Origin of the sequence: Xenophilus sp. Marseille-Q4582, assembly GCF_916700565.1 — a bacterium.
Lineage (GTDB): Bacteria > Pseudomonadota > Gammaproteobacteria > Burkholderiales > Burkholderiaceae_C > Xenophilus.
The window spans coordinates 1-113262 of record NZ_CAKAKO010000008.1; the positions used below are offsets into that span (position 1 = coordinate 1).

105 protein-coding genes, 10 pseudogenes and 1 riboswitch (1 of these 116 only partly in view) are annotated in these 113262 nt (G+C 65.9%); of the genes and pseudogenes, 77 read left to right on the forward strand and 38 right to left on the reverse strand.

What is annotated here, in order from left to right; genetic code table 11:
- Window positions 1-115: pseudogene (locus LG388_RS25260) on the forward strand (IS5/IS1182 family transposase); the annotation flags it as partial.
- Window positions 116-176: 61 nt separating this feature from the next.
- Window positions 177-1046 (forward strand): M48 family metallopeptidase, encoded by an 870-nt coding sequence (locus tag LG388_RS25265; RefSeq protein ID WP_225785328.1) that lies wholly within the window; start codon window positions 177-179, stop codon window positions 1044-1046.
- Between the two features lie 74 nt (window positions 1047-1120).
- Here the strand turns inward: LG388_RS25265 and LG388_RS25270 are convergent, their stop codons facing one another.
- Window positions 1121-1330, reverse strand: coding sequence for a hypothetical protein (locus LG388_RS25270; RefSeq protein WP_225785329.1), 210 nt, complete (start codon window positions 1328-1330; stop codon window positions 1121-1123).
- 20 nt (window positions 1331-1350) lie between these two features.
- Window positions 1351-2162, reverse strand: a protein-coding gene (locus tag LG388_RS25275; RefSeq protein ID WP_225781274.1) for an IS5 family transposase whose coding sequence is annotated in 2 segments (ribosomal slippage) — window positions 1351-1826 and window positions 1826-2162 — 813 coding nt in all. Because the reading frame shifts where the segments join, the coding sequence is not laid out codon by codon here.
- Window positions 2163-2227: 65 nt separating this feature from the next.
- On the opposite strand from LG388_RS25275, the pseudogene LG388_RS25280 reads away from it, so the two are divergent.
- The 8 genes and pseudogenes from LG388_RS25280 to LG388_RS25315 form a co-directional block, all read left to right on the forward strand.
- Window positions 2228-2506: pseudogene (locus LG388_RS25280) on the forward strand (transposase); the annotation flags it as partial.
- 53 nt (window positions 2507-2559) lie between these two features.
- A protein-coding gene (locus LG388_RS25285) for an IS5 family transposase (protein ID WP_225785330.1) occupies window positions 2560-3371 on the forward strand; the annotation gives its coding sequence in 2 pieces (ribosomal slippage) (window positions 2560-2896 and window positions 2896-3371; 813 coding nt in all).
- A gap of 7 nt (window positions 3372-3378) precedes the next feature.
- Window positions 3379-3828: pseudogene (locus LG388_RS25290) on the forward strand (IS5 family transposase); the annotation flags it as partial.
- Window positions 3829-3989: 161 nt separating this feature from the next.
- Complete coding sequence (locus tag LG388_RS25295; RefSeq protein ID WP_225785331.1) at window positions 3990-4967, forward strand: TauD/TfdA family dioxygenase; 978 nt, start codon at window positions 3990-3992, stop codon at window positions 4965-4967.
- Window positions 4968-4991: 24 nt separating this feature from the next.
- Complete coding sequence (locus tag LG388_RS25300) at window positions 4992-6350, forward strand: ABC transporter substrate-binding protein (protein WP_225785332.1); 1359 nt, start codon at window positions 4992-4994, stop codon at window positions 6348-6350.
- Complete coding sequence (locus tag LG388_RS25305) at window positions 6350-7270, forward strand: carbohydrate ABC transporter permease (protein ID WP_225785333.1); 921 nt, start codon at window positions 6350-6352, stop codon at window positions 7268-7270. The genes LG388_RS25300 and LG388_RS25305 overlap by 1 nt, the downstream gene beginning before the upstream one ends.
- The gene (locus LG388_RS25310; protein ID WP_225785334.1) at window positions 7254-8183 is read left to right on the forward strand and encodes a carbohydrate ABC transporter permease; all 930 of its coding nucleotides are present in this window, start codon (window positions 7254-7256) and stop codon (window positions 8181-8183) included. Before LG388_RS25305 ends, LG388_RS25310 begins: the two co-directional genes overlap by 17 nt.
- Before the next feature lie 10 nt (window positions 8184-8193).
- Window positions 8194-9273: an ABC transporter ATP-binding protein gene (locus tag LG388_RS25315; protein WP_225785335.1), complete on the forward strand. Its 1080-nt coding sequence runs from the start codon at window positions 8194-8196 to the stop codon at window positions 9271-9273.
- A 56-nt stretch (window positions 9274-9329) separates the two neighbouring features.
- On the opposite strand, the gene LG388_RS25320 is transcribed toward LG388_RS25315, so the two are convergent.
- The 3 genes from LG388_RS25320 to LG388_RS25330 all read right to left on the reverse strand — a co-directional run bounded on the left by LG388_RS25320 (window position 9330) and on the right by LG388_RS25330 (window position 12068).
- Window positions 9330-10364 carry a CysB family HTH-type transcriptional regulator gene (locus tag LG388_RS25320; protein ID WP_225785336.1) on the reverse strand — a complete coding sequence of 345 codons (1035 nt, stop codon included), beginning with the start codon at window positions 10362-10364 and terminating at the stop codon, window positions 9330-9332.
- 230 nt (window positions 10365-10594) lie between these two features.
- Entirely contained in the window at window positions 10595-11233 is a 639-nt protein-coding gene (locus LG388_RS25325; RefSeq protein ID WP_225785337.1) for an MBL fold metallo-hydrolase, read from the reverse strand.
- Window positions 11234-11255: 22 nt separating this feature from the next.
- Window positions 11256-12068 carry an exodeoxyribonuclease III gene (locus LG388_RS25330; protein WP_225785338.1) on the reverse strand — a complete coding sequence of 271 codons (813 nt, stop codon included), beginning with the start codon at window positions 12066-12068 and terminating at the stop codon, window positions 11256-11258.
- Between the two features lie 211 nt (window positions 12069-12279).
- Between LG388_RS25330 and LG388_RS25335 the strand changes: the two genes are divergently transcribed.
- The 4 genes from LG388_RS25335 to LG388_RS25350 all read left to right on the forward strand — a co-directional run bounded on the left by LG388_RS25335 (window position 12280) and on the right by LG388_RS25350 (window position 14891).
- Window positions 12280-12684, forward strand: a complete 405-nt coding sequence (locus LG388_RS25335; RefSeq protein WP_225785339.1) for a CidA/LrgA family protein — start codon at window positions 12280-12282, stop codon at window positions 12682-12684.
- The gene (locus LG388_RS25340; RefSeq protein ID WP_225785340.1) at window positions 12681-13415 is read left to right on the forward strand and encodes an LrgB family protein; all 735 of its coding nucleotides are present in this window, start codon (window positions 12681-12683) and stop codon (window positions 13413-13415) included. Before LG388_RS25335 ends, LG388_RS25340 begins: the two co-directional genes overlap by 4 nt.
- Window positions 13416-13512: 97 nt before the next feature.
- Window positions 13513-14211, forward strand: a complete 699-nt coding sequence (gene pyrE / locus LG388_RS25345; protein WP_225785341.1) for an orotate phosphoribosyltransferase — start codon at window positions 13513-13515, stop codon at window positions 14209-14211.
- A 23-nt stretch (window positions 14212-14234) separates the two neighbouring features.
- Window positions 14235-14891, forward strand: coding sequence for a DUF4124 domain-containing protein (locus tag LG388_RS25350; protein WP_225785342.1), 657 nt, complete (start codon window positions 14235-14237; stop codon window positions 14889-14891).
- Window positions 14892-14954: 63 nt separating this feature from the next.
- Here the strand turns inward: LG388_RS25350 and gatB are convergent, their stop codons facing one another.
- The 3 genes from gatB to gatC are packed head-to-tail and all read right to left on the reverse strand — an operon-like array spanning window position 14955 to window position 18237.
- Window positions 14955-16445, reverse strand: coding sequence for an Asp-tRNA(Asn)/Glu-tRNA(Gln) amidotransferase subunit GatB (gene gatB, locus LG388_RS25355; protein ID WP_225785343.1), 1491 nt, complete (start codon window positions 16443-16445; stop codon window positions 14955-14957).
- 2 nt (window positions 16446-16447) lie between these two features.
- Window positions 16448-17941, reverse strand: a complete 1494-nt coding sequence (gene gatA / locus LG388_RS25360; protein WP_225785344.1) for an Asp-tRNA(Asn)/Glu-tRNA(Gln) amidotransferase subunit GatA — start codon at window positions 17939-17941, stop codon at window positions 16448-16450.
- Window positions 17938-18237: an Asp-tRNA(Asn)/Glu-tRNA(Gln) amidotransferase subunit GatC gene (gene gatC, locus LG388_RS25365; protein ID WP_225785345.1), complete on the reverse strand. Its 300-nt coding sequence runs from the start codon at window positions 18235-18237 to the stop codon at window positions 17938-17940. The genes gatA and gatC overlap by 4 nt, the downstream gene beginning before the upstream one ends.
- 240 nt (window positions 18238-18477) lie before the next feature.
- On the opposite strand from gatC, the gene LG388_RS25370 reads away from it, so the two are divergent.
- The 17 genes and pseudogenes from LG388_RS25370 to LG388_RS25450 all read left to right on the forward strand — a co-directional run bounded on the left by LG388_RS25370 (window position 18478) and on the right by LG388_RS25450 (window position 37697).
- Window positions 18478-19521 (forward strand): rod shape-determining protein, encoded by a 1044-nt coding sequence (locus LG388_RS25370; protein WP_225785346.1) that lies wholly within the window; start codon window positions 18478-18480, stop codon window positions 19519-19521.
- A 115-nt stretch (window positions 19522-19636) separates the two neighbouring features.
- Entirely contained in the window at window positions 19637-20602 is a 966-nt protein-coding gene (gene mreC / locus LG388_RS25375; RefSeq protein WP_225785347.1) for a rod shape-determining protein MreC, read from the forward strand.
- On the forward strand, window positions 20599-21120 hold the full coding sequence (mreD, locus tag LG388_RS25380; protein ID WP_225785348.1) for a rod shape-determining protein MreD: 522 nt from the start codon (window positions 20599-20601) through the stop codon (window positions 21118-21120). Before mreC ends, mreD begins: the two co-directional genes overlap by 4 nt.
- Before the next feature lie 17 nt (window positions 21121-21137).
- Window positions 21138-23111: a penicillin-binding protein 2 gene (gene mrdA / locus LG388_RS25385; RefSeq protein WP_225785349.1), complete on the forward strand. Its 1974-nt coding sequence runs from the start codon at window positions 21138-21140 to the stop codon at window positions 23109-23111.
- A gap of 133 nt (window positions 23112-23244) precedes the next feature.
- Window positions 23245-23535, forward strand: a complete 291-nt coding sequence (locus LG388_RS25390; RefSeq protein WP_225785350.1) for an ABC transporter substrate-binding protein — start codon at window positions 23245-23247, stop codon at window positions 23533-23535.
- A gap of 48 nt (window positions 23536-23583) precedes the next feature.
- The gene (locus LG388_RS25395; protein ID WP_003060859.1) at window positions 23584-24006 is read left to right on the forward strand and encodes a hypothetical protein; all 423 of its coding nucleotides are present in this window, start codon (window positions 23584-23586) and stop codon (window positions 24004-24006) included.
- 66 nt (window positions 24007-24072) lie between these two features.
- Window positions 24073-24468 (forward strand): hypothetical protein, encoded by a 396-nt coding sequence (locus LG388_RS25400; protein WP_225785351.1) that lies wholly within the window; start codon window positions 24073-24075, stop codon window positions 24466-24468.
- Between the two features lie 24 nt (window positions 24469-24492).
- Window positions 24493-25908 (forward strand): annotated as a pseudogene (locus LG388_RS25405) (ISL3 family transposase).
- Window positions 25909-25910: 2 nt separating this feature from the next.
- Window positions 25911-26825, forward strand: a complete 915-nt coding sequence (locus LG388_RS25410; protein WP_225785352.1) for an ABC transporter substrate-binding protein — start codon at window positions 25911-25913, stop codon at window positions 26823-26825.
- Between the two features lie 911 nt (window positions 26826-27736).
- Entirely contained in the window at window positions 27737-28987 is a 1251-nt protein-coding gene (locus LG388_RS25415; protein ID WP_225785353.1) for an ABC transporter substrate-binding protein, read from the forward strand.
- Window positions 28988-29006: 19 nt separating this feature from the next.
- Window positions 29007-30263, forward strand: coding sequence for an ABC transporter substrate-binding protein (locus LG388_RS25420; RefSeq protein WP_225785354.1), 1257 nt, complete (start codon window positions 29007-29009; stop codon window positions 30261-30263).
- Window positions 30260-32233, forward strand: a complete 1974-nt coding sequence (locus LG388_RS25425; protein ID WP_225785355.1) for an ABC transporter permease — start codon at window positions 30260-30262, stop codon at window positions 32231-32233. Before LG388_RS25420 ends, LG388_RS25425 begins: the two co-directional genes overlap by 4 nt.
- Window positions 32230-33003: an ABC transporter ATP-binding protein gene (locus LG388_RS25430; RefSeq protein ID WP_225785356.1), complete on the forward strand. Its 774-nt coding sequence runs from the start codon at window positions 32230-32232 to the stop codon at window positions 33001-33003. Before LG388_RS25425 ends, LG388_RS25430 begins: the two co-directional genes overlap by 4 nt.
- On the forward strand, window positions 32996-33700 hold the full coding sequence (locus LG388_RS25435) for an ABC transporter ATP-binding protein (RefSeq protein ID WP_225785357.1): 705 nt from the start codon (window positions 32996-32998) through the stop codon (window positions 33698-33700). The genes LG388_RS25430 and LG388_RS25435 overlap by 8 nt, the downstream gene beginning before the upstream one ends.
- A gap of 39 nt (window positions 33701-33739) precedes the next feature.
- Window positions 33740-34870, forward strand: coding sequence for an acyl-CoA dehydrogenase family protein (locus tag LG388_RS25440; protein ID WP_225785358.1), 1131 nt, complete (start codon window positions 33740-33742; stop codon window positions 34868-34870).
- A gap of 8 nt (window positions 34871-34878) precedes the next feature.
- Window positions 34879-36078, forward strand: a complete 1200-nt coding sequence (locus tag LG388_RS25445) for an acyl-CoA dehydrogenase family protein (RefSeq protein WP_225785359.1) — start codon at window positions 34879-34881, stop codon at window positions 36076-36078.
- An 8-nt stretch (window positions 36079-36086) separates the two neighbouring features.
- The gene (locus LG388_RS25450; protein WP_225785360.1) at window positions 36087-37697 is read left to right on the forward strand and encodes an AMP-binding protein; all 1611 of its coding nucleotides are present in this window, start codon (window positions 36087-36089) and stop codon (window positions 37695-37697) included.
- Window positions 37698-37712: 15 nt separating this feature from the next.
- On the opposite strand, the gene LG388_RS25455 is transcribed toward LG388_RS25450, so the two are convergent.
- Window positions 37713-38471 carry a TSUP family transporter gene (locus LG388_RS25455; RefSeq protein ID WP_225785361.1) on the reverse strand — a complete coding sequence of 253 codons (759 nt, stop codon included), beginning with the start codon at window positions 38469-38471 and terminating at the stop codon, window positions 37713-37715.
- 370 nt (window positions 38472-38841) lie between these two features.
- Between LG388_RS25455 and LG388_RS25460 the strand changes: the two genes are divergently transcribed.
- From LG388_RS25460 to LG388_RS25470, 3 genes are all read left to right on the forward strand, one after another.
- The gene (locus tag LG388_RS25460) at window positions 38842-40077 is read left to right on the forward strand and encodes an ammonium transporter (RefSeq protein ID WP_225785362.1); all 1236 of its coding nucleotides are present in this window, start codon (window positions 38842-38844) and stop codon (window positions 40075-40077) included.
- 45 nt (window positions 40078-40122) lie between these two features.
- Window positions 40123-40437 (forward strand): hypothetical protein, encoded by a 315-nt coding sequence (locus tag LG388_RS25465; protein ID WP_225785363.1) that lies wholly within the window; start codon window positions 40123-40125, stop codon window positions 40435-40437.
- Window positions 40438-40720: 283 nt separating this feature from the next.
- Window positions 40721-42460 carry a VWA domain-containing protein gene (locus tag LG388_RS25470; protein WP_225785364.1) on the forward strand — a complete coding sequence of 580 codons (1740 nt, stop codon included), beginning with the start codon at window positions 40721-40723 and terminating at the stop codon, window positions 42458-42460.
- Window positions 42461-42473: 13 nt separating this feature from the next.
- Here LG388_RS25470 and LG388_RS25475 read toward each other — a convergent pair whose 3' ends face one another.
- From LG388_RS25475 to LG388_RS25485, 3 genes are all read right to left on the reverse strand, one after another.
- The gene (locus LG388_RS25475; protein WP_225785365.1) at window positions 42474-43019 is read right to left on the reverse strand and encodes a GNAT family N-acetyltransferase; all 546 of its coding nucleotides are present in this window, start codon (window positions 43017-43019) and stop codon (window positions 42474-42476) included.
- Window positions 43020-43092: 73 nt separating this feature from the next.
- On the reverse strand, window positions 43093-44715 hold the full coding sequence (locus tag LG388_RS25480; RefSeq protein ID WP_370630247.1) for a GMC family oxidoreductase: 1623 nt from the start codon (window positions 44713-44715) through the stop codon (window positions 43093-43095).
- 192 nt (window positions 44716-44907) lie between these two features.
- Window positions 44908-46416: a CoA-acylating methylmalonate-semialdehyde dehydrogenase gene (locus LG388_RS25485; RefSeq protein WP_225785367.1), complete on the reverse strand. Its 1509-nt coding sequence runs from the start codon at window positions 46414-46416 to the stop codon at window positions 44908-44910.
- Window positions 46417-46577: 161 nt separating this feature from the next.
- On the opposite strand from LG388_RS25485, the gene LG388_RS25490 reads away from it, so the two are divergent.
- The 5 genes from LG388_RS25490 (at window position 46578) to LG388_RS25510 (ending at window position 51450) form a co-directional block, all read left to right on the forward strand.
- Window positions 46578-47615: a LysR family transcriptional regulator gene (locus tag LG388_RS25490; RefSeq protein WP_225785368.1), complete on the forward strand. Its 1038-nt coding sequence runs from the start codon at window positions 46578-46580 to the stop codon at window positions 47613-47615.
- Window positions 47616-47695: 80 nt separating this feature from the next.
- A complete protein-coding gene (locus LG388_RS25495; protein ID WP_225785369.1) occupies window positions 47696-48904 on the forward strand; it encodes an ABC transporter permease in 1209 nt (402 codons plus the stop codon).
- Complete coding sequence (locus LG388_RS25500; protein ID WP_225785370.1) at window positions 48904-49731, forward strand: ABC transporter ATP-binding protein; 828 nt, start codon at window positions 48904-48906, stop codon at window positions 49729-49731. The genes LG388_RS25495 and LG388_RS25500 overlap by 1 nt, the downstream gene beginning before the upstream one ends.
- Before the next feature lie 15 nt (window positions 49732-49746).
- A complete protein-coding gene (locus tag LG388_RS25505) occupies window positions 49747-50736 on the forward strand; it encodes an MlaD family protein (RefSeq protein ID WP_225785371.1) in 990 nt (329 codons plus the stop codon).
- Between the two features lie 18 nt (window positions 50737-50754).
- Complete coding sequence (locus LG388_RS25510) at window positions 50755-51450, forward strand: ABC-type transport auxiliary lipoprotein family protein (RefSeq protein ID WP_225785372.1); 696 nt, start codon at window positions 50755-50757, stop codon at window positions 51448-51450.
- A 10-nt stretch (window positions 51451-51460) separates the two neighbouring features.
- Here the strand turns inward: LG388_RS25510 and LG388_RS25515 are convergent, their stop codons facing one another.
- On the reverse strand, window positions 51461-52117 hold the full coding sequence (locus tag LG388_RS25515; RefSeq protein WP_225785373.1) for a MarC family protein: 657 nt from the start codon (window positions 52115-52117) through the stop codon (window positions 51461-51463).
- Between the two features lie 41 nt (window positions 52118-52158).
- Entirely contained in the window at window positions 52159-52908 is a 750-nt protein-coding gene (locus LG388_RS25520) for an SDR family oxidoreductase (protein WP_225785374.1), read from the reverse strand.
- 144 nt (window positions 52909-53052) lie between these two features.
- On the opposite strand from LG388_RS25520, the gene LG388_RS25525 reads away from it, so the two are divergent.
- The 3 genes from LG388_RS25525 to LG388_RS25535 are packed head-to-tail and all read left to right on the forward strand — an operon-like array spanning window position 53053 to window position 55321.
- Window positions 53053-53652, forward strand: coding sequence for a 2-hydroxychromene-2-carboxylate isomerase (locus LG388_RS25525; RefSeq protein WP_225785375.1), 600 nt, complete (start codon window positions 53053-53055; stop codon window positions 53650-53652).
- A gap of 48 nt (window positions 53653-53700) precedes the next feature.
- Window positions 53701-54384, forward strand: a complete 684-nt coding sequence (locus LG388_RS25530; protein WP_225785376.1) for a dienelactone hydrolase family protein — start codon at window positions 53701-53703, stop codon at window positions 54382-54384.
- Window positions 54385-54400: 16 nt separating this feature from the next.
- Window positions 54401-55321 carry an amidohydrolase family protein gene (locus tag LG388_RS25535; protein ID WP_225785377.1) on the forward strand — a complete coding sequence of 307 codons (921 nt, stop codon included), beginning with the start codon at window positions 54401-54403 and terminating at the stop codon, window positions 55319-55321.
- A gap of 6 nt (window positions 55322-55327) precedes the next feature.
- Here the strand turns inward: LG388_RS25535 and LG388_RS25540 are convergent, their stop codons facing one another.
- Window positions 55328-56281 carry a LysR family transcriptional regulator gene (locus tag LG388_RS25540; RefSeq protein ID WP_225785378.1) on the reverse strand — a complete coding sequence of 318 codons (954 nt, stop codon included), beginning with the start codon at window positions 56279-56281 and terminating at the stop codon, window positions 55328-55330.
- A gap of 290 nt (window positions 56282-56571) precedes the next feature.
- Here LG388_RS25540 and LG388_RS25545 point away from each other — a divergent pair, with 290 nt between their 5' ends.
- Window positions 56572-57615, forward strand: a complete 1044-nt coding sequence (locus LG388_RS25545) for an MBL fold metallo-hydrolase (protein WP_225785379.1) — start codon at window positions 56572-56574, stop codon at window positions 57613-57615.
- Window positions 57616-57777: 162 nt separating this feature from the next.
- Here the strand turns inward: LG388_RS25545 and LG388_RS25550 are convergent, their stop codons facing one another.
- Window positions 57778-58740: a LysR family transcriptional regulator gene (locus LG388_RS25550; protein ID WP_225785380.1), complete on the reverse strand. Its 963-nt coding sequence runs from the start codon at window positions 58738-58740 to the stop codon at window positions 57778-57780.
- Window positions 58741-58867: 127 nt separating this feature from the next.
- On the opposite strand from LG388_RS25550, the gene LG388_RS25555 reads away from it, so the two are divergent.
- A complete protein-coding gene (locus LG388_RS25555; protein WP_225785381.1) occupies window positions 58868-59914 on the forward strand; it encodes a YeiH family protein in 1047 nt (348 codons plus the stop codon).
- Window positions 59915-60061: 147 nt separating this feature from the next.
- Here the strand turns inward: LG388_RS25555 and LG388_RS25560 are convergent.
- Window positions 60062-60145 (reverse strand): annotated as a pseudogene (locus tag LG388_RS25560) (type II toxin-antitoxin system RelE/ParE family toxin); the annotation flags it as partial.
- Between the two features lie 216 nt (window positions 60146-60361).
- On the opposite strand from LG388_RS25560, the gene LG388_RS25565 reads away from it, so the two are divergent.
- Entirely contained in the window at window positions 60362-61126 is a 765-nt protein-coding gene (locus LG388_RS25565) for a DNA-binding protein (RefSeq protein WP_225785382.1), read from the forward strand.
- A 49-nt stretch (window positions 61127-61175) separates the two neighbouring features.
- Here the strand turns inward: LG388_RS25565 and istB (LG388_RS25570) are convergent, their stop codons facing one another.
- Window positions 61176-61991: an IS21-like element helper ATPase IstB gene (gene istB, locus LG388_RS25570; RefSeq protein ID WP_225782451.1), complete on the reverse strand. Its 816-nt coding sequence runs from the start codon at window positions 61989-61991 to the stop codon at window positions 61176-61178.
- The gene (gene istA / locus LG388_RS25575) at window positions 61984-63510 is read right to left on the reverse strand and encodes an IS21 family transposase (RefSeq protein ID WP_225782461.1); all 1527 of its coding nucleotides are present in this window, start codon (window positions 63508-63510) and stop codon (window positions 61984-61986) included. Before istA (LG388_RS25575) ends, istB (LG388_RS25570) begins: the two co-directional genes overlap by 8 nt.
- A gap of 124 nt (window positions 63511-63634) precedes the next feature.
- Here istA (LG388_RS25575) and LG388_RS25580 point away from each other — a divergent pair, with 124 nt between their 5' ends.
- Together LG388_RS25580 and LG388_RS25585 are read left to right on the forward strand one after the other, a co-directional pair.
- Complete coding sequence (locus LG388_RS25580) at window positions 63635-64663, forward strand: caspase family protein (protein ID WP_370630248.1); 1029 nt, start codon at window positions 63635-63637, stop codon at window positions 64661-64663.
- A gap of 416 nt (window positions 64664-65079) precedes the next feature.
- Window positions 65080-65640: a hypothetical protein gene (locus LG388_RS25585; RefSeq protein WP_225785384.1), complete on the forward strand. Its 561-nt coding sequence runs from the start codon at window positions 65080-65082 to the stop codon at window positions 65638-65640.
- A gap of 7 nt (window positions 65641-65647) precedes the next feature.
- On the opposite strand, the gene LG388_RS25590 is transcribed toward LG388_RS25585, so the two are convergent.
- Entirely contained in the window at window positions 65648-66682 is a 1035-nt protein-coding gene (locus tag LG388_RS25590) for an IS630 family transposase (protein WP_225781239.1), read from the reverse strand.
- Between the two features lie 62 nt (window positions 66683-66744).
- Between LG388_RS25590 and LG388_RS25595 the strand changes: the two genes are divergently transcribed.
- From LG388_RS25595 to istB (LG388_RS25650), 11 genes are all read left to right on the forward strand, one after another.
- A complete protein-coding gene (locus tag LG388_RS25595) occupies window positions 66745-67446 on the forward strand; it encodes a site-specific integrase (protein WP_225785385.1) in 702 nt (233 codons plus the stop codon).
- Window positions 67443-68444, forward strand: coding sequence for a tyrosine-type recombinase/integrase (locus LG388_RS25600; RefSeq protein ID WP_225785386.1), 1002 nt, complete (start codon window positions 67443-67445; stop codon window positions 68442-68444). Before LG388_RS25595 ends, LG388_RS25600 begins: the two co-directional genes overlap by 4 nt.
- Window positions 68437-69450: a tyrosine-type recombinase/integrase gene (locus LG388_RS25605; protein WP_225785387.1), complete on the forward strand. Its 1014-nt coding sequence runs from the start codon at window positions 68437-68439 to the stop codon at window positions 69448-69450. Before LG388_RS25600 ends, LG388_RS25605 begins: the two co-directional genes overlap by 8 nt.
- Before the next feature lie 311 nt (window positions 69451-69761).
- Window positions 69762-69859: riboswitch (cyclic di-GMP riboswitch) on the forward strand.
- A 158-nt stretch (window positions 69860-70017) separates the two neighbouring features.
- Window positions 70018-71874, forward strand: a complete 1857-nt coding sequence (locus tag LG388_RS26755) for a methyl-accepting chemotaxis protein (RefSeq protein ID WP_304956864.1) — start codon at window positions 70018-70020, stop codon at window positions 71872-71874.
- Window positions 71874-72326, forward strand: coding sequence for a chemotaxis protein CheW (locus LG388_RS25620; protein WP_225785388.1), 453 nt, complete (start codon window positions 71874-71876; stop codon window positions 72324-72326). The genes LG388_RS26755 and LG388_RS25620 overlap by 1 nt, the downstream gene beginning before the upstream one ends.
- A gap of 338 nt (window positions 72327-72664) precedes the next feature.
- Window positions 72665-72922, forward strand: coding sequence for an antitoxin (locus LG388_RS25625; RefSeq protein ID WP_225785389.1), 258 nt, complete (start codon window positions 72665-72667; stop codon window positions 72920-72922).
- On the forward strand, window positions 72919-73335 hold the full coding sequence (locus LG388_RS25630; protein ID WP_225785390.1) for a type II toxin-antitoxin system VapC family toxin: 417 nt from the start codon (window positions 72919-72921) through the stop codon (window positions 73333-73335). Before LG388_RS25625 ends, LG388_RS25630 begins: the two co-directional genes overlap by 4 nt.
- A gap of 93 nt (window positions 73336-73428) precedes the next feature.
- The gene (locus tag LG388_RS25635; RefSeq protein ID WP_225785391.1) at window positions 73429-73581 is read left to right on the forward strand and encodes a hypothetical protein; all 153 of its coding nucleotides are present in this window, start codon (window positions 73429-73431) and stop codon (window positions 73579-73581) included.
- Between the two features lie 217 nt (window positions 73582-73798).
- Window positions 73799-73990: a hypothetical protein gene (locus tag LG388_RS25640; protein WP_225785392.1), complete on the forward strand. Its 192-nt coding sequence runs from the start codon at window positions 73799-73801 to the stop codon at window positions 73988-73990.
- A gap of 66 nt (window positions 73991-74056) precedes the next feature.
- The gene (gene istA / locus LG388_RS25645; RefSeq protein WP_225782461.1) at window positions 74057-75583 is read left to right on the forward strand and encodes an IS21 family transposase; all 1527 of its coding nucleotides are present in this window, start codon (window positions 74057-74059) and stop codon (window positions 75581-75583) included.
- Complete coding sequence (istB, locus tag LG388_RS25650; RefSeq protein ID WP_225785393.1) at window positions 75576-76391, forward strand: IS21-like element helper ATPase IstB; 816 nt, start codon at window positions 75576-75578, stop codon at window positions 76389-76391. The genes istA (LG388_RS25645) and istB (LG388_RS25650) overlap by 8 nt, the downstream gene beginning before the upstream one ends.
- 73 nt (window positions 76392-76464) lie before the next feature.
- Here istB (LG388_RS25650) and LG388_RS25655 read toward each other — a convergent pair.
- Both LG388_RS25655 and LG388_RS25660 read right to left on the reverse strand, forming a co-directional pair.
- Window positions 76465-77055: pseudogene (locus tag LG388_RS25655) on the reverse strand (IS110 family transposase); the annotation flags it as partial.
- A gap of 205 nt (window positions 77056-77260) precedes the next feature.
- Window positions 77261-78349, reverse strand: a complete 1089-nt coding sequence (locus LG388_RS25660; protein WP_225785394.1) for an IS5-like element ISCte5 family transposase — start codon at window positions 78347-78349, stop codon at window positions 77261-77263.
- A 1143-nt stretch (window positions 78350-79492) separates the two neighbouring features.
- Between LG388_RS25660 and LG388_RS25665 the strand changes: the two genes are divergently transcribed.
- From LG388_RS25665 to LG388_RS25680, 4 genes are read left to right on the forward strand one after another with little or no spacing between them, the layout of a single operon-like run.
- Window positions 79493-80056: an amidohydrolase family protein gene (locus tag LG388_RS25665; protein ID WP_225785423.1), complete on the forward strand. Its 564-nt coding sequence runs from the start codon at window positions 79493-79495 to the stop codon at window positions 80054-80056.
- A 12-nt stretch (window positions 80057-80068) separates the two neighbouring features.
- Entirely contained in the window at window positions 80069-80854 is a 786-nt protein-coding gene (locus tag LG388_RS25670) for an alpha/beta fold hydrolase (RefSeq protein ID WP_225785395.1), read from the forward strand.
- Between the two features lies 1 nt (window position 80855).
- Window positions 80856-81992 (forward strand): LLM class flavin-dependent oxidoreductase, encoded by a 1137-nt coding sequence (locus LG388_RS25675; protein WP_225785396.1) that lies wholly within the window; start codon window positions 80856-80858, stop codon window positions 81990-81992.
- Between the two features lie 20 nt (window positions 81993-82012).
- Entirely contained in the window at window positions 82013-82588 is a 576-nt protein-coding gene (locus LG388_RS25680) for an NADPH-dependent FMN reductase (RefSeq protein WP_225785397.1), read from the forward strand.
- Window positions 82589-82627: 39 nt separating this feature from the next.
- On the opposite strand, the gene LG388_RS25685 is transcribed toward LG388_RS25680, so the two are convergent.
- The gene (locus tag LG388_RS25685) at window positions 82628-83989 is read right to left on the reverse strand and encodes an IS5 family transposase (protein ID WP_225785398.1); all 1362 of its coding nucleotides are present in this window, start codon (window positions 83987-83989) and stop codon (window positions 82628-82630) included.
- Window positions 83990-84136: 147 nt separating this feature from the next.
- Between LG388_RS25685 and LG388_RS25690 the strand changes: the two genes are divergently transcribed.
- The 3 genes from LG388_RS25690 to LG388_RS25700 all read left to right on the forward strand — a co-directional run bounded on the left by LG388_RS25690 (window position 84137) and on the right by LG388_RS25700 (window position 87767).
- Window positions 84137-85048 (forward strand): LysR family transcriptional regulator, encoded by a 912-nt coding sequence (locus LG388_RS25690; RefSeq protein WP_225785399.1) that lies wholly within the window; start codon window positions 84137-84139, stop codon window positions 85046-85048.
- A gap of 18 nt (window positions 85049-85066) precedes the next feature.
- Window positions 85067-86698, forward strand: a complete 1632-nt coding sequence (locus tag LG388_RS25695; protein ID WP_225785400.1) for a 3-(methylthio)propionyl-CoA ligase — start codon at window positions 85067-85069, stop codon at window positions 86696-86698.
- 97 nt (window positions 86699-86795) lie between these two features.
- Window positions 86796-87767 carry an acyl-CoA dehydrogenase family protein gene (locus tag LG388_RS25700; protein ID WP_225785401.1) on the forward strand — a complete coding sequence of 324 codons (972 nt, stop codon included), beginning with the start codon at window positions 86796-86798 and terminating at the stop codon, window positions 87765-87767.
- A 313-nt stretch (window positions 87768-88080) separates the two neighbouring features.
- Here LG388_RS25700 and LG388_RS25705 read toward each other — a convergent pair whose 3' ends face one another.
- Complete coding sequence (locus LG388_RS25705) at window positions 88081-90288, reverse strand: Ig-like domain-containing protein (protein WP_225785402.1); 2208 nt, start codon at window positions 90286-90288, stop codon at window positions 88081-88083.
- A gap of 283 nt (window positions 90289-90571) precedes the next feature.
- Complete coding sequence (locus tag LG388_RS25710) at window positions 90572-91504, reverse strand: tripartite tricarboxylate transporter substrate binding protein (RefSeq protein WP_225785403.1); 933 nt, start codon at window positions 91502-91504, stop codon at window positions 90572-90574.
- Between the two features lie 230 nt (window positions 91505-91734).
- On the opposite strand from LG388_RS25710, the gene LG388_RS25715 reads away from it, so the two are divergent.
- Window positions 91735-93024 (forward strand): DUF1254 domain-containing protein, encoded by a 1290-nt coding sequence (locus tag LG388_RS25715; RefSeq protein ID WP_225785404.1) that lies wholly within the window; start codon window positions 91735-91737, stop codon window positions 93022-93024.
- 7 nt (window positions 93025-93031) lie between these two features.
- Here the strand turns inward: LG388_RS25715 and LG388_RS25720 are convergent, their stop codons facing one another.
- On the reverse strand, window positions 93032-94258 hold the full coding sequence (locus LG388_RS25720) for a CaiB/BaiF CoA-transferase family protein (protein ID WP_225785405.1): 1227 nt from the start codon (window positions 94256-94258) through the stop codon (window positions 93032-93034).
- Window positions 94259-94364: 106 nt separating this feature from the next.
- Between LG388_RS25720 and LG388_RS25725 the strand changes: the two genes are divergently transcribed.
- Window positions 94365-95015 (forward strand): SMP-30/gluconolactonase/LRE family protein, encoded by a 651-nt coding sequence (locus tag LG388_RS25725; RefSeq protein WP_225785406.1) that lies wholly within the window; start codon window positions 94365-94367, stop codon window positions 95013-95015.
- 109 nt (window positions 95016-95124) lie between these two features.
- Window positions 95125-95931: pseudogene (gene istA, locus LG388_RS25730) on the forward strand (IS21 family transposase); the annotation flags it as partial.
- A 29-nt stretch (window positions 95932-95960) separates the two neighbouring features.
- On the opposite strand, the gene LG388_RS25735 reads toward istA (LG388_RS25730), so the two are convergent.
- Window positions 95961-97144 (reverse strand): IS3 family transposase gene (locus LG388_RS25735; RefSeq protein WP_225783007.1). Its coding sequence is split into 2 segments (ribosomal slippage): window positions 95961-96853 and window positions 96853-97144, totalling 1185 coding nucleotides; the frame shifts between segments, so codons are not numbered across the junction.
- A gap of 64 nt (window positions 97145-97208) precedes the next feature.
- On the opposite strand from LG388_RS25735, the pseudogene LG388_RS25740 reads away from it, so the two are divergent.
- The 3 genes and pseudogenes from LG388_RS25740 to LG388_RS25750 form a co-directional block, all read left to right on the forward strand.
- Window positions 97209-97931 (forward strand): annotated as a pseudogene (locus LG388_RS25740) (IS21 family transposase); the annotation flags it as partial.
- Complete coding sequence (gene istB, locus LG388_RS25745) at window positions 97924-98739, forward strand: IS21-like element helper ATPase IstB (protein WP_225782451.1); 816 nt, start codon at window positions 97924-97926, stop codon at window positions 98737-98739. The pseudogene LG388_RS25740 and the gene istB (LG388_RS25745), both read left to right, overlap by 8 nt.
- A 120-nt stretch (window positions 98740-98859) precedes the next feature.
- On the forward strand, window positions 98860-99150 hold the full coding sequence (locus LG388_RS25750) for a DUF6036 family nucleotidyltransferase (protein WP_370630246.1): 291 nt from the start codon (window positions 98860-98862) through the stop codon (window positions 99148-99150).
- Window positions 99151-99313: 163 nt separating this feature from the next.
- On the opposite strand, the gene LG388_RS25755 is transcribed toward LG388_RS25750, so the two are convergent.
- Entirely contained in the window at window positions 99314-100402 is a 1089-nt protein-coding gene (locus LG388_RS25755) for an IS5-like element ISCte5 family transposase (protein WP_034400331.1), read from the reverse strand.
- Between the two features lie 139 nt (window positions 100403-100541).
- On the opposite strand from LG388_RS25755, the gene LG388_RS25760 reads away from it, so the two are divergent.
- The 4 genes and pseudogenes from LG388_RS25760 to LG388_RS25775 form a co-directional block, all read left to right on the forward strand.
- On the forward strand, window positions 100542-101576 hold the full coding sequence (locus tag LG388_RS25760) for an IS630 family transposase (RefSeq protein WP_225785408.1): 1035 nt from the start codon (window positions 100542-100544) through the stop codon (window positions 101574-101576).
- Window positions 101577-101603: 27 nt separating this feature from the next.
- Window positions 101604-102050 carry a TRAP transporter small permease gene (locus LG388_RS25765; protein WP_225785409.1) on the forward strand — a complete coding sequence of 149 codons (447 nt, stop codon included), beginning with the start codon at window positions 101604-101606 and terminating at the stop codon, window positions 102048-102050.
- A gap of 1 nt (window position 102051) precedes the next feature.
- Window positions 102052-103374 (forward strand): TRAP transporter large permease, encoded by a 1323-nt coding sequence (locus tag LG388_RS25770; protein WP_225785410.1) that lies wholly within the window; start codon window positions 102052-102054, stop codon window positions 103372-103374.
- A gap of 248 nt (window positions 103375-103622) precedes the next feature.
- Window positions 103623-103727: pseudogene (locus LG388_RS25775) on the forward strand (transposase domain-containing protein); the annotation flags it as partial.
- Window positions 103728-103773: 46 nt separating this feature from the next.
- Here the strand turns inward: LG388_RS25775 and LG388_RS25780 are convergent.
- Window positions 103774-104280 (reverse strand): annotated as a pseudogene (locus tag LG388_RS25780) (transposase); the annotation flags it as partial.
- 75 nt (window positions 104281-104355) lie between these two features.
- On the opposite strand from LG388_RS25780, the gene LG388_RS25785 reads away from it, so the two are divergent.
- Window positions 104356-104664 (forward strand): hypothetical protein, encoded by a 309-nt coding sequence (locus LG388_RS25785; RefSeq protein ID WP_225785411.1) that lies wholly within the window; start codon window positions 104356-104358, stop codon window positions 104662-104664.
- A 25-nt stretch (window positions 104665-104689) separates the two neighbouring features.
- Here the strand turns inward: LG388_RS25785 and LG388_RS25790 are convergent, their stop codons facing one another.
- From LG388_RS25790 to LG388_RS25830, 9 genes are all read right to left on the reverse strand, one after another.
- Entirely contained in the window at window positions 104690-106198 is a 1509-nt protein-coding gene (locus LG388_RS25790; protein WP_225785424.1) for an IS66 family transposase, read from the reverse strand.
- A gap of 88 nt (window positions 106199-106286) precedes the next feature.
- Window positions 106287-106619: an IS66 family insertion sequence element accessory protein TnpB gene (gene tnpB, locus LG388_RS25795; RefSeq protein ID WP_225785412.1), complete on the reverse strand. Its 333-nt coding sequence runs from the start codon at window positions 106617-106619 to the stop codon at window positions 106287-106289.
- The gene (locus LG388_RS25800; RefSeq protein ID WP_225785413.1) at window positions 106616-107065 is read right to left on the reverse strand and encodes a transposase; all 450 of its coding nucleotides are present in this window, start codon (window positions 107063-107065) and stop codon (window positions 106616-106618) included. Before LG388_RS25800 ends, tnpB begins: the two co-directional genes overlap by 4 nt.
- Before the next feature lie 53 nt (window positions 107066-107118).
- The gene (locus LG388_RS25805) at window positions 107119-107268 is read right to left on the reverse strand and encodes a hypothetical protein (RefSeq protein ID WP_225782783.1); all 150 of its coding nucleotides are present in this window, start codon (window positions 107266-107268) and stop codon (window positions 107119-107121) included.
- Between the two features lie 323 nt (window positions 107269-107591).
- Window positions 107592-108515 carry a hypothetical protein gene (locus LG388_RS25810; RefSeq protein WP_225782490.1) on the reverse strand — a complete coding sequence of 308 codons (924 nt, stop codon included), beginning with the start codon at window positions 108513-108515 and terminating at the stop codon, window positions 107592-107594.
- Entirely contained in the window at window positions 108512-109342 is an 831-nt protein-coding gene (locus LG388_RS25815) for a hypothetical protein (RefSeq protein WP_225782489.1), read from the reverse strand. Before LG388_RS25815 ends, LG388_RS25810 begins: the two co-directional genes overlap by 4 nt.
- A 551-nt stretch (window positions 109343-109893) precedes the next feature.
- Entirely contained in the window at window positions 109894-111216 is a 1323-nt protein-coding gene (locus tag LG388_RS25820; RefSeq protein WP_225785414.1) for a TRAP transporter large permease, read from the reverse strand.
- A 1-nt stretch (window position 111217) separates the two neighbouring features.
- Window positions 111218-111664, reverse strand: coding sequence for a TRAP transporter small permease (locus tag LG388_RS25825; RefSeq protein ID WP_225782487.1), 447 nt, complete (start codon window positions 111662-111664; stop codon window positions 111218-111220).
- Window positions 111665-111799: 135 nt separating this feature from the next.
- Window positions 111800-112837 carry a TRAP transporter substrate-binding protein gene (locus LG388_RS25830; RefSeq protein ID WP_225785416.1) on the reverse strand — a complete coding sequence of 346 codons (1038 nt, stop codon included), beginning with the start codon at window positions 112835-112837 and terminating at the stop codon, window positions 111800-111802.
- 98 nt (window positions 112838-112935) lie between these two features.
- On the opposite strand from LG388_RS25830, the gene LG388_RS25835 reads away from it, so the two are divergent.
- Window positions 112936-113262, forward strand: the start of a protein-coding gene (locus tag LG388_RS25835) for an IS5-like element ISCte5 family transposase (protein WP_225781276.1). The gene runs 762 nt beyond the window's last position; the window shows 327 of its 1089 coding nt (coding positions 1-327); the start codon lies at window positions 112936-112938; its stop codon lies beyond the right edge, outside the window.

Here is a 113262-nt window from a genome sequence, read left to right on the forward strand (position 1 = left end):
CTTTGCCTGGCTGGACAAGAACAGGAGGCTGTGGAAGAACTGCGAGCGATGGCTCAACACCAGCCTGCAGTTCGTCCACTTGGCATTCTTGGTGCTCTTGCTCAAGAGACTTTGAACACGCTCTTAGCATGCGCGGCACCTGTTCCTGCCGCCACCCTCACCGCAGCCAATGCCCCATGTGCCTGTTCTGCCCGCTCCCGCCCACCCTTGAGGACGCCGCCCCCGGCGCGGCGCAGCGCGGGTCCTCGCGCCGCGCCTTCGTGCTTGCGGGCGCCAGTCTGGCCGCCGCACCGGCGCTGCCCGCCTTCGCGCAGGTGGACGTGGGGCCGCCCTCGCGCACCCGCACGCTGGTGCCGGCCGACACGCTGGAAAAGGCCGGCGACCAGCAGTACGCGCAGTTGCTGCAGCAGGCCAGGGCGCAGCGCGCGCTGGCCGGCAATGACCATCCGCAGCTGCAGAACCTGCGCACGATCGCGCGCCGCATCATCCCCTTCACGCAGAAGTGGAACGACCGCGCCGCCGGCTGGAAATGGGAGGTCAACCTGATCGGCAGCAAGCAGATCAACGCCTTCTGCATGCCGGGCGGCAAGATCGCCTTCTACACGGGCATCCTCGACCAGCTCAAGCTGAGCGACGACGAGATCGCCATGATCATGGGCCACGAAATGGCCCACGCCCTGCGCGAGCATGCGCGCGAACGGCTGGCCAAGACCACCGGCACCGGCATGGCGCTGCAGCTGGGCGCCCAGCTGCTGGGCCTGGGCGAACTGGGTGACCTGGGCGCGCGTGCCGGCACGCAGCTGCTGTCGCTCAAGTTCAGCCGCGACGACGAGACCGAGGCCGACCTGGTCGGGCTGGAGCTGGCCGCGCGCGCCGGCTACCGCCCGCAGGCGGCGGTCAGCCTGTGGCAGAAGATGGCGGCCGCGTCCAGCAGCCAGGGCGGCATCGGCTTCCTGTCCACGCATCCCAGCGGCCCGGACCGCATCCGTGTGCTGGAGAGCAATGTGCCGAAGGTGGACGGGCTGTACCGCGCGGCGCGGGGCTGACGGCTCCTCTGTGTGGGCATGAAAAAAGGGGTGGCACAGACCACTCCTTCTTCATGAGGCCCGCCGAAGGTCGGTCAACCCGCGTCCTTCAGCGCCTTCTTGGCCTTTTCCTTCGAGGCTTCCGAACGGTTCTTGTGATAGCCCGACTTGACCTTGTTCACGGCCTTGCCGACCGGGCCGCTCTTCTTGGCCTCGTTGTCCGCGCGTTTCTCGTCGATCTTGTGTTCCACCGAGTTGGCGGCTTCCGACGCGGCCTTGCCGACCTGGGCATGGACGCCGCCCAAGGCGAACAGGCTTAGAGCGGCTAACAAAACGGTGGGAGATGGCGAATGCAGATAACGCAGCAGGCCAGCGAGAGCAACGCGACATGAATGTCGATGCGGCGCTCGAAACGAGTACGCAGCTTGCCGAAGGCGGCCAGCCAGGCGTGCGTGCGCTCGACCACCCAGCGATGACGCCCGAGCCGGTCGTTGCGTTCGATGCCGCGCCGGGCAATACGCGCGGTGATCCCCAGCTTGCGCAGGTGAAAGCGGCAGCGAGCATAGTCATAGCCCTTGTCGGCATGCAGTTTGTGCGGCCAGCGCCTGGGCCGACCGCGACAGCCACGTACCGCTGGCAACGCGTCGACCAGTTGCTCGAAAACCACCGAGTCATGCCGGTTGGCGCCCGTGACGCAGAAGATCAGTGGGATGCCTTGGCGGTCCGTGATGATGTGGCGCTTGCTTGCGAGTTTGCCCCTGTCCGTGGGGTTGGGGCCGGTGTAGTGGCCCCCCGGGGGCTGGCCACACTGGCCGCGTCCATGCTCGCACGGCTGAAGTCCAGTTTGCCGGCGCCGCGCAATTCACCGAGCAACAACAGATGCAGGCGATGCCACACGCCCGCAGCCTGCCAATCACGCAGACGCCGCCAACAGGTCATGCCACTGCCAAAGCCCAGTTCCTGGGGCAACTCCTCCCAGGGAATGCCGGTGCGCAGCACGAACAGAATGCCGTTCAGGGCCATCTCGTCGCTCACTCGTGGGCGACCGCCTTTGGCCGAGGCAACGACTACCGGCAACAGCGGGGCAACCTTCTTGAACAGCGCGGCGCTGATTTCTCTATTCCTGTTTCGACCCATGCCTCATCAAACACCAATCAAGCGCTCGATGATGACATGGTTTTGTTAGTAGCTCTGAGCATTGCCTGCCTCTGCAGCGCGGCAATGTCAGCCTGACCAATTTGCAAGTGGTCAACGCCATGTTGTATGTTGCCGAGCACGGCTGCAAGTGGCGTGGATTGCCCAAGCGGTTTGGAAACTGGCACACCATCTACACGCGCATGCGCCGCTGGACCAAGGCTGGCGTGCTGGACAAGATGTTTGAAGAGCTACAGCGCGAGCAGGTCATTCGCATCAAGATTGAGGCAGTCTCGCTCGACAGCACCAGCATCAAAGTGCATCCCGATGGCGCTGGCGCTTTAAGAGCTACTAACAAAACCATGTCATCATCGAGCGCTTGATTGGTGTTTGATGAGGCATGGGTCGAAACAGGAATAGAGAAATCAGCGCCGCGCTGTTCAAGAAGGTTGCCCCGCTGTTGCCGGTAGTCGTTGCCTCGGCCAAAGGCGGTCGCCCACGAGTGAGCGACGAGATGGCCCTGAACGGCATTCTGTTCGTGCTGCGCACCGGCATTCCCTGGGAGGAGTTGCCCCAGGAACTGGGCTTCGGCAGTGGCATGACCTGTTGGCGGCGTCTGCGTGATTGGCAGGCTGCGGGCGTGTGGCATCGCCTGCAACTGTTGTTGCTCGGTGAATTGCGCGGCGCCGGCAAACTGGACTTCAGCCGTGCGAGCATGGACGCGGCCAGTGTGGCCAGCCCCCGGGGGGCCACTACACCGGCCCCAACCCCACGGACAGGGGCAAACTCGCAAGCAAGCGCCACATCATCACGGACCGCCAAGGCATCCCACTGATCTTCTGCGTCACGGGCGCCAACCGGCATGACTCGGTGGTTTTCGAGCAACTGGTCGACGCGTTGCCAGCGGTACGTGGCTGTCGCGGTCGGCCCAGGCGCTGGCCGCACAAACTGCATGCCGACAAGGGCTATGACTATGCTCGCTGCCGCTTTCACCTGCGCAAGCTGGGGATCACCGCGCGTATTGCCCGGCGCGGCATCGAACGCAACGACCGGCTCGGGCGTCATCGCTGGGTGGTCGAGCGCACGCACGCCTGGCTGGCCGCCTTCGGCAAGCTGCGTACTCGTTTCGAGCGCCGCATCGACATTCATGTCGCGTTGCTCTCGCTGGCCTGCTGCGTTATCTGCATTCGCCATCTCCCACCGTTTTGTTAGCCGCTCTAAAAAAAACGGGCCGCAATCCATCGGCAAGTCTCGAGGCGGATGGAACACCAAGATTCATATGGTTGCCGCGGATGCTCGAACGGCCGTGACATTCTGTTTGTCACCAGGTCAGGCGCACGATGCGCCTGCAGGTCGACGCCTGATCGAAAGTCTGGGAAAGACCAGCAGACCCGTGCACTTGCTCATGGATCGCGCCTACGAGGGCAACGAGACGCGCCAACTGGCGCTGGACTTGGGTTTCATTCCCGTCGTTCCACCCTCAAGGAAGAGGCTGGATCCATGGGAGTACGACCGGGCTATGTACAAACGCCGCAACGAAGTGGAGCGTCTGTTCAGGCGGCTCAAGGGTTATCGACGCATCTTCTCCCGATTCGAGAAGCTCGACGTGATGTTCCTCGGCTTCCTCAGCTTTGTGCTGGTGGCCGATGGACTTCGCAGTTTGTGTTAACACGCCCTAAAGATGCATGGCGCCCGAGCCGGCATTGGGCGTCATGCGTTTCCCGGGCTTGCTTATGCGCAAGGCTTCGTTCCGCGGGGGCGCCAGGCTCTCCATGATTCGGCGCTCCACGGGGCGGCAAGAAATCGTCGCCTCTGCTTGAAGGAGCCCGCATGTCTCACGCCCATCCTGTCGACGTTCTCGCCGACGCCCGCATCGACACCCGCTTCGGTGACTTGCGCATCCGCCGCCTGGCTGGCCACATTGGCGGCGAAGTGCTGGGCCTGGCCCTGGGCGCCGACCTGAGCACGGACACATTCGCGGCCCTTCAATCGGCCTTGCTCGCGCACAAGGTGCTGTTCTTCCGCGGACAAGCCCACCTCGATGACGAGTCGCACCAGGCCTTCGGCGCGCGCTTCGGCCGCACCGTGGCGCACCCCACGGTGCCGGCGCCCAATGGCACGAAGCTGTTCGAACTCGACGCCTCCAAGGGCGGCGGGCGCGCCGACTCGTGGCACACCGACGTGACCTTCGTCGACGCCTTTCCCAAGATCTCCATCCTGCGCGGCGTGACCATTCCGGCCTACGGGGGCGACACCGTGTGGGCGAACACCGCCAAGGCCTATGAGCGTCTGCCCGATGCCCTCAAGCGGCTGGCCGAGCAGCTGTGGGCCGTGCACAGCAACGACTACGACTACGGTGCCGACCGCACCGACGCCGCCACCGACGACCGGCTGCGCCACCACAAGGAGGTGTTCGTCTCGGCCGTGTACGAGGCGGAACACCCGCTGGTGCACGTGCACCCGGAGACCGGCGAACGCGCATTGCTGCTGGGCCACTTCCTCAAGAAGTTCGTGGGCCTGTCCAGCACCGAATCGGCGCGCCTGTTCGAGCTGTTCCAGTCGCGCGTGATCCGGCTGGAGAACACGGTGCGCTGGTCCTGGCAGCAGGACGACGTGGCCATCTGGGACAACCGCGCCACGCAGCACTACGCCATCAACGACTACGGCGACCAGCCGCGCGTGGTGCGCCGCGTGACGGTGCACGGCGAGACGGCCGTGGCCGTGGACGGCCAGCGCAGCCGCACGCGCCGCCGGCCCGAGGCCAGCAACGACGCGCAGCTCGATGCGCTGATCACCCGCACGGCTTGACCCTGCACCGGAACCCACCGCACCATGAACTCCCACGAATCCGGATCGTCCGGCCTGCAGCGCCGCCAACTGCTGGCGGCGGGCGCCGCCTTCGGCGCGGGCGCGCTGCTGCCCGGCCGTGCGCCCGCGCAGGGCGGCGCGAAGAAGTACCAGGGCGTGACGCTGAACGTGTCCACCTTCAGCGCCGCCTACCCCAAGCTGCTGCAGCAATGGCTGCCCGAGTTCGAGGCGCTTACCGGCGCCAGGGTGAACTTCGACGCGCCCGGCTTCCCGGTCTACAACCAGCGCGCCGACCTGGAGCTGTCGACCAAGGGCTCGGCCTACGACGTGGTGAACGTCACCTTCATCTACTCCAGCCGCTGGATCAACTCGGGCTGGCTCACGCCGCTGGACGAGTTCATCGCCAACCGCAACCTCACGCCGGCCGACTGGGACATCGAGGACTTCCTGCCCGGCGCGCGCGCACCCGAGACCGGGCGCGACGGCAAGCTCTACGGCATCCCGTGGACGGCCGAGGCGCTGCTGAGCGTGTCCTCGCGCTTCGACCTCGTGCAGCAGGCGGGCCTGCCCTATCCCGACACCACGGACGACCTGGTCAAGGTGCTGCGCGCCGTGAACCGGAAGGAGCGCGTGGCGGGCTTCGTGTCGGACAGCCACTACGGCTGGACCTTCGTGCCCTACCTGCATGCCTTCGGCGGCGACGTGTTCCGCAAGGCGCCCGACGACCTGTTTCCCACGCTGGACACGCCCGAGGCCATCGCCGCGGCCGAGTACTACGCGAACCTCATCAAGGCGTTCGGGCCCGACGGCGCGATCACCTACCAGCCCGACCAGGTCACGCAGGCGCTCAAGCTGGGACGCGTGAATTTCTCCGACGCGGGCCAGCTGCACCTGGCGCAGCTGGGCGATGCGGCCACCAGCCGCACGATCAAGACGCTGAAGTTCGGCCAGGTGCCCAGGGGGCCGGCGGGCCGCTTCCCGGGCACGGCCGTGCATGGGCTGGGCATCCCGACCGGCTCGAAGAACAAGGAGGCGGCCTGGGCCTTCATCCAGTGGGCGTTGTCGAAGCAGACCACGCGCAGGGCCGTGGCCGCCGGCTATGGCTCGCCCGCGCGGCGCAGCGACATCGACTCGAAGGTGTACCGCGACAAGCAACTGATCAACGGCAACGACCTGGCGCAGCTGGCCCTGGACGCGATCGACCAGGCGGCGAAGACCGGCCACATGAAGTACCGCACCGTGGCCGTGTATCCGCAGGTGGACCAGCAGCTCAACAAGGCCATCGCGCTGATCGCGAGCGGCCAGGCGAGTGCGAAGCAGGCGCTGCAACAGGCGCAGGCGCAGTCCATCGCGGCCCTGCAGCGCGCGGGGCTGAGCGTCTGATGGCGGCGGTGGCGGGTGTGCCCGGGGGCTGGCAGCGCGAGCGCCGCCACGCCTTCGCATGGGGCCTAGCGCCCTCGCTTGTGGTGATGCTGCTCATCACCTTGCTGCCGGCGCTGGCGCTGTTCACGGCCAGCCTCACGCCGCTGTCGCTGACCGACCCGGCGGGCACCTTCCGCTTCGACGATCCGCTGGTCAACTACCGGCAGCTCGTCGCCGACGAACGCTTCACCGATTCGGTGGGCACGCAGCTCAAGCTCTCGGCCGCCAGCGTGCTGCTGCAGCTGGGCGTGGGCCTCGGGCTGGCGCTGCTGCTCCACGGCCGCGCGAAGGCCCTGGGCGCCATGCGCACCGTGTTCCTGATCCCCATGGTGCTGCCGCCCATCGTGGTGGCGCTGATCTGGAAAATCATGTTCACGCCTGACGTGAGCCCGCTGCACCGCGCGCTGGAGGCCATCGGAGCGCCCGTGCGCTCACTGATCGCCAACCCCGAAACCGCGCTGTGGGCCATCGCCTTTGCCGACACCTGGCAGTGGTTCCCCTTCACGATGCTGATGGTGCTGGCGGCGCTGCAGATGATTCCCGACGAGCCGCTGGAGGCCGCGCGCCTGGACGGCGCCAACCGCTGGCAGCTGCTGCGCTTCATCGTGTTTCCGCACATCCGTCCCGTGCTGGCGGTGTGCGGCCTGTTCCGCCTCATCGACAGTTTCAAGGCCTTCCCGCTGATCTACGTGCTGACCGACGGCGGGCCGGGCACCGTGACCGAGGTCAGCAACTACTACGGCTTCATCCAGGCCTTCAACTTCTCGTACTGGGGCTACGGCAGCGCGATCGCGATGGTGATCCTGGCCGGCGTCTTCGTGCTGAGCTGGGGCGTGGGCCGGCTCGGATGGAGCAGCAACAGCCATGACCCCCGGCATTGATACCGTGGCCTTCGACACCGCGGGATTGAGCGGCGTACCGCGGCCAGCGGGCGCCCACGCGCCCGCAGCAGCGGGCGTGTCTGCCGTATCTGCGCGGCGCGCGGCCCGCGCAAGCGGCGAGGGCGCCCGCGTGTGGATCGCCGCGCTGATCCTGCTCGTTGTGATGTTCCCCTTCCTGTGGCTGGTGCAGCTGGCCTTCAAGCCGGCGGCGGAGCTGTTCGACGATGCACTGCTGTTCACCCCCACGCTGGAGGGCTTTCGTGCACTGCTGCAGGGCAACTTCCTGAAGTCCTTCTGGAACAGCCTGGCCGTGAGCACGCTGTCCACCGCGCTGTCGCTGTTGATCGGGGTGCCCGCGGCCTACGCGCTCACGCGCTGGAAGTTCCGCGGGCGCAGCAGCGTGGCCCTGTGGATCCTGGTCACGCGCATGGCGCCGCCCATCGCCTTCACCATTCCCTTCTTTCTGGCCTTCCGCTGGCTGGGTTTGCAAGACACCCTCCTCGGCCTGTCGCTGGTCTACCTGACCTTCAACCTGGCGATCGTCATCTGGCTCATGCAGACCTTTTTCGAAGCCGTACCGCCCGCGCTGGAAGAGGCGGCCTACATCGACGGCTGCGGCGTCTGGCAGGCCTTCTGGCGCATCACGCTGCCGCTCGCGGCGCCGGGCCTGGCGGCCACGGCGGTGCTGTGCTTCATCTTCTCGTGGAACGACTTCTTCTACGCGCTGATCCTCACGCGCACGCAGGCCCTCACGGCGCCCGTGGCCATCGTCAACTTCCTGCAGTACGAGGGCTGGGAATGGACCAAGATCGCCGCCGCCGGCACCTTGGTGATGCTGCCGGTCGTCCTCTTCACGGTGCTGGTGCGCCGCTACCTCGTGCGCGGCCTGACGGCTGGCGGGGTCAAGGACTGAACCTCTTCATATGGCTTCCATCACGCTTCAACAGATCGTCAAGCACTACGGCGATCAGCCCGTGCTGCACGGCATCGACCTCGCCATCCGCGACGGCGAGTTCGTCGCGCTGGTCGGCCCCTCGGGCTGCGGCAAGTCCACGCTGCTGCGCGCCATCGCCGGGCTGGAGCCGATCAGCGGCGGCGAGATCCGCCTGGGGACACGCGTGCTCAACGACGTGGCGCCGCGCGAGCGCAACCTCGCGATGGTGTTCCAGAACTACGCGCTGTACCCGCACATGACGGTGGCGCAGAACCTGGGCTTTTCGCTCAAGCTGCAAGGCGTGGACAAGGCGCAGATCGCGCGCCGCGTGCAGGAGGTGGCGCAGGTGCTGGGCCTGGCACCGTTGCTGGGCCGCCACCCGCGCCAGCTGTCGGGCGGGCAGCGCCAGCGCGTGGCCATGGGCCGCGCCATCGTGCGCCGGCCCGAGGCCTTCCTGTTCGACGAACCGCTGTCCAACCTGGACGCCAAGCTGCGCGTGCAGATGCGCACCGAGATCAAGGCGCTGCACCAGCGCCTGGGCACCACCACGGTCTACGTCACGCACGACCAGGTGGAGGCCATGACCATGGCCGACCGCATCGTCGTGCTCAAGGACGGGCGCGTGGAGCAGATCGGTGCGCCGCTGGAGCTGTACGACCGGCCGCGCAACGCCTTCGTGGCGGGCTTCATCGGTTCGCCGGCCATGAACTTCCTGGCCGGCCGCCTGGCGCTGGACGGCCCGCCGCGCGTGCGCACCGACGACGGCCTGAGTCTGCCGCTGGCGGGCATCCCCACGGCGCCTGGCGCGGTGCACGGCCAGCGCGTGCTCTACGGCACGCGGCCCGAGCACTGGCGCATCGATGGCACGCAAGGCAGCCTGCCCGCCGAGGTGATCGTGGTCGAGCCCACGGGCGCCGAGACCCAGGTGGCGCTGCGCGTGGGCGGGCAGGACGTGCTCGCGGCCTTCCGCGAACGCGTGGGTCTGGCCAGCGGCGACCGCCTGGGCCTGTGGCCCGACGCGGCGCAGGCGCACCTGTTCGACGCTGCCAGCGGCGCGCGGCTGAACTGAAGCGGCGCCCGCCAGGAGGCCCGGCCGCGCCCGGCGCGCGCCGCGCGAAAGCGGCCTCAGATCAGCGCGCGCTGGCCGGCCGCAGCCTGGAGCGCCGCCCGCGCCAGGGCCGGCACATCGCTGGCATCGCCGTGGGCGGCCCGGGCGTCCTCGCCCGCCTCCGGCGCTTCTTCATCGCCGCGCAGCGCCTGGGCCACCCATTCGGCCGTGAGCGTGGGTGCGAAGGATTCGATGAAGGCGTAGACGTACTTGCGCAGGTAGGTGCCGCGGCGCACCGCCAGCTTGGTCTCGTTCACGCCGAACAGGCCGCCCGCGTCCACCGCCTGCAGGGCGGTGTCGCGCTCGGGGTCGTAGGCCACGCCGGCCACGATGCCCACGCCCATGCCCAGCGAGACGTAGGTCTTGATCACGTCGGCGTCCATGGCCGCCAGCGCGATGTCGGCGCGCAGGCCCGCCTGCTGGAAGGCCGCGTCGATGCGCGTGCGGCCGGTGAAACCGTTGTCGTAGGTGATGAGCGGAAAGCGCGCGAGCGAAGCCAGCGTCAGCGGCTCCTGCAAGACCGGGTGGCCCTGCGGCGCGATCACCGAATGCGTCCAGCGGTAGCTGGGCAGGGCCAGCAGCTGCGGGTAGTCGGCCAGCGCCTCGGTGGCGATGCCCACGTCGGCCTCGCCGTCCAGCAGCATCTGCGCGATCTGCTTGGGTGAGCCCTGGTGCAGGTGCAGCCGCACGCCGGGGAACTGCGCGCGGAAGTCCTGCACCGCCTCGGGCAGCGCGTAGCGGGCCTGCGAATGCGTGGCGGCGATGGACAGCGTACCGCTCTGCTGCGCCGCGAACTCCTCGCCCGCCGCCCGCAGGTTGGCGCTCTCGCGCAGCATGCGTTCGATGATGGGCAGCACGTGGCCGCCCGGTTCGGTCAGGCCCGTGAGGCGCTTGCCCGAGCGCACGAAAAGCTCGATGCCCAGCTCCTGCTCCAGCTCGCGGATCTGCCGGCTCACGCCCGGCTGCGAGGTGTGCAGCGCCTGGGCCACTTCGGTGAGGTTGAAATTGCAACGCACGGCCTCGCGGACCGAGCGCAGTTGCTGGAAATTCATGGCGGCAATGCGGATCAGGGTCCCGGCGCCGAAGGCCGGCGCGCATCGGGATCCGGGCCGCCGATTCTGCGCAAGGACTTCGGCGCGAGGAACGACGGAATCGTTGCTACCAAATAGCGCAAACATCTGAAGCGCGAACCGGTACCGCACACCCCCGCCGCTGGCGCAAAGGGCCCGGCCCGCGGGGCGCGTGGGCCGCAACGGCGGGCGCTGCGCCCTGCGTGCCGCCTTCAGGTTCCGCGCACGTAGGGGTTGCTGCGCCGCTCGCGCCCGAAGCTGCTTTCGGGTCCGTGCCCGGGAATGAAGACCGTCTCGTCGCCCAAGGGCCACAGCCGCCCGGTGATGCTGGCGATCAGCTCGTCGTGGTTGCCGCCCGGGAAGTCGGTGCGGCCGATGCTGCCCGCGAACAGCACGTCGCCGACGAAGGCGCGCTGCGCCGTGGCCGAATGGAAGATCACGTGGCCCGGCGTGTGGCCGGGGCAGTGGCGCACGGTGAGCGTTTCCTCGCCCAGCGCCACGGTGTCGCCGTCATGCAGCCAGCGCGTGGGCGTGAAGGGCTCGGCCGGCGGAAAGCCGAACATGGCGCTTTGCTGCGGCAGGCCGTCGATCCAGAACTGGTCGCCCGGGTGCGGCCCGATGATGGGCAGCGCGAGCCGCCGCGCCAGCTCGCCCGTGCCGCCCGCATGGTCGATGTGGGCGTGGGTGAGCCAGATCTGCTCGAGCGAAACGCCCAGCGCCTGCGCCGCCGCGATCAGGCGGTCCAGCTCGCCGCCCGGATCGACCACGGCGGCCTTCATCGTCGCGTCGCACCAGAGGATGGAGCAGTTCTGCTGGAAGGGGGTGACGGGAACGGTCTGGTAGCGCAGCATGCGGGGCCTCGATCGGTGGGTCTCAGATCTCGAACTCGTAGTCCACCGTGATCGGCGCATGGTCGCTGAACTTGATGGTCTTGTAGATCTCTTCACGCCGCGCGAGCTGGGCGATGGCCGGCGTGGCCAGGTGGTAGTCCAGGCGCCAGCCCACGTTCTTCGCATAGGCCTGGCCGCGGTTGCTCCACCAGGTGTAGCAGGCGTCGGTGGTGTCGGGCTGCAGGTGGCGGTACACGTCCACCAGGCCCGCGCCCTCGGCGCCGGCGTCCAGCAGGCGCGTCATCCACGCGCGCTCCTCGGGCAGGAAGCCGCTGTTCTTCTGGTTGCCCTTCCAGTTCTTGAGGTCGGCTTCCTTGTGGGCGATGTTGAGGTCGCCGCAGAGGATGAACTCGCGCTCTTTCTTGAGCGCCGTGAGGTAGGGGAAGAAGCCGGCCAGGAAGCGGAACTTGGCGGCCTGGCGCTCCTCGCCCGAACTGCCGCTCGGGAAATAGCTGCTGATGATGGACAGCTTGCGCCCGGGCCTGTCGAAGCGCAGTTCGAGGTAGCGGCCCTCGGCGTCGAACTCGGCGTCGCCCCAGCCCACCACCACGTCGCTGGGCGCATGCCGGGTGTAGATGGCGGTGCCCGCATAGCCCTTCTTTTCGGCGAAGTGGAAGTAGCCCTGGAGGCCGGCCATCTCTTCGAAGCGGCCGACCACGTCGCTGGCCTGCACGCGGATTTCCTGCATGCAGATGCAGTCAGGGGCGGTCTGGGCGACCCAGTCGGCCACGCCCTTGGTGCAGGCCGAACGCAGGCCGTTGAGGTTGAGGCTGGTGATCTTCGTGAGACGGGACATCGGCGCGCGGACGGGCGAAGGCAAAAGGCCGCCATTTTGCCGGCCCGCGCAGGCCGGCCGCGCCGTCGGCGCGTGGGCCGCAGTGCGTGGGTGGACAAAAGGTCCGCCGGTGTGCGCGCCGCGGCGCATCGGCCTACCATGCGCCGCCTTCGCGCTTCGCGCTTCGCGCTTCGCGCGCCCGCCGTCCCCGTCCTCCAGCCGCCGTCCCGCCATGCCCCAAGCCTTCGCCCTTCTCCTGCTGTGCCAGTTCGCGGGCGACACCCTGGTGCGGCTGGCCGGCGTGCCGCTGCCTGGCGCAGTGGTCGGGCTGGTGCTGCTGCTGGCCGGGCTGCTGGCGGCGGGGCGCGTGCCGCAGGGCCTGGCGCAGGCGGCCGACGGGCTGCTGCCGCACATGATGCTGCTGTTCATTCCCTCGGTGGCGGGCGTGATGCTGCACTTCGAGCGCGTGGCGCGCGAATGGCAGCCCTTCCTGATCGCCAGCGTGGCCGGCGCCGTGATCACGCTGGCGGTCACCGCCGTCACGCTGCGCTGGCTGCTGCGGCGCCTGGGACATGCGGTGCAGGAAGGGCCCGATCCTGTGTCGCGCGCGGCCACGGCGCCGGGGGCACGGCCATGAGCGGCACGGGCGGCCTGCAGGCGCTGGGCCAGGCACTGGCCGGCTCCTCGGTCGGCTGGCTGGCGCTGACCTTCTCGGCCTACCTGGCCGCGCTGGCCGTGTACCGGCGCGGCGGCGCGCATCCGCTGCTGCTGCCCGTGCTGACGGGCACCGCCGGGGTGGTGGCGGTGCTGGCGGCGACCGGCACCGACTACGCGCGCTATGCCGAGGGCGTGCGGCCGCTCACGCTGCTGATCGGCCCGGCCACCGTGGCGCTGGCCGTCCCGCTGGTGCGCCAGTGGGGCCGGCTGCGCGCGATCTGGCTGCCGCTGGGGCTGGCGCTGCTCGTGGGCGGCACGGTGGCCATCGTGTCGGCCGTGGGCATCGCCTGGGCGCTGGGCGGCTCGTGGGAGACGCTGGCCTCGCTGGCGCCCAAGTCCGCCACCATGCCCATGGCCATGCCGGTGGCCGAGCGCATGGGCGGCCTGGCCGCGCTGGCCGCCGTGGCGGTGGCGATCACGGGCATCGCGGGCGCCATCGCGGCCGGGCCCGTGATGCGGCTGCTGCGCGTGCACGACCCGGTGGTGCGCGGCTTCGCCTCGGGGCTCACGGCGCACGCCATCGGCATGGCGCGCGAGCTGCCCATCAACCCCACGGCGGGCGCCTTCGCCGCGCTGGGGATGGGGCTCAATGGCCTGCTGACGACGGTGCTGGTGCCGCTGATCCTGGCGCTGGGGCCGTTGCGCGGCTGAGCCGCCGCGCAGGGCGCGGCCGCCCGGCTGCCCTAAACTTCGGGCCGTTTCCGCCGCCGGCCCCCCGCGCCCGCGGCGCCTCTCAAGGATTCCGCCCATGGCTTCCGCCGCAACCCTCTCTCCGGCCACTGGGGCCGATTCCCTGGCCCAGGACTTCGTGCAGTTCGCCATCGACGCGCAGGTGCTGCGCTTCGGCGAATTCAAGACCAAGGCCGGGCGCATGAGCCCCTACTTCTTCAACGCCGGCCTGTTCAACGACGGGGCCAGCATCGCCCGCCTGGCCGAGTTCTACGCGCAGCGGCTGCTGGCCTCGGACCTCGAGTTCGACATGATCTTCGGCCCGGCCTACAAGGGCATCCCGCTGGGCGCCACGGTGGCGGCCGAGCTGGCGCGGCGCGGGCGCAACGTGCCCTTCGCCTACAACCGCAAGGAGGCCAAGGACCACGGCGAGGGCGGCTCGCTGGTCGGCGCGCCGCTTAAAGGCCGGGTGCTGATCGTGGACGACGTGATGTCCGCCGGCACGGCCGTGCGCGAATCCATCGCCATCATCCGCGCCGCCGGCGCCGTGCCGCATGCCGTGGCCATCGCGCTGGACCGGCAGGAAATGGCGACCGAGAACGGCGCCGACGTGCCGCACAGCGCCGTGCAATACGTGCGCCAGCAGCTGGGCATGCAGGTCCTGCCCATCGCCACGCTGGCCGACTTGTTAGAGTATCTGGACCAGCGCGCCGGCGAGGCGCTGCGCGCCCACCGCAAGGCCGTGCTGGCCTACCGAACGCGCTACGGCGCGGCCTGAGGCCTTTTCGAGTCGTGCCGTCCATGCTGTCCTCTGCTGCTGCTGCTCTGTCCCGATCGATGCTGGTGTTCGCGGGCCTGGCCCTGCCGGCGCTGGGCGCGCTGGCGCAGAAGGGGGCGGACAACCCGGCCGGCATCTATTCCTGCGTGGACGCCAGCGGCCGCACCCTGACCTCCGACCGCCCCATCGCCGCCTGCGCCGACCGTGAGCAGCGCGAGCTCAGCCCCAGCGGCGGCACGCGCCGCATCGTGGAGCCGACCTGGACCGCCGAGGAGCTGGCGGTGCGCGAAGCGAAGAAGCGCGAGGCCCAGCAGGCCGCGCTGCGCGCCCAGGAAGAACGGCGGCGCGAGCGGGCGCTGCTGGTGCGCTATCCCAATGCCGAGGTGCATGACCGCGAGCGCAAGGACGCGCTCGCGCAGATCGACGTGGTGCTGCAGGCCGCGCGCAACCGGCTGGTGGAGCTGGCCGAATCGCGCCGCCAGATCGACGGCGAAATGGAGTTCTACGTCAAGGACCCGAGCAAGGCGCCGGCCTCGCTGCGCCGGCAGGTTGAGGACAACGACCAGGCCGTGGCGGTGCAGAACCGCTTCATCCGCGAGCAGGAAGACGAGAAGCGGCGCGTGAACGCGCGCTTCGACGAGGAGCGCGTGCGCCTGATCAAGCTCTGGGCGCAGAAGTAGTCCGCCGCGCCGCGCGCCCGGGCGCGGGCGGGTGGAAGAACGGGGCCGATGGCCCCGTTCTTCCTATCCCAGCTTCTGCTTGAGCAGCGCGTTGACCTGCGCCGGGTTGGCCTTGCCCGCGCTGGCCTTCATCACCTGGCCCACGAGCGCGTTGAAGGCCTTGTCCTTGCCCGCGCGGTATTCGGCGATGTTCTTCTCGTTCTTGGCCAGCACCTCGTCGACGATCTTCTCGAGCGCGCCGCTGTCGTTCATTTGCTTCAGGCCCTTGGCCTCGATGACGGCGTCCACGTCCTGGCCCTCGCCGCTCCACAGGGCTTCGAAGACCTGGCGCGCGGCGTTGTTCGAGATGGTGCCGTCGCTGATGCGGCCGATCAGCGCCGCCAGCTGGGCCGGTTTCACGGGCGCGGCCTCGATGCCGATTTCCTGCGCATTGAGGCGCTTGGTCACTTCGCCCTGCAGCCAGTTGCTGGCCAGCTTGGGCGCGGCGCCGGCCGCCACGGCGGCCTCGAAATAGGCCGCATGCGCCGGGCTCTGCGTGAGCTGCGTGGCGTCGTAGTCGGTCAGGCCGTGCTCGCGCACATAGCGCTCGGCCATCGCGCGCGGCAGTTCGGGCATCTGCGCCTTCACGCGTTCGATCCACTCGGCGGCGATGGCCAGCGGCGGCAGGTCCGGGTCGGGGAAGTAGCGGTAGTCGGCCGCGTCTTCCTTGGTGCGCATGGCGCGCGTCTCGCCCGTGTCGGGGTCGAACAGCACGGTGGCCTGCTGGATCGCCATTCCGTCCTCCAGCTGCTCGATCTGCCAGCGGATCTCGAAGTCGATCGCCTGCTGCATGAAGCGGAAGCTGTTCAGATTCTTGATCTCGCGCCGCGTGCCCAGTGGCTGGCCCGGCTTGCGCACCGACACGTTGGCATCGCAGCGGAAGGAGCCTTCCTGCATATTGCCGTCGCAGATGCCGATCCAGGTCACGATCTTGTGCAGCTCGCGCGCGTAGGCCACGGCCTCGGCCGAGGAGCGGATGTCGGGCTCGGTCACGATCTCCAGCAGCGGCGTGCCGGCGCGGTTCAGGTCGATGCCCGACTGGCCGATGAAGTTCTCGTGCAGCGACTTGCCCGCATCTTCCTCCAGGTGCGCGCGCACCAGGCGCACGGTCTTGAGCTCGTCACCGAGGTAGAAGCTCACCGAGCCGCCCTGCACGACGGGGATCTCGTACTGGCTGATCTGGTAGCCCTTGGGCAGGTCGGGGTAGAAGTAGTTCTTGCGCGCGAACACCGAGCGCGGCGCGATGTGCGAGCCCAGCGCCAGGCCGAGCTTGATCGCGCGCTCCACGGCGCCCTGGTTCATCACGGGCAGCGTGCCCGGCAGCGCGAGGTCGACCGCGCAGGCCTGCGTGTTCGGCTCGGCCCCGAAGGCCGTGCTGGCGCGGCTGAAGATCTTGCTCGCGGTGGACAGCTGCGCATGCGTCTCGAAGCCGATGACGACTTCGTAGCCCTGCACCAGCGGGCCGGTGGGCCGGCCTTCCTGGGCGGCGGCAAAGGCGTGGGTCATTTCACTCATGGTCAGAAGCCCTCCGGGGTGCGCAGGTGCCAGTCGGTGGCTTGCTGGAAGCGGTGCGCGGCGTTCAGCAGCTTCGCTTCGCCGAAATAGTTGCCGATGAGCTGCAGGCCCACGGGCATGCCGTGCTCGCCGAAGCCCGCCGGCAGGCTCATGCCGGGCAGGCCGGCCAGCGAGCCGGGCAGGGTGAAGATGTCGGCCAGGTAGTCGGCCACCGGATCGTCGCCGTGCTCGCCGATCTTCCAGGCCACCGTGGGGGCCACGGGGCCGGCGATCACATCGCACTGCGCGAAGGCGCGCTGGAAGTCGTCGGCGATCATGCGGCGCACCTTCTGCGCCTGCAGGTAGTAGGCGTCGTAGTAGCCGTGGCTCAGCACGTAGGTGCCGATCATGATGCGGCGCTTGACCTCGTCGCCGAAGCCTTCGGCGCGCGTCTTGGCGTACATGTCGGCCAGGTCGCCGTAGTCCTTGGCGCGGTGGCCGAACTTCACGCCGTCGAAACGGCTCAGGTTCGAGCTGGCCTCGGCCGGCGCGAGGATGTAGTACACGGGGATGGACAGTTCGGTGCGCGGCAGGCTCACCGTCACGCGCTTCGCGCCCAGATTTTCGTATTCCACCAGCGCGGCCTCGATGGCGGCGCGTACGCCGGGCGCCACGCCGTCGTTCAGGAACTCTTCCGGCACGCCGATGCGCAGGCCTTCGAGCGAGGCGTTCAGGTCGCGGCCGAAGTCCTCGGCCGGTCGGTCCAGCGAGGTGGAATCGCGCTGCGGGTCCGGGCCGGCCAGGGCCGACAGCAGCAGCGCGCAGTCGGAGGCAGAGCGGGCCATCGGGCCCGCCTGGTCCAGGCTGGAGGCGAAAGCCACCATGCCGTAGCGCGAGGCGCGGCCGTAGGTGGGCTTGATGCCCGTGATGCCGCAGAAGCTCGCGGGCTGGCGGATCGAGCCGCCGGTGTCGGTGCCGGTGGCGGCGGGCGCCAGGCCGGCCGCCACGGCGGCGGCGCTGCCGCCCGAGGAGCCGCCGGGCACGCGCGTGCGGTCCCAGGGGTTGCGCACGGGCGCCGCCGCCGCATGGCCGACGGCGGGCACGGCCACGTTCTCGTTGGCCGAACCCATCGCGAATTCGTCGCAGCTGAGCTTGCCCAGGGTCACGGCGCCGGCCTCGGCCAGCCGGCGCACCACGGTGGCGTCGAAGGGCGACTGGTAGCCGGCCAGCATCTTCGAGCCGGCGGTGGTCGGGAAATCGGTGGTGACGAAGATGTCCTTGTGGGCGAGCGGCACGCCCGCCAGCGGCCCGGCGCTGCCGGCCGCCAGGGCGGCGTCGGCCGCGCGGGCCTGGGCCAGGGTGACGTCCTCGTTCACCGCCACGAAGGCGGCGAGGTCCTGGTGCGCCTTCATGCGCGCCAGGAAATGCTGCGCGGTCTCCACGGCCGACACCTCGCGGGCCGCGAGCGCCCGCGCCAGGTCGGCCACGCCGCGGTGGTGCAGTTCCTTCGCGCTCATTCGATCACCTTCGGCACCAGGAACAGGCCGGCTTCCACGGCCGGGGCGCTCTTCTGGTTGGCGGCGCGGTTGTCGGGCTCGCTCACCACGTCGTCGGCCAGGCGCAGGGTCACGTCCTCGATGGCCGCCACCGGATGCGCCAGGGGTTCGATGCCCGTGGTGTCCACGGCCCGCATGCGCTCCACGATGCCGAAGAAGCCGTTGATCTGCGTCAGCATGCGCTCGCTTTCTTCGGGAGCGAGCTGCAGCCTTGCCAGCGAGGCAATGCGTGCGATGTCGGAGGAACTCAGTGACATGAGGAATAGGCCCGCGCGGGGCGGAAAAAAGGGGGCGCTGCCAAGGCCTTGCAGGCGGCAGGAACTCGGGGTGCACCAAGGGGATTCAGGTATTATCCCGGCTTTGCCGCGACGCGCCTTCAAACGCCGCTCAGGGCCTTTTCGGCGCCCGTCTTGCCGCATCTGCTGCCAATTTCCTCCCATCCAACAACAAGGGCGACGCCAGGCCGAAGCGCGTGACGTGCCCCAAGGACGCTCGCCATGTTCGGAGCCTTTCGTCGGTATTTTTCGACCGACCTCGCCATTGACCTCGGCACCGCCAACACCCTGATCTTCGCGCGCAACAAGGGCATCGTGCTCGACGAGCCTTCGGTGGTCGCCATCCGCCACGAGGGCGGGCCGCACGGCAAGAAGGTGATCCAGGCCGTGGGCGCCGAAGCCAAGGCCATGCTGGGCAAGGTGCCCGGCAACATTGAGGCCATCCGCCCGATGAAGGACGGCGTGATCGCCGACTTCGTGATCACCGAGCAGATGATCAAGCAGTTCATCAAGATGGTGCACCCGCGCACGCTGCTCACGCCCAGCCCGCGCATCATCATCTGCGTGCCCTGCGGCTCGACCCAGGTCGAGCGCCGCGCCATCAAGGACGCGGCCGAAGCCGCCGGCGCGACCTCGGTCTACCTGATCGAGGAGCCCATGGCCGCCGCGATCGGCGCCGGCCTGCCGGTGAGCGAGGCCAGCGGCTCGATGGTGGTCGACATCGGCGGCGGCACCACCGAGGTGGGCGTCATCTCCCTCGGCGGCATGGTCTACAAGGGCAGCGTGCGCGTGGGCGGCGACCGTTTCGACGACGCCATCATCAACTACATCCGCCGCAACTACGGCATGCTGATCGGCGAGCCGACGGCCGAGATCATCAAGAAGAGCATCGGCTCGGCCTTCCCCGGCTCCGAGGTCAAGGAGATGGAGGTCAAGGGCCGCAACCTCTCCGAAGGCGTGCCGCGCAGCTTCACCATCAGCTCCAACGAAGTGCTGGAAGCGCTGACCGACCCCCTCAACAACATCGTCTCGGCGGTCAAGAACGCGCTGGAGATGACGCCGCCCGAGCTGGGCGCCGACATCGCCGAGCGCGGCATGATGCTGACCGGCGGTGGCGCGCTGCTGCGCGACCTGGACCGCCTGCTGGCCGAGGAAACCGGCCTGCCGGTGCTGGTGGCCGAAGACCCGCTGACCTGCGTGGTGCGCGGCTGCGGCATCGCGCTGGAGCGCATGGACCGCCTGGGCAGCATCTTCACGAGCGAGTGAGTTCGCGCTAGCCTTGCCTTCCGTGCATGGACTTCGCCGGCCCGCAGCGCCGGCGTTTTGCTATCTGCTCCATCTTCCTTGCGCTGCCTGACCCCGTCCGACGCCGCCTGCTCCCATGCCTCTCGGCACCCTCGACCGAAGCGCGCCGCCGCTGTTCAACCAGGGGCCCTCGGCGCTGTCCCGGCTGATCTTCTTCAGTGCGCTGTCGCTGTTCCTGATGGTGGCGGACGCGCGCTTCGACGTCGTGCGGCCGCTGCGCGTGGCCGTGGGCGCGGTGCTCTATCCCGTGCAATGGCTGGCCATGAAACCGGTGGAGGCCGTGACCGGCGCGGCCCGCTACCTGGCCGACCTGCAGAGCGCGCAGCGCGGTGAGGACGAGGCGCGCCGCGCCATGGCCCTGCAGGCGCAGCGCGCCAACCAGGCCGACGAGCTGGCGCGCGAGAACGAGCGCCTGCGCACGCTGCTGGCGCTGCGCCAGAACACCCCGGTGCCCGGCCGCGCGGCGGAGGTGCTGTTCGACGCGGCCGACCCCTACACGCGCAAGGTGGTGCTGGACCAGGGCCTGGTGCAGGGCATCGTCCCGGGCTCGCCCGTGATCGACGAGCGCGGCGTGCTGGGGCAGGTGACGCTGGTGCAGCCTTTCTCGAGCGAAGTCACGCTGGTGGTGGACCGCGAACTGTCCATCCCCGTGCAGAACACGCGCACCGGCGCGCGCAGCGTGGCGTTCGGCGACGCCAGCGGGCGGGGCCTGGAGCTGCGCTTCACCTCGGCCCATGCCGACGTGCAGGAGGGCGACCTGCTGTCCACCAGCGGCGTGGACGGGGTCTACCCGCCCGGCATGCCGGTGGCGCGTGTCGTGCGCATCGAGAAGCGCGCCGATTCCGCCTTCGCGCGCATCTGGTGCGAGCCGCTGGCCCATGTGGCCGCGCCGCGCTACGTGATGGTGCTGGCGCCCGTGGGGCAGGCCGCCCCACCCGAGGCCATCCCCGGCCCTGCGGCCGGCGGCAAGAGCCCGGTGCCGGCCGGCGCCAGCCACAAGCCCCCGCCCTGGGTGCGCCCGGGCGCCGGAGGCACGCCATGATCATGCGACCCGGCCAGGCGCAGCTGCTGCTGCCCGTGAGCCCACTGTTCATCGGCCTGAGCCTGATCGCGGCGCTGATGCTGAACATGCTGCCGCTGGGCCGCACGGTGTGGATGCCCGATCTGCTGGCGCTGGTGCTGGTGTTCTGGAGCGTGCACCAGCCCGCGCGCGTGGGGCTGGGCGCCGCCTTCGTCTTCGGCCTGGTGATGGACGTGCACCAGTCGTCGCTGCTGGGCCAGCATGCGCTGAGCTATGCCACGCTGAGCTTCCTGGCCATCATGATCCACCGCCGGCTGCTGTGGTATTCGCTGCCCTTGCAGGCGCTGCAGCTGGCGTCGCTCTTCCTGGCCTCGCACCTGATCGAGCTGGCCATCCGCATGATCGCGGGCGGGGTGTTCCCGGGCTGGCTGCTGCTCGTGGCGCCGCTGCTGGAGGCCGCGCTGTGGCCGCTGGCCACCTGGATTCTGCTGGCGCCGCAGCGCCGCGCGCCGGAACCCGACGAGAACCGGCCGCTCTGAGCCAGGGCCTGCCCGCGATGACCGAAATCCGCAACGCCGCCGCCGACTCCGCGCGCCTGAGGCTGCGCGTGATCGCCGTCGCGCTGGTGGTGCTGTTCGCCTTCGGCCTGCTGGTCGCGCGGCTGTACTACCTGCAGGTGCTGCAGCATGACGAACTGTCCGAGCGCGCCGAGCGCAACCGCACGGCCGTGGTGCCGGTGGTGCCCAACCGCGGCCTGATCCTGGACCGCAACGGCGTGGTGCTGGCCTCCAACTACTCGGCCTACACGCTGGAGCTCACGCCTTCGCAGGTCGGCCGCAACATCGACGAGGTGATCGACCAGCTCGCCGAGATCGTCGACATCCAGCCGCGCGACCGGCGCCGCTTCAAGCGCCTGCGCGAGGACTCGCGCAGCTTCGACTCGGTGCCGCTGCGCACGCGCCTGACCGACGAGGAAGTGGCCCGCTTCGCGGCCCAGCGCTACCGCTTTCCGGGGGTGGAGATCAAGGCGCGGCTGTTCCGCAACTACCCGCTGGGCGAGACCGGGGCCCATGTGCTGGGCTACATCGGCCGCATCAACCAGCGCGAGAAGGCCGCCATGGAGGACTGGCCCGAGGAAGACCAGGCCAACTACAAGGGCACCGACTACATCGGCAAGCTGGGCATCGAGCAGAGCTACGAGAAGGTGCTGCACGGCCAGACCGGCGTGGAGCAGATGGAGACCTCGGCCGGCGGGCGCGCCGTGCGCCGCCTGGCCAGCCACCCCGCCACGCCGGGCGACACGGTGATGCTGACGCTGGACATCAAGCTGCAGAAGCTGGTGGAAGACATGTTCGGCGAGCGCCGCGGCGCGCTGGTGGCGATCGACCCGCGCACGGGCGAGATCCTGGCCTTCGTCTCCAAGCCCACCTTCGACCCCAACCTCTTCGTCGAAGGCATCGACACCGAGAGCTGGCAGGCGCTCAACGAGTCCATCGACAAGCCGCTGCTCAACCGCGCGCTGCGCGGAACCTACCCGCCGGGCTCCACGTACAAGCCCTTCATGGCGCTGGCCGCGCTGGAAACCGGCAAGCGCGCCGCCCACGTGGTGCAGAACGACCCCGGCTTCTACACCTTCGGCGGCCACACCTTCCGCAGCCATGAAGGCGGGCTGGGCGGCGTGGACATGCACCGCGCGATCCAGTTCTCCAGCAACACGTATTTCTATTCGCTGGCGGTGGAGATGGGCGTGGATGCGATCCACGACTTCATGAAGCCGCTGGGCTTCGGCCAGATCACCGGCATCGACTTGAACGGCGAAGTGCGGGGCGTGCTGCCCAGCACGGCCTGGAAGCGCGCCGCCTACAAGCGGCCCGAGCAGCAGCGCTGGTTCCCGGGCGAGACGGTGTCGCTGGGCATCGGCCAGGGCTACAACACCTTCACGATGCTGCAGCTCGCGCTGGCCGAGGCTACGCTGGCCAACGGCGGCACGCACTACAAGCCGCACCTGGCGCGCGCCATCAAGGACACCGTGACCGGCGAGGTGCGCATGATCGAGCAGCCGCCCGGCCAGCATCTGGGCTTCAAGCCCAAGCACGTGGAGGTGGTGCGCAATGCACTCGTGGCCGTGAACAAGGGCGGCACCGGCACGCGGGTGTTTGCGGGCGCGCCCTACACCTCGGCCGGCAAGACGGGCACGGCGCAGGCCGTGAGCCTGGGCCGCAACGTCAAGTACAACCCCAAGCTGCTCGAAGAGCACCAGCGCGACCATTCGCTCTACGCCGCCTTCGCGCCCGCCGAGGACCCGAAGATCGCCGTGGCGGTGATCGTGGAGAACGCGGGCTTCGGCGCGGCCCACGCGGCTCCCCTCGTGCGCCGGGTCTTCGACTACTGGCTGGCCGACCAGTATCCCAACGAGCAGGACATGGCGGCCGTGCGCGTGGGCAAGGCGTCCGCGCCCATCGGCAAGCCGCTGGTGGCCAGCGAGGTGCCCGGCCCCGGCAGCGCCGACATTCCCGCTGCGGCGCCCTGACAACGGACGCGCGGACGGCAATGAATGAAAAAGCATTCATTCGACTGTCAATGGTCGGATCGCGCACAAGGTTAATCGAGCGTCGACTTTGTCACGTTCTATGCTTCAAAGAGAAATCTTTTGTTGCATAGCCATGAACGCCCTTCCTGAAGTGCCCGCCGCCCCCGCCCTGGCCGGCACGCGCCGTCAATTCGTCGCCGGTCTGGCGCTGGCCGGCGCCGGCCTGCCGCTCGCCGTGCGCGCGACCGACCCCCTGGTGGTCGCCCAGGTGGCGCCCTTCAGCGGCCCGCAGGCCATCACGGGCCGCGCCGTGCATGCGGGGGCCAAGCTGCATTTCGAGGCCGTGAACGCGCGCGGCGGCATCAAGGGTCGGCCCATCAAGTTCGTGACGCGGGCTCTCCGGAATAACTTGTGGAACAGGTGACCATGCAGTATCCTCCTGAGTCGGATTTTCGTGTGGAAAGGAAACCAAGTGAAACTGCATCCTAAGACCGCCGCCCTTGTGGACCGGTTCGCCGCAGCTCTGAAGGAAAAACTCGCCGCCGCAGAGGAGAAGTACGGCTACTCCGACGGGTGGGCGACTGACGACTGGATGGGCGAGTGTCGCAAGGAACTGCGGAAGCACGTTGCAAAAGGGGACCCACTGGATGTGGCGGCCTACTGCGCATTCCTGTGGCATCACGGCGAGGCGACCACCGGCCCATGTCCGCACGCAGACTACTGCAACGAGACGGGCTCCTGCGCGAACGGATGCGATGACCGGATGCCTCGGCTGACGGACCAAGATGTGGCCGACTGCTTGGGTCGGTCGTTCGATGCGGCGGGGAATATCCTGCCCAGCACCTTCGCACGCGAGGTTCTCCGGGCGGCTCAAGTCTTGGTCCGAGAGAAGTGAATTGACTGCCTTTTTCTTCATCTGCGCAGCCCTGTACTGCGCGTGGTTCATCCTGAGGTTCCTGCTATGAACGAGAATTACGAGGGCGCGCTGGCCAAGATTGACGCTGCAAGGAACCGGGCCCGGCAGACGATGGCGAAGCATGGCAAAGAGGAGGTGTGCAACCCGCCAATGGGCATCGACACGCCCCAGAGGCCGGCGCTGCCGGCTTGGCAGGACGTGTTGGGCGCTGCCGAGCAGCTCGTCCGGCAGAAGCCCGCCTTCCCCAAGTACATCAAGGGCACGGTCTTGGAGAACGATGTGCCGGTGTGGATTGCCACCTTCACCCAGCAAATGCTGGTGCGCGAGCTGTCTCGCATCCGGGCTGTCATCGCTTCCGACCGCTGTGACGGTGATACCGACTACGCAGCGGGAGCCAACGCCGCCCGAGCCAAGTACCTCGCCGCCATTGACAAGCGGTGACCCCATCCACACGACAATCCGGGGATGACGGACATCCTCGACCTGAAGGGCTGGACGGTGCTGGGTCGCACCGAGGAGGACGGGGCGGACGTGCTGGAGGCGGAGTACCCGCTGCCCATGCCTACCGCCTGCCCAAAGTGCGGCACCCTCGACTGCATCTACCGGCACGGCACCAAAGCTACTACTTACGTCGACATTCCGATGCGCGGGAAGCCGGCCAAGCTGCGGGCGAAGGTCCAGCGATACCGGTGCACCTCCTGCAAGGAGACCTTCCTGCAGCCGCTGGGCGGCATCTTGGAGGGCCGGCGCATGACGGAGCGCTGCGCCACCTACATCAAGGCCCACAGCCTGCGGGACACCTTCACCCGCATCGCGGAGAACGTGGGGTGCGACGACAAGACGGTCCGGACGCTGGGGGCGGAGTACATGGCCGAACTGGAGGCCAGCCACCGGCCGGAGATGCCAGACTGGCTGGGCATCGACGAGACCCAAATCGACGGGAAGATGCGCTGCGTCCTGACGGACATCGGGGAGCGCCGCATCCTCGACATGCTGCCGGACCGGGACAAGGCGACCTTGGCGGGGTGGCTGCACCGGTTCAAGGACCGGCACTGGGTCAAGGGCGTGGCCATCGACATGTGGCGGCCGTACCGGGACGTGTCGCACCAGATGTTCCCTGGCCGACCGGTGGTCATCGACAAGTTCCACGTCGTCCGCATGGCGAACTACTGCATGGAGCGGGTCCGCATCCGGCTCCAGAAGCAGCGCAAGGCTGGCGAGCGGCGCCTGTGGCTCCAGTCCAAGGCGATGCTGAACATGCGGTACGCCAAGCTGGCCGAGAAGGGCCGGTTCAATCTGGACATGTGGCTGGCCAACGAGCCCGAGCTGGCCGCCGCCTACGGGCTGAAAGAGGCGTTCTACAACATCTACGACCTGCCCAAGGCGCAGGCCGTGGCGGCCTTCGACGCCTTTCCGGGGCCCATCCCAGCCAGCCTGAAGGCGGACTTCAAGACTCTCACGACCGCCATGAAGAACTGGCGGACGGAGAATTAGGCGCACTTCGACCACCCCATCACCAACGCCTACACCGAGGCGCTGAACGGGGTCGCCAAGACCATCAACCGGCAGGGCCGGGGGTACACCTTCGAGGTGCTGCGCGCCCGTCTCCTGTACGGCAAGGGGCCGCTGGAGCCGTGGCGGCTGGCGACCGTCTACCCTGCCAACCCCACCCAGTTGCAGCTCCTGAAGCGGGAACAGGGCAACCGGTGCCAGAGCTGCGGCTGCGAGCTGGGACGGACCAAGGACGACAAGGCGAACGTGGTCGTTCTGGTGCGCGGCAACACCCGCCGGCAGCAGCTCATTTGCGGGCTGTGCAACGTCGGTTTCCACACGGAGGCACTCAATCACCGGAAGCCTCCTTCAACACAGAAATCCGGATAGCCGTGACGCGCGACGATGCCCAGAAGGCCGAAGAGACGGTCAAGCTGGTGCGCGAGGTGATCAGCGCCGAATCGCCGCTGGCCCTGCTGGGCACCGTGGGCACGGCCAATCTGGAAGCGCTGGCCAAGGACGGCGTGCTCGTGCAGCAGCGCGTGGCCATGGTCGGCGCCGTGTCCGGCGCGAGCAGCATCGCGCGCGCACCGGGCATGCATGTGGTGAAGGCCAGTTACCACGACGAGGTGGCGCGCCTGTTCCGCAACCTGTCCACGCTGGGCATGAAGCGGGTCGGCCTGGTGAACCAGGACGACGGCCTGGGCCAGGACGTGCTGGCCGGCGCCGAAGCCGCGGCCCGTCAGTACGGCATCGAACTGGTGGCCAACACCACCTATGCCCGCAACACGGTGGCGGTGGATGCGGCCGTGGCCCAGATGCTCAAGGCGCAGCCGCAGGTGGTGTTCCTGGGCGCGACCACGGCGGCGGGCATCGAGTTCGTCAAGAAGTACCGCGCCGCGGGCGGCATGGGCAGCCAGCTCTACGGCATGTCGATCATCGACACCGACGCATTGCGCAAGGCGCTGGGCGACGACGGGGCGCGCGGCTATGCCTTCTCGGTGGTGCTGCCCTTGCCGCAGGACCAGGGTCGCGCCGTGGTGCGTGACTACCTGGCCCTGCGCAGCGCTTCCAAGGATCCGGACCTGTCGGCGCGTTCGATCGAGGGCTTCGTGGCGGCCCGGGCGCTGACGCAGGTGCTGGAGGGCGTGAGCAACCCGACTTCGGTCAACGTGGCCAGCGCACTGGGCAATGCGCGTGCCGTGGACGTGGGCGGCTATGTGCTCGACTTCGGCAACCGCGAGCAGACGGCCTCGCGCTACGTCGATTTCGCCATGTTCGGGACGGGCGGGCGGATCATCCAGTAAGCGCTGCGGTTCGCCAGCGTTGGCGACTGCGATGGCTTTGGAGGAGGGCGCGCCCTGCCCGTGGCGGGTTCGGGCGCAGCCGGCGCGAGGGTGGCGCCCCGCGCAGGGCGGCCCCGGGCGGGCGGCGCGGGCTCTTACAGGGACGGTCGGCGCTGCGCGCCGACTTCGCTGCGATGCGCGCGCGGCCGGCGGCATCGCGAACTCACTTCGCGCCGCTGCGCGGCGCTGCGTTCAGACAGGCGCGATGAGTCAGATCACGAAGCCCGCGCGACTTCGCGCGGGCCCGCCGGCCGCGCTGTGCTTCTCGCCGCCCCTGAAGTCGCCCGCGCCGCCCGCCCGGGGCCGCCATGCGCCTGCACGTCGGTGGCTCACGAGCCGGCCCAGGCACGCTCTTGCCTCACTGGTCGTGGCGCGACGCAGGTCAAGGCCCCTGGGCCGGGGGCGGGGCGCGCCTGTGAAGCGCCGAGGAGCACAGCGAAGCCGGCCGCGCGCCTGCCGAAGGACAGGCGCGCTTCGTGAACTGACTGGCGGCAGCTGTTCGAGCGAAGCGGTGCGAAGCAGCGCGCAGCGAGTTCTGCCGCGGGCCGGCTTCGCGCGCACCGCAGGGCAGTCGGCGCGCAGCGCCGACCGCTTCGCTTGAAGCGCCCGGCTCCGGTCCAGGGGCCTTGGCCGGGCCATGCCGACCGCGCTGCTCGCCGCTCGCCACAGGCCAGGGCGAAGGCCAGGCCATCCTCCCGAAGCCGTTCCCCCTCCAGCCCTGGAAGGCGCTGGCACCGCGTCCACGTCCCCTCCTTCATCCGCGCCCTACGGGTTAGCACGGGTGACACCCGCCGTCGTTCGTCTACAGATTTCCAATCTGTTATAACAAATATCGCTTGCAGGCTCAGCAGGCGAGCGACCGGAGACCCGCCATGCAGATCCAGCGACGTCACGTTCTCAGTGCAGGGGCCGCTGCAGCCGTGCTCGGTGCCGCCGGCATGCGCCCGCTGCGCGCACAGTCCGGCCCCGTGCGCATCGGCCTCATCGTTCCGATGAGCGGCATCGGCGCCGAAGCCGGCGCCGCCTGGCACGCGGGCGCGCGCATCGCGGTGGCGCAGTGGAACGAGAAGGGCGGCGTGCTCAAGCGCCCGATCGAACTGGTGGTGCGCGACGACAAGTTCACCAGTGCCGGCGCCGTGGCCGCGGCGCGCGAACTGGCCGGCAGCGGCGTCAACCTGCTGATCGGCGGCGCGCAGTCGCCCATGGCGCTGGCCACCGCGCCGCTGCTGCCCGAGCTCAAGGCCGCGATGGTCGCCCCCTGCCCCACGGTCATGTCGCTCACGCACGAGGGCTTCCAGAAGAACTTCTTTCGCCTGTCGTGGAACGCCTACATCGCGTTCGCCGGCATCGGCACCATGCTCACGGGGCGCTTCAAGGAGGTGAAGACCTGGTCGTGCATCGTGCCCGACAGCGAGAACGGCCGCGACATGGCGCGCTTCTTCGCGCTGGGCGTGAAGCGCGCGGCCGAGAAGGAGGGGCGCCAGGTCATGGTGCTGCCGCCGGTGTTCACCAGCCTCAACAAGGCCGACTACCGCGTCGAGATCAACAGCCTGATGAACGCGCAGTCGGAAGGGCTGTTCGTGGGCCTCACGGCCGCACCCTGCATCAGCCTGCTGCAGCAGGGCCGCTCCGTGGGCCTGGACCGCAAGTTCAAGGTGATCGGCGATGCGGGCACCGAGCTGATGATCGCCAAGGCGATGCAGAAGTCCACGCCGGCCAACCTGTGGAGCATCAGCTACTGGGTGCCCGGCACCGCGGCCGCGGCGCGCAACCCGCTGAGCGCGCCGCTCTACGACGCCTACGTCAAGCTCACCCACGACCGGCTGCCGCCCAGCATCGTCAACAGCAGCCACCGCTGCGCGCTGGCGCTCTTCCATGCCATCGAAAAAGCGCAGGACACCGGCACCGACGCCGTGATCGCGGCGCTCGAGGGCCTGGACTTCGACTGCGCCACCGGCAGGTACCACATCCGCAAGGAAGACCACCAGGGCCTGGGCGAGGCCTACGTGGCGCACGTGGGCGTGCGCGATGCCGCACCGGGCTTCGGCATCGTCGACGCGATTGCCTACAACGAGGCCGACGTGGCCGAGCCCCCCACGCCCGGCCAGCCGCTGAACGTTTGAGAACCCCGAAGGAGCACGCATGTCCATCCAGAGACGACAGATTCTTCAGGCCGCGGGCGCAGCCGCCGTGCTGGGCAGCGGCGGCGCGCGCTTTTCCGCGCACGCGCAGGGCGGGCCGGTGCGCATCGGCGCCATGCTGCCCATGAGCGGCATCGGTGCCGAGGCCGGTGCCAACTGGCTGGCCGGCATCAAGGCTGCGCAGATGCAGTGGAACGACGCGGGCGGCCTGCTCGGCCGCCCCATCGAGATCGTGGTGCGCGACGACAAGTTCACCAGCGCCGGGGCCGTGGCCGCCGTGCGCGAACTCGCGGGCGAGGGCGTGAAGCTGTCGGTGGGCGCCGGCCAGTCGCCGATGGCGCTGGCCATCGCGCCCATCCTGGGCGAGCTCGACGCCGTGGTGGCCGCGCCGGCCCCCACCGTCATGTCGGTCACGCACGAGAACTTCAGCCGCAACTTCTTCCGCGTCGCCTCCAACGCCTACATGCTCTTCGGCGGCATCGGCAACATGCTGGCCACGAAGTTCGCCGACGTGGGCAGCTGGGCCATGATCCTGCCCGACAGCGAGAACGGGCGCGACATGGCGCGCTACTTCGAACACGGCGTCAGGCGCGCCGCCAAGGCCACGGGCAAGGCGCCCAAGGTGCTGGAGCCGGTCTATGCCTCGCTCAACAAGGCGGACTACCGCGTCGAGATCAACCGCCTGATGAACTCGGGCGCGGAAGGCCTGTTCGTCGGGCTGACGGCGGCGCCGGCCGTGAGCCTGCTGCAGCAGGGCCGCTCGGTCGGCTTGGACCGCAAGTTCAAGGTCATCGGCGAAGCCGGCACCGAACTGATGATCGCCAAGGCGATGCAGAAGTCCACGCCTTCGAACCTGTGGGGCGTGAGCTTCTGGGCGCCCGAGCTGGAGCCCTTCAAGAGCCAGTACCCGCAGAGCGCCAAGCTGCGCGAATACATCGTCAAGGTGACGGGCACGCCGCACGTGCCGGGCATCGTGCAGGCCTCGCACCGCTCGGCCCTGGCGCTGTTCAACGCAGTGAAGAAGGCGGGCTCCACGGAGACGGCGGCCGTCATCGCGGCGCTGGAGGGGCTGGCGTTCGACACCGCCGCCGGCCCCTACCGCATCCGCAAGGAAGACCACCAGGGCATTGGCTTCGCCTATTTCGCCAAGATCGGCGCGCGCGATGCGGCGCCCGGCTACGGGCTGGAAGAGGTGATCCGCATGGACGAATCGGAGATCGTCGAGCCGGCCACCCCGGGCAGGAAGTTCGAGGCATGACCCACGAAATCCTGTTCGCCTTCTTCAATGCCGCGGCCTTCGGCATGGCGATCTTCCTGGTCGCGGCTGGCCTCACGCTGATCTTCGGCCTGCTGCGCCTGCTCAACATGGCGCAGGGCGGCTTCTTCATGATCGGGGCCTACGTGGCCTACTCGGTGATGGGACGCGACGTCAGTTCGCTGGGCATGTTCCTGTTCGCCGTGCTGGTGGGCGGGGTCGTGGTCGCGCTGCTGGGCCTGGTCACCGACCGGCTCGTGCTGCGACGCCTGCGGCACGTGGATCCGCACTACGTGCTGATCGCCACCTTCGCGCTGATGATGGTGTGTACCGGGGTCACCAAGCTGATCTGGGGCGTGGACTTCTTCTCGGTCAATCCGCCGCCGGGCCTGGACCAGCCGATGAACCCCTTCGGGCTGTTCTTTTCGGCCTACCAGCTGTTCGTGATCGGCATCGGCGTGCTGCTGTACCTGCTGCTGGAGGTGGCCATCCACCGGCTGTGGTTCGGCAAGCTCATGCAGGCGCTGGCGGCCGACCCGTGGATGTCGGGCGTGCTGGGCATCAACGTGTCCTTCGGCATCGCGCTCAGCGTGATGGCGAGCTTCCTGCTCGCGGGGCTGGCGGGCGGCCTGCTGCTGCCCAACCAGAGCCTGTCCACGGGCCTGGGCGATTCCTACCTCATGTACGCCTTCTTCGCCGTCATCATCGGCGGGCTGGGCAACATCCGCGGCGCCTTCATCGGCTCGCTGGTGCTGGGGCTGGTGCACAGCCTGAACACCGTGCTGCTGCCTTCGGTGCCGGGCCTGGCCATCTACGTGGTGCTGGCCATCTTCCTGCTGTTCAAGCCCACCGGCCTGTTCCCCGCCGTGGGCACGCAGACCGAAGGCGCGCACGAAAGCCATGGCGGCGGCACGCTGCACCGGCCCGTGCTGTCGCGCGGCGTGTGGCAGGCGCTGGGCACGGCCGGGGTGCTCGTGCTGGCCACGCTGCCGCTGTGGATCTCGGCCGGGCCGCTGTACGTGGTGGGCACGGTGCTGATCCAGGTGGTGTTCGCGCTGTCGTGGAACATGCTGTTCGGCTACACGGGCCTGGTGTCCTTCGGCCATGCGGGCTTCTTCGCCATCGGCGCCTACCTCACGGCGCTGGCGCTGCGCCATGTGGCGGGCGTGCCCTTCCTGGGCGTGATCGCGGCGTCGGCCGTGTTCGGCGCGCTGGCGGCCTGGGGCATCGGCGCGCTCGCGCTGCGGCGCATGAGCGGCGTGTTCCTGGCCGTGCTCACCGTGGCGCTGGCCGAGGCGCTGCGGCTCATCATCAGCTTCAGCTCTTTCCTCGGGCGCGAGGACGGCATCACCGACATTCCGCGCCCGGCCTTGAACCTGGGCCTCGTGCGCTTCGACCTGGGCAGCTCCGAGGCCTACTACTGGTTCCTGCTGGCCAGCTGCGTGCTCATCACCGGCGGCATGTGGTGGCTGCTGCACAGCCGCTTCGGCCGCACGCTGCAGACCATCCGGCAGGACCAGGAGCGCGCCGCCTTCATGGGCACGCCCGTGGCCGGCTACCGGCTGGCGGCCTTCGTGATCTCGGGCGCGGTCGCGGCGGTGGCCGGATCGCTCTACGCGCCCTGGGCGCGCATCGTGACGATCGAGGAAGTGCACTGGCTGGCCTCGGCGCAGCCGATGCTCAACACGCTGCTGGGCGGGGTCAGCTCCTTCTGGGGGCCGGTGGTCGGTGCGGGGCTGTTCGCCGCCATCACCTACGCCACCCGCACGCTGGTGGGCCTGACCGAGCTGATCGTGGGCAGCGGCCTGCTGATCATCATCCTGCTGGCGCCGAACGGGGCCGTGGGTTTGTGGCGCGGGCTGGAGGCACGCCTGTTCGGCGGCCGGACGCCGCCCACGCCGCGCACGGACGCCGAGGCGCCGCCTGCCCGCGTGCCCGCCGCGTCCGAACTCGAGACCGGAGGTGCGCGATGAGCGAAGCGCTGCTGCAAGTGCAGGACGTGCGCAAGAACTACGGCCCCATCGAGGTGCTGCACGGCGTGAGCCTGTCGGTGGCCCAAGGCGAAGTGTTCGCCATCATCGGCCCCAACGGCGCGGGCAAGACCACCATGTTCCGCGTCATGACCGGCGAAGTGGGCAGCAACGGCGGCAGCATCCGCTTCAACGGTGAGGACGTGACGCACCTGCCCGCGCACGAGCGCGTGCGGCGCGGCTTCGGCCGCACCTTCCAGGTCGCGCGCGTGTTCCATGACTTCACGGTGCTGGACAACGTGATCGTCGCCATCGAGGCGCGCCGGCGCCACACGAAGGAGCCGCTGGGTTCGTGGCGCCGCTGCGCCCCCAGCGAGGACGTGCGCGCCGAGGCGCTGGCCCTGCTGGCCGACCTCAAGCTCGACCTGCAGGCCGGGCAGGGCGCGCGCTTCCTGTCGCATGGCGACAAGAAGCGGCTGGAATTCGCGATCGCGCTGGCGGGCCGGCCCAGCATGCTGATGCTGGACGAGCCCACCGCCGGCATGTCGCCCAGCGACCGCGCCGACATCGCGAAGCTGGTGGCACGTATCCAGCGCGAGCGCGGCATCACCGTGGTGATGACCGAGCACGACATGGACGTGGTCTTCGGCCTGGCCCACCGCATCATGGTCATGAACTATGGCGAGGTGGTGGCCACCGGCACCGTGGACGAGGTGCGCGCCCATCCCAAGGTGCGCGAGGTGTACCTGGGCAAGGAGATGATCGGTGCTTGAAGTCCGCGACCTCGACGCCTTCTACGGCGACAGCCACATTCTTTTCAACCTGCGGCTGGCGGTGGGTGCCGGCCAGCGCGTGGCACTGCTCGGGCGCAACGGGGCCGGCAAGTCGACGCTGCTCAAAAGCGTGATGAACGCCGGCCCGCGCGTGCGCGGCACGGTGCGCTTCGACGGGCAGGACATCGGCGCGCTCGCACCGCACCGCCGCACGCGGCTGGGCCTGTCGCTGGTGCCCGAGGACCGGCGCATCTTCACCCACCTGACGGTGGCCGAGAACATCGCCATGGCGCGCTACGGCGCGAGCGCGCAGCGCCCGGCCGTGCCGGTGGCCGACATCCTCGAACGCTTCCCCATGTTGGCACCGCTGCAGCAGCGCTACGGCGGCCAGCTCAGCGGCGGCCAGCAGCAGCTGCTGGCCGTGGCGCGCGCGATGGCCGCCAACCCCAGCCTGCTGCTGCTCGACGAGCCCACCGAGGGCCTGGCGCCCATCATCGTCGAAGAGATGGCGCATGACGTGGTGCGCACCTGCACCGAGCGCAACGTGGCGCTGCTGCTGTGCGAACAGAACATCTGGTTCGCGCGCCGCTGCACCCAGTACGTCTACGTGATCGACACCGGCCGCATCGTCTTCGAGGGCGACTGGGCGCAGTTCGACGCGAACCCCCAGATCCAGCAGCGCTACCTGGCGCTGTGAGCCTGTCCTCTCTCTCCTTTTTCGCTTCCCGACCGAACCATGGACCTGCAGTACACCCCTGAACAGACCCAGCTGCGCGAAAGCGTCGAGCGCTTCGTGCGCGAGGCCTACGACTTTGCCCACCGCCGCAAGCTGGTGACCAGCCCCCTCGGCCACGACGAGGGCTGCTGGCGCCAGTACGCCGATTTCGGCTGGCTGGCCATTCCCTTCAGCGAGGAGGAGGGCGGCATCGGCGGCGACGCGACCGACACCGGCATCGTGATGGAAGGGGTCGGTCGCGGCCTGCTGCTGGAGCCCTACCTGGCCAGCGTGGTGCTGGGCGGCGGCATGCTCAGCGCGCTGGGCAGCGCGGCGCAGAAGGCCGAATGGCTGCAGCCCATGATGGGCGGCGAGCGCAAGCTGGCGCTGGCCTACGCCGAAGCGGGCTCGCGCTACGAGATCACGCATTGCGAGACCTCGGCGCGGCGCGACGGGGAAGGCTACGTGATCGACGGCACGAAAACGCTGGTCTACGGGGGCGCCGTGGCCGACCAGTTCGTGGTCGTCGCGCGCACCGCGGGGCGTGCGGATGACCGCGACGGCCTCACGGCCTTCGTGGTCGACGCGGACACGCCGGGCCTCACGCTCACACCCTATGCCACGCATGACGGTCAGCGCGCCGCCGATGTCACGCTGGCGAAGGTGCGCGTGAACGCGGCGCGCCGCCTGGGCGCGGAGGGCGCGGCCGGCGAAGCGCTGGAGCGGGTGATCGACCAGGGCATCGCGGCCCTCGCGTCGGAAGCCGTGGGCGCGATGGCGGTGCTGGTCGACAGCACGCTGGATTACCTCAAGACCCGCCAGCAGTTCGGCCGCCCCATCGGCACCAACCAGGCGCTGCAGCACCGCATGGTCGACATGTACATCGCGCTGGACGAGGCCCGCTCGATGGCGCTGTACGGCGCGCTCATGCTGCGCGAGGGCGACGCCGCGGCGCGGCGCAAGGCGCTGTCGGCCACCAAGATCGAGATCGACCGCACGGCCAAGCGCGTCGGGCAGGAGGCGGTCCAGATGCACGGTGCCATGGGCGTGACCGAGGAGCTCGCTGTGGGCCACTACTTCAAGCGCCTGTCGATGATCGCCACCACCTTCGGCGACAGCGACTGGCACGTCGAGCGCTACATGGCGAGCTGAGCCCCACGATGGACCTGACGCTCTCCCCCGCCGAGCAGGCCTTCGAGGCTGAGGTGCGCGCCTTCATCGGCGAGCACCTGCCGGCCGACATCCGCGAGAAGGTGCGGCTGGACCGCTTCCTGGACCGCGAGGACTTCATGCGCTGGCAGCAGATCCTCGGCCGCCAGGGCTGGTTCACCGGCGCCTGGCCGCGCGAACACGGCGGCCAGGCCTGGTCGGCCATGCAGACGATCATCTTCAACCGCGTGGCCGGCGAGATGCACTGCCCCGAACTGCAGGTCTTCGGCCCGGCGATGGTCGGCCCGGTGATCTACACCTTCGGCACCGAGGCGCAGAAGGCGAAGCACCTGCCGGCGATCCGCGATTCGTCGGTGTGGTGGTGCCAGGGGTACTCGGAGCCCGGCGCGGGTTCCGACCTGGCCTCGCTCAAGACCCAGGCCGACGACCACGGCGAGCACTTCGTCGTCAACGGCCAGAAGATCTGGACCTCGTACGCGCACTTCGCCGACTGGATGTTCTGCCTGGTGCGCACCGGCCGCGAGGGCCGCAAGCAGGAGGGCATCTCCTTCCTGCTGATCGACATGAAGACCCCGGGCGTGACGGTGCAGCCGATCCGCATGCTCGATGGCCGGCACTACCTGAACGCGGTGTTCTTCGACGACGTGAAGGTGCCGCGCGAGAACCTCATCGGCGAGGCCGGCCGCGGCTGGACCTACGCCAAGTTCCTGCTCGAGCACGAACGCGTCGAGAACGCCAACCTGCGCTTCATCACGCAGGAGCTGCAGAAGCTGCGCCGCGTGGCCGGCGAGGTGCGATCCGGCGGGCGACGCCTGATCGACGCCCCCGCCTTCGCGGCCGAGCTGGCGGGCGTGGAGGTGCAGTTCAAGGCGCTGGAGATCGGCCTCCTGCGAATGCTGTCGGACATGCACGCGGGCGCGCCGGCCGGGCCGGGCAAGTCCTCCTTCATCAAGATCCGCGGCACCGAGATCGCGCAGCGCATCACCGAGCTGCTGGTGCAGGCCGCCGGCCCCGACGGGCAGCGCTACCAGCCCGGCCCGCTGCTGGGCCTGAACGAGGACCCGCTGGTCGGGCCCGAGCATGCGCTCGGCCCGGTGCCGAGCTACCAGTTCTGCCGCGCCATGACCATCTACGGCGGCAGCACCGAGGTGCAGAAGAACATCATGGCCAAGCACGCGCTGGGCCTGTAGACACGACCATGAGCACGCCCGAGATCGACTACCCCTTCGGCGAGCAGCCGCTGCACGAGTACCTGCGCGAGCACGCGCGGCGCCAGCCCGGCAAGGCCGCGCTCGTCTGGTACGGCCGCGAGATCAGCTATGCCGAGCTCGACCGCCTGAGCGACGCCTTCGCGCAGACCCTGCACCGCATCGGCGTGGGCAAGGGCGACCGCGTGGCGCTCTTTTTGCAGAACTGCCCGCAGTACCTCATCGCCCACTTTGGCATCCAGAAGCTGGGCGCGATCGTGAGCCCGTGCAGCCCGATGTTCAAGGCCCACGAGTTCGCCTACCAGGTCGGCGACCTGGGCGCCAAGGCGATCGTCGCGGCCGACCACCTGGTGCCGATCGTGCTGTCGGTGCGCGACAAGGTGGACGTCTCGCATGTCTACAGCGTGCGCTACAGCGACTTCCTGCCGCAGGACCCGCCGATCCGCGTGCCCGAGGAGGTGGCGGCGCGCCGCCCGGTGCCCGAAGGCACGGTCGACTTTGCCGAGGCCGTGGCCGACCCGGCGCCGAATCCGCCGCGGCCCGAGCTGTCGATGGACGACGTCGCCCTGATGACCTACACCTCGGGCACCACCGGCATGCCCAAGGGCGCGATGCTCAGCTACCGCAATGCGCTGTACAAGACGGCGGTCGGGGCGCAGATGTTCCGCATCCGCAACGACGACACCATGCTGGCCGTCGCACCGGTCTATCACATCGCCGGGATGATCTGCGGCGTCACGCTGCTGGCCTTCACGGGCGCGACCATCGTGCTGCTCAACCGCCTGGACGCGCTGGCCGCGCTGCAGTCCATCGAGCGCTTCCGCGTCACCTGGTGGTACGCCATGGCGCCGATGCTGGTGGCGGCCATGAATGAGCCCGGGGCGGACCGCTTCGACCTGTCGAGCCTGCACACCACCATGGGCACCAGCTTCGGCATCAAGCTGACCGAGGAACTGGCGAGGAAATGGAGCGCCTTTGCCAACGGCTGCCTGGTGTACGAGGCGGGCTACGGCCTGTCGGAGACGCACACCAACGACGTGCTGATGCCGCGCGACGCGGTGCGCTGGGGCACCAACGGCGTGCCCGGGCCGGGCGTGGAGCTCAAGATCGTCGGAGAAGACGGCGAACCGCTGCCGGTGGGCCAGACGGGCCAGATCGTGGTGCGCAGCGCCGGCGTGTTCCACGGCTACTGGAACCGGCCCGAGGCCACGGCCGAGGTGCTCAAGGACGGCTGGGTGCACACCGGCGACATCGGCAAGCTGGACGAGGACGGCTACCTCACCTTCATCGGGCGTGTGAAGGAGATGATCAAGGTCTCGGGCTTCAGCGTGTTCCCGGAAGAGGTGGAGGCCATCCTCATCCTGCATCCCGCGGTGCGCCAGGTGGCCGTGATCGGCGTGCCCGACGAAGGCAAGGGCGAAGTCATAAAGGCCTTCGTGGTGCCGAAGGACGGCGATCTCGCGGCCTTCGACCGCGAAGGCCTGATCGCCTGGGCCAAGGAGAACATGTCGCACTACAAGGTGCCGCGCCAGCTCGAACTGCGGGAAGCGCTGCCCGCCACCGGCACCGGCAAGGTGCTGCGGCGGCTGCTCAAGGGCTAGGCGGTAGGGCGGGGCTCAGCGCAGGAAGGCGTCGTAGCCGGTCTTGCAGATCAGCGCGCCGACCACCACGATGAACACCCCGCGCACGAAGCCCGCGCCATGCTTGAGCGCCACGCGCGCGCCCAGCAGGCTGCCGGCGACGTTGGCGATGGCCATCACCACCGCGTAGTGCCACCACACATGGCCCTTGAGCCCGAAGAGCACGAGCGCGCCCAGGTTGGTCATCACATTGAGCACCTTGGCCGAGGCCGAGGCGTTCAGGAAGTCGTAGCCCAGCCAGCGCACGAGCAGGAAGATGAAGAAGCTGCCGGTGCCCGGGCCGAAGAAGCCGTCGTAGATGCCGATCAGCAGCCCGATGGTGCAGGCCACCGCCAGTTCGGCCCGGCCCGTGAAGCGCGGCGCATGGTGGCGGCCCAGTTCCTTCTTGGCCAGCGTGTAGAGCAGCAGCGCCAGCAGGATGAAGGGCAGCAGCTTGCGCAGGAAGTCGGCCGAGACCAGCGTGACTGCCCAGGCGCCGATGAAGGAGCCGGCGAAGGCCACGCCCGCGGCCGGCAGCAGGGCCCGCCAGGGCAGCCGCACGCGGCGCGAGAATTGCGCCGCCGCCACCGCGGTGCCCCAGACGCCGGCGCTCTTGTTGGTGCCCAGCAGCGTGGCGGCCGGCGCGTTCGAAAAGACCGAGAACAGCACAGGCGTGAGGATCAGGCCCCCGCCGCCCACGATCGAATCGATAAAACCCGCCAGCAGCGAGGCGCCAGCCACCCAGATCCACTCCATGGGGTGGATTCTCCCACCGCGCCGAAGGGGGGCCGGCTGCGGGCGCCCGGCAGGGAAGATGCCCCAGAAATGGGCATGAAATGGGCAAGAAAAAAGCGCCGACCAGCGGCGCTTTGAGGAACATGGGGCATCTCGTGCGCGGATGCCTTGTGGTTTGTTCTGATTTTTGTGCGGGTTGTCTCCTCGGACCCTCGCATGCGACGGCGGTCCGTCAGCGAGTGGCGCGACTCTAAATGCTGCACCGCAGCGGTGCATCGGGGATTACCCGCTGCGCTGCGGAGGCACCGATCGTTCACTTTTGCGACCAAATGTAAGCGGCTGGCACGGTTGATGCGGGGAGGCGGGCTTCCATCGCCCTTGCGTCTTCGCCATGTCCCTTGTCGCCAACTCCTCCCTGCCTGCGGCCGACACCGCATGGACCCTGACCGCCACCGCGCTCGTGCTGCTGATGACGCTGCCGGGCGTGGCCTTGTTCTACGCCGGCATGGTGCGACGCAAGAACGTGCTGGACACCATGGCCTGCGTGCTCGGCGTTGCCGCCGTGGTGTCGCTGGTCTGGTTCGCGCTGGGCTATTCGCTGGCCTTCGGGGCCGGCTCGCGCTGGATCGGCAGCCTCGACCGCGCCTGGTTCGCCGGCCTGGACTACCTGCTGGAGGCCAAACAGGTGGCCGTGAGCCATGTGGCGCCGCACCTGCCGGAATCGGTGTACGCCATGTTCCAGCTCAGCTTCGCCGTCATCACGGCGGCGCTGGTGGTCGGCGCCTTCGTGGAGCGCATGCGCTTCTCGGCCGTGCTCTGGTTCGCCGCGCTGTGGTGCCTGGCCGTGTACGCGCCCATCGCGCACTGGGTCTGGGAACCGGGCGGCTGGTTGGCGCAGATGGGCGCGCTGGACTTCGCGGGCGGCGCCGTGGTGCACGTGAATGCCGGCATCGCGGGACTGGTGTGCGCTTACGTCCTGGGCCCGCGCCAGGGCTATGGCAAGGAGCCCTTCGAGCCCTACAGCCTGGCCTTCACCGCGGTGGGGGCCTGCCTGCTCTGGGTGGGCTGGTTCGGCTTCAACGCCGGCTCGGCCCTGGCGGCCGACGGCCGTGCGGGCCTGGCGATGGCCGTCACGCACATCGCCGCGGCGGCCGGTGCGCTCGGCTGGATGGTGGCCGAATGGATGGTGCGCCGCCGCCCCTCGCTGCTGGGCCTGTGCTCGGGCCTGGTGGGCGGGCTGGTCGCCATCACCCCGGCGGCCGGCTTCGTGCGCCCCGGCTCGGCGGCGCTGATCGGCCTGGTGGCGGGCGTGGCCTGCTACTGGGGCGCCACCGCGCTCAAGCGCTGGCTCCGGGCCGACGACTCGCTGGACGTGTTCGGCGTGCACGGCGTGGGCGGCCTCGTCGGCTCGCTGCTGACCGGGCTGCTGGCCGACCCGCGCGTGGGCGGCGTCAGCGGCGACGTGCCCACGCAGCTGCTGGCCGTCGCGGCCGTGGCCGCCTACAGCGCGGTGGCTACGCTGCTGGTGCTGGGCGTGGTGCGAGTGCTGGTCGGGCTGCGCGTGGAGCCCGAGGTGGAACAAGCGGGCCTCGATCTTGCTGAGCACCGGGAGCGACTGGGCCACTGATGACGGCAGAGGTGGCTCCGGCGCCAACGCAAGGAGTCAGCAGCCATGACCGAGAGCGAACGTGTGGCCATCGCCGCTCGCCTGCACGTCGCCCTGCGACGCAAGACGGGCCGCGTGACCGACACCGAATGGATGGCGGTGGACGTGCCCTACGCCACCGAAATGGTGCGCTTTGCACGCGCCCATGCGGCCGAGACGCAGGACACCGACCTGGCCGAGATCGCGCTGCGGCTGGAGGAAGCCATGGCGCCGCTGGCCGCTGAAGCCCGTGTGCGCGCGGCCACCGAGGCCCGCATGGCCGCCGGCACGGCCACTGCGCCGCAGCGCACGCTGGCGCGCTACATCGGCGGGCTGCGCTAGCCGCCTGGGGCGCCCCGCGAGTGCGCCACTGCGCCACCGCGCCATCGCGCCGCCTTCGCGCTGCGTCCGCGCGGGTTCGCGGGCATGGCGCGCCTCGAGCGCCGCAATTTTTCTCCCAACCTCAACCCCACGCGCGGCCGTGGGGCGTATCAGGCAGCAGGAGCGGGCGGTGGTGCCGGCTTCGTGACCGGTGCCACGCCGATACAGGAGGTTCTTCATGCGTTCTTCGTTCCGTCTTTCCCGCCGCGCGTGCGCGGCCCGGCCCCCCACGCCTGCGTGGGCCTTGCTGAGCGCTGTGGTCCTGCTGACCGCTTGCAGCCAGAACCCGCCTTCGGCCAGCGACGCGGCGCGCGCGCCGGCTGCGCCCTCGGCAAGCGGGGCGGTGGCGGCCGTTCCACCCGTGCTCGCCGCCCCCGCGGCCCCGCCCGCACCGGCGGCCCTGGGCGGGGCGGCGGGCATGGCGCCCCGGCTGCAGGAGCGCGCGGCGCTCAGCGCTGCCGCCCAGCGCAAGCTGGCCGCACCTTCCGCCGTGGCGCCCATGCCCCTGCCTCGGCCGATGCCGGACCGAGCCTTGCCCGCCGAGGCGCGCGACCGCTACCAGGCCCTCGAAGACAACCCGGTCCAGCGCACGGCGCAGGAGGCCGTCTCCACCCTGAGCCTGGACGTGGACACCGCCGCCTACGCGCAGGTCCGACGCTGGCTGAACCAGGGCCGCCTGCCGCCGCGCGACGCGGTGCGCGTGGAAGAGCTGGTCAACTACTTCCGCTACGAAGGCGGCCCGCCCGCGGCCGGCCACCCCTTCGCCGTGCAGGCCGAGGTGGCGGCCGCGCCCTGGAACCCGGACAACCTCGTGCTGCGCATCGGCGTGAAGGCCGTCGACCGCGCCATGTCCAGCGCGCCGCCGGCCAACCTGGTGTTCCTGGTCGACGTGTCGGGCTCCATGGCCTCGGCCGACAAGCTGCCGCTGGTGCAAGCCAGCCTGCGCCAACTGGTGCAGCAGCTGCGCCCGCAGGACAAGGTGAGCCTCGTCACCTACTCGGGGCGCACGCAGCTGGAACTGCCGCCCACCTCGGGCGCCGACAAGGCGGTGATCGAGGCCGCCATCGCGCGGCTGCAGGCCAGCGGCGGCACGGCGGGCGGCCAGGCCATCCAGCTGGCTTATGCGCAGGCGCGCGCCGGCTTCATCGCGGGCGGCATCAACCGCATCCTGCTGGCCACCGACGGCGACTTCAACATCGGCATCACCGACCCGCGCCAGCTCAAGGACCTGGTCGCGCGCGAGCGCCGCAGCGGCGTCTCGCTGACCACGCTGGGCTTCGGCCAGGGCAACTTCAACGACGCGCTGATGGACCAGCTGGCCGCCGTGGGCAACGGCAACTACAGCTACATCGACTCGCTGGCCGAGGCGCAGAAGGTGCTGGGCGACGAGCTGGCCGCCACCTTCCAGACCGTGGCCGGCGACGTGAAGCTGCAGGTGGAGTTCAACCCCGGCACCGTGGCCGAATGGCGCCTGATCGGCTACGAGAACCGCCTGCTGGCCGAGGCCGACTTCCGCAACGACGCCGTGGACGCGGTGGAGATCGGCGCCGGCAAGAGCGTGACGGCGCTCTACGAGTTGACGCCCGTGGGCAAGCCGACCCTGACGGACGCGCGCCGCTATGCCGCCGCCGCGCCGGCCGCTGCCGCGCATGGCCACGAATGGGGCCAGGTCAAGATCCGCTACAAGCAGCCGGGCGCCAGCCGCAGCGTGGAGCTGAGCCAGGTCGTGCCACGCACCGTGAGCGCCCAGCCCGGCGCCGACTGGAAGTTCGCGACCGCGGTGGCGGGCTTCGGCCAGTTGCTGCGCGGCGGCACGCACACGGGCCAATGGACCTATGCCGACGCCCGCACGCTGGCGCAGCAGGGCCTGGGCACGGATGCGAACGGCCTGCGCCGCGACTTCGTGAAGCTGATCGATCTGGCGCAATCGCTGGCGCCGAAGGCGGCCGGTAGCGACGCGCCGGTCAAGGTCGGGGGCGAGTGAGCCGGGGCCTCCCTCAGTCTGTCGACGCGACCCGTGCGCCGGCGGGCTCGCGCAGCAACGCCATTGCCGCGATGTCGTGGTACACGCCGTCCACCAGGCAGGCCCGGCGCTTGATGCCCTCGTGTTCGAAGCCCAGCCGCTCGTAGAGCCGCGCGGCGCGCGTGTTGTCGGTGCGCACGCTCAGTTCGATGCGCGAAAGGCCGCGCGCCCAGGCGGCATCGATTGCGGACTGCATCAGCCGCCCGCCCAGGCCCTGGCCGCGCGCTTCGGGCAGCAACCCGATGCCGAGCACGCCGATGTGCACGCGCGTGTCGCCGAACAGGCTGCAGATGTCGCACCAGCCCAGGATCTGCGTGCCGCGCACGAGCACCTCGAGCGGCAGGCCCTCGTCGAGCAGGCCCTGGTAGAAGGCGACCGAGCGTTCCAGCGGCGGTGCGGTGAAGATGGCGAGGTAGCGGCGCTCGCGCGCGACCGCGTCGAGCGCCGCGTGCAGCGCCGGAAAGTCGGCGGGCGTGGCCGTGCGGAGGGTGAAGCCGGCGGGCAGCGGGTCGGTGGGCATGGGGCGTGTCGAAGAGGGCCAGCGAAGCCGCCAGCTTAGCCGCAGGGCGTGCGGGGCAGACGCCCCGCGAGGCTCAGGTCTGGGCCTCGGCCCGCAGCCAGCCGGCCGCCTTCTCCGCGATCATGAGCGTCGGGCTGTTGGTGTTGCCGCTGGTGATCGTCGGCATCACGCTCGCGTCCACCACGCGCAGGCCCGCGATGCGTCCGCCGCGGCCGTCGCGCACGCGCAGGCGCGCATCGAGCACGGCGGTCGGGTCGTCATCCGCCCCCATCTTGGCCGTGCCCACGGGATGGAAGATGGTGGTCGCGATGTCGCCGGCCAGCCGCGCCAGGTCTTCGTCGCTCTGGTACTGCACGCCGGGCTTCCATTCCTGCGGCTGGTACTTCGCGAGTGCAGGCTGGGCCGCGATGCGGCGCGTGACGCGCAGCGAATCGGCCGCCACCTGCCGGTCCTCGTCGGTGCTCAGGTAGCGGGGCGCGATGGCCGGGGCGTCCTCGAAGCGCGGGCTGCGGATGTTCACCGTGCCGCGGCTCGTGGGGTTGAGGTTGCACACGCTGGCCGTGAAGGCCGGAAAGCTGTGCAGCGGCTCGCCGAAGGCATCCAGCGACAGCGGCTGCACGTGGTATTCGAGGTTGGGCCATTCATGGGCCGGCGAGCTGCGCGTGAACGCGCCCAGCTGCGAGGGCGCCATGCTCATGGGCCCGCTGCGCTTGAGCAGGTATTCGAGCCCGATCCTGGCCTTGCCCACCATCGACGAGGCCAGCACGTTGAGCGTGGGCGCGCCGTTGATCTTGTAGACGGCGCGGATCTGCAGGTGGTCCTGCAGGTTGGCGCCCACGCCCGGCAGGTCGGCCACGGGCGTGATGCCCTGGGCGCGCAGCAACTCGGCCGGTCCGATGCCCGACAGCTGCAGGATCTGCGGCGTGCCGATGGCGCCGGCGCTCAGCACCACCTCGCGCGTGGCCTGGGCCTGCACCATCTCGTGGCCGTCCCACACCTGCACGCCCGTGCAGCGCTGCGAGCCGTCGGCCTGCGTCTCGAACAGCAGGCGCGCCACCTGCGCCGAGGTCCACATCTCGAAGTTCGGACGGCCGTAGCAGGTAGGCCGCAGGAAGGCCTTGGCCGTGTTCCAGCGCCAGCCGGCCTTCTGGTTGACCTGGAAGTACCCCACGCCTTCGTTGCTGCCGCGGTTGAAGTCGGTGGAATGCGGAATGCCGGCCTCCTGCGCCGCCTGCGCGAAGGCGTCCAGGATGTCCCAGCGCAGGCGCTGCTTTTCCACGCGCCATTCGCCGCCGTGGCCATGGAAGCGCGCGAAGTCGGGGTCGCGCCGGGCCGCCTCCACCGCATCGCCGAGGTAGTGGTCCTCGTGCTTCATGAAGGCCGGCAGCACCTCGTTCCAGCGCCAGGTGTCGTCGCCGGTCAGCTGCGCCCACTGCTCGTAATCGCGCGACTGGCCGCGCATGTAGATCATGCCGTTGATGCTGGAGCAGCCGCCCAGCGTCTTGCCGCGCGGGTAGCGCAGCACGCGGCCGTTCAGGCCCGTATCGGGCTCGGTCTGGTAGAGCCAGTCGGTGCGCGGATTGCCGATGCAGTACAGGTAGCCGACCGGGATGTGGATCCAGTGGTAGTCGTCCTTGCGCCCGGCCTCGATGAGCAGCACACGCAGCTTCCTGTCTGCTGAGAGGCGGTTGGCCATCAGCGCGCCGGCCGTGCCGCCGCCGATGACGATGTAGTCGAAGGTCGTGTTGTCACTCACTGGCTGTGTCTCCGTGCTTCTGCTTCTTGAGCGCCGCAGTCTCGCACTGCCGCGCGGCACGCGCTGTCCGGGAGGCGCGAAGGCATCCCAGAAACGACTGCGCGGACCGAAGTCCGCGCAGGTGGGGGGCGTTTACTTCGCCGTCGGCATCACGAACTCGGCGCCCTTGCCGATGCTCTCGGGCCAGCGCTGCATGATGGACTTCTGCTTGGTGTAGAAGCGCACGCCTTCCTCGCCGTAAGCGTGCATGTCGCCGAACAGGCTGCGCTTCCAGCCGCCGAAGCCGTGCCAGGCCATGGGCACCGGGATCGGCACGTTGATGCCGACCATGCCCACCTGGATGCGGCGGCTGAATTCGCGCGCCACGTTGCCGTCGCGCGTGAAGCAGGCCACGCCGTTGCCGAACTCGTGGGCGTTGATCAGGTCGACCGCTTCCTTCAGGTCCTTCACGCGCACGCAGCCCAGCACGGGGCCGAAGATTTCCTCCTTGTAGATGCGCATCTCGGGCGTCACGTGGTCGAACAGCGTGCCGCCGAGCCAGAAGCCATCGTCGCAACCCTGGCCGGCTTCTGCGCCCTTGAAGCCGCGGCCGTCGACCAGCAGCTTCGCGCCTTCCTGCTCGCCCAGCGCGATGTAGCCGCTGATGCGTTCGTGCGCGGCGCGCGTGACGATGGGACCCATCTCGGCCGCCAGGTTCTCGCCATCCAGCACCTTGAGCGTCTTCGTGCGCTCGATCAGCTTGGGCAGCAGCTTGTCGGCCACGTCGCCCACCAGCACGGCCACGCTGATGGCCATGCAGCGCTCGCCGGCCGAGCCGTAGCCGGCGCCGATCAGCGCGTCCACCGCCTGGTCGATGTCGGCGTCGGGCATCACGACCATGTGGTTCTTGGCGCCGCCCAGAGCCTGCACGCGCTTGCCGTGGCGCGCGCCCGTTTCGTAGATGTAGTTGGCGATCGGCGTGGAGCCCACGAAGCTGATGGCCTTGACGTCCGGATGTTCCAGCAGCGCGTCGACGGCCACCTTGTCGCCCTGCACGACGTTGAACACGCCGTCGGGCAGGCCGGCTTCCTTCAGCAGCTCGGCGATGCGCAACGAGGGGCTCGGGTCGGTCGGGCTGGGCTTGAGCACGAAGGTGTTGCCGGCGGCGATGGCGACCGGGAACATCCACATCGGCACCATCACCGGGAAGTTGAAGGGCGTGATGCCCGCCACCACGCCCAGCGGCTGGCGCAGCGTCCAGTTGTCGATGCCGGTGGAGACCTGCTCGGTGTAGTCGCCCTTGAGCAGCTGCGGAATGCCGCAGGCGAATTCGACGATGTCGATGCCGCGCGTGACTTCGCCCTGCGCGTCGGTGAACACCTTGCCGTGCTCGGCGGTGATCAGGTGGGCCAGCTCGTCGCGGTGCTGGTTCAGCAGCTCGAGGAACTTGAACATCACGCGGGCGCGGCGGATCGGCGGCGTGTCGGCCCAGGCTGGGAAGGCGGCCTGCGCCGCGGCGACGGCGGCGGCGACCTGGTCGGCGCCGGCCAGGCCCACGCGGCCGGTCACCTTGCCGGTGGCGGGGTTGGTCACGTCCTGTGTGCGGCCGGAGCTGTTGGCCACGGCCTGGCCGTGGATGTAGTGGTCGATGGCTTGGGGCATGTCGGTCCTGCGTGTCAAGAAGAGGAGGGAAGCGCGATCGTGCCAACCGCCGGCGGCGGGGTGGGCAGGATCCGCGTGCCGGGCCAGTTTAGGCAGCGTGCCCTGCCCTGCCTAGCCGCCTGCGGCTGAACGCATTGTTCAAATCGGTGAACAATGGCTGCATGAAAATGCCGAACACCGCGGACACCGAGCGGCCTTGGGCCGACCTGCACTGGCTGGGCGTGCTGGCGCAGCAGGGCAGCTACACGGCCGCCGCGCAGCGCCTGGGCGTGAGCAAGGCGGCCGTGAGCCAGCGCATCGCCGCGCTGGAGCGTGCGGCCGGCGTGCCGCTGGTGCAGCGCACCACGCGCAGCCTGCGTCTGACCGAGGCCGGCCAGCGCCTGGTGGAGGAAACCCGCGCGCCCTTCGAGGCCATCGCCCATAGCTTCGCGGGCGTGCGCGATCTGGCCGGCGTGCCGCGCGGGCGCCTGCGCATCACGGCGCCCGTGGCCCTGGCGCGCCAGCAGCTGGTGCCGCGGCTGCCGGACTTCCTGCGCGCGCAGCCCGAGGTGCGCGTGGAGCTGGAGCTGTCGGACCGGCTCAGCGCGCTGAGCATGGAGGGCCTGGACCTGGCGATCCGCCATACCGCCGCGCCGCCCGACACGCACGTGGCCTGGGCGCTGTGCCGCACGCGCACCGTGCTGGTGGCCAGCCGCGCCTACCTGCGCCGGCGCGGCACGCCGCAGGCGCCGCAGGACCTGCAGGCGCACGACTGTCTCTATTACCCGCGCGGCACGCACCAGCCGGCGTGGCATTTCCTGCCGCACGAGGCGCGCCGGCGCCGGGGCGAGGCCGCGCCCGCGCGCACCACGGTGGCCGTGGCCGGTCCCTTCTGCGCCAACAACAGCGAGGCGCTGCGCGACGCCGCCATCGCCGGCCTGGGCATCGCGCTGCTGCCTGACTTCAGCGCCCAGGCCGCGCTGCAGGCCGGCAAGCTGGTGCAGGTGCTCACGCCCTGGGAATCGGTGGGGGCCTTCGGCGAGCACATCTACGCCATCCGCCCTTACGCCCCCCATGTGCCGCGCGCCGTGGGCGTGTTCGTGGACTGGTTGCGTGTGGCGTTCGAGGGGGGCTTCGCGCTGCCGGGCCGGCCAGCCGGCGCCCTGAAACCCTGTGGGAGGTCCGCGCATCCGGCCTGGCGCGTCATGCGCAGCAGGTAGGATGCCCGGTTTTGCAGCTGGCGTGCCCACCGTGGGCCGCCGGCCCGACTGGTCCCACCCTGCTGCCCTTGTCGCCCGCCATGACCGAGGCTCCGAGCGCTCACGACCGCGCCGCCGACCCCGCTGACGCCCGCCCCGCCGCCGACGGGCCGCGGCTGCAGCGCGCGCAGGCCGAGGAGCACGGCCCGTGGGCGCCGACCGGCCGCTGGACAGCGCTCGGCTTCGCCCAGCCCGGCGCCTGGGCCGCGCTGGAACGCGCGCTCCAGGACAGCCGCGGCGCGCAGCCCGGCGCCTCTGACGCCTGGGATCTGCGCGGGCTGGAACAGCTGGACCACATCGGCGCGCAACTGCTGTGGAACCACTGGGGCCAGGCCTGGCCCCAGCGCATCGAGCTCGGCGACTCGCACCAGGCCGTGCTGGACCACGTGGCGCGTTTCAGCGGGCACGCGCCGACCGGCGCCGCGCCCTCCATCGGCCAGCGCTGGCATGCCTGGCTCCTGGGCAGGTGGTCGCGCGGCCCGGTGCTGCTGCGCGTGGGCCGCGACGCGCTCACCCTGCTGGGCCAACTGGCGCTGGACCTGGGCCGGCTCGTGCGCGCGCCGCAGCGCGCGCCGTGGCGCGACATCTCGGGCCACCTTTACAACACCGGCGCCACGGCGCTGCCGATCACGGCCCTGGTGGGCCTGTTGATCGGCGTGGTGCTGGCCTATCTGATGTCGAACCAGCTGCGCAACTTCGGCGCCGAGAGCTTCATCGTCAACATCCTGGGCCTGTCGCTGATCCGCGAACTGGGGCCGGTGCTGGCCGCCGTGCTGATCGCGGGCCGCTCGGGCTCGGCCATGACGGCGCAGATCGGCGTGATGCGCGTGACCGAGGAACTGGATGCGATGCGCGTGATGGGCATCCCGCACGGCTTCCGGCTCGTGATGCCGCGCGTGATCGCGCTGGCCGTGGCCATGCCCTTGATCGCGCTGTGGACCTCGGCGGCGGCGCTGATCGGCGGCATGTTCGCGGCGCAGCTGGCGCTGGACATCTCGCCCGCCTTCTTCGTGCAGCAGCTGCCGCGCGCCGTGCCCTTCAGCAACATCGTGCTGGCGCTGGCCAAGTCGGTGGTTTTCGGCATGCTGATCGCGCTGATTGCCTGCCACCACGGCCTGCGCGTGGAGCCCAACACCGACAGCCTGGGGCGCGGCACGACTTCGTCGGTGGTCACGTCGATCACGGTGGTGATCGTGGTGGATGCGATCTTCGCCGTGCTCTTTCGCGGCGTTGGATTCCGGGTCGGATGATGGCGGTGGACCTCCAGGGCGACGTGGTCGTCGACATCCAGGGCCTGTGGACCGTGTTCGCCAAGCCCGGCGGCGAACAGGTGGTGCACCAGGACCTGGCGCTGCAGATCCGCCGCGGCGAAATTCTGTCGCTGGTCGGTGGCTCGGGCACGGGCAAGACGGTGCTGCTGCGCCAGATCCTGGGCCTGCAGGCGCCCACGCGTGGCCAGGTGCGCGTGCTGGGCGCGCCGCCGGCCGCGCTCGGCGCGCAGGGTGGGGCGCTGGTGGGCATGCTGTTCCAGCACGGCGCGCTGTTCTCGGCCTTCAGCGTGCTCGACAACATCGCGCTGCCGCTGCGCGAACTCAAGCTGCTGCCCGACGACCTGGTGCGCGACGCCGCGCGGGTCAAGCTGCAGATGGTGGGGCTGGGCCCCGAGCACGCGAGCAAGATGCCGGCCGACCTGTCGGGCGGCATGATCAAGCGCGTGGCGCTGGCGCGCGCGCTGATCATGGACCCGCCGCTGCTGCTGCTGGACGAGCCCACCGCGGGCCTGGACCCGGAAGCCTCCGACAGCTTCTGCGACCTGCTGCGCGGCCTGCACCGCGAGCTGGGCCTGACGGTGGTGATGGTCACGCACGACCTGGACACGCTGCTCGATCTGTCCACGCGCATCGCCGTGCTGGCCGACCGGCGCGTGATCGTCGCCGGCACGGCGCAGGAAGTGATCGCGGTGGACCATCCCTTCATCCGCCACTACTTCCTGGGCGGGCGCGGCCAGCGGGCCCTGCTGGCCCTGGATGACAAGGACCGGCATCAGGAGCCCGGCGGGGCGACGGATGCCGCCTGAAGAAAGGAACACGCCATGGAAAACAAGTCCCATGCCTTCGCCGCCGGCGCCTTCGTGGTCGGACTGGTCGCGGCGCTCGTGGCCCTGATCGTCTGGTTCACGCGCGACGACACCGTGCGCCATGTGTACGAGCTGTCCACGCGCGATCCGGTCAGCGGCCTGCAGCCGCAGGCGGCCGTGCGCTACCGCGGCATCGCCGTGGGCAAGGTGACGAGCATCGACTTCGACCCCGGGCACAAGGGCAACGTGCGCGTGCGGCTGTCGGTGGACGAAGCGGTGCCGCTGACCAAGTCCACCTATGCCACCCTAAGCTACCAGGGCGTCACGGGCCTGGCCTTCATCGCCCTCGACGACAAGGGCGAATCGCAGGAGCCGCTGGCGCCCAACGACGAGGACCCGCCGCGCATTCCGCTGCGCCCCTCGGCGCTGGCGCAACTGCAGGACCGCGGCGAGGTGATCATCAAGCAGGTCGAGCAGGTCACCACGCGCATGAACGAACTGCTGGGCGACGCCAACCAGCAGCGCGTGGCGCAGGCGCTGGAGAACATCGCGCGCACCAGCGAGTCGGCCAACCAGCTCACGCGCCAGCTCGACAGCACCATCAAGAACCGGCTCGAGCCCGCGCTGGCCGCCATTCCGCCGCTGGCCAGCCATGCCACCACGGCACTCGGCACCGTGAAGACGGCGGCCGCCGACGTCTCGCGCGTGGCCAACAACTTCAACGGCACGGTCACGCGCCTGAACGCGCCCGACGGCCCCATCGACCGGCTGGCCACCGGCACGCAGGCGCTGAGCCAGGGCATGGACAGCTTCAACGGCGCCACCTTGCCGCGCCTGAACCGCGTGGCCGACGAGGCCTCGCTGACCATGCGCCGCCTGGGCCGCGTGGCCGACAGCCTCAACGACAACCCGCAGTCGCTGCTGTTCGGCCGCGGCGCGGCTGAGCCCGGCCCGGGCGAAGCCGGCTTCACGCCGCCGCCTGCGGCGACCGCTGCGCAGCCCTGACGACCGGAGGCTTTTGCGATGTCCCTCTTCACCGACTTTTCTTCCGTGCGCACTCGCGCGCGCGCGCCCTTCTCCGGTCTGCTGCTGGCCTCGGCGGCCGTGCTGCTGAGTGCCTGCGGTTCGCTGCCCGACAAGCCCCAGCGCGCCACGCTCTACGACTTCGGGCCCGGCCCCTTGCCGATGGCAGCGACCCCGGCCACCCCTGCCGCGCCCGCCGCGCAGCGGCCCGCGCTCACGCTGCCCGACATCGAAGCGACGGGCCGGCTCGACGGCACGCAGCTGCTCTACCGCCTGGGTTACGCCGATCCGCAGGTGCTGCATGCCTACGGCCAGGCGCGCTGGAGCCAAGCGCCAGGCCAGTTGCTGCGCCAGCGGCTGCGCGAATCGCTGTCGGCCCAGCGCGCCGTGCTCGGCCCCGACGAGGCGGCCAGCATCGCGCGCCAGGACGGCCGCGTGCCCGACGTGCTGCGCATTTCGCTCGACGAGTTCAGCCACTATTTCCAGGCGCCGCAGCAGAGTACGGGCCTGGTGCGCCTGCGCGCCACGCTGCTGCGCAACGGCCCCGCGGGCGACCGCGTGCTGGCGCAGCGCAGCTTCACCGTGCAGCGCCCCGCGCCCACGGCCGACGCGCCCGGCGGCGTGAAGGCGCTCACGGCGGCCACCGATGCCGCGGTGGCCGAGATCATGCAATGGATCGAGGCGGCCCAGCGCTGACGGGCCGGCGCTAGAGAGGGCTTCTTTCCAGAACGGGAAACAGCTTCCCCAGCCCGTTCGCCATCACCTCCACGGCCAGCGCGGCGAGGATCAGGCCCATGAGGCGGGTCATGACGTTGATGCCGGTCTTGCCCAGCACGCGCGCAATCGGTTCGGCCAGCGAGAAGGCCAGCAGCGTGAGGCCCGCGATCACCACGCCGTAGCCGATCAGCAGCGCCATCTGCCACCAGGTCTGGGTCTGGGTGGCGTGGATCACCATGGTCGAGATGGTGGCCGGGCCGGTCAGCAGCGGGATGGTCAGCGGCACCACGGCGATGGAGGCGCCCATGGCGGCCTTCACCTCGGTGGCGCGCACTTCCTCGGCGCTGGCCTTGGCCTCCGCCGGCTGCGCGTTGAGCATCGACAGCGAGCTGATCAGCAGCAACAGCCCGCCGCCGACCTGGAAGCTGGCGATGGAGATGCCGAAGAAGCCCAGCAGCTGCTGGCCGATGAGCGCGCTGATGGCGATGACCAGGAAGGCGCTGAAGGCCGCCACCTGGGCCGTGCGCAGGCGCTGGGCCGCCGTGTAGCCCTGCGTGTAGTGGATGAAGAAGGGCACGATGCCCAGCGGGTTGACGATGGCCACCAGCGTGACCAGCGGCTTGATGAGGTCCATCGAGGTGGCCATGGCGGCTCCTGCGTCCGTGGGGTGCGCGCGGGAGGGGCCGCCTAGCGTCCGCCGCCCACGTCGATGAAGCTGCCGGTGGTGTAGCTGGCCTCGGCCGAGAGCAGCCAGCAGATGGCGGCCGCCACCTCGTCGGCGGTGCCGGTGCGCTGCATGGGCACGGTGCTGGCCAGGTCGAAGGCGCGCGTGGGCATGCCGCCCGAGGCATGGATCTCGGTGTCGATCAGCCCGGGTCGCACGGCGTTCACGCGGATGCCCTGGTCCGCCACTTCCTTGGCCAGGCCCACGGTGAAGGTGTCGATGGCGCCCTTGCTGGCTGCGTAGTCCACGTACTGGCCCGGCGAGCCCAGGCGGGCAGCGGCGCTGCTCACGTTGACGATGGCGCCACCGCTGCCGCCGTGGCGCGTGCTCATGCGGCGCACGGCCTCGCGCGCGCACAGGAAGCTGCCCGCCACGTTGATGCGGAACATGCGCTCCAGCCGCGCCGCGTCCATCTGCGCCAGGTCGGCTTTCGCGTCCACGACGCCCGCGTTGTTGACCAGCGCCGTGAGGCGTCCGAGCTTGGCGTCCACCTTGCGGAACATGGCCACGATCTGCGCCTCGTCGCCCACGTCGGCCTGCACCGTGAGGGCCGTGCCGCCCTCGGCGCGGATGGCGCGCACGACCTCGTCGGCCGCGAGCGACTGGCGCGTGTAGTTGACGGCCACGGCATAGCCGGCGCGCGCGGCGCGCAGCGCGGTGGCCGCGCCGATGCCGCGGCTGCCGCCGGTGACCAAGAGCACCTGCGAATCCAAGAGCTTTCTCCTGCATGAATGCGGCGCCTGCGGTACAACCGGGGCCGGCGCGGACGCGACCACCCGCGCGCCGCTGGCCGGCATTAAACCATCGGCCTTTCTCCCGCCCGCCCTTTTCTGGCAACCGTCCGTCCGGAGTTCCGCTTGCCCTCGACCCTCGACTACTTCTTCGCGCCCCACAGTCCCTGGACCTACCTGGGCCATGCCCGCCTGGTGGCGATGGCCGAGGCCGCCGGCGCCACCGTGCGCCTGAAGCCCATGGACCTGAACCAGGTCTTCCCGGTGTCGGGCGGCCTGCCGCTGGCCCAGCGCGCGCCGCAGCGCCAGGCCTACCGGCTGGTGGAGCTGGCGCGCTTCGCCAAGCACCTGCAACTGCCGCTGAACCTGCAGCCGCGCTTCTTCCCCGTGAAGCCCGACGATGCGGCGCGGCTGATCCTGGCCGTCGAGGCGGACCAGGGCACGGCGCAGGCGCTGGCCTTCACGGGCCGCGTGATGGCGGCCGTGTGGGCCGAGGAGCGCGACATCGCCGATGCGGCCGTGCGGGCCGACTTGCTGGCGGCCCAGGGCCTGCCGGCCGCGTTGCTCGACGCGGCCCAGGCGCCCGAGGTGCAGCAGCGCTACCAGGCCTTCACGCAGGAAGCCATCGAACTCCAGGTCTTCGGCGCCCCCACCTATGTGGTGGACGGCGAGATGTTCTGGGGCCAGGACCGGCTCGATTTCGTCGAACGCGCGCTCGCGCGCTGAGCAAGCGCTTCCATTTCCCTTTCACCTTCATCTGTACAAGGAACTTCCATGGGCCAATTCATCGACCTCACCGCCAAGGATGGCTTCAGCTTCCCCGCCTACGTGGCGGAGCCCGCCGGCACGCCCAAGGGCGCGATCGTGGTGGTGCAGGAGATCTTCGGCGTCAACTCGCACATCCGCTCGGTGGCCGATGGCTACGCGGCCGCCGGCTACCTGGCCGTTGCGCCGTCCACCTTCCACCGCGTCAAGCCCGGCGTGGAGCTGGGCTACACCGAAGACGACATGAAGGCCGGCTTCGCGCTCAAGACCGCGGTCGAGGAACTGCCCGCGCCCGGCGTGCTGCAGGACCTGCAGGCCGCCGTCGAATACGCGGGCCGTGCCGGCAAAGTGGGCATCGTGGGTTATTGCTGGGGCGGCCTGCTGGTGTGGCGTGCGGCCAGCGAACTCAACGGCCTGTCGGCCGCCGTGCCCTATTACGGCGGCGGCATGACCACGCCCGAAGAAGCCGCCCGCCAGCCCAAGGTGCCGGTGCTGGCCCATTTCGGCGAGCGCGACCACTGGATCCCGGTGGATTCCGTGCAGGCCTTCGAGAAGGCGCATCCCGAGGTCGAGGTGCACCTGTACGCGGCCGACCACGGCTTCAACTGCGACCAGCGTGGCTCGTACAACGCGGGCGCGGCCGCCACGGCCAAGGAGCGCACGCTGGACTTCTTGCGCAAGCACGTCGGCTGAAGGCCTACGCGCGGCGATGCCGGGGGCTTTCAAGCGCGACGCACGCCCGTCGCGCCGCTGGCGCGGGCTGGCGGCGGCCGCCGTCCTGGCATGGGCGGGCGCTGGCGCGGCCCCGGCCGCCGACTACGCCGGGCCGCTGTTCGACACGCACCTGCACTACAACGAGGAAGCGTGGAACGGCAGCAGCGGCCCCTTCCCGCCCGCCGAGGCGCTGGCGCGCCTGCAGCGCAACGGCGTGCGCGCCATCGTCGGCAACTCGCGGCCCAACGAGGGCACGCGCACGCTGGCCGCGGCCCGCGAGACGCGTGAGGCCAGTGTCACGGTCGTGCCCTTCGTCCGCCTGTACCGCAACCGGGCCGACTACACGAACTGGTTCCGCGACCCGAGCATCCATGAGATGGTGCTCGCCGAGCTGGCGCGCGGCACGGCCAGCGGCCCCTACCGCGGCATCGGCGAATTCCACCTCTACGACAGTGCGAATGCCGATGGCCCCGTCGCCCGCCAGCTCATGGCCCTGGCCGAGCAGCGCGACTTGGCCGTGCTGGCGCATGTGGACGACGTGGCGGTGGACAAGCTCATGGCGCACACGCCTTCGAAAGGGCGCGAGACGCGGCTGATCTGGGCCCACACCGGCATCGGCGGTGTGCCCGTGGCGCGCGTGCGGGAGATGCTGGAGCGCTACCCGCGGCTGGTGGGAGAACTGTCCTATCGCCCTGGCCTGACGTGTGAGGGGGGTGCGCTCTGCGCCGAATGGCGCGCGCTGATCGAGGCCTACCCGACGCGCTTCGTGATCGGCTCCGACACCTGGGTCAACCAGCGCTGGGTGGACTACGACGGGCTGATGCAGGGCTACCGCCGCTGGCTGGGCGACCTGCCGCCGGCGCTGGCCCGGCAGGTGGGCTGGGGCAATGCCGCCGCCCTGTTCGGCATGCGTTGACGCCGTTCAAGCCGTCTTGGCAGCAGCAGCGGGGTCCGGCACCGTACCGGGCGGCACTTCGCCCTTGAAGCGGCCCCGGCTCTTGGCGCGGTCCTGCAGGTAGTCCAGCAGCGCGCGCAGTGCGGCGCTGTTGTGGCGCCGCTGCAGGTAGGCGGCCGACACCCACATGTCCTGCCGGGCGTATTTCTGCAGCACCGGCACCAGCTCGCCATGGTCGATCTGTGGCTGCACCGCGAGCGCCGGCACGTAGATCACGCCGAAGCCGTGCATCGCCACCTCGACCAGCGGCCCGCCCTCGGTCGCTTCCATGCGGCTGTTCACGCGCACGTCGATGGACTTGCCCTTGTCCTCGAAGCGCCAGACCGGGTGCATGCTTTCGCGGATCAGCGTGAGTGCGTCATGCTGCGCCAGCTGCGTGGGATGCGTGGGCTTGCCGTGCTTCTTCCAGTAGACGGGCGATGCGCACACCACCATGGGCACCTGCAGCAGCTTGCGCACGATCAGGTTCTCGTTTTCCACCGGGCCGAAGCGCAGCTCCACGTCGATGCCGTCCTCCGCCAGGTCCACGTGGTTGGACAGGTGCAGGCTCACCTGCACTTCGGGGTAGAAGCCCATGAATTCGGCCAGCAGCGTGGGCAGTTCGCCGCTGCTGCCCATGGCATACGGGGCGGCGATGCGCAGGCGCCCGCGCGGGGCGCTGGCCCGCTCGGCCAGCTCGGCCTGCGTGAGCTCCACCATCTCCAGCATGGGCGCGCTGCGCTCCAGCAGCAGTTGGCCGGCGTCCGTGAGGCTCACCGAGCGTGTGGAGCGGTTGAGCAGGCGCACGCCGAAGCGCGTCTCCAGCTCGGCCACGTACTTGCTGGCCGTGGCCTTGGAAATGCCCAGCCGCGTGGCGGCGCGCGAGAAGTTGCCCTGCACGGCGACTTCGCGGAAGGCGCGGATCAGGTCGAGGCTGTCCATGTCAGCGCCACCCGGCCGCCCGAAGCTGCTGACACGCCCCCTCGGAGGGGCAGCGGACCGCGCGAAGCGGCGGAGCGGGGGGGCGCCTCGCCACCGCAGGGCCGCCCCAAGGCGGCGAGCATCCCCTCGGGGGGCAGCGGACCTCGCGCAGCGGGGGAGCGTGGGGGCTTCAGTCTCATGTCGGTTCAGATTTCAAGAGGGCGATTGTTTCGATTTCGGGAACACCGTGATTCGAAATGCACGGGTTTCTACGGAGTCGCGGCATCCACAATTCGTTGCACGGGCCAGCGATGACGCAGACCCGAGACGGCAGGCCCGGCGCCTGTCCCCTGATCCGAATCGTTGCCCTCAAACAGGAGTTTAAAAATGAAGACCTCGAAACCTTTGCCTCGGCTGCAGACCTTGAAGAAAAGAAGGTCTCCTTCGACCGCCTCTCGGAACATGCCTACGCGTACACCGCCGAAGGCGACCCCAACACCGGCATCATCATCGGCGACGACGCAGTGATGGTACTCGACACTCAGGCTACACCGGTCATGGCCCAGGACGTCATTCGTCGCATCCGGGAAGTGACCGACAAGCCTATCAAGTACGTGGTGCTGAGCCACTACCACGCGGTGCGTGTGTTGGGGGCCTCGGCCTACATGGCAGAAGGCGGCGAGCAAATCATTGCCAGCCAAGATGCCTACGACATGATTGTCGAGCGGGGCCAGTTCGACAAGGACAGCGAAATCGGCCGCTTCCCTCGTCTGTTCCAGAACGTCGAAAGCGTGCCGCCGGGACTAACCTGGCCCACCATGACCTTCGTCGGCAACATGACGATTTGGCTGGGCAAGCTGGAAGTCCAGCTGCTGCAAGTTGGCCGTGGTCACACCAAGGGCGACATCGTTGCCTGGATTCCTTCGGAGAAGGTGCTTTTCAGTGGCGACCTGGTGGAGTTCGATGCGACACCGTATGCCGGTGACGCCTACTTCAAAGACTGGCCGCAAACGTTGGACAACATCGCCGCGCTCAACCCGGAGAAACTGGTACCCGGCCGCGGCGCTGCGCTTCAAACCGCTGAGCAAGTTCAGGCCGGTCTGAAAGGGACGCGCGACTTCATTCATGACGTATACGAGTCGGTGAGCACAGGCGCTGCTGCAGGCAAAGACCTGCGACAGGTGTACCAAGAAACCTTTGCCAAGCTGCAACCCAAGTACGGCCACTGGGTCATCTTCAACCACTGTATGCCGTTTGACGTGACTCGCGCCTACGACGAAGCCACCCAGTACCCCGACCCTCGCATCTGGACTGCCGAGCGCGACCGCCAGATGTGGCAGGCTCTTGAAGGCTGAGTCTCCTGGCTCGAGTTGGCACCTTGCGCCGTGAGTTCGACACCAAGCTCTGCTCGGGTTCGTAGGGTCGGTAGCTTGCAGCATGCCCCGCTCAACGCATGCTCCGTGTCGCGCCGCATCAGGAACTACCCGGTTCTGCCGCGCAGACACCTACAGCGGCCATCAGCAAAGGGTTTGATCGGCATCGTACCCTTGTAATGGCGATCGCAGCGAGGTGGCAGAGTGTGTGCAGTGCGTCAGGAAGTCCTGGGTCGCACGGCCCAGCCGCTTTTCACGGTGCAGCACGATGGTGAGCTTGCGGCTTGCCTTGGGCAGGCGCGTTTGCAGTTCAACCAGGTGCCCGTCCGCCACGCTTTGTTCCACGGCGTAGCGAGACAGGCAGCCCAGGCCATCGCTGGTCGCCACGACGCGCTTGACCGCCTCGTTGCTGCCCAGTTCGAAGCCGATACGCACCTGCGCCAGGTTGTTGAGCAACCAGTCATCCGTGGTCTGGCGTGTGCCGGAGCCGTGTTCCCGCACCACCCAGGTGGCTTGGGCCAACTGGTGGAGCGTTGCGCAGCCCTTCGCCAGGGGATGGTCAGGCGCCGCGAGGATCACCATCTCATCGTCCCGCCACGGCTGCACCAGCAGGTCGGCATGCGTCTGCGAACCCTCCACAAAGCCGATGTCGACGTCCAGTGCTGCGACCGCATCGATGACTTCACTGGTATTGCCAATGCGCAGATGGATCTTGCTCTTGGGGTGCAGTTGCGTCCACCGCGACACCAGGCTGGGCAACAGGTACTCGCCGATCGTGAAGCTGGCCGCCACCCGCAACGGCGCTGCGTGCTCGTCCGTGAACAGCGCTTGCAATTCGGCCGCCTGATCAACGAGGACCTGGGCCTTGGTCAGCAGCGCGCGCCCGTTTTCGTTGAGCTGCAGGCGCCGGCCGACGCGGTCAAACAGTTCGACGCCCAGCGCGGCCTCGAGATCCGCCAGCGAGGTGCTGGCCGCCGACTGCGAGCGCGCGATGCGATCGGCCGCCGCACGTGTGCTGCCGCCGCGCGCCGTGGCCAGAAAGACCTCCAGCTGACGCAGGTTCACGCGCAGGCGCTGGAACGATGATTGATTGGATTTATCGATCATTATGAAAGATATTATCTGATTTTTTACTTTATGACTTATGCCTATTATCAAATTCGTGAAAGGAATAAGGCGTCTCCTGCGCATCCCACATGTTTGATTGAAAAAGGTTTTTCCTGTGTCCAACTCCTTGTCGCCAACATCCGCTGCGGACACGGCCCGCCCACCAGGACTGCCGCAGCAACTGCTGCAGTTTCTCCCCGGCACGGGCCTGTGTTGTGTGATTGCGATGGCCGCGACCCTGGTGTCCACGTTGCACGGCGGGCCCCAGTTCCTGTACGCGCTGTTCTTTGGCGTGGCCTTTCACTACCTGAGCCAGGATCCCAAGACCCGGCCCGGCATCGAGTTCTGTTCGCGCACCGTGCTGCGGGTGGGCGTCGGCCTGCTCGGTGCGCGGATCACGGCGAGCCAGATTGCGGGCCTGGGCTGGACCACGGCGGGCATCGTGATCGCCGCCGTCGTGACCACGCTGCTGTGCGGGGTGCTGCTGGGCCGCTTTCTGGGTCTGAACCGCGCGCAATCCGTGCTGTCCGGCGGTGCGGTCGCCATTTGCGGCGCGTCCGCCGCCCTGGCGATCTCGGCCGTGCTGCCACGCACCAAGGACAGTGAGCGCTTTACCTTGATGGTTGTCGTGACCGTGACCGTGTTGTCCACCCTGGCCATGGTGATCTATCCGCTGGCGGCCCGGTTGCTGCATCTGCCGCCCGAGCTGGCCGGCTTGTTTCTCGGCGGCACGATCCACGATGTTGCACAGGTGGTCGGCGCAGGCTACATGCTGAGCCCGGAGACCGGCGACTACGCCACCATCGTCAAGCTGTTCCGTGTGTCCATGCTGGCCGTTGTCGTGGTCGTGGTGTCGACCTTGTTCAAGAAGGCACGTGAGCAGGGTGAAGACGGAGACGGCACCGTTGCAACCAAGCAGGCCTTGGTACCATGGTTTCTGTGGGTGTTCGTGGCGCTGGTGATCATCAATTCCATTGGGGGCGTGCCAGCAGCGGTGCAGGCGGGTCTCAACGACGTATCGCGTGCGTGTCTGGTTGTTGCCATCGCGGCCTTGGGCATCAAGACATCGTTCGGGCAACTGGCCCGCGCAGGCTGGCGGCCCTTTTTGCTGCTGCTGATCGAGACGCTGTGGATGGCCGGTATTGTGTTGGCTGCAATTTATCTAGGGCCGTGAGTCGGTTCCCCGTCTCGGGGTGATCTCAATTTCCGTGCAGAACACCGAGAAGCCAAGGGTAAACCCAGAATTCAAGGCGCTGCGATTTGCGCCGAAACCGAGATCACCCCTCATAAGTGGAGCACTTTGGGTGGCCCGCTGGGGAGCGGCGAACTTGACGGTGTAGACGGCCCGGTAGGTGTCGCCCCGGTGGTCCTCGACCACCTCCAGCACGCCGGCCGAGCCGAAACCCGTCCGCCTGGGTGCATCAGGCGTGCCAATGGCGCCGAATGGGTGGTTCCGCCCAACCGACACCTGCGCCACGGCTCATTCAGTCCAAAATTTGCCTAACATTGGATAATCCACTATTACCCAGTGTGATATTTACTAAGATCTATGATTTATTGACCTCTTAAATAGTATGTAATATCATGGTACATACTACAGTACGAAATAACGAGGTGAACCATGGCCCGAGCCGGAATCTACAAGTCTGAAGTGCTGCGTGCCCGCGATAAATTGCTGGCCGCAGGGCGCAATCCGTCCATCGATGCGGTGCGCGAAGAGCTGGGCAGCGGCTCCAAAACCACGATCCATCGCTACCTGAAGGAGATCGAGGAAGAGGAAGGGCCAGCCACCGGCAGCCGCGTAGCCGTCAGCGAGGCAATCCAGGACCTGGTGGGTCGCCTAGCCGCCCGCGTCAATGAAGAAGCGGAAGAGCGGGTCACCACGGCGCAGGCCAAGCACGCCGAGCAGCTGAGCCAACAGCAGCAAGCCGTCGCGGCCCTGAAATCCGAGGCGCTGGCCACGCGCCAGCAGCTGGAGCAAACCCAGCGGGCCCTGGCCGACGAAAAAAACGCTCACGGCAAAACCAGCGAAGCTCTGAGCCGCAAGACCCTGGAAAACACTCAGCTCGTCCAGCAGGTGGCCGACCTGCAGGAGCGCCTCGCGGCCGAAGAGCGCCATCGCCAATCCCTGGAAGAAAAGCACAAGCACGCGCGCCAGGCGCTGGAGCATTTCCGGGAATCCACAAAGGAGCAGCGCGACCAGGACCAGCGCAAGCACGAACAGCAGGTGCAGTACCTGCAGGCCGAGTTGCGCACCGTGAACGAGACCTTGGCCACCAAGCAGCAGGAAGCCGTCCATACCCTTCAGGAAAACGCACGCCTCCTGGGCGATTTGTCGCGCGCCCAGGGCGATCTGCACCAGGTGTTGATTCATCAGCACAACTGAGCCAGTGATCACGTTGAATATTGAGCCACTGGGTTGATGGATTCTTTGACTATTCGGTTGTGGATAAGTCTATCGGGTCTGCTGTTTTTCGATCTCCTTTCTGGCTCTTTGGGCGTTGCTTTGGGGGAGCCGCGCCAGCGGCACTGGAGTGCTTGAATCGCCAGCTCTCGTTGCCCGTCTCGACGATGTGGCAATGGTGCGTGAGCCGGTCAAGCAAGGCCGTGGTCATCTTGGCGTCTCCAAAGACGCTGCTCCACTCCGAGAAGGTGAGGTTGGTGGTGATCACCACGCTCGTTCGCTCATAGAGTTTGGAGAGCAGGTGGAACAGCATCGCGCCGCCCGACTGCGTGAATGGCAGGTAGCCCAGTTCATCCAGGATCACCAGATCGACGTACATCAGGCGGTGCGCCATTTGCCCGGCCTTGTTCTGCGCCTTCTCCAGCTCCAGGGCGTTGACCAGCTCCACCGTTGAGAAGAAGCGCACCCGCTTGCCATGCATGCGAATGGCCTCGATCCCCAGGCTCGTGGCCAGGTGGGTTTTACCCGTGCCGGGGCCACCAACCAGCACCACGTTGTGCGCCGACTCCACGAAGCGAAGGGTGTGCAACTGGCGCACCAGTGCTTCGTCGAGCTGCGCGTGGGCGAAGTCAAAGCCGGCGAGGTCACGGTGCGAAGGGAAGCGCGCCACGCGCATCTGGTAAGCCATGGAACGCACCTCACGCTGAGCGGTCTCGGCCTTGATGAGCTGGTGCAGCACGGCCTCATGATCCAGCGACTTCATGCGGGCGGTGCCCAGTACCTCCGGCCAGGCACTGGCCATGCCGTGCAGGCCCAGCGCTTTGAGGGCATCAATGACGTCATGCATGGTCGGACTCCGGTGATGCCTCATGAGGCTGGACGTTGCGCAGTGCGTCGTAGCGCTGCAGGTTGGCCAGTGGCGGCGTGTTGAGCTTGAGCATCGTGGCCACCGGTGGCTCGGGCACGCGCTGCTCCTTCAGACGCGAGAGCACGTTGAGCACGTGCTCGGCACTCACCCGCCCGGACTGCAGCGCCAGCTCTACCGCCACCACCACGGCCTCCAGTCCATGCAGGCTCACCCCCATGAGCACCTGCGCCATCACCCTGTCGCCACCGCTGTGGCGCAGCAACTGGCGCTGCATTTCCTGCAGTGGCTCGGGCATGGTCTTGAAGGGCGCGCCGTTGCGCAGCGCGCCGGGCTTTCGCTCGATGAGCGCGATGTAATGCATCCAGTCGTAGAGCGTCTGATCACGTTCGAAGCTGCGCGCCAGGCGCACCTGTCGCCCATCGGGCCCGACCACCAGCAGGCCATCCGCGTAGGCCCGCAGACTGACCACCGCATGAATCCATTCACACGGCACGCTGTAGCGGTTGCGCTGGAAGTGGATCAGTGCGGTCGCAGAGACCCGTACCGGCTGCTCCACGTAGCCATCAAACGCACGGGGGTTGGGCATGAGACGAGCACGTTCGTCCTGCCAGACATCGGCCACCGTGAGCTGAGTCCATTCCGGGTGACTCATCTCAGCCCAGGCCTTCACGCAGGCCTGCTGCAACCAGTCGTTGAGTTCACCAAGCGTCCCCCAGCGCCGCTCGCTGGCCTCACGCCAGATGTCCTTGCGCCGATCCTGAACGTTCTTCTCCACGACCCCCTTCTCCCAGCCGGCGGCCCGGTTGCAGAACTCCGGCTCGAACAGGTAGTGCCCGGTCATCGCCTCGAAGCGTGCATTGACGCTGCGCTGTTTGCCATGGCCGACCTTGTCCACAGCGGTCTTCATGTTGTCGTAGATGCCCCGCCGGGGCACGCCACCGAAGAGGGCGAACGCCCGTGCGTGCGCATCGAACAGCATCTCGTGCGCTTGGCTGTAGTACGCCACCAGGCAGAAGGCGCGACTGGCCGCCAGCTTGGTGTGTGCCACTTCCAGGCGGCGGCGCAGCCCGCCGATGAACAGGTACTCGCAGCTCCAGTCGAACTGGAACGCCTCGCCCAACTCGAAGCTCAGCGGCACGAACCCCGCACCACGCGCAGCGTTGCCTTGCTCTTGCTGCCAGCGCTGGGCAAAGGCGTAGACCGGCCCTCGGCTGCCGCTGTAGCCCTGCGCGCGCAGCGCCTCAAACATGGCCTTGATCCCGCGTCGATCGCGTTTGCTGCGATGGCTATCGGCCTTGAGCCATTGGCTCAACTGCTCCTTGTACGGATCCAGGATGCTGGGGCCCGACACCCGCTGCGGGTATCGGGGTTCGGCCATCTGCCCGTCTTTGAGCCACTTGGTGGCTGTGTTGCGCGAGATGCCCAGGCGCCGGCTGGCCTCGCGCACCGACACGTCCTGCCTCAGCACGAGGCGGCGTAACTTGCTCAATGTGCTCACGTTGATCACTCCTGCTCCCCCGTGCTGAAAAATTCAGCAGGATAGAGCGGCAACGTGGCTCAAATTTCAACGTGAATGCGTCCCGAAATGGCCCAGCTTTGGAAATGAATCAACATACCAACACATCTCATCCCTGCCGACCGCGATCCTGAACGACGTGAAGGACATCGCCGCGACGCTGTCGTCGGCTGACTACTGCGGCTACGCGCCGGACAACGTCGTGTCGCTGCTCAATGCCGATGCCACGCGAGAAACGGTGTTGGATGGTCTGAGCGCTCTGGCCGCCCGCGCTGGCGAAGATGACACCGTCTGCGTGTACTTCTCTGGTCACGGTGCAGTTCTGTCGAGCGCCGGTGGGGATGACAGTGCGCTGCTCACCGTGGACAGTGACCTTGCCGACCTCGCAGGTACCGCCATCAGTTCCGCCGATCTGGCTTCCGCACTCGGCCAAATCAAGGCAAAGCGCGTCCTTGTTTTCATCGACTCCTGCCACGCTGGCGGCGCCGCCCTTTCCAAGGGCCTGACGGACGGCCAAGGCCACGAGTTCAAGTCTGGCTACAGCCCAAGCGCTTTCGCCAAGCTCGCGGTCGGCACAGGGCGAGCCTTGATGGCATCGTGCCGCGCCGATGAGGAGTCCGGCGTCTTCACGGGAGCGAGGAACAGCATATTCACCACGGCGTTGCTTGCAGGGCTAAAGGGCGCCGCGGACAAAGACAACAGCGGGGTCATTAAGGTCTTCGACCTGTTCGAGTACGTGGCAGAAGAGGTTCCTAAGGCTGTCTCGGACGACCAGCATCCCGTCTTCAAGGCTGACAACCTTGAGCAGAACTTCCCGATCGCGTTGAGTCGCGGCGGAAGGAAATCACCTGGCAGCGCTTCCACGCCGTCAATGCCGGTCGATGCTGACCGTTGGCGCCAACTGGAGCAGTGCCTCATCGAACTCTTCCCGACCGGGCCGCGTGAACAGGAGTTGTGGACGCGGGCCGGTGGCGACCTTTCGAAGCTTCAACTCTATGGGTCGGGTCAAGCCATGTGGCATTCGGCGATGCGAACCCTCAAGCAAGGCGGAGGCGGCAGGAACATCAGCTTTGGCTCTCTCGTAGCGGCGGCGAAAGAAGACTTCTCGAATCACCAGCTGCTGACATCGCTGTAGGACCATCGTTGAGCACAGCCGATGAGGGGCTGACATTTGCAAAACTCTAAAACCGCTCAGGGTGACATGAGTCTGCCGCGACACGAAGAAGCTGCCATTCAGACGTGTTCGTGGCCGGCCACGCGGTCGAGTGACCGGTTCCGATGGTAACGCGGGCGTTCGCAGCCGGGGACGCTCAATGGCTGGTGTTGGCGGATGCAGCCGCCCAAGTACGGATACGCGAACGACTCAAATCAGCCTTTATGTAGAGCTCTACATAAAGGCTGTTATGCACAGGTTCCAGTTATGAACAGTTGCCGAAGGCGATCGAGCTGAGTGCTTGGGTTCGCCTATGCCACTGACAGCGGCGGTCTTCGTGATCTGGACATAAGCCCAGGGCCAACACAAGACTGGTGATCTCACAACTGGAGATCACCATGGATTCAATCCGTTCGCTGCACCCGTTGGCCAGGGCCTGGTTACTTGACGGCCCGCTGTCACCATATGTCGATGCGTTCGAGGCGTTGATGGAACGAGGCCGGTACGCCGAGGGCACCGTGTCAACGGACCTTCGAGCGTTGGCGCACTTCGCGCATTGGATGACACGGTGTCGGCTTTCTGCCGATCAGATTGACGAGTCGCTCGTCGAGTTGTTCCTGGATTCGCACGTGCCGAGATGCGATTGCCATGCCACGGCGTTGCGTAGCCATAGCGACTTGCGTGCCAGCCTCGCGCACTTGTTGGCGCTGCTGCGTGAGCAGCATGTCATTGTGGAGCTGCCCGGTCCCAGTGGCCCCATCGCGGAGGAATTGCACCGCTACAACGTGCATATGCGCGACGCCCGTGGTCTTGGTGTCGGCACGCGCAAAGGTCGCCTGGCGATCGTAGGCAGGCTGTTGCAATGCAAATTCGCCGGTACCGCCATCGCGATTGGAGAGTTGCAGCCAGAAGACGTTCGCGGCTTCATTGCCACTGAATTATTGATCCGGCCTCAATGAACTTGACTCAAGCCGCATAGCGTACCGTGGCGTGCTCGAAGTACTTGCGGATGCGCTCGGGCTGGCGTTGCACGCTGCGAAGGTGCTTGGCTGTGGCTTTGGCCAGTTGCAGCTTCGTTCGCGCCGGTGCCAGCTTCGTGACCGCCTGCTTGATATCCGCATTGGCCATCTCATCCGGGTTCAACTCCGGGCTATAGCTCGGTAGGTAGAACACCTCGATGGCATCGGCATGCTCGGCCAGCCAGGCCTTGACCGGTTTGGCATGATGCACCCGCAGGTTGTCCAGGATCAGGAACACCTTCTTGGTCTGTCCCTTGATCAGCCGGCGCAGGAAGTCGATCAGGATTGTGGTGTTGAGCGCCCCGTCAAAGATGCGCCAGCGCATCTGCCCTTTGTTGGTCACGGTGGAGATGACCGACAGGTTGTGGCGCTTGTTGTTGACCCGCACCACCGGCGTCTGGCCCTTGGGCGCAAAACCACGGCCGCGTACATCGTCGCTGCGCAGTCCACTCTCGTCGCCCCAGTGAATTTCGGCTCCCTCGGCCTTGGCCCGCGCGGCAATGGCGGGGTAGTCCTCGTCGAGCCACTTCTTGACCGCCGCCGGTGACTGCTCGTAGGCCTTCTTCATCGGCTTTTGCGGCGTGAAGCCCCAGCGCGCCAGGTACTTGCCCATGGTGCGCACTTGCAGTCGCAGCCCAAAGCGCTGTTCGATGAGTTGGGCCACAGCGGCGCGGGTCCACAGCGCGTAGGGCATCTTGAGCTGATCGGGCGTCTTGTCGGCGATGAGCTTGCGCACCAGGGCCTCCTGGGCGGGGTCGAGCAAGCGGTTTTCGCCGAGCTTGCGCCCGCCAATGGCGTCGTGCAGCGCCTTGGCACCGAGCGCCTCATGGCGTTTGCAGATGTTGAAGACGCCTGTGCGACTCAGGCCGGTGAGCGCGGCGATCTTGTCGTAGGTGTTGCCGGCCTTGCGTAGCCGGATGACCTGAACCCGGCGCTCATGCCGCGCTTCGTGGCTCAACGATCTCATGTCAGTTGCTTGCATGAATCCGAGTTGGGGGCGGTGCAGATAAATTCAAGTGCACAAGGGCCGAATCAATAACACGGGTGAACAGCGTGTCCCACGCCAGCGCGCTGGCTGCTGCACTGCGAGCCTACTTCCGCTATCGCGCCACCTGCGGCGATGCCTTGCATGCCTTGCTAGGCGTCATCTCCTCACCGGCGCGGTGGAGCCTGGCATCGCTGCCGCGTGCGCTCACGGCCGAGCAGGTTCAGGTGCTTCTGGCGAGTTGCGCCGAGGCCCGGTCGACGCCGCTGCGTTTGCTGGCCATGGTGCATTTGGCACTGGACCTCGGTCTGCGCGTGGGCGAGATCGCCCGGCTGGAGATGAACGACTTCGACTGGCGGGCTGGAACCGTGACCTTGAAGGGCACGAAGTCACTGCGTCAGGATGTTCTGCCACTGCCAGCAGCGACCGGAGAAGCGCTGGCCGCGTACGTGATGCATGAGCGGCCGGCGACCGCGCTGCCAACCCTGTTCGTACGGCGGATGGCACCGCACGACAGGCCCATCGGCGTAGACGCGGTGAGCCGCGCCATCGGGCGTGCCCTGCGACACGCCGGCATTGATCGCAGTTGCCACTCGTTGCGCCACACCCTCGCTTGCGGTCTGGTGAACCACGGCAGCTCAATCAAGGAGGTTGCCGACGTGCTTCGGCATAGGTCTATGAACACCTCATTGATCTATGCAAAGCTCGACATGCACGCATTGGCCGAGGTGGCCTTGCCTTGGCCCGGGAGCGGAGCATGAACGCCCCGGAAGGCCCCAGCAATAACCTGGCCTCCAGGGTGCAGCAATTCCTTGATGAGCGACGTCGACTGGGATTCAAGCTGCAGGCAGCATTGCGGATGCTGCCTGCATTTGAGCGTTTCGTTGCCAACGCCGATCACACCGGACCTCTGACGATAGACCTGATGGTGCAATGGGCCAGCCAGGTTCATGCCAGGCACATGGTGGACGGTCAAGCCGACCGTGGCACGGTCGCGCGCCGGCTGGTGGTGCTACGGCCATTCATGCGCTGGCTACGACAATTCGAGCCAGCTACCGAAGTCCCAGATGACTCCAGCGTCGGGGCTCTCCCTGGCCGTGTTGCCCCGCACATCTACTGCGAAGCAGAGATGGTCGCGCTGCTCGACGCTGCCCGCCAGCTCGGTCCGTCCGATGGCCTTCGTGCCGCCACCTATACGACGTTGTTCGGGTTGCTTGCCTCGACCGGGTTGCGGATCTCCGAAGCGCTCAACCTGCATGACGCTGACGTGGACCTGGACGCCGCGCTCCTGACCATACGGCAGACCAAGTTCGGCAAGTCTCGCCAAGTGAGCCTGCATCCCAGCGCAATCGGACCGCTGGCGACCTACCGGGCGTTGCGCCGGCAGCATGTACGTTCGAGCCTGAACACGACGTTCTTCGTCAGTTCGCGCGGCGTGAATCGGGGCGAGCCGCTGGGCGACAGGCAGGCCCACCGAATGTTTGAGCAGTTGCGAAGGCAACTGGGCTGGGTGGATCGCGGCGGGCATGGACAGCCTCGGATCCACGACATTCGCCACAGCTTTGCCGTGAGGCGCTTGATCTTGTGGCACGAACAAGGGGTGGACCTTGATCAGCGGATGCTGGCGCTGTCCACGTACATGGGCCACGTCAAGATATCCAACACGTACTGGTACCTGAGTGGGGTGCCGGAGCTGATGGCCTTGGTCGGTGCCCGGTTCGAACACTATGCCGACCTCGGGGCGTGCGACTATGAATAGGCCCAACCAATACAAGCCGCCGAGCTTCGGTGCGTTGGTGCAATCGTTCTTTGCGGACCATCTGACCCAGCAGCGTGGGCTGAGTGCACGTACCGTGGCAGCCTATCGTGATGCGTTCCTGTTGTTCCTGGAGTTTGCCCAGAATCGACTGCACAAGGCTCCCACAGCAATGCAGTTCTCGGACCTGACGCCCGCTCTCATCATGGCCTTCCTTGACCATCTGGAGGCCGACCGGCACAACTCGGTTCGCAGTCGCAATGCAAGATTGGCCGCGCTACGCACGTTCCTGAAGTTCGTGGCGCACAAGGATGTGGCGTCGCTGCATATCGTCGAGCAGGCCCTGGGCGTGCCAATGAAACGCTTCGAGCGGCCCATGCTGGGGTTCCTGACGCGCGAAGAGATGCTGGCGGTGATCGGAACGCCCGGCGTGGGCTGGGTCAGTCAACGCGACGTCTTGCTGCTGGCACTCATGTACAACACCGGCGCTCGGGTGTCGGAGGTGATCGGCGTGAAGGTGGCCGATGTTGTACTCGCGCCCGCCGCCTGCGTGCACCTGCACGGCAAGGGGCGCAAACAGCGCTCTGTGCCGCTGTGGCGCTCGACGGTGAAGTTGCTCCGTGCATGGCTGCGACTGAACCCCGATCTGGGCCCGGCGTCGACCTTGCTGCCAAACCGGGAAGGTCAGGCGATGACACGATCCAACGTGACGCAGCGGCTGGCATTGGCCGTGCAGGCAGCCACCCGCGCACAGCCCAGCCTGGCCGGTCGCCGAATCTCTCCGCACACTTTGCGTCACTCGACGGCAATGCATCTGCTGCAGTCCGGTGTGGACATCAGCGTGATCGCGCTGTGGCTCGGCCACGAGAGTCCGACGACGACCCATCAGTACATCGAAGCCGACCTCGCGATGAAGGAGAAGGCGCTGTCCCGGCTGCAGGACCCCGGCGTCGTCGCACGCCGCTTCCGGGCAGATGACGCGCTCTTGGACTTCCTCAAGACCTTGTGACTATGTATAGCCCTTGGACGCGGCGGCTGTTCTCGTTCGAGGGAACGTCGCGGCCATGCGGGGCCGAACTGTTCATAACTGGGACCTGTGCATAACAGCCTTGAGCCGACATTGCAATCACGACTGGACGAGGTGCAGCTACCGGTAATGACGGCGACACCCAAATTTTCCAATCACGTAAATCCCTGCCATATGGGCAGGGATTGGGACAATGTGACAAGTGACGCGCTAGAAACCCTCTCCCACCTCGCTTAGCGCCAAGGTGGGAGAGTCGCGTCTTAAGTTGATTGTGCGAGTACGGGTTAACCCGTAAAATCCTACCGCTCACCTGCGCGAAAGCCAGGGCCGCAAAGCCTCCGGCCTACCACCTTGCACTTGCTGCAACGGACACGGCAGCGGGGTTGCCAGTCCACCCTTGAGCGGACTGCTTCGCGAATCAACCTGCATTCGCGCCTTGTGGCTCTGACCCTTTTTCTCATTGGGCCAGCCCCTGACGTCCAGCGTGCACATGCCGACAGGACACATGCGCCACCAGGAGCTTCATCTGTTGCAAACCCCAGCATTGGCATGGCTGAACCGGAAACGGATCGGCCTGGCGTGGCGCCGTGCGCTCCTGTGAGATTGAACCTCGTGATCTTCAACCGACTCTCTATCGGCGGCAAACTTTGGGCGGCGGTGGCCACCATCATCCTGTCGCTCGTTGCCGTGCTCGCCGGTACGAGCATCAACACATCGCGCATCAATGCGGCTGCGTCCACCGCCCTCGGGCAAGCCAATACCAAGAGCGAACTGGTGCACTCCTGGGCCTCGATGACCACGCTCAACGTGAACAGGCTGCAGGCCTCCATGCTCAGCTCAGACCCGACGGTGGACGCCTACTTCAAAGACAAGGTGTCGGGGACCATCAAGCAAATCTCCGAGGTGCAGAAGCAAATTGAGGCCATGGAGCTGACCGCAAGCGAAAAAGCTCAGATGGCGAAGATCGCTGCCCTGCGCAAAACTGTGCTCGACGAGCTGGCTGTGGCTCGCAAGATGAAGGACGAGGGGGACCAGGTGGGCGCTGCAGACCGCGTGCAGGGCCCATTCAATGCGGCCATCACACCCTACCTCGGCGCACTGGACGAATTTGCCGTTGGACAGAGCAAGGCCGTAGCGGACGTGCAGTCGCAGAGCGTGGCCGCCCGCAACGCCAACACCCGCAACGCGACCATTGTGGTGGTGCTACTGATGTTGGCCATCGCAGCTGGTGCGGTCGCACTCGTGCGGGGGATTCGCAAGCCCCTGCAGCAGGCCCTCGACTTCGCCCAGCAAATCGCCAAGGGCGACCTGACCGTGCGCCTGAACATGCAGAGCAACGACGAGATCGGTGCCCTGGCCAAGGCACTCGACGAAATGCGCGATCAGCTGGTAAGTGTGGTGGCCGACGTGCGCCGTGGGACCGACAACATCACGGTTGCCTCTGAGGAAATCGCCACCGGCAACCACGACCTGAGCGCGCGCACCGAGCAAACGGCCTCCAACCTGGAAGAGACTGCGGCCAGCATGGAGCAAATGTCGGGCGCCATCAAGCAGTCGGCCGACTCGGCGCGTATGGCCAACCAACTCGCCGATGTGGCCGGCGTGAGCGCGCAAAAAGGCGGCGACGTCGTAGGCGAGGTTGTGACCACCATGCAGGAAATCAATGCCGCCTCGCGCAAGATCAACGACATCATCAGCGTGATCGATGGGATCGCCTTCCAGACCAACATCCTGGCTCTCAACGCCGCCGTGGAAGCAGCCCGCGCGGGCGAGCAAGGCCGAGGCTTTGCGGTGGTGGCCGGTGAGGTTCGCACTTTGGCCCAGCGCAGTGCCCAGGCTGCCAAGGAAATCAAGGAGCTGATTGGCAACACCGTGACCCGCGTGGACGCCGGCACCAACCTGGTGACTCAGGCCGGTGAGACGATGAAGGAAATCGTTGAGAACGTGGTCCGGGTGCGCGACATCATCGGGGAGATCGCCTCATCGGCAACCGAGCAGTCCGAGGGCGTGAACCAGATCAACGCGGCCGTGGCCAACCTGGACCAGATGACCCAGCAGAATGCCGCCCTGGTGGAGGAAAGTGCTGCTGCTGCCTCCAGCATGAGCGAGCAGGCCGCCCAACTCTCCAAGGTGGTGCAGACGTTCCGCCTGAGCGATGCGGATCTGCGCAACAGCCACATTCAGGTGCTGCAGGCGCACAGCATGCCCACGGCCAAAGCCCCCGTTCGCCAGAAGCCAGGGCACAGCACAGTGACGCCAGCCAAGACCTCCAAGCCATCCGCGGCGAAATTGAACGCGCCCAAGGCCGCTGCAGCCCCCGCGTCGGCCCGCCTGAGTGCGCCGGCGCAAGGCTCCAGGTCCGCTACAAGCCCAACCCCGGACAGTGGTGATTGGGAGTCGTTCTGATGACCGCCGTCAACGCCGAATACCTCGCCTTCTGTGTTGGCGCCGAAGAGTACGGCATCAACATCCTGGATGTGCAAGAAATCCGTCAGTACGAGGCGCCCACTCGCATTGCCAACGCTCCAGCCCACACGCTGGGTGTGGTGAACCTGCGTGGCGTCATCGTCCCCATCACGGACCTGGGGCAGGTGCTGCTGCAGCGTCCCACCCCCATCACCGATCAGACGGTGACGGTCTTTTGCACCAAAGGCCAGTCGCTGCAGGGGCTGGTGGTCGACTCGGTCAACGATGTGATCGCGCCCACCGAAGAGGACCGCAAAGGAGCGCCTGCGTTCACGGCCGCTGAGCTGGCCAGCCGACCTGTCGTTGAGGAAATCGCCTGCATGGAAGGCAAGCGCAACGTCATGCTCACCAGCGTGAGTGCCCTGCTCCATTCCCACCAGGCAGACCGGTAGCCTGGAATCCCGGATTGCGGGTAACCGGACACCCCACGCAGCAGGTCTGAACTCAGCCTCGCGTCATTGGAGCAAGGCCCCCCAAAAGGGACATGGCACTTCTCCAAGGCACTGTGTTCGAACAATAGGGCTCACTGCCGGGGTGCTGGCCAAGAACCCCGGTGAGCAGCATGGGCGACCAGCCTGCTCGACATTCACCGCGACGCTGCAGGGCCGGGTGAAAGTCAATTCACTCAGCCAAACGTGGACGTAGCCCCACGCCACGCTCCGGAAATTGTTTTCGGACGCCTCTGATACATGGCTTGCCATATGGCGTCACTTGCCATATACTGTGATACATGGCATCACATCTCAAATCAATTCCTCGATCGACAGCCCGCGTCGGCTGGAACAACCGTTCTCAGACGGTCACGATGCCGCTCGAATATCGTTTTCCGGAGTCAGTGCGCGAGGTGTTCATCCGCAGAGAGGGTGAAAGCGTCATCTTGACACCCCGCCCTACCGATTGGTCAGGTTTCTTCGCCACGGGCATGAAGGCTTCCGCTGACTTCATGGCAGAAAACGAGCGTCTGCCGATCCAGGAGCGCACGTTTTGACGGCCCAACTGTTCATGCTCGACACTGATACCTGCATCTTCCTCATGCGAGGTGAGTCCCAGGTGCTGGCAACAAAGGTGCAGACGGTGCCCTTGCAGCAGCAGGTGATGTCGGCAGTGACGTTTGCAGAGTTGACCTATGGTGTGCATGCCTCTGCATCCGCCAAGCGCAAACAGAACCAAGCTGTTCTCGACAGCTTTGCATTGCACTTGGCAGTGCTGGATTGGCCACAAGACGCCGCGCTGCACTACGCCGAGATTCGTGCTGATTTGAAGAAGCGCGGCGCGCAGATGGGTGCTGCTGATCTCATGATCGCGGCACATGCGAGGGTATTGGGGGCCATCGTCGTCACGAACAACGTCAAGGACTTCGGGCGAGTGAAGGGCCTGCAAGTTGAGAACTGGTGCAAATAGGAAATCGAAAAGCTATGTGCAACACGCAGCGCCACAGCGGCATTGAACGCGTTCCCTGTCTTGACTAAAGTTGTCCCAACAAAAGAGTGAAGCATGACCACATTCAAGTTTGTCAAAACCATTCAGTACACCGAAATTGTTGAAGTTGAAGCTCAGACGTTGGCCGAGGCCGAAGAGAAGGCCTTGGAGGTTGACGGTGAACGAAATCACGACGACACCCTTGTGTTGATGGAGCCAACCCGGTAGTGCAAGCAACTACAACTGCATCTCTCGCTAACGCCCCCGTTCAGCTGTCCTCTTCAAAGCATTGCCGGTCTATGCGCATGGCCGAGAAATACCGGATGGGGAGCGACGAATACGGGAGAGATCGCTTCTGCGGCACGAGACGACGCCCGCTAGGTTCCTGGCGGCATACGAGTGGCACTCGACAGCTGCCACCCCCACGATCCGAGTCGATGCAGCCATGACCGAATACACCCTGACCCGCCAATCTCTGGACACCATTACCGATGTGGAAATGGTATTCGGCACCGTCAAGCTGCTTCCGCCCTACGAGGTAGTCCCTGAAGCCTTCAAGCGTGGCAACAACTACACCAGGCTGATGGATGTTGATTCATTTCCAAAGCTGGGCCATTTCGGGACGCATTCACGTTGAAATTTGAGCCACGTTGCCGCTCTATCCTGCTGAATTTTTCAGCACGGGGGAGCAGGAGTGATCAACGTGAGCACATTGAGCAAGTTACGCCGCCTCGTGCTGAGGCAGGACGTGTCGGTGCGCGAGGCCAGCCGGCGCCTGGGCATCTCGCGCAACACAGCCACCAAGTGGCTCAAAGACGGGCAGATGGCCGAACCCCGATACCCGCAGCGGGTGTCGGGCCCCAGCATCCTGGATCCGTACAAGGAGCAGTTGAGCCAATGGCTCAAGGCCGATAGCCATCGCAGCAAACGCGATCGACGCGGGATCAAGGCCATGTTTGAGGCGCTGCGCGCGCAGGGCTACAGCGGCAGCCGAGGGCCGGTCTACGCCTTTGCCCAGCGCTGGCAGCAAGAGCAAGGCAACGCTGCGCGTGGTGCGGGGTTCGTGCCGCTGAGCTTCGAGTTGGGCGAGGCGTTCCAGTTCGACTGGAGCTGCGAGTACCTGTTCATCGGCGGGCTGCGCCGCCGCCTGGAAGTGGCACACACCAAGCTGGCGGCCAGTCGCGCCTTCTGCCTGGTGGCGTACTACAGCCAAGCGCACGAGATGCTGTTCGATGCGCACGCACGGGCGTTCGCCCTCTTCGGTGGCGTGCCCCGGCGGGGCATCTACGACAACATGAAGACCGCTGTGGACAAGGTCGGCCATGGCAAACAGCGCAGCGTCAATGCACGCTTCGAGGCGATGACCGGGCACTACCTGTTCGAGCCGGAGTTCTGCAACCGGGCCGCCGGCTGGGAGAAGGGGGTCGTGGAGAAGAACGTTCAGGATCGGCGCAAGGACATCTGGCGTGAGGCCAGCGAGCGGCGCTGGGGGACGCTTGGTGAACTCAACGACTGGTTGCAGCAGGCCTGCGTGAAGGCCTGGGCTGAGATGAGTCACCCGGAATGGACTCAGCTCACGGTGGCCGATGTCTGGCAGGACGAACGTGCTCGTCTCATGCCCAACCCCCGTGCGTTTGATGGCTACGTGGAGCAGCCGGTACGGGTCTCTGCGACCGCACTGATCCACTTCCAGCGCAACCGCTACAGCGTGCCGTGTGAATGGATTCATGCGGTGGTCAGTCTGCGGGCCTACGCGGATGGCCTGCTGGTGGTCGGGCCCGATGGGCGACAGGTGCGCCTGGCGCGCAGCTTCGAACGTGATCAGACGCTCTACGACTGGATGCATTACATCGCGCTCATCGAGCGAAAGCCCGGCGCGCTGCGCAACGGCGCGCCCTTCAAGACCATGCCCGAGCCACTGCAGGAAATGCAGCGCCAGTTGCTGCGCCACAGCGGTGGCGACAGGGTGATGGCGCAGGTGCTCATGGGGGTGAGCCTGCATGGACTGGAGGCCGTGGTGGTGGCGGTAGAGCTGGCGCTGCAGTCCGGGCGGGTGAGTGCCGAGCACGTGCTCAACGTGCTCTCGCGTCTGAAGGAGCAGCGCGTGCCCGAGCCACCGGTGGCCACGATGCTCAAGCTCAACACGCCGCCACTGGCCAACCTGCAGCGCTACGACGCACTGCGCAACGTCCAGCCTCATGAGGCATCACCGGAGTCCGACCATGCATGACGTCATTGATGCCCTCAAAGCGCTGGGCCTGCACGGCATGGCCAGTGCCTGGCCGGAGGTACTGGGCACCGCCCGCATGAAGTCGCTGGATCATGAGGCCGTGCTGCACCAGCTCATCAAGGCCGAGACCGCTCAGCGTGAGGTGCGTTCCATGGCTTACCAGATGCGCGTGGCGCGCTTCCCTTCGCACCGTGACCTCGCCGGCTTTGACTTCGCCCACGCGCAGCTCGACGAAGCACTGGTGCGCCAGTTGCACACCCTTCGCTTCGTGGAGTCGGCGCACAACGTGGTGCTGGTTGGTGGCCCCGGCACGGGTAAAACCCACCTGGCCACGAGCCTGGGGATCGAGGCCATTCGCATGCATGCCAAGCGGGTGCGCTTCTTCTCAACGGTGGACCAGGTCAACGCCCTTGAGCTGGAGAAGGCGCAGAACAAGGCCGGGCAAATGGCGCACCGCCTGATGTACGTCGATCTGGTGATCCTGGATGAACTGGGCTACCTGCCATTCACGCAGTCGGGCGGCGCGATGCTGTTCCACCTGCTCTCCAAACTCTATGAGCGAACGAGCGTGGTGATCACCACCAACCTCACCTTCTCGGAGTGGAGCAGCGTCTTTGGAGACGCCAAGATGACCACGGCCTTGCTTGACCGGCTCACGCACCATTGCCACATCGTCGAGACGGGCAACGAGAGCTGGCGATTCAAGCACTCCAGTGCCGCTGGCGCGGCTCCCCCAAAGCAACGCCCAAAGAGCCAGAAAGGAGATCGAAAAACAGCAGACCCGATAGACTTATCCACAACCGAATAGTCAAAGAATCCATCAACCCAGTGGCTCAATATTCAACGTGATCACTGGCTCAGTTGTGCTGATGAATCAACACTTTGACACGCGTGCTGATGTGCGCAGCAAGCGCCTGGGGATCGCTCTGGCCGGCCACGATGGCGTTGAGCACGGCGCGCCCGCTCTGGCCCAGGATGTCGCTGAGTACCACGCCCAGCTTCAGGTTGGCGTCTTCGAGCACTTTCTCCAGGCGCTGGGCGTGCGCGGCGCGCTCGCGCACGAACTGCTTGCGCGTGCGGGTGAGCGTGCGCAGTTCCTGCACGGCCACCGGCGGCACGAAACTGGCGCGAATCAGGCCGTGGGCCAGCAGGTCGGCCAGCCACGTCGCGTCGTTGACGTCGGTCTTGCGTCCGGGCACGTTCTTGACGTGCGCGGCATTGGCCAGCACCAGTTCGACGTGGCCTTCGAGGATGTGCCATACGGGCTTCCAGTACACGCCGGTGGCCTCCATGGCGACGTGCTCAACGCCGAAGGACTCCAACCAGTCGGCCAATGCCAACAGGCCCGAGGTGGTGGTGGCAAAGGTGCGAACCTCCTGCACAGGAGGGCCATTGCCAACGATGCGTGCGCAGGCCACCACGGTCTGCTTGTGCACGTCCAGTCCCGCACAGCGGGGATGAATGACTTCCATGATCGCCTCCATGTCGCGGCGACATCGGCGGGCGGCCCACGTCATCGAAATCTAGCAGGCCGTTGAAAAAATGCTCATCGAACGCGCCAGGGTCGTGGATTTCGAAGAAACGGATCGCGCAAACTGGCCTGCGCAGCGATTGGAGCGGCCATTTCGGCCTGTTTGCAGGCCGTTTTGCCCGTTCCGGGCGCACGTATCCCATGGTTCACGCATGATGCGCGTCCCACCAACCGCCCAGACTGCCCATGCGCACCAGGTTGTAGGTGGCAAAGCACAGCAGCGCCTGGCCCGCGAGCTTGGCCTGACCGATCAATTTGGTCTTGGCCAGACCGCCCACTGTCTTGATCCAGCCAAAGGCCTCCTCGATTCGCTTGCGCACTTTGAGGCTGGTTTTGTAGCCCTCGTGGCGCTTGATGCGCCCATCGACTGCAGAGTGCTTGTCCTTGGCCGCCACGTGCGGCGTGACCAAGAGCCGGCGACAGCCCTTGATGAAGGCCTTGCTGTCGTAGCCCTTGTCGGCGCCGACCGTGGCCCGCTTGTTCCTGTTGCCCCGGCGTTTGAGCATCGCCAGCGCCGCCTCGCGCTCGGCGGTGCCACTGGCATGTGTGATCTCCACATCCACGATCAGACCGTTGCGGTTCTCCATGAGGATGTGCCCCATGTGGCACAGGCGGGACCTGTCGCCCGCGCTCTTCTTGAACAGCCGGGCATCGGCATCGGTGGTGCTGGCATGGGTGCCGTTGCAGCGCTCCTGCCCTTTGAAGTTCACCTCGGGGTTGCGTCCGGGTGGCGTGCCGCTGTCGTCGTCTTTGCGTTTGAAACTCTTGTGCGAGGCCCAGGCCTCAATCAGCGTGCCGTCCACGCTGAAGTGTTCGTCGCTGGCAAGCCGGCCCCACTGGGCGCTGAGCTTGACGCGCTCGAAGAAGGCGCGCGCCAGGTCTTCGTTGAAGAGGCGTTCGCGGTTGGCGCTGAAGGTGGAGTGGTCCCAAACTTTGTCCTCGATGTTCAGGCCGACGAACCAGCGGTACAGCAGGTTGTAGTTGACCGCCTCGACCAGCTGGCGTTCGCTGCGGATGGAGAACAGGATTTGCAGCAGCAAGGCCTTGAGCAGCATCTCCGGCGGCACCGACGGTCGGCCACGGCGGGCGTACACCGCTTCGAACTCGCTGTTCATGCTCGCCAGCAGCGCATCCACCACGGCGCGCAACTTGCGCAGCGGGTGTGCCGCTGGCACTCTTTCTTCAAGGCTGATGTAGCTGAACATCGCCCCCTGGAAGTCTTGGTTGCCTCTCATCTTTCTTGTCGCAGTTGTTGCGGGATGGCTTCAGATCGTAGCGGCCGACGCGGACGCTCGCAGGGGATTTTTCAACGGCCTGCTAGGATGCGTGCTCCAGGGCGCAAGGCCCAGGGCGACAGTACGGGGTGCTCGTGAGGCCGCGGGTCCCACTGACATACGGGCTGGCTGCACCAGGTTTGAGCCGACCTCTTTGCCGGACGCCGCAACCGCTATTACAGCTCCGTTTCATCCGTCGCGGAAGGCGCTCAGCGCCATGGAGCACTGACATGGCTTTGGCCTTGCGCACGGGGTGTCCGCCCTGGGGTGACGCCGCAAAGCTTGCAGGCATTCAGCCTGAGTAGTGGCCGCCGCAGAACGCTCGTGGAACGCAGAATTGGTCTCGTCATCCCGCGTCTGTTATGCATCCGCCGACGAATGTTGGACGCACGAGGTCGCGGTTCCAGCGGTGCAGGCCATTTGATGTGTCCTGTTGTGCCAGGTCATCGCGCTCATGATCCGTAGCACCTCAAAGATTTGCGTGACTTCGTTGTCTCAATCGATAGCCAGATCGATAGCTTTCAGCGCTGCGGTAGAGCTTGCTGGACATTGAGGCTTCGAGGTGCAGGCTGGACCACACACCTTCCCTCCCTGGTTGGGCTGAACTGTTGCCTGCCACCGCTGTTTGACGCGTGCTGGCTGCCGCGTCTTGCTTCGCTCTAAGGTCGCGCGCGCATGCCTGTTCGGACGTGAAGGCTTGAAACAGGCTCTTGAACTTGTAGCTCGTTGGTTCGCCGGTGTCGTTCCTCGCGCAAGTCTTTTCGATTTTGCCGCAAGTTCAAGCTCCCTGAGAAGGCCCCGCCATCTGCGCTTAACTGAATCTGAATCTCTTCGTTCAGATCTTCCTACGGGGGGCTCCATTCCGGGTAAGCAGCATCAATTTGGCACTGATCCTTCGAAACGTCTGACCAGAGGGTAAACCCGAAGATTCGACGAAGATGTGCATCTGATTTTTGGATTTTGCTTATCCATAAGAAATTGAACAGCAAATGAGACCCGCGACCTATACTGCGCATCTCCCGAATTTCTAAAAAATCATAGGAGACAAAATGAACAGTAGTGATTGTCTAAAGGCTAATCTACGATCCCGGATCCGGTCAGTCCATTTCAGCATTGGCTGCGAGTCAAGGGATGGACGAAGTTGAATTTGCATATGACCTGCAACTGGCGAATGATGGGAAAACCCTTCTTTACTCGCCTTTTGCGAACTATGCGCATGCCAATTTGGATGCCTGCCAGGAAATGGTTCAACACCCGCATTCACTCCTGTCTTTGGGTGACGGTGGTGCGCACGTAGGCCTGATCACCGATTCCAGTTCCACCACATTCATGCTCACGCACTGGGTGAAGCAGCAAGGACTGCCATTGGAATGGGCTGTACAGAAGCTCACCAGCCTGCCGGCGGAGATGATGGGATTGAAAGACCGCGGGGTCATCAAGCAAGGTATGAAAGCCGATTTGAACATTATCGACCTGGACCGCCTTGAGATCTGTTTCCCCTACGTGGTTTCAGATCTTCCGGCCGGTGGAACGCGATTCACGCAGGACTCAGATGGATATCTGGCTACGTTCCTCTCGGGTAAGTGTGTCGTCCGCGAAGGCAAACCCACAGGCCTGCTGCCTGGGCGACTGGTCAGAAGTCACTCCCTCGTCGGATCAAACAATTGAATTTTAAGAACAATGTCATACAAGTCTACATACCCAAGCATTAACGGTTGCAAGCTTCATTTGCGCGAAGCTGGCAAGGGGCGGCCCATTCTGTTCCTGCACGGTGCAGGCAGCGGTGTCATGGAATGGCTTCCTTTCTTTGACCGCCTTGCAGAGGCGGGTCATCTGCTGGTGCCAGATCATCCTGGTTTCGGCGACTCTGACGATCCCAGTTGGATCAAGGCCATTCCGGACATGGCCATGTTCTACCTGGAGATGCTTGAGGAGCTTGATCTTCATGATGTTCATGTGATTGGGCATTCGCTGGGAGGCTGGATCGCTGCCGAAATGGCTGTGCGCAACAGGACCCGCATCCGTGACATCACCTTGATGGCACCCGCCGGCCTGCGGAAAAAGGGGCTGCAGTATGCAGACCTTTTCATTCAAACGCCCTTGGAGCGCGTCAATGCGTTGTATGCCGACAAGCGCTTTGTTGAGGCCCAATTGGCCAAGCCTCTTTCAGAGGAGGACCGCGACAAGCTGTTGAAGAACTGGTTTGCGTCGGCAAAGCTTGCGTGGGAACCCCGTGGATTCAGCCTGGTATTGCCGAACTGGCTGCACCGGATCAAAAACCCTGTGCGGTTGATCTGGGGCAAGGACGATGCGGTGATCCCGAGTGCAGTGTCATCAGAGTGGGTCGAGAAACTACCCTCCGTGAAGTACTTTCAGATGATCGAGCAATGTGGGCATATGCCCCACATTGAAAAGCTGGACGAAGTCGTTGGTCGACTTATCGAAGACATTAAAACGAGCGCATAACATGCAGCATATTTACTTTACCTTGATGCCCTACCGCCCGCTTGACATGGAGGCGGCGGCAAAACAGAGATCTGCTTGGGTCGTGTTGCCCAACAGCCTGTATGACCCCAAGAAAGGCGCAGACGACTACGAAAGCCACATGAACCTGCTGGAGGAGGCTGATGCGCTGGGCTTCGACGGGTTGGGCGTCAACGAACATCACCAGACCGCCTATGGAATGATGCCAGCGCCGAATCTGATTGCGAGTGCGATCATCCAGCGGACGAAGCGCGCGAAAATTGCCATTCTTGGCCGGGCGTTGCCTTTGGTGAGCAATCCCATCTATATCGCCGAAGAGTTTGCCATGTTGGACAACCTGTCCAGAGGCCGTCTGATTTGTGGTTTCGTGCGTGGTATCGGTGCTGAGTACCATGCGGCCCCTATCAATCCCGCTTTCTCGCATGGCCGTTTTCACGAGGCCCACGACCTGATTGTGAAAGCCTGGACGACCCCGGGTCCGTTCGCATGGGAAGGCGAGTACTACAACCACAACTATGTCAACCTCTGGCCAAGGCCTTACCAGAGCCCCCGCCCGCCGATCTGGATTCCATCGCAAGGCTCAGCCGAAACGATCGACTGGGCCGCGCATCCCGATCGGAAGTATCCGTTTCTGATCACGTTTGCGCAGGAGTCCAATGTCATCAGAAACCTGAACGCGTACCGTGAGAAGGCACGTGAGTATGGTTATGAAGCAAGCTCCGAGCAGCTGGGATGGGCCGCACCGGTCTACGTGGCGGATACCTATGAGCGCGCCATCGAGGAAGCTCGGGCCGGTGTCGAGTCGTTGTTCAACAACTACTTGACGCTGCCCATGGAAATGCTGATGCCGCCCGGCTACACGTCCTTGTCTTCGATGAAGAAGACCATGGCCGCGCGAGCGGGCATTGGTTTGAAGCGCCAGACCATTGAAGAGATGATCGAGTTGGGCACGGTGGTGGTGGGCACTCCGACCATGGTTCGGGACAAGATCCAGAAAATGCGCGACGCGACCAATATCGGCATCTTCGTGGCGCTGCTTCAGATCGGTGTCATGGGTGATGAACTCGCCCGCCGAAACATGCAGATGTATGCCTCTGAAGTGATGCCGCACTTGAAGTGAACGACCGAAGGAGCTACGCAGTGAATCGCAAGCCTTATATCGTTGGCATCGGGGGTACTTCCAGGCCGAACTCCTCGTCGGAGCTCGCCTTGAGGCAGGTGCTGCAGGACCTGGAGGGCATGGGCGCTCAGGTTGAGTTGTTCACGGGCCATGCACTGAGCAAACTGCCCATCTATGGAGACGAGGTCGACGCTCACGACGACCTGCGTGAATCTTTCATCAAGGCATTGAGAGAGGCTGATGGCGTGGTGATTTCTTCGCCTTGCTACCACGGCGGCGTGTCAGGTCTGATCAAGAACGCTCTGGATTACGTGGAGGATATGCGAAATGATCCGCGTGTCTATCTTGATGGCAGGGTCGTTGGCGTGATCGCCTGCGCCTATGGCAACCAAGGGGTGGGGACTGTACTGAACCAGTTGCGCCAAATTGTGCATGCCCTTCGCGGTTGGCCTACCCCCATTGGCGTGGGCATCAACTCCCTTGAGGTTCGATTCACCGGTGATGAGTGCTCGGATGAATCTATTCGAAAGCAGATCAAATTGATGGCAAAGCAGTTGGTTCAGTTTGTTCCACGAATGACTGAAGCCACTGCTTGACTACAGAAGTCGATGATTACCTAGTCAGCCCTGAACAATTCAGTTGTCAGCTACAGATAGGCTGACGTCGCCAGGAGCGGCCAGCAGTGCGGCGATGACCGCCTGCATCGATAACCCGAATCGGGCGCAATAAAGCCGCAGCGCGGCCAGGATCAGGCGCAGGTTATGCCCGGCACCGCACATCACCGCGTGCAGCGCATCGCCCAGCGCACCCTTGAGCGGGTTGCGGCCCAGCCGCCCGTCCATCTTCATGTGCCCAATGGCCGGTTCGATGGCGCTGCGCCGCTTGATCATGGCCCTGAGCGTTCGGGTGATGCCCCGCTTTTGGCCCGACATCAGGATGCGCACACCTTCAACTTTCACACCCCGGTAGCCCTTGTCCACGATTGCCGTGGCGGGCGGCCTGTCCGTGCCAGTGAGGATGCCCACCTGCTCCAGTGTCTCAGCCAGGGTGTGGCCGTCGTAGGGGTTGCCCGGCATGGAGCGCATGCCCACCACCAGGCCTTCCTTCAACGTGGTAGCGATGCTGACCTTCACGCCGAACTCGTACGGTGTCCTGGCTTTGCCTTTGCTGATGCATTCGACCTCGGGCGCGTGCAGGGCGTACAGCTTGTTCTTGTCCTTCGTGCGTTGGCTGAGGATGCGGCCGGTGCGCTGCAGCAGGTCTTGGACCTTGGCCTGGGCCGCTTCGGGCAGCATGTGCAGTTGGCGGGCCACCTCGCGGTGCACGCGGCCAACCCGGGTGCGCAGTGTGCGAACGGCCTTGTTCATGCGCTTGAACTGCTTGGCGTGGGCGTAGCGCCCGATCTGCGCGGCCAGCCGTGGGGCGATGCGGTTGTAGTTCTGGCGCAGTTTCAGCCCCTTGCCCTCGGCCACCTTGACCAGGTGCTGGCGGCTTCGCTCCAGCAGGCGGCTGTCGGTGGGGTGAGCGATAGCCTTGGGCATCACCGTGGTGTCCACGATCACTTGCTGCACGCTGGCTTTCTTGATGACGCCACCACGCCGGGCGGCATCGATGCTGGCCGCCAGCAGCATCTCCACGCCTTCTTCCCCAACGCGCTTTCTCCAGCGCGTCAGGCTGGACGGGTCAATGGGCAGCTCGGTCTGCAGGTAGGTCTCGCCGCAGAAGAACTGCCAGTATGGGTTCTCCACCCAGGTGTTGACCACCGCCTCGTCGGAGGCATCGAAGGTGTGCTGCAGGTACAGCAGCCCGGCGACCAGGCGCGGCGCCAAGGCGGGCCGCCCGCGCCCCGAAGTGAACGACACCGCGAACGTGCGCTCGATCTCGGCCCAGTCGATCAGCGCGCCCAGCCTGACCAGCGGATGCTTCATGTTGATCTGCTCGTCCAGTCGTGGACGAAACAACTCGCCCGTTTGCGGCTGCGAAGGCTTCGGACCCATCGGACTCCCCGGAGAAATTTGCAAGAAAACAGGCACTGGCAAGACCATACCTTGCAAATCCCGCGCCCATCAACTCGAAGAACAACCAGTCAGATCAAGGGCTTGCGAGTTGTTCAGGGCGGACTACCTATGGGGTACTATGGTTGAATGAAGATATCGGACGTTGATTTAAATCTGCTGCCCCTGTTTGATGAACTCATCAGAACCCGCAAGGTTTCAGCAGCAGCGAGAGCGCTAGGCATGAGTCAGCCGGCAAGCAGCTATGCGCTTGCCAAACTGCGGAAGCTCTTCAACGATCCGTTATTCATCCGCACTCATGCCGGCTTGCACCCGACGCCGTTGGCTTTGAAACTGGCGCCGGCCATTTCCAAGGCATTGCGGACCATTCAAGATGAGATATTGCTGGAGCCCGAAATCAGTTTTCAGGCGCGTGATGAAACTCGTACATTCTCCATCAATATCACGGCGGCTGGCGCCGTCATTTTTGTGCCACCAATCCTCGAGCACATTGCGACGGCACGCAACATCACGATCAACATCGTGGACCATCCTGCTGACCAGCTCCATCATTTGATGGAGTCTGGAAAGGTGGACCTTGCATGTGGATTTCTGTCTGGCATTCAGGAGATGAACCTTCACCGGCAACTGCTGTTTCGCAACCCTTTCGTTTGCATTGCGAGGCGATCTCACCCTCGCCTGCGTGGAGTGTTGACGCGTGAACAATACCTTTTGGAGGAGCATGCGGTGGTGAGGCGCAGCCCGCATGAATCCACTTGGCTCGACAGAGAGCTGAAGCAGCGTGGAATTCAACGGAAATGCAAGATCACGGTGCCTCATGCATTGAATATTCCTTCGATCATCGAAAACAGCGATTTATTGGCCACGATACCCCAGCCCTTGGCTGAAAGATTTTGCGCCGCCGGCGACCTTCAGATGTATCGACTTCCTGTTGAGCTGCCATTGTTGGCTGGATACCAATATTGGCATACCCGATTCCATCGAGATTCCGCGATTATTTGGTTGCGGCGAGCAACATCCGAGCTATTTCGCGTGGCCTAAAAGAGATAAGGAAAATGTATGTTGGGTTTGATGCAGCGCCAACCATTGTTGATCTCCTCGTTGATTGATTTCGCAGCGAGACATCATGGTGACGGAGAAATTGTTTCGCGCCGAGTAGAAGGCGATGTGCACCGATACACATGGAAGGACGTGCGGCAGCGTTCGATGCAGGTAGCTCACGCTTTGGAAAAGGGTGGCATATCGACAGGGCAGCGGGTGGCCACGCTGGCTTGGAATGGCTATCGGCATCTGGAACTCTATTACGGTGTGAGCGGATCGGGTCGGGTGCTGCACACCATCAATCCACGGCTTCATCCGGAGCAGGTGGCCTGGATCGTCAGCCACGCTGAGGACCAGGTGCTGGCTTTCGACACATCCTTCTTGCCCATGGTGCAGTCCATTGCGGGCAAGTGCCCAGGGGTAAGGCTCTGGATCGCGCTTTGCGAAAAGGATCAACTTCCGGTCGATTCGGGGATTCCGGGACTGTTGAGCTATGAAGATTGGATTGATGGCCATCTGGCCGAGTACCCGTGGCCGGATCTGGATGAGAACGTTGCGTCCAGCTTGTGCTACACGAGTGGGACGACGGGGAACCCCAAAGGGGTGCTCTATAGCCACCGCTCCACGCTCTTGCACGCTTACGCAGCGGCATGGCCGGACGTCATGAACCTGTCGGCGCGTGATTCGGTGTTGCCTGTTGTGCCGATGTTTCACGTAAATGCTTGGGGTATCCCATATTCGGCGGCGCTTGTGGGATGCAAGCTGGTGTTTCCAGGGCCTGCTTTGGATGGCAAGTCGGTTTATGAGTTGCTCGAAGCGGAACAGGTGAGCTTCGCTGCGGGGGTGCCCACGGTCTGGCAGATGCTGTTGGGATACGTCGAAGCCAACGGCTTCAAGCTCAACCATTTGCGGCGCACCATCATCGGCGGATCCGCATGCCCTCCCTCGATGATGGATGCCTTCCGTGAGCGCCATGGCGTGGAGGTGCTGCATGCCTGGGGCATGACAGAAATGAGCCCGGTCGGCACTGTTGGCACGCTCAAGAACAAGCAGATCGCCTTGCCCAAGGAGGAGCAAACAGCGGTACGGCTCAAGCAGGGGCGCGCGGTTCCTGGCGTCGACATGAAGATTGTGGACGACGCCGGCCATGAGTTGCCCTGGGATGGCCGCAGCTGTGGTGACCTGCTGGTGAAGGGGGGCTGGGTCGTCAAGGGTTATTTCAGAGAGAACGTGGACAGCCCCCTTGTTGATGGCTGGTTTCCTACCGGGGATGTTGCGGTCATCGATGCGGATGGGTTCATGCAGATCACCGACCGGAGCAAAGACGTGATCAAGTCCGGCGGCGAGTGGATCAGCTCCATCGATGTCGAGAACATCGCCGTGGCCCACCCCGACGTGGCAATGGCGGCATGCATTGGCGTTCGGCATCCCAAGTGGGACGAGCGGCCGATCGTTGTCGTTGTCAAGAAGCCCGGTGCTGACATGACGAAACAGGCGCTGCTGCAGTTCTACGAGGGCAGGCTCGCGAAGTGGCAGATCCCCGATGACGTCGTGTTTGTTGAGACGATTCCCTTGGGTGCCACAGGAAAGATGCTCAAGTCCAAGTTGAGAGAACAACTGCAGGACTACAAGTTGCCTTTGCCCTCCTGACGGATCCAATCGCACGCAACGCGCCATAACCAGAACGGAGTTTCTGGGGCTCCCACGCGGGCCCCTACGGACTCCGTGTGCCTAGCCCCCTGAAATTATGTCAAGCACCATCAGTGAGCGGGAGCTCGCATTTCTTCTCTACGAATTTCTGGATACAGACGCTCTGCTCCAGCGTGATCGTTATGCCGAGCATTCGCGGGAAGTCTTCAACGCAACGCTGGACACCGCGCGCAAGATCGCAGAAGACTTCCTGGCACCCCACTTTCGAGAGGGCGATGAGAACGAACCGCTCTTCGTTCATGGCAAGGCTCAACTCATCCCTCCCACCCGTGGAGCATGGCGAGCCATCGCTCGCGCGGGCTTTCTAAATGCCCACTGGAACGAGGCGGAGGGTGGTCTCCAGCTGCCTGAGGTGGTGCTGCGCGCTGCCATGAGTTCGTTCTATGCGGCGAATGTCAGCACGGCGTCGTATCCGATGCTGACCATAGCCGCCGCCAACTTGTTGCGGGCATTTGGCAGTGCCGAACTCAAGTCAAGGTATCTCGCGTCCATGGGGGATGGCCGGTGTGCAGGCACGATGGCGTTGACCGAACCGGCACAAGGCTCTGGCCTTGCGGACATCACCACCAAGGCCGTGCCGCAGGCCGATGGCAGCTACCGTCTCTTCGGACAGAAGATGTTCATATCCGGCGGCGATCAGGATCTGACCGAGAACATTGTTCATATGGTGCTCGCTCGTATACAGGGAGCACCACCGGGTGTACGTGGAATCTCGCTGTTCCTCGTCCCGAAGCTATTCTTCATTGCGGGCTTGCTCGCATGTCATGTCAGGGAAAGTGCCAAGTTTGACCCAAACCATGGCCACCCCCAATCGCTTGACCACGTAGAAGGCGCGCACTCCGGTGTGCGTCATACGCATTGCCAACTTTGGTGTTTCGGTGTCATAGATCACCTGGCGCTTACCCGCAGCGGGGGCAACCAGACCGGCCAGGAGGGTCTTGGTGAGCTTTTGATGATTCGCAGTAGCCACGGTGTCCACCTTTCCATTTTTGGGCTAGCACCGGGCTAGCAAACAGGGGATGATTTCGTAAAACTTCGTGCTAGCCCGTTAAGTCTATTATGCCGAGTTCATTGGGAAAGTATAGATTTATTCAGGTGCATTAATTAGTGGGTCTATGTATACCTGCTAATTCGTAATGAGAAGGTCGGGGGTTCGACTCCTCTCTCCGGCACCAGATCCGAAAGAAAAAGCCCGCTATGTAAGTCATAGCGGGCTTTCTTGTTCTCTGCGGCCGTATAGCCACCATGTAGCGAATCGGGCTGAAGAACGGCAAAGTTCCCCCAGTGTGTCCCCACAACCTTTGCCCTGGCGGGCGTACGTCTCAGGGAATGTAGTTCAGCGTCTCCGGCAACGGCAGATCGATCGGCGTCTCGAACAAGGGCCCGGCGCCATCCGGATCGACGACGGTCGAACCCTGGCTGGCAAAAAAGGTGGCGAGCTGGTCTTGCGCCGCAATCGCAAAATTCCGGGTGTTGGCGCCACCGATCGCCGTCAGGAAGCCATGCGGATCCTTGGGAAGGCTAGCGTCCTGCGCATACACCAGGTCATATTGATAGAAGGTTTGCCGATCGGCCAGGTCGCCGGCGCGCAGGATGGCGGTCGACGTCGGGTTGGGCGATTGCTGGTCACCCTTGGCGTTCTGCAGGATCACCGGCCGCACGCGGACGCCCGGCAACGGCTGCTTGCGCAGCAGCGGCGCGTAGCTGACGTTATTGCCGGACTGGCCGACCCACTCGCCGCGGTCGAACATCTGCGCGATGGCAGTTGCACCGGGCACGTTGTTCACGAGGACCGGTTGGTTGCGCAAGGGGATGCTCTCCTCGAAGCGGAGGTTGTTCGGCGGTGCAACCCCTGGCGCGGGCGGAAGATTGATGAGCGAAGGCGTGCGCGCGGCGAGGTCTGTGCCGCGGGACGCGATGCGGAACCCGCCGAGGCGCGTGGTCTCGAACAGCGAGCCGCCGGCCACGTTCAGCACCGATGCCTGGATAGCGGGCTCCAGCGCGACGAACGAGCCCCCGTAGATTCCGCCCCAGGACTGTCCGGCGTAGTAGATGCGCCGGGCGTCGAGGTCCGCGCTTCCGTCGCCGTCCACGTCCACGCCCGCCCGGATCTGCCGCACGAGATGGAACAGGTCGGCCACCGTCTGCCGGATGCCGTCGCGCGAGCCGATCATCGAGAGGTAGGGCGGTTTGGCCGAGGCCCCCTCCGTCCCGCCGAAAGTTCCGTCGCCGTTGACGTCTTCGGAACGCCCGCCCGCCGGGACCACCACGGTCCGACCGGCCGCGTTGGTGACCTCCAGGGTTCCCAGCGGACCGCCGCCATGGCCCATACCGTTGATGGCGACCGTCGCGATGCCCTTGGCCGCGAGGCTGGATGCGACATTCCACGCACCGTTGTTCATGGATCCGCCGAAGCCGTGGCCGAAAATCATCACCGGCCATCCGCCCGCCGGGCGCGGGCCGGTCGGGAGGAAGACCTGCACGACCACGTCATGGGTCGAGAAAGGCTGCGGCACGCCTTCGAGCGTCGCCACGCCCGGGATGTAATAGTCGGTGTTGAGATAGCGCTGCGCCTGGTAGCGTCCGTAGGCGACTTGGCCAACCACGGCGCCTCGCAAGTCGAGGTCCGCGAGCGAGAGGGTCGACGCGGCAAACGTCGGCAGCCCGGTGGTCTGCCGCTGCAGCCGAATGCTTGCCAGCGAAGCGCGATCGAACAGGGCACGGACTGGCGCGCCCGCTTGCGTGCCGATCATGAAATCCACGGCAGCCGCTGGCGTGCTCGCCTGCACCGCTTGTTGGATGCGGGTCAGCTCGATCGTGGAACTGCGCGTGGTGAACAGGCTGGCCGCGATGAGGTTCTCGCCGGGTGGAACGACGTTCATTGCTTCGGCCAGCGCGGTGGCGTAGGCGGTGCCATCGGGACCCGAGGCCTTACCCGTCGCCGCATTGTGCCAAGCGCCCCGGGAAAGGCGACGCCCTTGCAGGTCGCGGATCCCATCGGTCACCACGAGCAGGTAGCGGGCGTGCTCCGCCAGCAGTTGGTCGCTCTCTACGAAGATGGTTTTCGTCGCAGAATCCCACGTCGCCTGGTTGATTCCTACTCGCTGACCACGCGCGGCGCCGGTTTGCGCATCACCCACCTGCAGCAGGTAAACGGTGTCGGTTGTGATCGTGGCGGGATCGATGTCGCCGGTGAAGGGGATCGAGATGCGCGGTTGCGTATTGAACCCGTCGAGCGTGTTGATCAGGCTCAGGTCCGCGCAGTCGCTCACGCGCACACTGCAGTCAGGAAGCGGCAGCGCAATCCGCCGAGCCGTGTACTGGGTGGTGTCGGAGACGGTGAAGCGGTCCGACGGGAACGGCGTAGCGTCCACGCTGGAGGTACTGAGCTGGACGCTCACGTCCGAAAGCTCCTCGCCGCCGGAGCACCCGACGGCGAGAACCGAACATGCGGCCAGCGCCGAGAGGAAAGCTGCGGACCGCGGGAAACGGCCTGCGTTGGAGTCGGGGAAGGGGCGAGGGATGCGCATGTTGTCTCCTGTTGGATTGGCTTCTTGCCTTCATGCACACCAGCAACGCGCCAGGCCGCATGAAGGCAGATCCGGACGATATCGAGCCGTCGAGCCTGCGCACTATCGGTCCGTGCAAAGTTGGTTTCAAGGATGGAGACTTGGAACTGGTCTGCGTTCTTGCCCACGCGGAAGCTCACGAAAAACGTTCCGCCGCGACAAGTCCAGCAGTCTCGACCTGCGAGCTTTCTCAAGGTAAAAGCGCCGCAAATGCGGCGCTTTTACCTGCTTGCGTCCGCGGGCCCTACCGCCCCTGCTTCGGCAGGTTCAGGCTCTGCAGCACCGGCAGCCAGCGATCCGCCTCGACCTGGATGAATTTCGCCAACTGTTCCGGCGTTCCACCCCGCGGCTCCATGCCGATGGCCTGGGCCTTCTCCACGAACTGGGGGTCGGCGATCACGTCGTTCACGGCCCGGTTCAGCCGCTGGATTACATCCTTTGGCGTGGCCGCGGGGACTGACAGCGAATACCACAGGGTGGCCTCGAGGTCGAAGCCCTGCTCCTTGAAGGTGAGCGCTTCCGGCACCTGCGGCATGCGCTTGCTGTCCATCACGCCCAGCACGCGCAGCCTGCCGCTGCGGATGTGCGGCAGCGAGCCGGTGATCGAGGTGCCGTGGATGTCGATGTTGCCGCCCAGCAGGGCCTGCACCGCCGGCGAGTCGCCGCTGAAGGGGATGTGCGTGGTGCTGATGCCCAGCGACTTTTCGAAGCTCATGGGTGCCAGGTTGGTCAGGATGGCCGCGCCGGGGGAACCCCGGTTGATCTTGCCCGGGTTCTTCTTGGCGTACTCCACCATCTCCTTGATGTTCTTGTACGGCAGGTCGGTGCGGCCGACGATGATCGCCGGCTGGTAGGCGATCTGCGACACCGGCGCGAAGTCCTTCTGCGGGTCGTAGGGCAGCTTGTCATACAGCACCGTGTTGTTCGCCAGCGTGCCCAGCGAGGACACCAGCACCGTCAGCCCGTCAGGCTGCGAGCGCGCCACGTAGTCGGCGGCGACGATGCCGCTGGCGCCGGGCCTGTTCTCCACGATGGTCTGCATGCCGCGCTTGGTCAGCTCCGCCGCGAGCAGGCGCACGTACTGGTCAGTACCGCCACCGGCGTTGAAGGGAACGACGATGCGGGTTGCCTGCTGCGCCTGGGCACTGCCGAGGGCGGCACAGAGGCCGAGCAGCATTCCTGAAAAGATCCTGCGAGAAATCACCTTTGTCTCCTTGCCCTCTGGTGGGCCTGTGCCTGTGGAAGTGATGCGCCGAACGCGGCGGATGATCGGCGTGTGGAAGTCAGTCTAGTAGCGGCCCCGGCGACGCGACCTGCAAGGTATGAAAAGCTGGTTTCCATGCCGTGCACGGGCACGCGGGCGAGGCGGGGCCACGATGGACGGCCTGATTGCAGCGATCCCGCCCCATGCACACCGCACCCGAAACCCCTTCTTCGCGCCAGGCCCTCTGGGCCATGTACACCGCGGTCCCGGCCGTGGTTGCGGGTTATCCCTTGCTCGAGGCTTTGCAGGCCTGCCGGCGCCAGGCCATGGCCGCCGAGCCCGGCCCCGGTCGCGCGCCGTTCAACCGGATCGCGCACAGCACCCGCACCTGGATGCACGGCGACCGCGATTTCAACACGCCCACCGTCGACCTTCTGTACAGCAACGCCTGGATCGACCTGCGGCAGGGCCCGGTCGTGCTGGAGATTCCGGCGCGCAGCCGCTTCTTCGTCGTACAACTGCTGGATGTCCACACCGAGAACTTCTTCAACCTCGGCACGCGCAATGTCCCTGCCGGGGGGGCCCGCTACGCGCTGCTGCCGCCGGGCGCGCCCGCCTCGCTGGCGCCCGCGGGAACGCAGGCCGTGCCATGTCCCTCCGCCCTGGTCTGGCTGCTCGGGCGGGTGATCGTCGATGGCGCGATGGACCTGTCGGCGGCCCGCGCGGTGCAGGAGGGTTTCGTGCTGCACGGGACCGCCGTGGGGAGCCCTTTCCCTTGCCTGGGGCAATGGACCGACACGGGCGATGCTGCGCTCGACTTCTTCGCCAACCTCAGCCGCGCCCTGCAGGATTTCCCGCCGCCGGCTGCGCTGCGCGCACCCCTTGAAATGCTCTCGGGCCTGCTGCCGCCGGGCGCGTCTCCGTCCGGGCTGCGCCCCCTGGTCGTGGACGGGCTGCGGGGCGCCTGGCGCGAAGCCATGGCATTGATCGAAGCCCATACGCATGCGGCATCGCGCGCCCCTTGGCGCTTCTCGACCCGGCTCGGGCGCTTCGGCCAGGACCACATGCTGCGCGCAGCCACCGCCTGGAAGGGCATAGGCGCGCTGGCCGCCGACGAGGCGATCTATGCCGCCGCCGACTACGACCAGCACGGCGACCTGCTGCATGGACAGCACACGTTCCGCATCCGCTTCACCGACGGCGGCGACCTGCCGGCGGATGCCTTCTGGTCCATCACGCTGTACGGCGAAGATCGCTTCCTGCCTGCCGTTGCGCCGCAGCGCCATGCGCTCGGCAGCCGCAGCGGCCTGGTGAAGGACGCCGACGGCAGCCTGAGCCTGCACATGGGCCAGCGGCCACCGGCGGGAGGACCCCAGTCCAACTGGCTGCCGGCGCCCGACGCCCCGTTCTACCTGGTGCTGCGCCTGTACCACCCGCAAGCGCGCCTGCTGGAAGGCCGCTACGCTTTTCCCGCGGTGGAACGGCTGGACTGAAGAGCCCCTACGCTGGCACCGCCCTGGTCGCTTCCATCTTCACCACTCCCTGCTCGCGCAGCATCGCGATCTCCTCGCTGCTGAAGCCTGCCTCGCGCAGCACCTCCGCGGTATGCGCGCCATGTCCCGGCGCCGCCTGCGTCGCCTGCCGCGGTGTGTCGCACAGCGCGTACGGCAGGCCGAAGGTGGTGTAGCCCGCCTGGCTGCCGTTGGTCGCGGCCTCCACCACCATGCCGCTGGCGCGGAAGTCTTCGCCCGCGAGCACGTCGGCGTAGCTGCGCACCACGCCCACCACGATGTTGTTGCGCGTCAGCAGCTCCACGCACTCGCGCGTGCCTAGCCGAGCCAGCTGCGCGCCCACCGCCTCCTTCATCGCCGGACGATTGGCCACCCGCAGTTCGTTCGTGGCAAAGCGCGGGTCGCCACCCAGCTCCGGTGCGCCTATGGTCTCGCACAGCCGCAGCCAGTGCGCCTGCACGTAAGCCGACACCACCACCATGCCGTCGCGCGTGCGGAAGATGTCCGCCGCCGGCGCCGCCATCGGCTGGCCGTCGCCGCTGCGCGTCGGCTCCACGCCGCGCACCAGGTAGTCGCTGAAGTTCGGCAGCTGCAGGTTCAGCGCCACTTCCAGCAGCGAGATGCGGATGGTCTCGCCGAGACCGGTGCGCTCGCGCCGGAACAGCGCGGCCAGCACCGCCTGGGCCGCCACCTGCACGGTTGCCGTGTCGACGATGGTCACGCCGACCTTCTGCGGCAGTCCCTCCGGCTCGCCGGTGACGGACATGAGGCCGCTCTCGGCCTGGGCGGCGATGTCGTAGCCGGGCCGGTCGCGCGAGGCAGCGGCAGCCGGAAAACCGGTGATCGCGACATAGACCAGGCCGGGTTGCACGGCGCGCAGCGTGTCCGCACCCAGGCCCAGGGCCTCGGCGGCGCCCGGTCGAAGGTTCTGCACCAGCACGTCGGCGCGCGCGACCAGGCGCCGGGCGATCTCCAGCCCGCGCGGCTGGCGCAAATCCAGCGCGATGGATTTCTTGCCGCGGTTGTAGGCACGCAGCATGGCGTGGCCGAAGTGCCCGGTGTGGCGGGCGGCATCGCCTTCCAGCGACTCGATCTTCACCACCTCGGCGCCCAGGTCGCCCAGTGTCATGGCGGTGCCCGGACCGGCGATGTAGTTGCCGAGTTCGACGACGCGCAGGCCCTGCAGGGGCGGCAAGGGGGTGGACTGTGTGTTCATCTGCGGGACTCTAGGAGTGGCTGCCCGGCGCGGCGCGCGCAGCGCTGCAAAGCAGCTTTGCGTCCCGCGCAGCCGCCGGCCTCCGCGGCGTCGCGACACTCGGGGCATGGACATACGGCGGCTGGGACACACGACCGACCTGCTGGGCGAAAGCCCCTGCTGGGACGCACGGGCCCAGGCCCTGTGCTGGGTGGATTCCCTGGCCGGCACCCTGCGGCGCGCCTGGCCGGCCACAGGCCGCGAAGAAGCGCACGCGCTGCCACCGCCGGTCGGCTCCATTGCGCCGTGCGCCAGCGGCGCGGTGGTCGCCGCGCTGAGGAACAGCTTCGTGCGCTACGACTTCACGACCGGTGCCGTGGAGCCGCTCGCCCGCATCCCGGTGGACCACCCGAACGTGCGCCTCAACGACGGGAAGTGCGATCCCTGGGGCAACTTCCTGGCGGGCACCATGCACATCCACCGCCAGCCCGGCGAGCCCCTGTTGGGTGGCCTCTACCGGCTGCGCCCGGACCGCACGGTCGAACGGCTGGCGGACGACATCGCCTTCACCAACGGCCCCTGCTTCAGCCCCGACGGCACCACGCTCTACGTGGCGGACACAGTGGTGCGGACGATCTGGGCCTACGACTATGCGCCGCAAGGGCCGCTGCGCCACCGCCGTGCCTTTGCCCTGACCGAAGCGCTGGGCTCCGGCCCGGACGGCGCCACCGTCGATGCCGAAGGTTGCGTCTGGACGGGGGGTCTCCTCGTTTGTTGATTCATTTCCAAAGCTGGGCCATTTCGGGACGCATTCACGTTGAAATTTGAGCCACGTTGCCGCTCTATCCTGCTGAATTTTTCAGCACGGGGGAGCAGGAGTGATCAACGTGAGCACATTGAGCAAGTTACGCCGCCTCGTGCTGAGGCAGGACGTGTCGGTGCGCGAGGCCAGCCGGCGCCTGGGCATCTCGCGCAACACAGCCACCAAGTGGCTCAAAGACGGGCAGATGGCCGAACCCCGATACCCGCAGCGGGTGTCGGGCCCCAGCATCCTGGATCCGTACAAGGAGCAGTTGAGCCAATGGCTCAAGGCCGATAGCCATCGCAGCAAACGCGATCGACGCGGGATCAAGGCCATGTTTGAGGCGCTGCGCGCGCAGGGCTACAGCGGCAGCCGAGGGCCGGTCTACGCCTTTGCCCAGCGCTGGCAGCAAGAGCAAGGCAACGCTGCGCGTGGTGCGGGGTTCGTGCCGCTGAGCTTCGAGTTGGGCGAGGCGTTCCAGTTCGACTGGAGCTGCGAGTACCTGTTCATCGGCGGGCTGCGCCGCCGCCTGGAAGTGGCACACACCAAGCTGGCGGCCAGTCGCGCCTTCTGCCTGGTGGCGTACTACAGCCAAGCGCACGAGATGCTGTTCGATGCGCACGCACGGGCGTTCGCCCTCTTCGGTGGCGTGCCCCGGCGGGGCATCTACGACAACATGAAGACCGCTGTGGACAAGGTCGGCCATGGCAAACAGCGCAGCGTCAATGCACGCTTCGAGGCGATGACCGGGCACTACCTGTTCGAGCCGGAGTTCTGCAACCGGGCCGCCGGCTGGGAGAAGGGGGTCGTGGAGAAGAACGTTCAGGATCGGCGCAAGGACATCTGGCGTGAGGCCAGCGAGCGGCGCTGGGGGACGCTTGGTGAACTCAATGACCTTGCCTCGTTTTCACGTACATCAAGTCATGCAGCCAAGCTGGTGCTCTCCCAGATCACCGGGGGCAGGAAGCCGTTAGCCGAGTGCAAGCGCTGGCGGTTGTACCAGCCCTCGATCCAGTCGACGATGTCCAGCCTGGCCTGCGCCCGCGTGTCGTAGCGTACCTGGTAGATGCGCTCGACCTTCAGCGTCTTGAAGAAGCTTTCCATCGGCGCGTTGTCCCAAGCGTTGGCCTTCCTGCTCATGGACATCGTGATGCCCAACTCGGCGACCAGCGCCCGGTAGCGTCCGCTCGCATATTGCGCCCCACGGTCGCTATGTACCAGCAGGCCCTTGGGCGGCTTGCGCTGCCACCAGGACGACTTCAAGGCAGTACACACCAGCGTGGCGTCGATGGTCTCGGACATCGACCAGCCCACGATCCGCCGGCCAGCCAGGTCCATCACCGCCGCCAGATACAGCCAGCCCTCGCCGGTGGCCACATACGTTATGTCTGCCACCCACGCCTGATCAGACTGCCAGCCGTCGAAGCGCCGATCCAGCAGATTCGCCGCCACCGGCAGGCAATGTGCTGAGTCGGTGGTCACCACGAACGGCCTTCTGTACACCGGGCGCAGGCCCTGGCGCCGCAGGCTCTTGCGCACTCGCTCGGCGCTGACGACTTCGCCCTGCTGGCGCAGCTTGTGGACGATCCGAGGGCGGCCATAGCTTCGGCGGCTTGCATCGTGGATGGCCGCCACCTTTGCGTCCAAAGCTTGGTTCGCGAGTGTGCCGGCACTGGGCGGGCGCACGCGCCATTGGCAGTAGCCGCTGCGGGACACCTGCAGCACGCGGCACAGCCGGCTGACGGTGTACTGGTCGCGATGCTCATCGATCCAGGCGTACTTCATCGCGACCCCCTGGCGAAGTACGCCGTCGCTTTTCGAAGGACTTCCACGTCCAGCTTCGCGTCGGCCAACTCTCTGCGCAGGCGGCTGTTCTCTGCCTCCAGTTCGCTCACCGGGCGCCGAGTGGGCCCCTCACTGGGCGGCACAGCCGCGCCGCCAGAGCCGGCCGCTGCAATGCCCTTTCTGGACCAATTGCCCAACGTCGCCACCGGCACCCCAAGACGTCGCGCGGCCTCGTGCCCGCCGACCGACGCCGCAAGCCTGATAGCCTCGGCCTTGAATTCCTGTGTGTACTGCCTCTTGGGCAGCCTGCCTTCTTTCATCTCGATTCTCCGTACCTTTGAAGTTTCCAACTTCTTGCTGTACGTGAAATCGAGGCAAGGTCACAACGACTGGTTGCAGCAGGCCTGCGTGAAGGCCTGGGCTGAGATGAGTCACCCGGAATGGACTCAGCTCACGGTGGCCGATGTCTGGCAGGACGAACGTGCTCGTCTCATGCCCAACCCCCGTGCGTTTGATGGCTACGTGGAGCAGCCGGTACGGGTCTCTGCGACCGCACTGATCCACTTCCAGCGCAACCGCTACAGCGTGCCGTGTGAATGGATTCATGCGGTGGTCAGTCTGCGGGCCTACGCGGATGGCCTGCTGGTGGTCGGGCCCGATGGGCGACAGGTGCGCCTGGCGCGCAGCTTCGAACGTGATCAGACGCTCTACGACTGGATGCATTACATCGCGCTCATCGAGCGAAAGCCCGGCGCGCTGCGCAACGGCGCGCCCTTCAAGACCATGCCCGAGCCACTGCAGGAAATGCAGCGCCAGTTGCTGCGCCACAGCGGTGGCGACAGGGTGATGGCGCAGGTGCTCATGGGGGTGAGCCTGCATGGACTGGAGGCCGTGGTGGTGGCGGTAGAGCTGGCGCTGCAGTCCGGGCGGGTGAGTGCCGAGCACGTGCTCAACGTGCTCTCGCGTCTGAAGGAGCAGCGCGTGCCCGAGCCACCGGTGGCCACGATGCTCAAGCTCAACACGCCGCCACTGGCCAACCTGCAGCGCTACGACGCACTGCGCAACGTCCAGCCTCATGAGGCATCACCGGAGTCCGACCATGCATGACGTCATTGATGCCCTCAAAGCGCTGGGCCTGCACGGCATGGCCAGTGCCTGGCCGGAGGTACTGGGCACCGCCCGCATGAAGTCGCTGGATCATGAGGCCGTGCTGCACCAGCTCATCAAGGCCGAGACCGCTCAGCGTGAGGTGCGTTCCATGGCTTACCAGATGCGCGTGGCGCGCTTCCCTTCGCACCGTGACCTCGCCGGCTTTGACTTCGCCCACGCGCAGCTCGACGAAGCACTGGTGCGCCAGTTGCACACCCTTCGCTTCGTGGAGTCGGCGCACAACGTGGTGCTGGTTGGTGGCCCCGGCACGGGTAAAACCCACCTGGCCACGAGCCTGGGGATCGAGGCCATTCGCATGCATGGCAAGCGGGTGCGCTTCTTCTCAACGGTGGAGCTGGTCAACGCCCTGGAGCTGGAGAAGGCGCAGAACAAGGCCGGGCAAATGGCGCACCGCCTGATGTACGTCGATCTGGTGATCCTGGATGAACTGGGCTACCTGCCATTCACGCAGTCGGGCGGCGCGATGCTGTTCCACCTGCTCTCCAAACTCTATGAGCGAACGAGCGTGGTGATCACCACCAACCTCACCTTCTCGGAGTGGAGCAGCGTCTTTGGAGACGCCAAGATGACCACGGCCTTGCTTGACCGGCTCACGCACCATTGCCACATCGTCGAGACGGGCAACGAGAGCTGGCGATTCAAGCACTCCAGTGCCGCTGGCGCGGCTCCCCCAAAGCAACGCCCAAAGAGCCAGAAAGGAGATCGAAAAACAGCAGACCCGATAGACTTATCCACAACCGAATAGTCAAAGAATCCATCAACCCAGTGGCTCAATATTCAACGTGATCACTGGCTCAGTTGTGCTGATGAATCAACAGGCGAGGCGTCGGAGTTTCACAAGACCCATGGCTACTACGCTCAAGAGGTGGACCCCAGTACATTCACTGTGCCGCTGGGCTGGGAAGAACGCCTGTGCAAGATACAGAACGCCAACACAGACAGCAAAATTGGTTGGTGTCTCAGCCTTGTGGACCTCTTTCTGTCCAAGGCCGCTGCAGGCCGTGACAAGGACAGGGAGTTCTGTCAGGCCATGCTGCGCCATCGCTACGTCATTGCCTCCGAGGCTTTGGAGCTGGTTCCAGCCATGATGACCATGGATGAGGAAGAGCGCGAGCGCCTCGCGAAACGTATCCGCCGCTGGGACAAGACAAAGTAGCGGCACGCGCTAACAGGCCGTTGAAAAAATGCTCATCGAACGCGCCAGGGTCGTGGATTTCGAAGAAACGGATCGCGCAAACTGGCCTGCGCAGCGATTGGAGCGGCCATTTCGGCCTGTTTGCAGGCCGTTTTGCCCGTTCCGGGCGCACGTATCCCATGGTTCACGCATGATGCGCGTCCCACCAACCGCCCAGACTGCCCATGCGCACCAGGTTGTAGGTGGCAAAGCACAGCAGCGCCTGGCCCGCGAGCTTGGCCTGACCGATCAATTTGGTCTTGGCCAGACCGCCCACTGTCTTGATCCAGCCAAAGGCCTCCTCGATTCGCTTGCGCACTTTGAGGCTGGTTTTGTAGCCCTCGTGGCGCTTGATGCGCCCATCGACTGCAGAGTGCTTGTCCTTGGCCGCCACGTGCGGCGTGACCAAGAGCCGGCGACAGCCCTTGATGAAGGCCTTGCTGTCGTAGCCCTTGTCGGCGCCGACCGTGGCCCGCTTGTTCCTGTTGCCCCGGCGTTTGAGCATCGCCAGCGCCGCCTCGCGCTCGGCGGTGCCACTGGCATGTGTGATCTCCACATCCACGATCAGACCGTTGCGGTTCTCCATGAGGATGTGCCCCATGTGGCACAGGCGGGACTTGTCGCCCGCGCTCTTCTTGAACAGCCGGGCATCGGCATCGGTGGTGCTGGCATGGGTGCCGTTGCAGCGCTCCTGCCCTTTGAAGTTCACCTCGGGGTTGCGTCCGGGTGGCGTGCCGCTGTCGTCGTCTTTGCGTTTGAAACTCTTGTGCGAGGCCCAGGCCTCAATCAGCGTGCCGTCCACGCTGAAGTGTTCGTCGCTGGCAAGCCGGCCCCACTGGGCGCTGAGCTTGACGCGCTCGAAGAAGGCGCGCGCCAGGTCTTCGTTGAAGAGGCGTTCGCGGTTGGCGCTGAAGGTGGAGTGGTCCCAAACTTTGTCCTCGATGTTCAGGCCGACGAACCAGCGGTACAGCAGGTTGTAGTTGACCGCCTCGACCAGCTGGCGTTCGCTGCGGATGGAGAACAGGATTTGCAGCAGCAAGGCCTTGAGCAGCATCTCCGGCGGCACCGACGGTCGGCCACGGCGGGCGTACACCGCTTCGAACTCGCTGTTCATGCTCGCCAGCAGCGCATCCACCACGGCGCGCAACTTGCGCAGCGGGTGTGCCGCTGGCACTCTTTCTTCAAGGCTGATGTAGCTGAACATCGCCCCCTGGAAGTCTTGGTTGCCTCTCATCTTTCTTGTCGCAGTTGTTGCGGGATGGCTTCAGATCGTAGCGGCCGACGCGGACGCTCGCAGGGGATTTTTCAACGGCCTGCTATTGATTCGGCCCTTGTGCACTTGAATTTATCTGCACCGCCCCCAACTCGGATTCATGCAAGCAACTGACATGAGATCGTTGAGCCACGAAGCGCGGCATGAGCGCCGGGTTCAGGTCATCCGGCTACGCAAGGCCGGCAACACCTACGACAAGATCGCCGCGCTCACCGGCCTGAGTCGCACAGGCGTCTTCAACATCTGCAAACGCCATGAGGCGCTCGGTGCCAAGGCGCTGCACGACGCCATTGGCGGGCGCAAGCTCGGCGAAAACCGCTTGCTCGACCCCGCCCAGGAGGCCCTGGTGCGCAAGCTCATCGCCGACAAGACGCCCGATCAGCTCAAGATGCCCTACGCGCTGTGGACCCGCGCCGCTGTGGCCCAACTCATCGAACAGCGCTTTGGGCCGCGACTGCAAGTGCGCACCATGGGCAAGTACCTGGCGCGCTGGGGCTTCACGCCGCAAAAGCCGATGAAGAAGGCCTACGAGCAGTCACCGGCGGCGGTCAAGAAGTGGCTCGACGAGGACTACCCCGCCATTGCCGCGCGGGCCAAGGCCGAGGGAGCCGAAATTCACTGGGGCGACGAGAGTGGACTGCGCAGCGACGATGTACGCGGCCGTGGTTTTGCGCCCAAGGGCCAGACGCCGGTGGTGCGGGTCAACAACAAGCGCCACAACCTGTCGGTCATCTCCACCGTGACCAACAAAGGGCAGATGCGCTGGCGCATCTTTGACGGGGCGCTCAACACCACAATCCTGATCGACTTCCTGCGCCGGCTGATCAAGGGACAGACCAAGAAGGTGTTCCTGATCCTGGACAACCTGCGGGTGCATCATGCCAAACCGGTCAAGGCCTGGCTGGCCGAGCATGCCGATGCCATCGAGGTGTTCTACCTACCGAGCTATAGCCCGGAGTTGAACCCGGATGAGATGGCCAATGCGGATATCAAGCAGGCGGTCACGAAGCTGGCACCGGCGCGAACGAAGCTGCAACTGGCCAAAGCCACAGCCAAGCACCTTCGCAGCGTGCAACGCCAGCCCGAGCGCATCCGCAAGTACTTCGAGCACGCCACGGTACGCTATGCGGCTTGAGTCAAGTTCATTGAGGCCGGATCAATAATGAGTGTGGCCAGCATTACGGGCCGTGCGCTCATTGGCGTGGGGCTGGGCCCTGTGCCGGGCGACTTTGAAATGGTCGAGGTGGGCACGGCCTTGGCGGTGTTCTTCTTTCTGCCCTGGTGCTACCTCAAGGGCGGGCACGCCACGGTGGACCTGTTCTACATGCACCTGCCCAAGCCGATGAAGTGGCTGGTGGACACCTTCAGCGACGTGATCATGCTGGTGCTGTGGCTGGCACTGACCTGGATGCTGTGGGAGGGCATGCTGGAAAAGCGTGAATACTTTGAAACCACCTTCATCCTGCAGATGCCGGTGTGGTGGGCGTATGCGCTGTGCATGGTGGGCGCCGTCATCGGTTGCCTGTCGTACATCGCCAAGACCCTGATCCAGTTTGGCCTGGCCAAGTACCCGCCAGGCTGGACGGTTGAATCCACCGGAGGACATTGACATGACTGGTATTGAACTCGCCTCCTGGTCCTTTCCGGTCCTGCTGGCTCTGATTTTCATTCGCGTGCCCATTGGCCTGGCCATGGCCGTCTGCGGCCTGGTGGGGGCGTACTTCATCTACGGTTCGCACGCACCCATCCTCAACCAGCTCAAGCAGGTCACCTACAGCACGTTCTCCAACTACAACCTGTCGGTGATCCCGCTGTTCCTGCTGATGGGGCAGTTCGCGGCGCTTGGCGGTTTGTCGCAGGCGCTGTTCAAGGCGGCTGAAGCCTGGGTGGGCCACCGCAAGGGTGGTGTGGCCATGGCGGCCATTGGCGCTTGCGCCGGTTTCGGTGCCATCTGCGGCTCGTCGCTGGCCACGGCTGCCACCATGGGCCAGGTGGCCCTGCCAGAGCTCAAGCGCGCGGGGTATTCCGGTGCGCTGTCCACGGCCACGCTGGCTGCTGGCGGTACGCTGGGTATCCTGATTCCGCCTTCCGTGGTGCTGGTCATCTACGCCATCCTGACCGAACAGAACATCGCCAAGCTCTTCCTGGCGGCGTTCATCCCGGGCATTCTGGCGGCGGTGGGCTACATCATCGTGATCTCGCTGTACGTTCGCCTCAAGCCGGGCAGCGCTGGCAGCATGCCCCCCATGCCCATGGCCGAACGCTGGAAGGCTACGTTCAAGGTCTGGCCTGTGCTGGTCATCTTCCTGGCGGTGGTTGGCGGTATCTACACTGGCCTGTTCACCCCCACCGAAGGTGCTGCGGTCGGCGCGTTCGGCACTGGTGTGGCAGCCTGGGCAGCAGGCGGCATCAACGCCAAGACGCTGCGAAACTCCATCTACGGCACGGCCATTGCCACGGGCATGATCTTCATGATCGTGCTGGGCGCGGGCCTGTACAACACCTTCCTGGCGCTGTCGCAACTGCCGCAGGAACTGGCGCAGTGGGTCATTGGCCTGGGCATGAGCCCCTGGCTGGTGCTGACCACCGTGCTGGTGGTGTACCTGCTGCTGGGCTGCGTGATGGACTCGCTGTCCATGATCCTGCTGACCATCCCGATCTTCTTCCCGATGATCATGGGCCTGGACTTTGGCATGAACCCGGAAGAAACGGCCATCTGGTTCGGCATTCTGGTGTTGATCGTGGTGGAGGTGGGTCTGATCACACCGCCCGTGGGCATGAACCTGTTCGTCATCAACAGCATGGCCAAGGACACGCCCATCACCCAGACCTACCGAGGTGTCACGCCCTTCGTGGTGAGTGATCTGGTGCGTACGGCGATCCTCGCGGCGTTCCCGGTAATAACGCTTGTTGCGCTGCGCATGACCTCCTGAGTCTGACGGTCAACGTGACAGATCAAATGACTCGGATGTGTTCAAGTATGTTTTAACTTGAAGGAAGCGGTTCACGGCGCCGCTTGCGACAACGAGATCCACAGTCATGAGCGGCGGAAATAAGTCGCAGACCTTACTTTCGTGCGGGACAGGCGACTGACCGCACGCGCTGTAGACTTGCCGGTCAAGACACGGATGTCGCAAGTAGGCTGGTTCCTGACATTCGCATGTCACGCCCCAGTCCAAGCCCCTACGCCTATCTCAAGGATGTGCTCACCCGGCTGCCCACCCACAAGGCCAGCCGGATTGAGGAACTGTTGCCGCACCTCTGGCAGCCCATTGCCAACACCTGATCCAGGCCAGGACCGCCCACAGCGGTCAATATGGGTTCACCGCGCGCTTACGGCGCATCTTCTGGATCTTTCCCTGCAGACGATCCGTCTTGGCCTGAATCTCCGCAGGCTGCGTCCTGTCTGCCGTCTCCAGGGCGTCTAGGTAGCGTTGAATACTTTCCTCCAACTCCCTCTCGCGACGTTCAATCTTGCCTGGCGTGAAGTTGCGCTCGCGGTTGTTGACCGCTTTGAACTTGCTGCCGTCGATGGCCACCACAGCGTCGGTGAACAGCTTCAGCTCGCGGCACAGCATCACGAAGCGACGACAGACATTGCGTATGCCCTTGCCGTTGTCGCGCCGGAAGTCGGCAATCGTCTTGAAGTCGGGCGCGAGCCTGCCAGTCAGCCACATCAGCTCCACGTTCCTCTGGCATTCCCGTTCCAGCCTGCGGCTGGACTGGATCCGGTTGAGGTAGCCATAGAGGTAGAGCTTCAGGAGCACCGAGGGGTGGTACGAGGGTCGGCCAGTTGAGGCCGGCTGCAACCCCTGGAACTCCAGGGCTGCCAGGTCCAACGTAACCGTCCGGCGAACCCCACCTTGTAATCAGGCGATGCAAGGCAACGCTGCTGACGATCTAAACTGACGGGAATGAATTCGAAGCAGACACTTCTTGACCGTGAGATGTTCGTGCAAGCCCTGCGTTACATGGGCGAGGACGATCTGCTGTATCTCAATCGAATGGTCGTGGAGCGGTTGAACCTGTTGGCCCAGGCACGCAGCACTGTGCAGTTGGCCCAGTTTGCCGAGGGTGATCGGGTGGAGTTCACCACCAACGATGGTGCCGTTAAACAAGGCACGGTCATCCGACTGAACAAGAAGACGGCCAGTTTGCTCACCGACGACGGCCAGAACTGGAAGGTCTCACCGGCACTGCTGCGCAAACAAGCGCAGGCCTGATCACCTCGGTGGCGACGAACGTGATTCAGACAGGCGCAGGCTGCCAGCGGTGCGCCAGCAGTTCCTCGATCCGGCTGGCTCTGTGTGTCGGCAGCCGAGTGAGGACATCCTTCAGATAGGCGTATGGATCATGCCCGTTGAGCCTGGCCGATTGGATCAAGCTCATCACCGCCGCCGCCCGCTGCCCCGCGCGCAGGCTACCGGCAAACAGCCAGTTGCCCCGGCCCACGGCGATGGGTCGGATCTGGTTCTCTATCCAGTTGTTGTCCACGGGCAGTTGCCCATCGTCAATGAAGCGGGTCAACGCCCCCCAGCGTTTGAGGCTGTAGTCCAGCACCTTGGCCGTCGCCGAGTTGCCCGCCACCTGCTGGCGTTGGCGCAACATCCATTCGTGCAAGGCATCCATGATCGGACGGCTGCGCTGTTGGCGTATTTCCAATCGCTGCGCCTCGGGCATGTCCTTGACCTGCTGTTCGATCTCGTAAACCTGAGCCAACTGCTTGATGGCGTGTTCGGCAATTTGGCTCTTGTTGGCCGCGTGCAGGTCAAAGAATTTGCGCCGGGCATGTGCCAGGCAGCCAATCTCCGTGACACCCTGGTTGAAGCTGGCCTTGTACCCGGCGTAGTCGTCACAGACCAGGCTGCCACGCCAATCGCCCAGGAAGGAGCGTGCATGCTCACCAGCGCGCGACTCGCAGAAGTTGTAGACCACGGCGCGCATGGATTCGAACGCACCCGGTGCATACGCCCAAAGGTAAGCCCGGTGGGTCTTGCCATGGCCGGGCTTGAGCATCGCCACCGGCGTCTCGTCGGCATGCAACACCGGCTGAGCCAGCAATTCGGCTTTCAAGGCATCGACCAGCGGCTGCAACCTCACCCCGCAGATGCCCACCCATTGAGCCAGCGTTGACCGGGGTATGGCCAGCCCAGCGCGGCCAAAGATACCCTCCTGGCGATACAGCGGCAAGTGGTCGGCGTACTTGGCCACCAGCACTTGGGCCAGCAGTCCGGTGGTCGGGATACCTTTGTCGATGACATGGGCAGCAACGGGGGCCTGGGTGATGGTCTCGCACTGGGCGCACGCCCACTTGCCACGGATGTGGCGCTCGACGGTAAACACGCCCGGGACGTAGTCCAGCTTCTCGGCCACGTCTACGCCGATGCGTTTCATCTGGCAGCCACAAGGGCATGTGGTGGATGCCGGCTCGTGGCGGATTTCGCGCCGCGGCAGGTTCGCCGGCAACGGGGTGCGTTTGGGTTGTTGTTTCTCGGTGACTGCCACAGGGGTGGCGCTGAGATGTTCAATCTCCTGGACTACCGCCGCCAGGTCAGCGTCGAGTTCTTCGTCCAGCAGGCTCTTTTGCTGAGGGTCAAATCGTTCGGACTGCGCCGCAAACTTCATGCGCTTCAAGAGCGCGTTCTCGTATTTAAGCTTGTCCAGCAGCGCCGCCTGGTGACGCAATTCGCCCAGCAGGCGTTGGGTCAGCTCGCGCAGTTGCGCGGCGTCCAGCTCGGCCAGGGTTTGCTCTTCCATCACCATGAACCGAAGTGTGCCTGCGCACCCGGGAGATGGCCATTGGCACATCTCCCAATTGCCAACGCGACGCTCGCAGAGCGACGATTCAGACCACGGTGATGGCGCCCTGTGAGCCCATGCGTTGCCAGGGCAGCCCCAACACCAAGGCGTTGAGCTGGGCGTGCTCGAGCGCAACGTTGGGGCTGCCCAGTGGCGCCCAGGTGAACTTGCCCTGGTGCAGCCGGCGTGCCGCCAGCCACAGACCGACGCCATCGTGCACCAACACTTTCAAACGGTTGGCTCTGCTGTTGGCAAACACGTAGGCATGGTGGGGCTGTGCTGAGCCGAAGGTCATGATGACGCGGGCCAAGGCGGTGTCGGGGCCGGCACGCATGTCCAGTGGGGCGGTGGCCAACCAGGCGGCATCGATACGGATCACCGCAACCACTCCCGCAGCATCTGCGCGCACTCGGGCGCAGCAGACAGCGGCCAGTGCACGGTCATGGATACGCCTTGGCGTTGGCAGTCGAGGCGAATGGTGGCCAGCGCTGGCACGGCCGCAGGTGTTGCCTGTACAGGTGTGGTCATGGCACATGAGGGCGCCACCGCGTTGAGTTCGAGGGGCACGAATGCCGGTGTCCTTTTCGGTGCCTGAGCAGGATCCGCCAATGGGTCGGTCGCAGTCGTCAGACGGTGACGGCCTTGCCCGTATTCCTTGAGCCAGCGGTGGAGCACGTTGGTGTTCATGCCGTGTTGCAAGGCCAAGGCGGCAATGGAGGCGCCAGGCTGTTGGCACGCGGCCACAAGTTCAGCTTTGAATTGCGGGGTGTAGGTGCGGTGCGTGCGCCGCACGGTGTAACGAGGGGTTTGAGGTTCTTTGAGCATAGTGTCCACGCAAGGTTGCGTGCACACGATCTTGCTCAGACCCCCACCTCCCTTCAAGATGGGTTCGCCGTTTGCTTACGGTCCAACTCATTGATGAAGGCATCCACGATTCGAACCGTGTTGTCCTCTGCGATGAAGTCATCCAGGCACTCCGGCAGCAATGTGACTTGCTGCCTGTCCTGACCTTCGATGAATCTGGACATATTGACCTCGCTGCTCAATATGTCCACAGACTCTACCAGCTGGGTCGCAGAGGTGAGAGAGGGTTTTCACACAGCCTCCAGCGAGTGCTGTCAGTCGCTCTGGCATAGTCGGCTCAAGCTGAGGGTCGCAAAGCTGACCTTCAACCAAGCGACCGATACTTCGATGTGCGATACCGACGGGTGGAATTGCCGAGACAGTTGGCACCCTGCCGCCTCGCGCTGTGAATGATTGATTCCCATCAGAGCGGCGGACTCGAATCGCCGCACAGCTGTCCCAGCTATGCGACACTGCGCGAAAGTAAGGTTGGAATCGCCCCGGCCGTTCAAGCCAACGCAGGCTTGGCCCAGTCATAGATTTCGCGGGCAAGATCGGCGGGCTCTTGCATGCTCACGAATCGGAAACCGTCACGTTCGAGCTTCCATTCATGTTCGCCTATCGTCTCTTCGATTCGACGGAATTCGCGAGGTTCCATTGAGCTTGGATCGGGAGTCAAGAGGAACAACCCTGCGGATTCGAGGTTCTTAACCTTTCTGCATGTTTTCAGGTCAAGACCGGCTTTCAACAGGTTCAGTTCCACAGACTGCTGCGACTTGTAGACGGCAGACGCAACTGCGCCACAGCTCTTGGGAGTCATCAGATTCAAGTCGAGGTAGTGGCGATCGTTGCCATCTCCTGGGACGAGCAGACCAGGATGGTCGACCATCACAAAGCGCTCGAAATCCATGGCGGCGATTTCCTTGAGTTTCTCGTTGACGAGCTTTCTGGCTGCTGCTGTGTCGATACTCGCGAACTCTCGGACCTTCTTCACGTTCGATGGGACCATGGCGACCACATCGCTGAAAAGTCGCTCTACAGCAGCTTCCCGATCACTGCCTGAGGTGTGGACTGGCCGGGAGAGCGAAAGTACGTGGCTGTCGAATAGGATTTGACTCAAGGGAGTCTTCTCCTTGATGGCGGCTTGAAGCACACCATAGGCATAGGCCATCAATGCCTTGGCGGAACTGTGAGGGAACCCCTCCGGATAGACACAATCGAACTTCTTGAAGTCATCAAGCAGTTTGAAGTAGAGCCTTTCGTCGTCCGCCTGCACGACCACGCCAATTGGGAAGCGCTGCGGCGAAAAGATGTCGGGTTGAAACTCGATGTAGGACCACCATCCCGAGAAGCCAGGCTTGGGAGTCGCCTTTGCTGATCGCAGCAAGGCGGAGTAGTCCAGTCTTGGCCGACTCCTTGTTGTTTCGCTCATGGCGTGTTCCCCTTTGTGGCCATATCTAGAACGCCCAACTCGCTTGCCAGCCATCCTCTTTGCGAGCGTGCAGCCAGAAAGTTCATGGCGGCTGAATGCTCCGCTGCTGCTCCCGGCAGTAAGAGGTTCAGAAGGGCATTGAGCTCTGCTTGCGCGCTGGCAAGTGCTTCAGCATGACCGGCGGCGGCCCGCGTCATATCGGCCTTAAATGCCCTGACCCGCTTGTGGTCCAAGGTCTTCTCAGCATGCTTGACAAGGCAGTTGTGGTTGAAGTCCGAGGAAACCCAGAGTATGTCGTGAAGCATCGTCTCATGGTCGATGGATGCGTAACCGCCAGCCTTGTGCCGAATTACGTTGCCCATGTTTCGGTCGCGAAGCCCCGTCCACTGATCGAAAGCCGCGAACTTGCGGGCATCGTTCGAGTTCATGAAGGTCTTGTGCTCGGTGATGAACTGCATGCCCGGCCTAGATGGCGACTTCGCGTGTGAGAGCACAGAGTTGCCCGGAATGGCTTCGCTGCACCAGGCTGGGATGAAGTCGCCTTGGAAAGCGGCGCATTCGAGAGTAAGCGGCTGGCTTTTAGCAAGCCTAGCCTTGTTCACAAGAATGATGGCTCCGAATTCGGATCGGCGCAACCCCGCGTGGCCGGCAAGAACCCAGCCGAGTGCTTCGCAGAGCAGTGTCGGCTTGTCGAGCCTGGGCGCAAGTTTTACAAAACATATGCGCTCCACACCCGCATCGTCTGCCACCACTGCGATGTGAGTGGAGTTGGCCGTCGCCTTACCTGGCTGGCCGCGATATTCACGCCATGCCGATGCGTCAAGCATGGGCACTTCTACGGGGAAAGCGTGAACAGGCGCTGAAGTCTCAATGGCGGTCGCGGGCGGTGGGGCTGCAGACTGGGTATCTGGCATGGGCTTCTCCTTGAACGGGGGCTGCGCCCTTCTATTTCTCAATGTTCTATTTTTACCGCAAATGTTTACCGCAAAGTTACCCTTTTCTGATGGGCAGCATGCGGCGTGATTTACCCGCTAACGACCGCGCGGCGCGGCTCTAGGCGACTGTGAGGCTTATGCCTAGACTCGGAGTGTCGACGATTTGGGGCAATTCAGCGGCAGGTTTCGGCCATCGCCGACAGTTGCCGACCCAAAGCGTCCGACCGCAACCAGCCTTGTAGCGACACCCGTGTCTTGACCGGCAAGTCTGCAGCGAGTGCGGTCAGTCACCTGTCCCGCACGACAGTACGGTCTGCGACTTATTCCCGCCGCCCAGGACCGTGGATTTCGGTGTCGCAAGCGGCGCCGTGAACCGCTTCCTTCAAGTTAAAACACACCTGAACATATCCGAGTCATTTGATCTGTCGGGTTGACCTTCAGACTCAGGACGTCATGCGCAGCGCAATGAGCGTGATGGCCGGGAACGCCGCCAGGATGGCCGTGCGCACCAGGTCGCTGATGACGAAGGGTGTCACGCCACGGTAGGTCTGCACGATGGGCGTGTCCTTGGCCATGCTGTTGATGACGAACAGGTTCATGCCCACGGGCGGTGTGATCAGACCCACCTCCACCACGATCAACACCAGAATGCCGAACCAGATGGCCGTTTCTTCCGGGTTCATGCCAAAGTCCAGGCCCATGATCATCGGGAAGAAGATCGGGATGGTCAGCAGGATCATGGACAGCGAGTCCATCACGCAGCCCAGCAGCAGGTACACCACCAGCACGGTGGTCAGCACCAGCCAGGGGCTCATGCCCAGGCCAATGACCCACTGCGCCAGTTCCTGCGGCAGTTGCGACAGCGCCAGGAAGGTGTTGTACAGGCCCGCGCCCAGCACGATCATGAAGATCATGCCCGTGGCAATGGCCGTGCCGTAGATGGAGTTTCGCAGCGTCTTGGCGTTGATGCCGCCTGCTGCCCAGGCTGCCACACCAGTGCCGAACGCGCCGACGGCCGCGCCTTCGGTGGGGGTGAAGATACCGGTGTAGATGCCGCCGACCACCGCCAGGAAGATGACCAGCACCGGCCACACCTTGAACGTGGCCTTCCAGCGTTCAGCCATGGGCATGGGGGGCATGCTGCCAGCGCTGCCGGGCTTGAGGCGAACGTACAGCGAGATCACGATGATGTAGCCCACCGCCGCTAGAATGCCCGGGATGAACGCCGCCAGGAAAAGCTTGGCAATGTTCTGTTCGGTCAGGATGGCGTAGATGACCAGAACCACGGAAGGCGGAATCAGGATGCCCAGCGTACCGCCAGCAGCCAGCGTGGCCGTGGACAGCGCACCGGAATAACCCGCGCGCTTGAGCTCCGGCAGGGCCACCTGGCCCATGGTGGCAGCCGTGGCCAGCGACGAGCCGCAGATGGCACCGAAACCGGCGCAAGCGCCGATGGCTGCCATGGCCACACCGCCCTTGCGGTGGCCCACCCAGGCTTCAGCCGCCTTGAACAGCGCCTGCGACAAGCCGCCGAGCGCGGCAAACTGCCCCATCAGCAAGAACAGCGGGATCACCGACAGGTTGTAGTTGGAGAACGTGCTGTAGGTGACCTGCTTGAGCTGGTTGAGGATGGGTGCGTGCGAGCCGTAGATGAAGTACGCCCCCACCAGGCCGCAGACCGCCATGGCCAGGCCAATGGGCACGCGAATGAAAATCAGAGCCAGCAGGACCGGAAAGGACCAGGAGGCGAGTTCAATACCAGTCATGTCAATGTCCTCCGGTGGATTCAACCGTCCAGCCTGGCGGGTACTTGGCCAGGCCAAACTGGATCAGGGTCTTGGCGATGTACGACAGGCAACCGATGACGGCGCCCACCATGCACAGCGCATACGCCCACCACACCGGCATCTGCAGGATGAAGGTGGTTTCAAAGTATTCACGCTTTTCCAGCATGCCCTCCCACAGCATCCATGTCAGTGCCAGCCACAGCACCAGCATGATCACGTCGCTGAAGGTGTCCACCAGCCATTTCATCGACTTGGGCAGGTGCATGTAGAACAGGTCCACCGTGGCATGCCCGCCTTTGAGGTAGCACCAAGGCAGAAAGAAGAACACCGCCAAGGCCGTGCCCACTTCGACCATTTCAAAGTCGCCCGGCACAGGGCCCAGCCCCACGCCAATGAGCGCACGGCCGGTGATGCTCGCCACGCTCATGAGGGTGATGGCACACAGCACCAACCCGCCCACAATGGCAGACCACTTCGCGCTCCGGAATATCCAGGCCATCATGTCGTCGTCCTTAAAAGAACGCGCATGGCCACCATGGCCATGCGCGATTTCGGTAATCGCTTATCGGTTGTATTTGGCGATCAGCGCGCGAGCCTCGCTGGCCAGCTTTTTGCCATCAATGCCTTTCTTGGCCACTTCCGTCACCCAGTCGCTTTCCACGGAGCTGGCGGTGCGCAGCCAGCGCTGCGTCTCGGCCGCGTCCAGAGTTACCAGATTGTTGCCAGCCTTGGCCGCGATGTCACGGCCAGCCTTGTCGCCCTCGTCCATGGCACGGCCGAACATGGCAGCGGCTTCCAGGCCGGAGTTGTTGTCGATCACCTTCTTCAGGTCGGGCGGCAGCTTGTCGTAGGTGGCCTTGTTCATGCTGAAGGCGAAGGCCATGTTGTACAGGCCCTTGTCACCGGCAAAGCTGGTGTGGTTCTTGACCAGTTCGGTCACCTTCAGGGACGGGCTAACTTCCCAGGTTGTCGTTGCCCCATCAATGACGCCTTTGGACAGTGCCTCAGTCACTGCAGGAACCGGCATACCCACGGGGGTGGCGCCCAGCTTGACCAGCATGTTGTTGACGATGCGGGTGCCACCGCGGATCTTCATGCCGCGCAGCGTTTCCAGACCAGTGACAGCCTGTTTGGTATGGAATACCCCTGGGCCGTGAGCATGGACAGCAATAAGTTTCACATCCTTGAACTCGTCGCCAGCATATTTGTCGACGTATTCCCAGACGGCCTTGGAGGTGATCTCACCAGCGTTCGGGCCGGAAGGGGCAATGAAGGGAATCTCGAACACTTCCGTCTTGACGAAGCGGCCCGGGGTGTAGCCCAGCACGGTCCAGGTGATGTCGGCCACGCCGTCCTTGGCCTGGTCGAACAGTTGCGCGGGCGAGCCGCCCATTTGCATGGCGTGGAACATCTGCACCTTGATCTTGCCGCCAGACTCTTTTTCGACCTTCTGCGCCCAAGGAATGATGGCCTTGGCCGGAATGGTGGCCTGCGGCGGGAGGAACTGGTGCAGACGCAGGGTGACCTGCTGCGCCATCGCGCTGCCTGCAAAGAGTGTTGCGCACACCAGACCGATGGCGCGGAACTTGAGCTTTTTCATGGGGAAGTCTCCTTAACAGGCCGTTGAAAAATCCCCTGCGAGCGTCCGCGTCGGCCGCTACGATCTGAAGCCATCCCGGAACAACTGCGACAAGAAAGATGAGAGGCAACCAAGACTTCCAGGGGGCGATGTTTAGCTACATCAGCCTTGAAGAAAGAGTGCCAGCGGCACACCCGCTGCGCAAGTTGCGCGCCGTGGTGGATGCGCTGCTGTCGAGCATGAACAGCGAGTTCGAAGCGGTGTACGCCCGCCGTGGCCGCCCCTCGGTGCCGCCGGAGATGCTGCTCAAGGCCTTGCTGCTGCAAATCCTGTTCTCCATCCGCAGCGAACGCCAGCTGGTCGAGGCGGTCAACTACAACCTGCTGTACCGCTGGTTCGTGGGCCTGAACATTGAAGACAAGGTCTGGGACCACTCCACCTTCAGC

Coding starts and splice junctions, on each gene's coding strand:
- LG388_RS25265 (WP_225785328.1), top strand. CDS start 177: ATGTGCCTGTTCTGCCCGCTCCCGCCCACCCTTGAGGACGCCGCCCCC.
- LG388_RS25295 (WP_225785331.1), top strand. CDS start 3,990: ATGTCTCACGCCCATCCTGTCGACGTTCTCGCCGACGCCCGCATCGAC.
- LG388_RS25300 (WP_225785332.1), top strand. CDS start 4,992: ATGAACTCCCACGAATCCGGATCGTCCGGCCTGCAGCGCCGCCAACTG.
- LG388_RS25305 (WP_225785333.1), top strand. CDS start 6,350: ATGGCGGCGGTGGCGGGTGTGCCCGGGGGCTGGCAGCGCGAGCGCCGC.
- LG388_RS25310 (WP_225785334.1), top strand. CDS start 7,254: ATGACCCCCGGCATTGATACCGTGGCCTTCGACACCGCGGGATTGAGC.
- LG388_RS25315 (WP_225785335.1), top strand. CDS start 8,194: ATGGCTTCCATCACGCTTCAACAGATCGTCAAGCACTACGGCGATCAG.
- LG388_RS25320 (WP_225785336.1), bottom strand. CDS start 10,364: ATGAATTTCCAGCAACTGCGCTCGGTCCGCGAGGCCGTGCGTTGCAAT.
- LG388_RS25325 (WP_225785337.1), bottom strand. CDS start 11,233: ATGCTGCGCTACCAGACCGTTCCCGTCACCCCCTTCCAGCAGAACTGC.
- LG388_RS25330 (WP_225785338.1), bottom strand. CDS start 12,068: ATGTCCCGTCTCACGAAGATCACCAGCCTCAACCTCAACGGCCTGCGT.
- LG388_RS25335 (WP_225785339.1), top strand. CDS start 12,280: ATGCCCCAAGCCTTCGCCCTTCTCCTGCTGTGCCAGTTCGCGGGCGAC.
- LG388_RS25340 (WP_225785340.1), top strand. CDS start 12,681: ATGAGCGGCACGGGCGGCCTGCAGGCGCTGGGCCAGGCACTGGCCGGC.
- pyrE (WP_225785341.1), top strand. CDS start 13,513: ATGGCTTCCGCCGCAACCCTCTCTCCGGCCACTGGGGCCGATTCCCTG.
- LG388_RS25350 (WP_225785342.1), top strand. CDS start 14,235: ATGCTGTCCTCTGCTGCTGCTGCTCTGTCCCGATCGATGCTGGTGTTC.
- gatB (WP_225785343.1), bottom strand. CDS start 16,445: ATGAGTGAAATGACCCACGCCTTTGCCGCCGCCCAGGAAGGCCGGCCC.
- gatA (WP_225785344.1), bottom strand. CDS start 17,941: ATGAGCGCGAAGGAACTGCACCACCGCGGCGTGGCCGACCTGGCGCGG.
- gatC (WP_225785345.1), bottom strand. CDS start 18,237: ATGTCACTGAGTTCCTCCGACATCGCACGCATTGCCTCGCTGGCAAGG.
- LG388_RS25370 (WP_225785346.1), top strand. CDS start 18,478: ATGTTCGGAGCCTTTCGTCGGTATTTTTCGACCGACCTCGCCATTGAC.
- mreC (WP_225785347.1), top strand. CDS start 19,637: ATGCCTCTCGGCACCCTCGACCGAAGCGCGCCGCCGCTGTTCAACCAG.
- mreD (WP_225785348.1), top strand. CDS start 20,599: ATGATCATGCGACCCGGCCAGGCGCAGCTGCTGCTGCCCGTGAGCCCA.
- mrdA (WP_225785349.1), top strand. CDS start 21,138: ATGACCGAAATCCGCAACGCCGCCGCCGACTCCGCGCGCCTGAGGCTG.
- LG388_RS25390 (WP_225785350.1), top strand. CDS start 23,245: ATGAACGCCCTTCCTGAAGTGCCCGCCGCCCCCGCCCTGGCCGGCACG.
- LG388_RS25400 (WP_225785351.1), top strand. CDS start 24,073: ATGAACGAGAATTACGAGGGCGCGCTGGCCAAGATTGACGCTGCAAGG.
- LG388_RS25415 (WP_225785353.1), top strand. CDS start 27,737: ATGCAGATCCAGCGACGTCACGTTCTCAGTGCAGGGGCCGCTGCAGCC.
- LG388_RS25420 (WP_225785354.1), top strand. CDS start 29,007: ATGTCCATCCAGAGACGACAGATTCTTCAGGCCGCGGGCGCAGCCGCC.
- LG388_RS25425 (WP_225785355.1), top strand. CDS start 30,260: ATGACCCACGAAATCCTGTTCGCCTTCTTCAATGCCGCGGCCTTCGGC.
- LG388_RS25430 (WP_225785356.1), top strand. CDS start 32,230: ATGAGCGAAGCGCTGCTGCAAGTGCAGGACGTGCGCAAGAACTACGGC.
- LG388_RS25440 (WP_225785358.1), top strand. CDS start 33,740: ATGGACCTGCAGTACACCCCTGAACAGACCCAGCTGCGCGAAAGCGTC.
- LG388_RS25445 (WP_225785359.1), top strand. CDS start 34,879: ATGGACCTGACGCTCTCCCCCGCCGAGCAGGCCTTCGAGGCTGAGGTG.
- LG388_RS25450 (WP_225785360.1), top strand. CDS start 36,087: ATGAGCACGCCCGAGATCGACTACCCCTTCGGCGAGCAGCCGCTGCAC.
- LG388_RS25455 (WP_225785361.1), bottom strand. CDS start 38,471: ATGGAGTGGATCTGGGTGGCTGGCGCCTCGCTGCTGGCGGGTTTTATC.
- LG388_RS25460 (WP_225785362.1), top strand. CDS start 38,842: ATGTCCCTTGTCGCCAACTCCTCCCTGCCTGCGGCCGACACCGCATGG.
- LG388_RS25465 (WP_225785363.1), top strand. CDS start 40,123: ATGACCGAGAGCGAACGTGTGGCCATCGCCGCTCGCCTGCACGTCGCC.
- LG388_RS25475 (WP_225785365.1), bottom strand. CDS start 43,019: ATGCCCACCGACCCGCTGCCCGCCGGCTTCACCCTCCGCACGGCCACG.
- LG388_RS25480 (WP_370630247.1), bottom strand. CDS start 44,715: ATGGCCAACCGCCTCTCAGCAGACAGGAAGCTGCGTGTGCTGCTCATC.
- LG388_RS25485 (WP_225785367.1), bottom strand. CDS start 46,416: ATGCCCCAAGCCATCGACCACTACATCCACGGCCAGGCCGTGGCCAAC.
- LG388_RS25490 (WP_225785368.1), top strand. CDS start 46,578: ATGAAAATGCCGAACACCGCGGACACCGAGCGGCCTTGGGCCGACCTG.
- LG388_RS25495 (WP_225785369.1), top strand. CDS start 47,696: ATGACCGAGGCTCCGAGCGCTCACGACCGCGCCGCCGACCCCGCTGAC.
- LG388_RS25500 (WP_225785370.1), top strand. CDS start 48,904: ATGGCGGTGGACCTCCAGGGCGACGTGGTCGTCGACATCCAGGGCCTG.
- LG388_RS25505 (WP_225785371.1), top strand. CDS start 49,747: ATGGAAAACAAGTCCCATGCCTTCGCCGCCGGCGCCTTCGTGGTCGGA.
- LG388_RS25510 (WP_225785372.1), top strand. CDS start 50,755: ATGTCCCTCTTCACCGACTTTTCTTCCGTGCGCACTCGCGCGCGCGCG.
- LG388_RS25515 (WP_225785373.1), bottom strand. CDS start 52,117: ATGGCCACCTCGATGGACCTCATCAAGCCGCTGGTCACGCTGGTGGCC.
- LG388_RS25530 (WP_225785376.1), top strand. CDS start 53,701: ATGGGCCAATTCATCGACCTCACCGCCAAGGATGGCTTCAGCTTCCCC.
- LG388_RS25535 (WP_225785377.1), top strand. CDS start 54,401: ATGCCGGGGGCTTTCAAGCGCGACGCACGCCCGTCGCGCCGCTGGCGC.
- LG388_RS25540 (WP_225785378.1), bottom strand. CDS start 56,281: ATGGACAGCCTCGACCTGATCCGCGCCTTCCGCGAAGTCGCCGTGCAG.
- LG388_RS25545 (WP_225785379.1), top strand. CDS start 56,572: ATGACGCAGACCCGAGACGGCAGGCCCGGCGCCTGTCCCCTGATCCGA.
- LG388_RS25550 (WP_225785380.1), bottom strand. CDS start 58,740: ATGATCGATAAATCCAATCAATCATCGTTCCAGCGCCTGCGCGTGAAC.
- LG388_RS25565 (WP_225785382.1), top strand. CDS start 60,362: ATGGCCCGAGCCGGAATCTACAAGTCTGAAGTGCTGCGTGCCCGCGAT.
- istB (WP_225782451.1), bottom strand. CDS start 61,991: ATGCATGACGTCATTGATGCCCTCAAAGCGCTGGGCCTGCACGGCATG.
- LG388_RS25585 (WP_225785384.1), top strand. CDS start 65,080: ATGGATTCAATCCGTTCGCTGCACCCGTTGGCCAGGGCCTGGTTACTT.
- LG388_RS25590 (WP_225781239.1), bottom strand. CDS start 66,682: ATGCAAGCAACTGACATGAGATCGTTGAGCCACGAAGCGCGGCATGAG.
- LG388_RS25600 (WP_225785386.1), top strand. CDS start 67,443: ATGAACGCCCCGGAAGGCCCCAGCAATAACCTGGCCTCCAGGGTGCAG.
- LG388_RS25605 (WP_225785387.1), top strand. CDS start 68,437: ATGAATAGGCCCAACCAATACAAGCCGCCGAGCTTCGGTGCGTTGGTG.
- LG388_RS26755 (WP_304956864.1), top strand. CDS start 70,018: ATGGCTGAACCGGAAACGGATCGGCCTGGCGTGGCGCCGTGCGCTCCT.
- LG388_RS25620 (WP_225785388.1), top strand. CDS start 71,874: ATGACCGCCGTCAACGCCGAATACCTCGCCTTCTGTGTTGGCGCCGAA.
- LG388_RS25625 (WP_225785389.1), top strand. CDS start 72,665: ATGGCATCACATCTCAAATCAATTCCTCGATCGACAGCCCGCGTCGGC.
- LG388_RS25635 (WP_225785391.1), top strand. CDS start 73,429: ATGACCACATTCAAGTTTGTCAAAACCATTCAGTACACCGAAATTGTT.
- LG388_RS25640 (WP_225785392.1), top strand. CDS start 73,799: ATGACCGAATACACCCTGACCCGCCAATCTCTGGACACCATTACCGAT.
- istB (WP_225785393.1), top strand. CDS start 75,576: ATGCATGACGTCATTGATGCCCTCAAAGCGCTGGGCCTGCACGGCATG.
- LG388_RS25660 (WP_225785394.1), bottom strand. CDS start 78,349: ATGAGAGGCAACCAAGACTTCCAGGGGGCGATGTTCAGCTACATCAGC.
- LG388_RS25670 (WP_225785395.1), top strand. CDS start 80,069: ATGTCATACAAGTCTACATACCCAAGCATTAACGGTTGCAAGCTTCAT.
- LG388_RS25675 (WP_225785396.1), top strand. CDS start 80,856: ATGCAGCATATTTACTTTACCTTGATGCCCTACCGCCCGCTTGACATG.
- LG388_RS25685 (WP_225785398.1), bottom strand. CDS start 83,989: ATGGGTCCGAAGCCTTCGCAGCCGCAAACGGGCGAGTTGTTTCGTCCA.
- LG388_RS25690 (WP_225785399.1), top strand. CDS start 84,137: ATGAAGATATCGGACGTTGATTTAAATCTGCTGCCCCTGTTTGATGAA.
- LG388_RS25695 (WP_225785400.1), top strand. CDS start 85,067: ATGTTGGGTTTGATGCAGCGCCAACCATTGTTGATCTCCTCGTTGATT.
- LG388_RS25700 (WP_225785401.1), top strand. CDS start 86,796: ATGTCAAGCACCATCAGTGAGCGGGAGCTCGCATTTCTTCTCTACGAA.
- LG388_RS25705 (WP_225785402.1), bottom strand. CDS start 90,288: ATGCGCATCCCTCGCCCCTTCCCCGACTCCAACGCAGGCCGTTTCCCG.
- LG388_RS25710 (WP_225785403.1), bottom strand. CDS start 91,504: ATGCTGCTCGGCCTCTGTGCCGCCCTCGGCAGTGCCCAGGCGCAGCAG.
- LG388_RS25715 (WP_225785404.1), top strand. CDS start 91,735: ATGCACACCGCACCCGAAACCCCTTCTTCGCGCCAGGCCCTCTGGGCC.
- LG388_RS25720 (WP_225785405.1), bottom strand. CDS start 94,258: ATGAACACACAGTCCACCCCCTTGCCGCCCCTGCAGGGCCTGCGCGTC.
- LG388_RS25725 (WP_225785406.1), top strand. CDS start 94,365: ATGGACATACGGCGGCTGGGACACACGACCGACCTGCTGGGCGAAAGC.
- istB (WP_225782451.1), top strand. CDS start 97,924: ATGCATGACGTCATTGATGCCCTCAAAGCGCTGGGCCTGCACGGCATG.
- LG388_RS25755 (WP_034400331.1), bottom strand. CDS start 100,402: ATGAGAGGCAACCAAGACTTCCAGGGGGCGATGTTCAGCTACATCAGC.
- LG388_RS25760 (WP_225785408.1), top strand. CDS start 100,542: ATGCAAGCAACTGACATGAGATCGTTGAGCCACGAAGCGCGGCATGAG.
- LG388_RS25765 (WP_225785409.1), top strand. CDS start 101,604: ATGAGTGTGGCCAGCATTACGGGCCGTGCGCTCATTGGCGTGGGGCTG.
- LG388_RS25770 (WP_225785410.1), top strand. CDS start 102,052: ATGACTGGTATTGAACTCGCCTCCTGGTCCTTTCCGGTCCTGCTGGCT.
- LG388_RS25785 (WP_225785411.1), top strand. CDS start 104,356: ATGAATTCGAAGCAGACACTTCTTGACCGTGAGATGTTCGTGCAAGCC.
- LG388_RS25790 (WP_225785424.1), bottom strand. CDS start 106,198: ATGGAAGAGCAAACCCTGGCCGAGCTGGACGCCGCGCAACTGCGCGAG.
- LG388_RS25800 (WP_225785413.1), bottom strand. CDS start 107,065: ATGCTCAAAGAACCTCAAACCCCTCGTTACACCGTGCGGCGCACGCAC.
- LG388_RS25805 (WP_225782783.1), bottom strand. CDS start 107,268: ATGTCCAGATTCATCGAAGGTCAGGACAGGCAGCAAGTCACATTGCTG.
- LG388_RS25810 (WP_225782490.1), bottom strand. CDS start 108,515: ATGAGCGAAACAACAAGGAGTCGGCCAAGACTGGACTACTCCGCCTTG.
- LG388_RS25815 (WP_225782489.1), bottom strand. CDS start 109,342: ATGCTTGACGCATCGGCATGGCGTGAATATCGCGGCCAGCCAGGTAAG.
- LG388_RS25820 (WP_225785414.1), bottom strand. CDS start 111,216: ATGACTGGTATTGAACTCGCCTCCTGGTCCTTTCCGGTCCTGCTGGCT.
- LG388_RS25825 (WP_225782487.1), bottom strand. CDS start 111,664: ATGAGCGTGGCGAGCATCACCGGCCGTGCGCTCATTGGCGTGGGGCTG.
- LG388_RS25830 (WP_225785416.1), bottom strand. CDS start 112,837: ATGAAAAAGCTCAAGTTCCGCGCCATCGGTCTGGTGTGCGCAACACTC.